This is a genomic window from Plantibacter sp. AC185 (assembly GCF_979258065.1).
In genome coordinates this window covers 3,102,408-3,217,750 of the sequence record NZ_OZ409831.1, presented here as the reverse complement: position 1 = coordinate 3,217,750, position 115,343 = coordinate 3,102,408, and the positions used below count along the sequence as shown (strand labels likewise).

85 protein-coding genes, 2 tRNA genes and 1 other RNA gene (2 of these 88 cut by a window edge) are annotated in these 115,343 nt (G+C 69.3%); 43 read left to right on the top strand and 45 right to left on the bottom strand.

The features are described from left to right. The 3 genes from ACZZZB_RS15110 to ACZZZB_RS15100 all read left to right on the top strand — a co-directional run. Positions 1 to 384 carry the 3' end of a transglycosylase domain-containing protein gene (locus ACZZZB_RS15110; RefSeq protein WP_191941636.1) on the top strand. It extends 1,968 nt beyond the left edge of the window, so 384 of the gene's 2,352 nt are visible here — the last part of the coding sequence; the start codon falls outside the window, past its left edge; its stop codon occupies positions 382 to 384. A 121-nt stretch (positions 385 to 505) separates the two neighbouring features. Beyond that, positions 506 to 3,058 (top strand): transglycosylase domain-containing protein, encoded by a 2,553-nt coding sequence (locus ACZZZB_RS15105; protein WP_191941637.1) that lies wholly within the window; start codon positions 506 to 508, stop codon positions 3,056 to 3,058. A gap of 148 nt (positions 3,059 to 3,206) precedes the next feature. Continuing rightward, on the top strand, positions 3,207 to 4,181 hold the full coding sequence (locus ACZZZB_RS15100) for a metallophosphoesterase (RefSeq protein ID WP_244650744.1): 975 nt from the start codon (positions 3,207 to 3,209) through the stop codon (positions 4,179 to 4,181). 350 nt (positions 4,182 to 4,531) lie between these two features. Here the strand turns inward: ACZZZB_RS15100 and ACZZZB_RS15095 are convergent. From ACZZZB_RS15095 to ACZZZB_RS15080, 4 genes are all read right to left on the bottom strand, one after another. Beyond that, a tRNA-Pro gene (locus ACZZZB_RS15095) sits at positions 4,532 to 4,605 on the bottom strand. 123 nt (positions 4,606 to 4,728) lie between these two features. Further along, a complete protein-coding gene (locus ACZZZB_RS15090) occupies positions 4,729 to 5,268 on the bottom strand; it encodes a hypothetical protein (RefSeq protein WP_202939334.1) in 540 nt (179 codons plus the stop codon). Positions 5,269 to 5,540: 272 nt separating this feature from the next. Continuing rightward, complete coding sequence (locus ACZZZB_RS15085) at positions 5,541 to 6,086, bottom strand: hypothetical protein (RefSeq protein ID WP_463530102.1); 546 nt, start codon at positions 6,084 to 6,086, stop codon at positions 5,541 to 5,543. A 123-nt stretch (positions 6,087 to 6,209) separates the two neighbouring features. Then, positions 6,210 to 8,009: a DUF4012 domain-containing protein gene (locus ACZZZB_RS15080; protein WP_194645255.1), complete on the bottom strand. Its 1,800-nt coding sequence runs from the start codon at positions 8,007 to 8,009 to the stop codon at positions 6,210 to 6,212. A gap of 179 nt (positions 8,010 to 8,188) precedes the next feature. Between ACZZZB_RS15080 and ACZZZB_RS15075 the strand changes: the two genes are divergently transcribed. Beyond that, on the top strand, positions 8,189 to 8,626 hold the full coding sequence (locus tag ACZZZB_RS15075) for a VanZ family protein (protein ID WP_137243718.1): 438 nt from the start codon (positions 8,189 to 8,191) through the stop codon (positions 8,624 to 8,626). Here the strand turns inward: ACZZZB_RS15075 and ACZZZB_RS15070 are convergent. From ACZZZB_RS15070 to ACZZZB_RS15045, 6 genes are all read right to left on the bottom strand, one after another. Next, positions 8,602 to 9,912: a UDP-glucose dehydrogenase family protein gene (locus ACZZZB_RS15070; RefSeq protein WP_079003131.1), complete on the bottom strand. Its 1,311-nt coding sequence runs from the start codon at positions 9,910 to 9,912 to the stop codon at positions 8,602 to 8,604. The two genes, ACZZZB_RS15075 and ACZZZB_RS15070, sit on opposite strands and share 25 nt — an antisense overlap. Next, positions 9,909 to 10,556: a thymidine kinase gene (locus ACZZZB_RS15065; RefSeq protein WP_191941641.1), complete on the bottom strand. Its 648-nt coding sequence runs from the start codon at positions 10,554 to 10,556 to the stop codon at positions 9,909 to 9,911. The genes ACZZZB_RS15070 and ACZZZB_RS15065 overlap by 4 nt, the downstream gene beginning before the upstream one ends. 72 nt (positions 10,557 to 10,628) lie before the next feature. Next, a complete protein-coding gene (locus tag ACZZZB_RS15060; protein ID WP_463530101.1) occupies positions 10,629 to 12,095 on the bottom strand; it encodes a malate:quinone oxidoreductase in 1,467 nt (488 codons plus the stop codon). Positions 12,096 to 12,210: 115 nt separating this feature from the next. Beyond that, complete coding sequence (locus ACZZZB_RS15055; RefSeq protein WP_194645252.1) at positions 12,211 to 12,942, bottom strand: SGNH/GDSL hydrolase family protein; 732 nt, start codon at positions 12,940 to 12,942, stop codon at positions 12,211 to 12,213. 34 nt (positions 12,943 to 12,976) lie between these two features. Next, positions 12,977 to 14,044 (bottom strand): aspartate-semialdehyde dehydrogenase, encoded by a 1,068-nt coding sequence (locus ACZZZB_RS15050; protein WP_192005618.1) that lies wholly within the window; start codon positions 14,042 to 14,044, stop codon positions 12,977 to 12,979. Between the two features lie 112 nt (positions 14,045 to 14,156). Beyond that, positions 14,157 to 15,443, bottom strand: a complete 1,287-nt coding sequence (locus tag ACZZZB_RS15045; protein WP_079706865.1) for an aspartate kinase — start codon at positions 15,441 to 15,443, stop codon at positions 14,157 to 14,159. 212 nt (positions 15,444 to 15,655) lie between these two features. On the opposite strand from ACZZZB_RS15045, the gene ACZZZB_RS15040 reads away from it, so the two are divergent. Continuing rightward, the gene (locus ACZZZB_RS15040; RefSeq protein ID WP_064296091.1) at positions 15,656 to 16,408 is read left to right on the top strand and encodes a GNAT family N-acetyltransferase; all 753 of its coding nucleotides are present in this window, start codon (positions 15,656 to 15,658) and stop codon (positions 16,406 to 16,408) included. Between the two features lie 321 nt (positions 16,409 to 16,729). Here ACZZZB_RS15040 and recR read toward each other — a convergent pair whose 3' ends face one another. The 7 genes from recR to ACZZZB_RS15005 all read right to left on the bottom strand — a co-directional run bounded on the left by recR (position 16,730) and on the right by ACZZZB_RS15005 (position 29,701). After that, the gene (gene recR, locus ACZZZB_RS15035) at positions 16,730 to 17,329 is read right to left on the bottom strand and encodes a recombination mediator RecR (RefSeq protein WP_056014479.1); all 600 of its coding nucleotides are present in this window, start codon (positions 17,327 to 17,329) and stop codon (positions 16,730 to 16,732) included. A gap of 3 nt (positions 17,330 to 17,332) precedes the next feature. Beyond that, entirely contained in the window at positions 17,333 to 20,134 is a 2,802-nt protein-coding gene (locus ACZZZB_RS15030) for a DNA polymerase III subunit gamma and tau (protein WP_463530100.1), read from the bottom strand. A 134-nt stretch (positions 20,135 to 20,268) separates the two neighbouring features. After that, the gene (locus ACZZZB_RS15025; protein ID WP_463530099.1) at positions 20,269 to 24,252 is read right to left on the bottom strand and encodes a family 43 glycosylhydrolase; all 3,984 of its coding nucleotides are present in this window, start codon (positions 24,250 to 24,252) and stop codon (positions 20,269 to 20,271) included. 278 nt (positions 24,253 to 24,530) lie between these two features. Further along, on the bottom strand, positions 24,531 to 26,288 hold the full coding sequence (locus ACZZZB_RS15020; RefSeq protein ID WP_463530098.1) for a glycoside hydrolase family 35 protein: 1,758 nt from the start codon (positions 26,286 to 26,288) through the stop codon (positions 24,531 to 24,533). Positions 26,289 to 26,405: 117 nt separating this feature from the next. After that, positions 26,406 to 27,758: an ABC transporter substrate-binding protein gene (locus ACZZZB_RS15015; RefSeq protein WP_085512469.1), complete on the bottom strand. Its 1,353-nt coding sequence runs from the start codon at positions 27,756 to 27,758 to the stop codon at positions 26,406 to 26,408. Positions 27,759 to 27,896: 138 nt separating this feature from the next. Further along, positions 27,897 to 28,778, bottom strand: coding sequence for a carbohydrate ABC transporter permease (locus ACZZZB_RS15010; protein ID WP_463530097.1), 882 nt, complete (start codon positions 28,776 to 28,778; stop codon positions 27,897 to 27,899). After that, positions 28,778 to 29,701 (bottom strand): carbohydrate ABC transporter permease, encoded by a 924-nt coding sequence (locus tag ACZZZB_RS15005; protein WP_463530096.1) that lies wholly within the window; start codon positions 29,699 to 29,701, stop codon positions 28,778 to 28,780. The genes ACZZZB_RS15010 and ACZZZB_RS15005 overlap by 1 nt, the downstream gene beginning before the upstream one ends. A 150-nt stretch (positions 29,702 to 29,851) precedes the next feature. Between ACZZZB_RS15005 and ACZZZB_RS15000 the strand changes: the two genes are divergently transcribed. Then, a complete protein-coding gene (locus ACZZZB_RS15000; RefSeq protein WP_079706855.1) occupies positions 29,852 to 30,892 on the top strand; it encodes a LacI family DNA-binding transcriptional regulator in 1,041 nt (346 codons plus the stop codon). 223 nt (positions 30,893 to 31,115) lie between these two features. Then, complete coding sequence (locus ACZZZB_RS14995; protein ID WP_463530095.1) at positions 31,116 to 35,024, top strand: glycoside hydrolase; 3,909 nt, start codon at positions 31,116 to 31,118, stop codon at positions 35,022 to 35,024. A gap of 86 nt (positions 35,025 to 35,110) precedes the next feature. Here ACZZZB_RS14995 and ACZZZB_RS14990 read toward each other — a convergent pair whose 3' ends face one another. After that, positions 35,111 to 35,677 (bottom strand): GlcG/HbpS family heme-binding protein, encoded by a 567-nt coding sequence (locus ACZZZB_RS14990; RefSeq protein WP_191941651.1) that lies wholly within the window; start codon positions 35,675 to 35,677, stop codon positions 35,111 to 35,113. A 192-nt stretch (positions 35,678 to 35,869) separates the two neighbouring features. Between ACZZZB_RS14990 and ACZZZB_RS14985 the strand changes: the two genes are divergently transcribed. Beyond that, positions 35,870 to 37,066: a sensor histidine kinase gene (locus tag ACZZZB_RS14985; RefSeq protein WP_191941652.1), complete on the top strand. Its 1,197-nt coding sequence runs from the start codon at positions 35,870 to 35,872 to the stop codon at positions 37,064 to 37,066. After that, positions 37,060 to 37,695, top strand: a complete 636-nt coding sequence (locus ACZZZB_RS14980; protein WP_463530094.1) for a response regulator — start codon at positions 37,060 to 37,062, stop codon at positions 37,693 to 37,695. Before ACZZZB_RS14985 ends, ACZZZB_RS14980 begins: the two co-directional genes overlap by 7 nt. 234 nt (positions 37,696 to 37,929) lie before the next feature. Here ACZZZB_RS14980 and ACZZZB_RS14975 read toward each other — a convergent pair whose 3' ends face one another. From ACZZZB_RS14975 to ACZZZB_RS14945, 7 genes are all read right to left on the bottom strand, one after another. After that, positions 37,930 to 38,199 (bottom strand): HPr family phosphocarrier protein, encoded by a 270-nt coding sequence (locus ACZZZB_RS14975; RefSeq protein ID WP_056014456.1) that lies wholly within the window; start codon positions 38,197 to 38,199, stop codon positions 37,930 to 37,932. A gap of 79 nt (positions 38,200 to 38,278) precedes the next feature. After that, positions 38,279 to 40,321, bottom strand: a complete 2,043-nt coding sequence (locus tag ACZZZB_RS14970) for a PTS fructose transporter subunit IIABC (protein WP_463530093.1) — start codon at positions 40,319 to 40,321, stop codon at positions 38,279 to 38,281. Between the two features lie 122 nt (positions 40,322 to 40,443). Beyond that, positions 40,444 to 41,445 carry a 1-phosphofructokinase family hexose kinase gene (locus ACZZZB_RS14965; protein ID WP_194645242.1) on the bottom strand — a complete coding sequence of 334 codons (1,002 nt, stop codon included), beginning with the start codon at positions 41,443 to 41,445 and terminating at the stop codon, positions 40,444 to 40,446. Next, positions 41,442 to 42,230 (bottom strand): DeoR/GlpR family DNA-binding transcription regulator, encoded by a 789-nt coding sequence (locus ACZZZB_RS14960; RefSeq protein ID WP_085512485.1) that lies wholly within the window; start codon positions 42,228 to 42,230, stop codon positions 41,442 to 41,444. The genes ACZZZB_RS14965 and ACZZZB_RS14960 overlap by 4 nt, the downstream gene beginning before the upstream one ends. 470 nt (positions 42,231 to 42,700) lie before the next feature. Then, a complete protein-coding gene (locus tag ACZZZB_RS14955) occupies positions 42,701 to 43,726 on the bottom strand; it encodes an HTTM domain-containing protein (protein ID WP_192019371.1) in 1,026 nt (341 codons plus the stop codon). Further along, positions 43,723 to 44,727, bottom strand: a complete 1,005-nt coding sequence (locus tag ACZZZB_RS14950; RefSeq protein WP_463530092.1) for a DUF5819 family protein — start codon at positions 44,725 to 44,727, stop codon at positions 43,723 to 43,725. Before ACZZZB_RS14950 ends, ACZZZB_RS14955 begins: the two co-directional genes overlap by 4 nt. A gap of 117 nt (positions 44,728 to 44,844) precedes the next feature. After that, a complete protein-coding gene (locus ACZZZB_RS14945; RefSeq protein WP_463530091.1) occupies positions 44,845 to 53,160 on the bottom strand; it encodes a hypothetical protein in 8,316 nt (2,771 codons plus the stop codon). Positions 53,161 to 53,673: 513 nt separating this feature from the next. On the opposite strand from ACZZZB_RS14945, the gene ACZZZB_RS14940 reads away from it, so the two are divergent. The 5 genes from ACZZZB_RS14940 (at position 53,674) to ACZZZB_RS14920 (ending at position 59,931) form a co-directional block, all read left to right on the top strand. Next, positions 53,674 to 56,562, top strand: coding sequence for a helix-turn-helix transcriptional regulator (locus tag ACZZZB_RS14940; protein ID WP_463530090.1), 2,889 nt, complete (start codon positions 53,674 to 53,676; stop codon positions 56,560 to 56,562). A 197-nt stretch (positions 56,563 to 56,759) separates the two neighbouring features. Continuing rightward, positions 56,760 to 57,404, top strand: coding sequence for a SipW-dependent-type signal peptide-containing protein (locus tag ACZZZB_RS14935; protein WP_463530089.1), 645 nt, complete (start codon positions 56,760 to 56,762; stop codon positions 57,402 to 57,404). Between the two features lie 20 nt (positions 57,405 to 57,424). Beyond that, on the top strand, positions 57,425 to 58,072 hold the full coding sequence (locus tag ACZZZB_RS14930; protein WP_463530088.1) for a SipW-dependent-type signal peptide-containing protein: 648 nt from the start codon (positions 57,425 to 57,427) through the stop codon (positions 58,070 to 58,072). Between the two features lie 10 nt (positions 58,073 to 58,082). Continuing rightward, entirely contained in the window at positions 58,083 to 59,429 is a 1,347-nt protein-coding gene (locus ACZZZB_RS14925) for a signal peptidase I (protein ID WP_463530087.1), read from the top strand. Further along, on the top strand, positions 59,410 to 59,931 hold the full coding sequence (locus ACZZZB_RS14920; RefSeq protein ID WP_463530086.1) for a hypothetical protein: 522 nt from the start codon (positions 59,410 to 59,412) through the stop codon (positions 59,929 to 59,931). The genes ACZZZB_RS14925 and ACZZZB_RS14920 overlap by 20 nt, the downstream gene beginning before the upstream one ends. A gap of 13 nt (positions 59,932 to 59,944) precedes the next feature. Here ACZZZB_RS14920 and ACZZZB_RS14915 read toward each other — a convergent pair whose 3' ends face one another. Then, positions 59,945 to 60,943, bottom strand: coding sequence for a LacI family DNA-binding transcriptional regulator (locus ACZZZB_RS14915; RefSeq protein ID WP_463530085.1), 999 nt, complete (start codon positions 60,941 to 60,943; stop codon positions 59,945 to 59,947). Positions 60,944 to 61,164: 221 nt separating this feature from the next. Here ACZZZB_RS14915 and ACZZZB_RS14910 point away from each other — a divergent pair, with 221 nt between their 5' ends. The 5 genes from ACZZZB_RS14910 (at position 61,165) to ACZZZB_RS14890 (ending at position 67,901) form a co-directional block, all read left to right on the top strand. Continuing rightward, complete coding sequence (locus ACZZZB_RS14910; protein ID WP_463530084.1) at positions 61,165 to 62,106, top strand: carbohydrate ABC transporter permease; 942 nt, start codon at positions 61,165 to 61,167, stop codon at positions 62,104 to 62,106. Further along, positions 62,099 to 63,028, top strand: a complete 930-nt coding sequence (locus ACZZZB_RS14905; protein WP_085512504.1) for a carbohydrate ABC transporter permease — start codon at positions 62,099 to 62,101, stop codon at positions 63,026 to 63,028. The genes ACZZZB_RS14910 and ACZZZB_RS14905 overlap by 8 nt, the downstream gene beginning before the upstream one ends. Positions 63,029 to 63,202: 174 nt before the next feature. Further along, on the top strand, positions 63,203 to 64,531 hold the full coding sequence (locus tag ACZZZB_RS14900; RefSeq protein WP_463530083.1) for an ABC transporter substrate-binding protein: 1,329 nt from the start codon (positions 63,203 to 63,205) through the stop codon (positions 64,529 to 64,531). Positions 64,532 to 64,569: 38 nt separating this feature from the next. Beyond that, positions 64,570 to 65,898: an ABC transporter substrate-binding protein gene (locus ACZZZB_RS14895; RefSeq protein ID WP_463530082.1), complete on the top strand. Its 1,329-nt coding sequence runs from the start codon at positions 64,570 to 64,572 to the stop codon at positions 65,896 to 65,898. Between the two features lie 140 nt (positions 65,899 to 66,038). Beyond that, positions 66,039 to 67,901, top strand: coding sequence for a glycoside hydrolase family 2 protein (locus ACZZZB_RS14890; protein ID WP_463530081.1), 1,863 nt, complete (start codon positions 66,039 to 66,041; stop codon positions 67,899 to 67,901). A 138-nt stretch (positions 67,902 to 68,039) separates the two neighbouring features. Here ACZZZB_RS14890 and ACZZZB_RS14885 read toward each other — a convergent pair whose 3' ends face one another. Together ACZZZB_RS14885 and ACZZZB_RS14880 are read right to left on the bottom strand one after the other, a co-directional pair. After that, a complete protein-coding gene (locus ACZZZB_RS14885) occupies positions 68,040 to 68,909 on the bottom strand; it encodes a CPBP family glutamic-type intramembrane protease (RefSeq protein ID WP_463530080.1) in 870 nt (289 codons plus the stop codon). Continuing rightward, on the bottom strand, positions 68,906 to 69,340 hold the full coding sequence (locus ACZZZB_RS14880; RefSeq protein ID WP_194645233.1) for a hypothetical protein: 435 nt from the start codon (positions 69,338 to 69,340) through the stop codon (positions 68,906 to 68,908). The genes ACZZZB_RS14885 and ACZZZB_RS14880 overlap by 4 nt, the downstream gene beginning before the upstream one ends. Before the next feature lie 270 nt (positions 69,341 to 69,610). Here ACZZZB_RS14880 and ACZZZB_RS14875 point away from each other — a divergent pair, with 270 nt between their 5' ends. Beyond that, positions 69,611 to 69,790 carry a hypothetical protein gene (locus ACZZZB_RS14875; protein ID WP_064296076.1) on the top strand — a complete coding sequence of 60 codons (180 nt, stop codon included), beginning with the start codon at positions 69,611 to 69,613 and terminating at the stop codon, positions 69,788 to 69,790. A 75-nt stretch (positions 69,791 to 69,865) separates the two neighbouring features. On the opposite strand, the gene ACZZZB_RS14870 is transcribed toward ACZZZB_RS14875, so the two are convergent. The 3 genes from ACZZZB_RS14870 to ACZZZB_RS14860 all read right to left on the bottom strand — a co-directional run bounded on the left by ACZZZB_RS14870 (position 69,866) and on the right by ACZZZB_RS14860 (position 73,210). Further along, positions 69,866 to 70,408, bottom strand: coding sequence for a hypothetical protein (locus tag ACZZZB_RS14870; RefSeq protein WP_285026162.1), 543 nt, complete (start codon positions 70,406 to 70,408; stop codon positions 69,866 to 69,868). Positions 70,409 to 70,550: 142 nt separating this feature from the next. Then, positions 70,551 to 72,275 (bottom strand): DUF4012 domain-containing protein, encoded by a 1,725-nt coding sequence (locus ACZZZB_RS14865; protein ID WP_463530079.1) that lies wholly within the window; start codon positions 72,273 to 72,275, stop codon positions 70,551 to 70,553. A gap of 185 nt (positions 72,276 to 72,460) precedes the next feature. After that, on the bottom strand, positions 72,461 to 73,210 hold the full coding sequence (locus ACZZZB_RS14860; RefSeq protein ID WP_463530078.1) for a lysostaphin resistance A-like protein: 750 nt from the start codon (positions 73,208 to 73,210) through the stop codon (positions 72,461 to 72,463). 148 nt (positions 73,211 to 73,358) lie between these two features. Here ACZZZB_RS14860 and ACZZZB_RS14855 point away from each other — a divergent pair, with 148 nt between their 5' ends. From ACZZZB_RS14855 to ACZZZB_RS14820, 8 genes are all read left to right on the top strand, one after another. Beyond that, entirely contained in the window at positions 73,359 to 74,741 is a 1,383-nt protein-coding gene (locus ACZZZB_RS14855; RefSeq protein ID WP_463530077.1) for a tyrosine-protein kinase domain-containing protein, read from the top strand. Continuing rightward, on the top strand, positions 74,738 to 75,337 hold the full coding sequence (locus tag ACZZZB_RS14850; RefSeq protein WP_463530076.1) for an arsenate reductase/protein-tyrosine-phosphatase family protein: 600 nt from the start codon (positions 74,738 to 74,740) through the stop codon (positions 75,335 to 75,337). The genes ACZZZB_RS14855 and ACZZZB_RS14850 overlap by 4 nt, the downstream gene beginning before the upstream one ends. Continuing rightward, complete coding sequence (locus tag ACZZZB_RS14845) at positions 75,334 to 76,320, top strand: hypothetical protein (protein WP_463530075.1); 987 nt, start codon at positions 75,334 to 75,336, stop codon at positions 76,318 to 76,320. The genes ACZZZB_RS14850 and ACZZZB_RS14845 overlap by 4 nt, the downstream gene beginning before the upstream one ends. A 241-nt stretch (positions 76,321 to 76,561) precedes the next feature. After that, positions 76,562 to 77,998 carry a sugar transferase gene (locus ACZZZB_RS14840; RefSeq protein WP_285026170.1) on the top strand — a complete coding sequence of 479 codons (1,437 nt, stop codon included), beginning with the start codon at positions 76,562 to 76,564 and terminating at the stop codon, positions 77,996 to 77,998. Beyond that, entirely contained in the window at positions 77,998 to 79,143 is a 1,146-nt protein-coding gene (locus ACZZZB_RS14835) for a glycosyltransferase (protein WP_463530074.1), read from the top strand. Before ACZZZB_RS14840 ends, ACZZZB_RS14835 begins: the two co-directional genes overlap by 1 nt. Then, on the top strand, positions 79,140 to 80,093 hold the full coding sequence (locus ACZZZB_RS14830; protein ID WP_463530073.1) for a glycosyltransferase family 4 protein: 954 nt from the start codon (positions 79,140 to 79,142) through the stop codon (positions 80,091 to 80,093). The genes ACZZZB_RS14835 and ACZZZB_RS14830 overlap by 4 nt, the downstream gene beginning before the upstream one ends. Beyond that, complete coding sequence (locus ACZZZB_RS14825) at positions 80,093 to 80,989, top strand: glycosyltransferase family 2 protein (RefSeq protein ID WP_463530072.1); 897 nt, start codon at positions 80,093 to 80,095, stop codon at positions 80,987 to 80,989. Before ACZZZB_RS14830 ends, ACZZZB_RS14825 begins: the two co-directional genes overlap by 1 nt. Further along, positions 80,986 to 82,089 carry a glycosyltransferase gene (locus ACZZZB_RS14820; RefSeq protein WP_463530570.1) on the top strand — a complete coding sequence of 368 codons (1,104 nt, stop codon included), beginning with the start codon at positions 80,986 to 80,988 and terminating at the stop codon, positions 82,087 to 82,089. The genes ACZZZB_RS14825 and ACZZZB_RS14820 overlap by 4 nt, the downstream gene beginning before the upstream one ends. Positions 82,090 to 82,165: 76 nt before the next feature. Here the strand turns inward: ACZZZB_RS14820 and ACZZZB_RS14815 are convergent, their stop codons facing one another. Then, the gene (locus ACZZZB_RS14815) at positions 82,166 to 83,518 is read right to left on the bottom strand and encodes a hypothetical protein (protein ID WP_463530071.1); all 1,353 of its coding nucleotides are present in this window, start codon (positions 83,516 to 83,518) and stop codon (positions 82,166 to 82,168) included. 272 nt (positions 83,519 to 83,790) lie between these two features. Here ACZZZB_RS14815 and ACZZZB_RS14810 point away from each other — a divergent pair, with 272 nt between their 5' ends. From ACZZZB_RS14810 to ACZZZB_RS14800, 3 genes are read left to right on the top strand one after another with little or no spacing between them, the layout of a single operon-like run. Beyond that, positions 83,791 to 84,861: a glycosyltransferase gene (locus ACZZZB_RS14810; RefSeq protein WP_463530070.1), complete on the top strand. Its 1,071-nt coding sequence runs from the start codon at positions 83,791 to 83,793 to the stop codon at positions 84,859 to 84,861. Continuing rightward, the gene (locus tag ACZZZB_RS14805) at positions 84,858 to 86,120 is read left to right on the top strand and encodes a rhamnosyltransferase WsaF family glycosyltransferase (RefSeq protein WP_463530069.1); all 1,263 of its coding nucleotides are present in this window, start codon (positions 84,858 to 84,860) and stop codon (positions 86,118 to 86,120) included. Before ACZZZB_RS14810 ends, ACZZZB_RS14805 begins: the two co-directional genes overlap by 4 nt. 22 nt (positions 86,121 to 86,142) lie before the next feature. Beyond that, complete coding sequence (locus ACZZZB_RS14800; protein ID WP_463530068.1) at positions 86,143 to 87,366, top strand: lipopolysaccharide biosynthesis protein; 1,224 nt, start codon at positions 86,143 to 86,145, stop codon at positions 87,364 to 87,366. A gap of 89 nt (positions 87,367 to 87,455) precedes the next feature. On the opposite strand, the gene ACZZZB_RS14795 is transcribed toward ACZZZB_RS14800, so the two are convergent. Continuing rightward, the gene (locus ACZZZB_RS14795) at positions 87,456 to 88,583 is read right to left on the bottom strand and encodes an acyltransferase family protein (protein ID WP_463530067.1); all 1,128 of its coding nucleotides are present in this window, start codon (positions 88,581 to 88,583) and stop codon (positions 87,456 to 87,458) included. 239 nt (positions 88,584 to 88,822) lie between these two features. On the opposite strand from ACZZZB_RS14795, the gene ACZZZB_RS14790 reads away from it, so the two are divergent. Then, positions 88,823 to 90,583, top strand: coding sequence for an alkaline phosphatase family protein (locus tag ACZZZB_RS14790; RefSeq protein WP_463530066.1), 1,761 nt, complete (start codon positions 88,823 to 88,825; stop codon positions 90,581 to 90,583). A gap of 272 nt (positions 90,584 to 90,855) precedes the next feature. On the opposite strand, the gene ACZZZB_RS14785 is transcribed toward ACZZZB_RS14790, so the two are convergent. After that, on the bottom strand, positions 90,856 to 91,209 hold the full coding sequence (locus tag ACZZZB_RS14785) for a hypothetical protein (RefSeq protein WP_463530065.1): 354 nt from the start codon (positions 91,207 to 91,209) through the stop codon (positions 90,856 to 90,858). 152 nt (positions 91,210 to 91,361) lie between these two features. Between ACZZZB_RS14785 and ACZZZB_RS14780 the strand changes: the two genes are divergently transcribed. Beyond that, complete coding sequence (locus ACZZZB_RS14780; RefSeq protein ID WP_463530064.1) at positions 91,362 to 92,960, top strand: HNH endonuclease signature motif containing protein; 1,599 nt, start codon at positions 91,362 to 91,364, stop codon at positions 92,958 to 92,960. Between the two features lie 432 nt (positions 92,961 to 93,392). Here the strand turns inward: ACZZZB_RS14780 and ACZZZB_RS14775 are convergent, their stop codons facing one another. The 3 genes from ACZZZB_RS14775 to ffs all read right to left on the bottom strand — a co-directional run bounded on the left by ACZZZB_RS14775 (position 93,393) and on the right by ffs (position 97,086). After that, positions 93,393 to 94,616 carry an acetate/propionate family kinase gene (locus tag ACZZZB_RS14775; RefSeq protein ID WP_463530063.1) on the bottom strand — a complete coding sequence of 408 codons (1,224 nt, stop codon included), beginning with the start codon at positions 94,614 to 94,616 and terminating at the stop codon, positions 93,393 to 93,395. A gap of 12 nt (positions 94,617 to 94,628) precedes the next feature. Then, on the bottom strand, positions 94,629 to 96,797 hold the full coding sequence (pta, locus tag ACZZZB_RS14770) for a phosphate acetyltransferase (protein WP_064296374.1): 2,169 nt from the start codon (positions 96,795 to 96,797) through the stop codon (positions 94,629 to 94,631). Between the two features lie 192 nt (positions 96,798 to 96,989). After that, positions 96,990 to 97,086: signal recognition particle sRNA small type (gene ffs, locus ACZZZB_RS14765), an RNA gene on the bottom strand. A 154-nt stretch (positions 97,087 to 97,240) separates the two neighbouring features. On the opposite strand from ffs, the gene ACZZZB_RS14760 reads away from it, so the two are divergent. The 8 genes from ACZZZB_RS14760 to ACZZZB_RS14725 all read left to right on the top strand — a co-directional run bounded on the left by ACZZZB_RS14760 (position 97,241) and on the right by ACZZZB_RS14725 (position 107,156). Next, positions 97,241 to 97,891, top strand: coding sequence for an SDR family oxidoreductase (locus ACZZZB_RS14760; RefSeq protein WP_191941690.1), 651 nt, complete (start codon positions 97,241 to 97,243; stop codon positions 97,889 to 97,891). A gap of 838 nt (positions 97,892 to 98,729) precedes the next feature. Continuing rightward, positions 98,730 to 99,356 carry a hypothetical protein gene (locus tag ACZZZB_RS14755; RefSeq protein WP_463530062.1) on the top strand — a complete coding sequence of 209 codons (627 nt, stop codon included), beginning with the start codon at positions 98,730 to 98,732 and terminating at the stop codon, positions 99,354 to 99,356. After that, complete coding sequence (locus ACZZZB_RS14750) at positions 99,353 to 100,396, top strand: AAA family ATPase (protein WP_086475010.1); 1,044 nt, start codon at positions 99,353 to 99,355, stop codon at positions 100,394 to 100,396. The genes ACZZZB_RS14755 and ACZZZB_RS14750 overlap by 4 nt, the downstream gene beginning before the upstream one ends. Before the next feature lie 74 nt (positions 100,397 to 100,470). Then, positions 100,471 to 101,850 (top strand): DUF58 domain-containing protein, encoded by a 1,380-nt coding sequence (locus tag ACZZZB_RS14745; RefSeq protein WP_463530061.1) that lies wholly within the window; start codon positions 100,471 to 100,473, stop codon positions 101,848 to 101,850. Next, complete coding sequence (locus ACZZZB_RS14740) at positions 101,837 to 104,323, top strand: transglutaminase TgpA family protein (RefSeq protein ID WP_463530060.1); 2,487 nt, start codon at positions 101,837 to 101,839, stop codon at positions 104,321 to 104,323. Before ACZZZB_RS14745 ends, ACZZZB_RS14740 begins: the two co-directional genes overlap by 14 nt. Before the next feature lie 143 nt (positions 104,324 to 104,466). Further along, positions 104,467 to 104,554, top strand: a tRNA-Ser gene (locus ACZZZB_RS14735). Between the two features lie 408 nt (positions 104,555 to 104,962). Then, a complete protein-coding gene (locus ACZZZB_RS14730) occupies positions 104,963 to 105,406 on the top strand; it encodes a MarR family winged helix-turn-helix transcriptional regulator (RefSeq protein ID WP_463530059.1) in 444 nt (147 codons plus the stop codon). A 235-nt stretch (positions 105,407 to 105,641) separates the two neighbouring features. Then, positions 105,642 to 107,156, top strand: a complete 1,515-nt coding sequence (locus ACZZZB_RS14725; RefSeq protein ID WP_463530058.1) for an MATE family efflux transporter — start codon at positions 105,642 to 105,644, stop codon at positions 107,154 to 107,156. Positions 107,157 to 107,365: 209 nt separating this feature from the next. Here ACZZZB_RS14725 and ACZZZB_RS14720 read toward each other — a convergent pair whose 3' ends face one another. After that, positions 107,366 to 107,866 (bottom strand): GNAT family N-acetyltransferase, encoded by a 501-nt coding sequence (locus ACZZZB_RS14720; RefSeq protein ID WP_463530057.1) that lies wholly within the window; start codon positions 107,864 to 107,866, stop codon positions 107,366 to 107,368. A gap of 46 nt (positions 107,867 to 107,912) precedes the next feature. After that, a complete protein-coding gene (locus ACZZZB_RS14715; RefSeq protein ID WP_463530056.1) occupies positions 107,913 to 108,272 on the bottom strand; it encodes a DUF4406 domain-containing protein in 360 nt (119 codons plus the stop codon). 56 nt (positions 108,273 to 108,328) lie between these two features. Between ACZZZB_RS14715 and ACZZZB_RS14710 the strand changes: the two genes are divergently transcribed. Next, on the top strand, positions 108,329 to 109,093 hold the full coding sequence (locus ACZZZB_RS14710; RefSeq protein WP_463530055.1) for a DeoR/GlpR family DNA-binding transcription regulator: 765 nt from the start codon (positions 108,329 to 108,331) through the stop codon (positions 109,091 to 109,093). On the opposite strand, the gene ACZZZB_RS14705 is transcribed toward ACZZZB_RS14710, so the two are convergent. The 5 genes from ACZZZB_RS14705 to ACZZZB_RS14685 form a co-directional block, all read right to left on the bottom strand. Beyond that, the gene (locus tag ACZZZB_RS14705; RefSeq protein WP_463530054.1) at positions 109,078 to 109,767 is read right to left on the bottom strand and encodes a glycosyltransferase family 2 protein; all 690 of its coding nucleotides are present in this window, start codon (positions 109,765 to 109,767) and stop codon (positions 109,078 to 109,080) included. The two genes, ACZZZB_RS14710 and ACZZZB_RS14705, sit on opposite strands and share 16 nt — an antisense overlap. A 23-nt stretch (positions 109,768 to 109,790) precedes the next feature. Beyond that, complete coding sequence (locus tag ACZZZB_RS14700; RefSeq protein ID WP_463530053.1) at positions 109,791 to 111,248, bottom strand: PIG-L family deacetylase; 1,458 nt, start codon at positions 111,246 to 111,248, stop codon at positions 109,791 to 109,793. Then, positions 111,248 to 112,270 (bottom strand): acyl-CoA dehydrogenase, encoded by a 1,023-nt coding sequence (locus tag ACZZZB_RS14695; protein ID WP_192005732.1) that lies wholly within the window; start codon positions 112,268 to 112,270, stop codon positions 111,248 to 111,250. Before ACZZZB_RS14695 ends, ACZZZB_RS14700 begins: the two co-directional genes overlap by 1 nt. A gap of 328 nt (positions 112,271 to 112,598) precedes the next feature. Next, complete coding sequence (locus ACZZZB_RS14690) at positions 112,599 to 113,609, bottom strand: 1-aminocyclopropane-1-carboxylate deaminase (RefSeq protein WP_137243770.1); 1,011 nt, start codon at positions 113,607 to 113,609, stop codon at positions 112,599 to 112,601. Between the two features lie 79 nt (positions 113,610 to 113,688). Beyond that, positions 113,689 to 114,357, bottom strand: coding sequence for a GntR family transcriptional regulator (locus ACZZZB_RS14685; RefSeq protein WP_137243771.1), 669 nt, complete (start codon positions 114,355 to 114,357; stop codon positions 113,689 to 113,691). Between the two features lie 179 nt (positions 114,358 to 114,536). On the opposite strand from ACZZZB_RS14685, the gene ACZZZB_RS14680 reads away from it, so the two are divergent. Beyond that, positions 114,537 to 115,070, top strand: a complete 534-nt coding sequence (locus tag ACZZZB_RS14680) for a hypothetical protein (protein WP_463530052.1) — start codon at positions 114,537 to 114,539, stop codon at positions 115,068 to 115,070. A gap of 102 nt (positions 115,071 to 115,172) precedes the next feature. On the opposite strand, the gene ACZZZB_RS14675 is transcribed toward ACZZZB_RS14680, so the two are convergent. Continuing rightward, positions 115,173 to 115,343, bottom strand: partial view of a GNAT family N-acetyltransferase gene (locus ACZZZB_RS14675; RefSeq protein WP_463530051.1) — the 3' end only. The gene runs 432 nt beyond the window's last position; only the last 171 of its 603 coding nucleotides appear in the window; the start codon falls outside the window, past its right edge; it ends in the stop codon at positions 115,173 to 115,175.

The window sequence follows — 115,343 nt, the reverse complement described above, 5'->3', positions numbered from 1 at the left end:
GTCGTCGGCACCTTCAACGTCAGCGGACACGTCAACCTCCGCGACACCTACATCGACGGCACCCAGGTCGCGTCCATGCGGCACTACATCTGGCCGGAGGTCATGTCGGCCGCGCTCGCCAAGTATCCGGGTGGCGACTTCCCCGCGGCCGATCGCGCCACGCTGCAGGGCGACGGTTCCGGCAGCAGCGGCGAGGACTCGACCCCCGCTCCGACGCCGACGAGCGACCCGACGCAGGCACCGAGCGAGGCGCCGACACCAGCGCCGGGCGACGGCGGGGACACCGACGGTACTGGCGAGAACGGCGGCCCAGCAGCCCCGGGGAACGGTAATGGGAACGGCGGCGGTGGCGGGAACGGCAACGGGAACGGCTCACCCGGGTGATCGAATGCGGCTGCCGGTCTGACGCCGACCGGCAGCCACCCCGCGCCGTCCGGCGGCAACGATCGGGTTTCAACGCGGCGCTGAGCGGGCCTTTTTCAGGATTGTCGCTTAGCATCGATCCATGCCTCAACAACATCGCACGGCCACCGGTGTGCTCGGCGGCTTCCTCGGCTTTCTCGGCCTGAGCGTCGCAGCGGGTGTCCTCGTCACCGCCACGGTCACCCCGGCCCTCGCCGTCACGGGGATGGCGACCAACAGCACGATCAACGTGTTCGACGGTCTGCCCGACTACCTGGCGCTCGACGAGCTGGCGCAGAAGTCCAGCATCTACGCGACCGACAGCGCCGGCAACCCGCAGCTGCTCGCGTCCTTCTACCAGCAGAACCGCATCGAGGTCGGCTGGGACCAGATCAACCAGTTCGTCAAGGACGCGGCGGTCTCGGCTGAGGACCCGCGCTTCTACGAGCACGGCGGTGTCGACCTCACGGGTACGATCCGAGCCGTCGCGATCAGCGCGACGGGCCGCGACCTGCAGGGTGGTTCGTCCATCACGCAGCAGTACGTGAAGAACGTGCTCGTCCAGAAGGCCGAGGCCATCACCGACGAGGCCAAGATGAAGGCCGCGTATGAAGAGGCGACGAAGGCGACCCCTGAGCGCAAGCTCAAGGAGATGCGCATGGCCATCGGCCTCGAAAAGCGCTACGGCAAGCAGGACATCCTGCGCGGCTACCTCAACATCGCCGGCTTCGGCGGCCGCACCTACGGCATCGAGGCTGCGGCCAACTACTACTTCGCAACCTCCGCCGCCAATCTCAACCTCGAGCAGGCCGCGGCGCTCATGGCGATCGTCAACAACCCGGAGACCCTGCGTCTCGACCGTCCCGAGAGTGAGACCAACGGCGCAGCGAACGGGTACGCGCTCACCCTCGACCGGCGGAACTACGTCCTCGATCAGATGATCAAAGAGGGCAAGATCACGCAGGAGCAGTACGACGTCGCCATCGCGACGGCCATCACGCCCACCATCAACCCGGCGAGCACGGGTTGTCAGACGGCCGTCAACGTCGTCGCGGGCGCCGGGTTCTTCTGCGACTACGTCACCCGCGTGTTCCAGAACAACCCGATCTTCGGAGCGACCGAAGACGAGCGCTGGGCCGCGTTCAACCGTGGCGGTTACAGCGTGTTCACGACGCTCGACATCGAGGTCCAGAGCGCTGCACAGGCGGCGATCGACGAGCTCATCCCGCGGGTGAGCGACCAGCTCGACATCGGCGCGGTCGCCGTGACGGTCGCGCCCGGCTCGGGTCGCATCCTCGCGATGGCGCAGAACAAGGACTATTCCAACGACCCCGACGTCCTGGCGACCGGAGCCAACTACTCCGCGGTCAACTACAACACCGACGTCGATTACGGCGGTTCCACCGGCTTCCAACCCGGATCGACGTACAAGACCTTCACCCTCGCCGAGTGGCTCAAGGAAGGCCACGGGCTGAACGAAGGCGTCGACGGCCGGAAGCGCTCGCCTTGGGGAACCTTCAAGGACTCCTGTGCCGACGGTGGCACCGTGTACGCCGGTTCCGACTGGAACCCCGGCAACGACGAGGGCGGCAACGGTGGCCAGTACACCGCACTGCAATCGACGAAGCAATCCATCAACACCGGGTTCATCGCGATGGCGAAGCAGCTCGACCTCTGCGGCATCCGCAAGACCGCAGAGTCCATGGGAGTGCACCGCGCCGATGGCGGTCCCCTCCTGCAGTCTCCTGCGACGGTCCTCGGTACGAACGAGGTCGCCCCGCTCAGCATGGCGACGGCCTTCGCGACCTTCGCCTCGGGCGGCACCACGTGCGACCCGATCGCGATCGACCGGGTCGTGAAGCCCGACGGCACCGACATCCCCGTTCCCTCGGCGAACTGCCGGGTCGGACTCGAGGCCAATGTCGCCGCCACGGCGAACGTCGCACTTCAGGCGACGTTCAACGGCGGTACGACGAGCTCGTCCCGCATCGGCGACGGCATCCCGCTCATCGGCAAGACGGGTACCACCGACAACAACGAGGCCACCTGGATGAGCGGCGCGAGCACGAAGGCGGCGACCGTCGTCGGCGTGTTCAACGCGACCGGCCACGTCAACCTCCGCCGCACCTACTTCGACGCCGGTCAAGCCGCGACGATCCGACACAAGATCTGGCCGCGGGTGATGGAAGTCGCCAACGCCAAGTTCGGTGGCGAAGCGTTCGGCGACCCCGACCCGTCGCTCATCAACGGTCAGTCGATCCAGGTGCCCGATGTGGCAGGGAAGACGATCGAGGAAGCGCAGAAACTCCTCGAGGACGCGGGCTTCGGCTTCGCGAACGGTGGCGCGGCCGACTCGGTGCTGCCCGCGGGGCAGGCGGCGAGCACCAACCCGGCCGGCACTGTCCCGAAGGGTTCGATCATCACCGTCTACACGAGCAATGGGCTGCTTGCTGCCGTGCCTGACGTGAGTGCTGCTGCGAGCTATGAGGACGCGCGGGCGGCGATACAAGGCGCCGGGTTCGCGAACGTCGGACAGAAGTGTGTGGTCGACCCTGCGGCGGCGACGCCGAAGGTCACCGGGGTCGATCCCCCGGCAGGGACGGCGGCTCGCAAGGACGGCAAGATCACGGTGACGGTCTCCAAGACCAGCTGTTAGCGTCCTGACGCCAGCACGGAGGGCCCGATCGGATTCGATCGGGCCCTCCGTCGTCTTCGCGGGGCCCGCTCCGGGCGTCTTCGGAGGGGCCAGCGGGTACGCTCGTGGGACGGTCGGCACCACTCGACGACCGAGGAGGAGACGATCGATGGCGGCACCCATGAGCACCGGCGGCAGACTCGGAACGGCAGCGGCCGTCGTGGCAGGCCTCGGAGCCCTCACCTTCGGGTACGCGTCGGTCGTCGAGCGCAACGCCTTCACGCTCCGCAGGGTGACCGCTCCGGTCCTCCCGCCCGACGCCGAGCCGATCACCGTGCTGCACCTCTCCGACCTCCACATGGCGCCCTGGCAGCGCCGGAAGCAGGCCTGGCTGCGGTCGCTGGCCGATCTCCGGCCGGACGTCGTGATCAACACGGGCGACAACCTGGGGCATGAGCAGGGCATCGACGGGATCCGGGCTGCGCTCTCGGTCTTCGCCGGGGTTCCGGGGGCGTTCGTGCACGGTTCGAACGACTACTACGGCCCGACCGCGAAGAACCCGTTCAAGTACTTCACGCAGACCTCCTCGAAGCACGTCTCCCCGACGACGCTCGACACGGGCGCGCTCGAGCGGTTCTTCATGGACGAACTCGGCTGGATCGACCTCAACAACGCGGTCGGTGAGATCTCGGTGGGCAGGACCCGCCTCGACCTGTTCGGCGTCGACGACCCACACAAGCACTTCGACCGCCTGGACACCTTGACGGCGCTCATCGACGAACGGCTGGACGCTGAGACGCTGGAGACCGACGACCCGTCGCTGGCACACACCGTGACGGTGGGCGTGATGCACGCTCCGTATCGTCGGGTGCTCGACGCGTTCGTGACGCAGGGTGCGCAGTTCATCTTCGCGGGGCACACCCACGGCGGTCAGGTCTGCGTGCCGGGCTACGGTGCGCTCGTGACGAACTGCGACATCCCTCGCAAACAGGTGAAGGGGCTCAGCGTCTGGCGCCACGCCCTCCGCTCGGCGTACCTGAACGTGTCGGCGGGTGTCGGCACGTCCATCTATGCACCCGTGCGCTTCGCCTGCCGGCCGGAAGCGTCGCTCGTAACCCTCCTTCCCCGTCGCACGGTGGTCTGACCGGGCCCGACTGCCCTTCGACAGGCTCAGGGACCGGGACCCTCTGGACCGAGCACCCTCCGCCGGTCGCTGAGTGCCATCCGCCGGTCACTGAGCTTGTCGAAGTGCGCCCTTCGACAGGCTCAGGGACCAGGACCCTCTGGACCGAGCACCCTCCGCCGGTCGCTGAGTGCCATCCGCCGGTCACTGAGCTTGTCGAAGTGCGCCCTTCGACAGGCTCAGGGACCGGGAATCTCCGGGCTTTGCTGTCGGGGTAGCGGGATGTGCAACCCGCCAGCCCAGCAGACCGCCAGCCCGGGGAAACAGAGAAGCCCGGCCAGACGATTTCTCGTCTGACCGGGCTTGTACTGTCGGGGTAGCGGGATTTGAACCCACGACCTCTTCGTCCCGAACGAAGCGCGCTACCAAACTGCGCCACACCCCGATGGCCCGAAGGCCTTGTCTAGGATAGCCGATTTTTCAGCGGCTGTTCGCCACTTCCTGGAATCGGTGGATCCCGGACCGGATCAGCCGGGCGCCGCCATCGCCGCCCGGCCGACCCGTGTTCTCACGCCTGCTGGCGGCGACGCACGACCACGGTACCGAGCGCGGCGGCACCGACGGCGAGGAGCCCGCCGGCCACCCACGGGAGGGCGGTTCCGGCGAATCCGGTGTCGGCGAGGGCATTGCCCCCGGCAGACGGGTCGGAGGCCGATGCGGCGGCCGCAGCGGCGTCCGCCGGGTCCAGGACGGTGAAGTCGGACGAGTCGGTGACGGCACCCTGGGTCGCGGTCAGCGTGTAGGTGCCGGCGGGGTCCGCAGCCGTGTCGATGGAGACCTGGATGTCGCCGGCCGCGTCGGCGACGGTCGACAGCGTGCGCGCGGAGACACCGGCTGCGGAGGAGTCGATGGTGATCGACACCGTCTGGTTCGCGACCCAGAAGTCCGAGCACGAGTACGAGACGGCCGCGCCGCGCGCGACGCTCGCCGGCGTGATCGAGTTGCAGCTGCCAGGACCGTAGCTGTCGCCCTCGAGCGCGTTGGCTGCGGTGGGCAGCGCGACGACGGCGAGGAGGACGAGTGCGGCGGCGGAGAGAGTTCGTTTCATGTGCGGGCCCCTAGGTGTGCGGATGGCGCATGCGCTGCGTGATGCGACATGCGGACAGGGCCTGGAGCCGAGCGCTGTTCACTCGTGGCCTCCATGGCCGTCATCATGCTAGGGGAGCCGCCATCTCACCAGGGCTGGAAAACCGCGGAATTCCGCGGATGTGACCACCTTTGGGGGTACAGCCTGTCCGTCTGACGCCAAGCCGGGCGAGGACGGTGTCAGGCCGTGGTCCGAGCGGACAACCGCCCGGACCACGCATCCCGAACGACGGATCAGGCCGTCTTGCGGCGACGGATCGCCATCGCGCCGACGACGCCGGCACCGACGACGAGGAGACCTCCACCGATCCACGGCAGGGCTCCACCGTCGAAGCCGGTCGAGGCGAACTCGCGCTCCGAGACCTGGAACGAGGCGCTCTCGGTGGTCGCGCCCTGGGTCGCCGTGACCATGCAGGTGCCGGAGGCGGTCTTGCTGGTCTCGATCGTCACCGCGAACGCACGGGCGGCGTCGGCGCTGAACGTGCCGGACGTCGGCACGGCGCTCTGCTCGGCGGCCTGCTCGGTCGCGCCGGCGGTGTTCGGCTTCGCAGCGGGAATGCTGCAGCCGGGCCCGGCGACGGTGACCGTCACCGGAGTGCCGGGGTCGAACGTGCCGTCGCAGCGGAAGACGGTCGACTCCCCCTGGGTCACCGACACCGGTGTGAGGGTCGCACAGCCGGCAGGGCCGTAGGTGGACGAGTCGGTCGCTGCACTCGCGGCGGCCGGGGCCGCGAAGACTGCCAGGAGGCAGAGCGATGCTAGGGCAAGGGTGCGCTTCATGTTGATATCCCCAAGGAACGTCGAATACCCCCTGCGTCCGCCGATTTCGGGTGGGCGTCCGCGCGAGGTTCCCCAGGGTCACGAATTCGGGTGCGTGGCTTCCTGAGGTGTTGTCATGCTATGTCAGGAGCCGCACCGAGGGAAGGCTGAAATGGTCGTTTTGCCCGTGATTCCGGGGGTTGTGACCAGGTTTGGGGGTACGTCGGAGGCCTTCGGGGCGAGCACCGTGAAGACGAGTTCCGTTGTCGCCCCCGGAGTGAGGGTCACGTCGGTCTGGGCGTAGAGACGACCGTTCGGGTCGGTCACGGCCTTGACCGGCAGGTCCTCGCCGTCGCTCGCTCCGAGCAGGGTCGCGCCGAGCGGACCGTGGATCACGACGCGCGTCGCGATGTCTCCTGCGGGGGTGCCGAAACGCCCGCCTGCGGTCACGTAGTCCGGCAGGGAGGTCGCAGCGTCCGCCGGCGCGGTGGACGTCAGGGTGACGGCGACGACGTATTCCGCACCCTGCTTCGTGCACCGGGCGTCGCGGATGTCGACCTTCGTCTCCAGGTAGTAGTCCATCTTGGCGCGGGTGAGGTCTTCGAGGTAGACCCCGGTGTACACGGCCGCGTCGTCGGTCGCCGGTGGGATCCCGGCGAGGCTCGTCTGGGCGATCAACGCCTGTTCGGCGGGGACCGCACTCCACACGTGGAGACGGTTCTCCGCGCCGGACTCGGACAGGGCCTGGACGAGGGCGCCGGGGTCGGGCGAGCGGGAGATCATGCCCTCGAACACCGCGCCCGAGACCGCGGCGAAGAACGCATCCTGTACGAGCCGGTCCGGGAACCGGGCGTAGACGTCGCTCAACAGCGTCTTCGCCGCATTGTCGGCGGTGAGCTCGGTGCCGTCCGGGAGGGCGACGGGTCCGGTCGCCTCCAGCAGGTGTGCGAGGACGTAGGGGTCGACGGCGACCACGGTGTCGATGGGCACGCCGAACACCTGGGTCCCCATGGCTGCGGCAAGCTCCCCGGTGCGACTGAAGTCGACCGTGAGGTTGGTGTCCTGGATGTATCGGCCGAGGTTGTCGGTGTAGACGTTCTGCTCGAACGGGGTGAGCGGCAGCACGGGGGCGGGGAATCCGGAGAAGTCGTCGCTCCCCCGGGTGCCGACGAAGGAGATGACGCCGTTCTCCGCGTGGATGAGGGCCACCGCCCCGGCGATGCCGCCACTCGAGCGCAGCTCCGCGTTGTTCTGGATCATCACCATGATGTTCCGGGGCCCGGCCCCGCCCGCCATGTCCGGCAGGAGCGCCGTGGCCCGCGCCGCGGTGTCGAGCATCGTGGACGCACCGGTGATCGTGCGGGTGAGCTTCTCGACGGCGTCGGCGACCACCGGCAGCGCACCGTCCGTGCCGATCGTGTCAACGCGCCCGGCGATGGTGTCAGCCGCTGCGGCCGCGTCGGCCACAGTCGGCGCGACGGCACGGAGCGGTTCCGTCGCGATCGAGCCGTCCCCGGGGAGCAGGGAGGACAGGTTGACCTGATCGGCGATCTCGACGACCCTCGGCACGACGTCGACCGCGACGTCGTCGGTGGCCGCGGCTGCCTGTCGCACCGCGGAGAAGTTCACGCCGAGGAACGGGACCGCCTCGGCCGCCCGCCAGATGGGATCACTCGTCAGCGACACCGCCTCGCCGGTGTGCGTCGTGAGGGCACGCTGCGTGGCCGCGGTGCCGCTCGCGTCACCCTTGAGCACGGCCGACTGGAGCGACTTCGCCTCCGACTGGGCGGCTTCGAGCGCGTTCTTCGCCAAGGACGCCCGGACGCCGAGCCATGCTCCGAGCGCGAGGACGACGAGGAGGACGGCGAGTGCGATCCACCACAGACGCGAACGCCGACGGCCGGGCAGGCGGATGCCGGCCGTCGCCGGGCGTGGGTCAGCCAAGAGTGCTCCTTGTTCGGGTAGGCACAGCCTAACCGTCGGATGACGGCCTCCGAGGGTCGCTGCACGCCCCCTTTCAGGGGTGGACGACGCACGCCACAGCAGGGCTCACGGCCGCTCATGGCCTACGATTGCGGGATGCCGTCAGCACGCCCGTCGACCGATCTGGAGCCGCACCGCAGATGACCCGCACGCCGCGCATCGTGATCGGGATCCTGCTGCTGCTCTGCCTGTGCGTCATGCTCGGCATCGCGTTCTGGCCGACACCCGTCGACGCCGACGGCCGGACGACGCTGCTGGCGATCCTCGATCGCTTGCAGGCCGCGGGTGCCCCGACCTGGTTCGACTACCGCTTCGTCGAATCGGCCGCGAACGTCGTGCTGTTCATCCCGCTCGGCGCCCTGCTCGCTCTGGAGCTGCCGTTGCGGCTCTGGTGGATCGCACCACTGACGACGACCCTGTTCTCGGTCGCGATCGAGCTCGGACAGACCCTGCTCCCCGAGCGGGTCGCGACGATCGCCGACGTCTACGCCAATGCGGCCGGAGGGCTGCTCGGCGCGACGATCGTGCTCGTCGTCCGGCTACTCGTCACCGGTCACGGACGACCGAGACCGACGTAACGCCACCCGGCGCCCCGCCAGGCGTCCACGTCGAGGCAGTTGCGTCCGTCCACGATCGTCTTGCCCGCGGTCAACTCGGCGACGGCCGAGGGGTCTAGGGCGCGGAACGCCTTCCACTCGGTCACGACCACGACGATGTCCGCGTCCGTCACGGCCTCTTCCGCCGAGTCAGCGAACGTCAGCTGCGGGTGGAGCCGACGCGCGTTGGGGACGGCTTCCGGATCGAAGGCGAGCACCTTCGCACCCAGTCCGTTGAGGCCGACGGCGACGTCGAGGGCCGGCGAGTCTCGGACGTCGTCGCTGTCGGGCTTGAACGCGAGCCCGAGCACCGCGACCCGCTTCTGGTAGGCGCTCCCGCCGAGCTCCTCGACGACGAGGTCGATGACGCGCTGACGACGACGCAGGTTGATCGCGTCGACCTCCTTGAGGAAGGCCACCGACTCCCCACGACCGAGCTCCTCGGCGCGAGCGGTGAAGGCGCGGATGTCCTTCGGCAAGCAGCCGCCGCCGAACCCGACACCGGCGTTGAGGAAGCGGCGACCGATCCGGGCGTCGTAGCCGATCGCATCGGCGAGCTCCGTGACGTCGGCGTCGGTGACCTCGGCGATCTCCGCCATCGCGTTGATGAAGGAGATCTTCGTGGCGAGGAACGCGTTCGCGGCGACCTTCACGAGCTCCGCGGTCGAGTACCCGGTGGCGACGAGCGGCGTGCCGGTCGAGAGTGCCTGGGCGTAGACCTCGTCGAAGGCGGCCCGCGCGACGGCGGCGTCCTCGGGAGCCGGCGGCAGCCCGTACACGAGTCGGTCGGGCGCGATGGTGTCCTGCACGGCGAAGCCCTCCCGCAGGAACTCCGGGTTCCAGGCGAGCACGGCGCCGGTGGGGGCGACGAGTTCCGCGAGCCGCGCAGCGGTGCCGACGGGGACGGTCGACTTGCCGACGACGACGTCGCCTGCCGACAGGTGCGGCAGGAGGGCCGTCACCGCGGCGTCCACATAGCGCAGGTCGGCCGCGTTGGAACCGGCCTTCTGCGGGGTGCCGACCGCGACGAAGTGCATGGTCGCCCCGGCCGCGTCGGCCATGTCCGTGCTGAACCGCAGGCGGCCCGACTCGACGCCAGCCAGCAGCAGCTCCGGCAGGCCGGGCTCGAAGATCGGCGAGCGTCCGGCGGCGAGCGCCTCGATCTTGGCCGGATCGACGTCGATGCCGACGACCTCGTGCCCGATCGATGCCATGGCGGCCGCGTGCACGGCCCCCAGGTAGCCGCAGCCGATGACGGAGAGCTTCATGCGTGTGATCCTTCACTGATGGGAGGTGCGGTTGGCGTGCTGGACAGGCGACCGCCGGACTCCTGCAGGTAGCAGACGCCGCAGAGCGATTCATAGGTGACGGTGGTGCCGTCGATGGCGACCTGGTCGCCGTCGAACACGAAGGTGTCGCCGAACCGACGGCCGTTGAAGATCGCCTTCCGACCGCACCGACAGATCGTCTTGAGCTCCTCGAGGCTGTGGGCCACCTCGAGGAGGCGGCGGCTCCCGGGGAACGCGACGGTCTGGAAGTCGGTCCGGATGCCGTAGGCGAGGACCGGGATGCCCTCGAGCAGCGCGATGCGCAGGAGGTCGTCGACCTGCTCCCCGTGGAGGAACTGGGCTTCGTCGACGAGGAGGCAGCTGACGTCCTCGCCGGTCTCCTGCACGACCCGGCGACGGTGCTCCGCGAACACCCGGACGGCGTCGTCGTCAGGACCGAGCAGGAAGTCGGCGTCGCGGGTCACACCGAGGCGACTGACGATGGCGGCGTCGCCCTTCGTGTCGAGGGACGGCTTGGCGAGGAGGACGCGGTGGCCGCGCTCCTCGTAGTTGAACGCCGCCTGGAGCAAGGCGGTGCTCTTGCCGGAGTTCATCGCCCCGTATCGGAAGTACAGTTTCGCCACCAGGCAAGCTTAGGGTTCCCAGGCTGCACCTGTCGCATCCGACGAGGGGCCGGGCGAGCACCCGTGCGGCGGTTACAGCGAGATGTCGAGGGCCTCGGCGGTGCTCTCGAGGACCTTCGCGGCCGTCTCGGGGACGTCGTTCAGCGTCGAGCCGTAGGTCGGGATCATCTCGCGGAGCCTCGGCTCCCACGCGGTCATCCGGTCGGGGAAGCACTTGCGCAGGACGTCGAGCATGATCGGCACTGCCGTCGACGCGCCGGGGGAAGCGCCCAGCAGTCCCGCGATCGTGCCGTCCGCACCCGTGATGACCTCGGTGCCGAACTGCAGGACGCCGCCCTTGGCCTTGTCCTTCTTCATCACCTGGGCGCGCTGCCCGGCCTCGATGAGGTACCAGTCCTCGTCCTTCGCCGTCGGCAGGAACTCGCGGAGGCTGTCCATCTTCTGCTTGCGGGACTGCAGGAGCTGCCCGACGAGGTACGTGATGAGACTCGGGTTGTCCTTGGCGACCGCCAGCATCGGGAGGAGGTTGTGCGGGCGCACCTGGGTGACGAGGTCGAGCATCGATCCGCGCTTGAGGAACTTCGGGCTGAACGTCGCGTACGGGCCGAAGAGGAGGCTCGCCTGACCGTCGACGACGCGGGTGTCGAGGTGCGGGACCGACATCGGCGGGGCCCCCACCGAGGCCTGGCTGTAGACCTTGGCCTGGTGCTTCGAGACGACCGCGGGGTTGTCGGTGCGGAGGAACTGCCCACCGATGGGGAAGACGCCGTAGCCCTTGATCTCGGGGATCCCGGACTTCTGCAACAGCTTGAGCGCCCATCCGCCGGCGCCGACGAAGACGAAGCGGGCGTTGATCTCCATCGGTGATCGTCCGAGCGTCTGGCGGCCTCGGATGCGCCAGGTGCCGTCCTTCAGCCGTTTGAGCGACCGGACCTCGTGGTTGGTGCGGACGTGGGCGTTCGGCGCTGCGCCGAAGAGCTTGTGCGTCAGCGAACCGAAGTCGACGTCGGTGCCCGCGGTGATCCGGGTGGCCGCGATGCGTTCGCCGACGGCACGACGGTTGATGAGCAGTGGAGCCCACTCGGCGATGACGGCCGGGTCCTCCGAGAACTCGATGCCGGCGAAGAGCGGCTGGTCCTTCAGCGCCTCGTAGCGCTTCCGCAGGTATTCGACGTCCTTGTCGCCGCGCACGAACGTCATGTGCGGGGTCGGGTTGATGAAGGTGTCGGGTGCGCCGAGCAGGCCCTCCTCGACGAGGTGCGACCAGAACTGACGGCTGAGCTGGAACTGCTCGTTGATGCCGATGGCCTTCGCCGGGTCGACGTGGCCGTGGGCGTCCTGCGGCATGTAGTTGAGCTCGCACAGCGCGGCGTGGCCAGTCCCGGCGTTGTTCCAGGGGTTGGAGCTCTCGAGTGCGACGTCGCTCAGGCGCTCGTACACCTCGACCTTCCAGTCAGGCTGCACCTGGTGGATGAGGGCGGCGAGCGTGGCGCTCATGATGCCACCACCAATGAGGGCTACGTCGATGGTTTCGGTCACCAGAGCAGTCTAGTCGCGGCGAGGCCCGAGCTCTCCACCCGCGTGCTGTCGCTGATCGCGTGCAGTGAGATCGCTCGATGTCGAGACACTTCGCCCCGACTGTCTGCCCGCCGGCTCAGCGTCCGGGGAGCGCGGGGGTGAGGGCGTCGAGCTCCTCGAGCATGCGCTGCGCGAGGTGCGCGTACCCGGCGTCGCTCGGGTGGAGGCCGTCGGCGGAGATCCACGTCGCCGGGTCCTCGTCCAGCCAGTGCGACGCCCCGGAGATGTAGTCGGCCCCGATGGTGTCGGCGGCGTCGTGCACCCAGCCGATGATCTGTTCGACGGACGCCGGTCGCTCAGCGGTGTACCACCAGGGCTCCACCACGATGATGCGGGTGCCGGGCAGCCCGTCGCGCAGCCGCTGGAACTCCGGCAGGATCGCGTCCTGGATCGCCTGCTCGTTGCCGGTCCACTCGAAGTTGTCGTTGATGCCGAGCGCGACGATGAGGACCTCGGGGTGCTGCGCGATGACGTCGGCCGTGACATCGCCGACCTTGTCGCGCTTGCGGACGAAGCCGAGGCCCGGGTAGCCGGCGTTGTACTCCGTCCAGCCCTCGGCCTGCGCGACGAGCGAGGACCAACGGGCGGCGGGCGACGACGCTGCCGAGCCCTTGGTGTACGAGTCGCCGTAGAACGCGACGAGTGGTCCGACGGCGACCTCGGACCCGGAGGTGTCGGCGCGGGCGACCGTCGTCTGCTGGACGTCGGCACGCAGGCCACTCACGGTGATCACCGCGGTGACGGCGATGGCCGCCGCGATGAACGCGGCCAACCACCGTCGGCGCAGGCGTGGTCGCTGGCGGGCCATGTCGTCGTCCCCGATCGGGTGGAGGGAGGGCCGGTCAGACCGCTGCGGGCTGTGCGAGCAGCTCGGCGGCGACGATCTCGGCGATCTGCACCGCGTTGAGGGCGGCGCCCTTGCGGAGGTTGTCGTTCGAGATGAACAGGGCGAGGCCCTTGCCGGCCGGCGCGCTCTGGTCCGGACGGATGCGCCCGACGAACGACGGGTCTGCACCGGCGGCCTCGAGCGGCGTCGGCACGTCCGACAACTGGACGCCCGGTGCGTCGCTGAGCAGCTCGATCGCGCGTTCCGGCGACAGGTCGCGCGAGAACTCGGCGTTGATGGAGAGCGAGTGGCCGGTGAAGACGGGCACGCGTACGCAGGTGCCCGACACGAGCAGCTCGGGGAGTTCGAGGATCTTCCGGCTCTCGTTGCGGAGCTTCTTCTCCTCGTCGGTCTCGCCCAGGCCGTCGTCGACGATCGAGCCGGCGAGCGGGATGACGTCGAAGGCGATCGGGGCGACGTACTTCTCGGGAGCCGGGAAGTCGATCGCCGAACCGTCGTGGACGAGTCGGGTGAGGTCGCCCTGGGCGACCGCGGCCTCGATCTGGCCGGCGAGTTCAGCCGCACCGGCGAGCCCGGACCCGGAGACCGCCTGGTAGGTGTTGACGATGAGGCGCGTGAGCCCGGCCTCGGCGTCGAGGACCTTGAGGACCGGCATGGCCGCCATGGTCGTGCAGTTGGGGTTCGCGACGATGCCCTTGACCGCGTCCTTGATGGCGTGCGGGTTCACCTCGCTGACGACGAGCGGGACCTCGGGGTCCATCCGCCACGCGCTCGAGTTGTCGATGACGAGCGCGCCGGCAGCGGCGAACCGCGGAGCCTGCGTGCGGGAGCCGGTCGCGCCGGCCGAGAACAGGGCGATGTCGATGCCGCTCGGGTCGGCCGTCTCGACGTCCTCGACCACGATGTCCTGGCCGCGGAACGGGAGCGTCGTGCCCGCCGAGCGAGCCGTCGCGAAGAAGCGGATCTCGCTGATCGGGAACTCGCGTTCCTCCAGCAGGCGGCGCATGACCTTGCCGACCTGACCGGTCGCTCCGACGACACCGACACGTACACCGTTGCTCATGGGGATTCCTCTGGTTTCAGGGGTTGTTGTGAACCATCTTGCATCAGGATCGGCGGGATCGCGCCCGTCGGTCCGTGGTCGGCTTGGTTCCGGAGCCTGTGGAGGAGCCGGCTCAGCGGCCGGTGCCGCCGTGGACGACGGCTTCGTCCTCGCCGTCGAGACCGAACGCGGAGTGGACCACGTTGGCGGCCTTGTTGAGGGTGTCGGCACGCGTCACGACCGAGATGCGGATCTCGCTGGTCGAGATCATCTCGATGTTGATGCCCGCTGCGCTGAGCGCCTCGAAGAGCTTCGCCGAGACGCCGGTGTTCGTGCGCATGCCGGCCCCGACGAGGGCGAGCTTGCCGATCTGGTCGTCGTGCTGGATGGCCGAGAAGCCCACCCGCTCCTGCTCGGCTGCGAGCGCGCGGAGGACCTGCTGCGCCTCGGGCTTCGGCAGGGTGAACGAGATGTCGGTGACGCCGGAGACGGCGGTCGACACGTTCTGGACGATCATGTCGACGTTGCCGCCCGACTTCGCGACGATCGTGAAGATCTCCGCCGCCTTGCCCGGCAGGTCGGGGACACCGACGACGGTGATCTTCGCTTCGCTGAGGTCGGTCGCGACTCCGGCGACGATGGGCTGCTCCATGGGTGCCTCACCTGCTCCTGGGTTGTTGCGGCTCGCGTCGTTGAGGACGAGCGTGCCTTCGTTGTTGTTGAAGGACGACCGGACGTGGAGCGTCACGCCGTGGCGGCGTGCGTACTCGACGGCGCGGATGTAGAGGACCTTGGCGCCCGAGGCCGCGAGCTCCAGCATCTCCTCGCTGGAGATGCGGTCGATCTTCCTGGCTTTCGGGACGACGCGGGGGTCGGAGGTGAAGATGCCGTCGACGTCGGTGTAGATCTCGCAGACGTCGGCGTCGAGGGCCGCGGCGAGCGCGACGGCCGTGGTGTCGGAGCCGCCACGACCGAGCGTCGTGATGTCGCGGGTGTCGCGGTTGAAGCCCTGGAAGCCGGCGACGATGACGATGGCGCCGTCGTCGAGGGCCTCGCGCAGGCGCACGGGGGTGACGTCGACGATCCGCGCGGCGCCGTGCTGGGCGTCGGTGATCATGCCGGCCTGGCTGCCGGTGAAGGAGCGTGCGACGTAGCCCATGCTGCTGATCGCCATCGCGAGGAGCGCCATCGAGATGCGCTCGCCGCTGGACAGCAGCATGTCGAGTTCGCGGGGCGCCGGGATGGGCGTCACCTCGTGGGCGAGGTCGAGCAGTTCGTCGGTCGTGTCGCCCATCGCCGAGACGGCGACGACGACCTCGTTGCCCGCCTTGCGGGTCTCCACGATGCGCTTCGCCACGCGCTTGATGCTCTCGGCGTCCGCGACGGAGGACCCGCCGAACTTCTGCACGATCAATGCCATCGGATCTCCTGGGGAAGTCGGTGCGGGCACGAGCGGCCCAGCGATCATCCTACCCATCCGGGCATTCCGCGCCGTTCATGTGACGAAGGGCACCCTCACCCGCTCCGGGGCAGGAGATCCGCCCCGCAGCAGGACGCTTCGGCCCGTCCGGTCCTGCTGTCGGGCCGATCTCCTGCGGTGGTGAGACGGGTGGGCCTCGGTAGGGTTGGCCTATGCAGCAGGAAGACGCGCGGGTGCTCGCGACGGTGCGACGCCTCTGGCAGGGGCTCGCCTCGCCGACCGCGCGGTTCTCCGCCGGCCGGGTCGCCGTCGTCGTGAACGCCGGCTCGATGGCGTGCCCGCCCGGATGGATCGGCGTCGTCGAGATCGACGGGAGCGCCCTCGCGATCGTGCCCGACGAGGACACCGCCAGGCGACTCGCCATCGAGGACGAATCACCGAGGAGCGTCGGGACGGTCGAGTTCCTCCGTTCGCGCGTGCAGGTCGCCGAGGTCCTCGGACCGGCAACGCTCGACTACCTCCTGCCGGGGCGGTTCCGACCGGCCGAGGAGATCGACGTGGTGGCGAGCAAGGCGAGCGACCCCGCCATCGAGTCGCTGCTGTCGAAGGTGGGCGACGACGAGGCCTCGGAGAGCGGGATCTTCGGCATCACGTCTCCGCTGTTCTCGGTGCGCGAGCACGGGCGGGTCCTCGCCGTCGCCGGCTACCGGTCGTGGCCGTTGGGCGTCGCGCACGTGACCGCGTTGACCGCCCCGGAGGCTCGCGGGACCGGTCTCGCGACCCGTCTGGCCTCGACCGCGGTCGAACACGCCCTCGCGGCCGGACTCCTCCCCCAGTGGCGGGCCGCCGACACGAACCCCGGCTCACGCGCCGTCGCCCGCAAGCTCGGCTTCTCCGCGATCGGCCGACAGCTGTCGGCCCGGCCGGTGGTCGCCGAGTGGCCGGCGCCCTCCGCCGACGCCTGAGGCGCGCCCGGTAGGACGTTCACAACTCAGGAGCGTCGCCGTGTGTCGGCGCCGGCACCTGCCGGACAGCGGCGCCACGCCGAGGGTCGCCTGAGTTGTGAACACCCCGTCGAGCCCCCGAGACGTTCGCAATTCAGGAGGACGTCCGGGTGTCCCACTCGTGCGACGCCCTCGGACGCGACACACCGGCGAGCGTCCTGAATGGTGAACACACCCGGCGACACCTCAGGAGGTTCGCAACTCAGGAGCGTTCCGGCGTGGCGAGGCTGTTCCGCGCCCGAGGTCGTCGACCCGCCGAAGCACTCCTGAGTTGTGAACGGGTCAGCCGCTGACGACGGTGCGACCCTCGAAGGCACGACCGAGGGTGACCTCGTCGGCGTACTCGAGGTCGCCGCCGACGGGGAGACCGGAGGCGAGGCGCGTGATGCGGATCCCCATCGGGAGGAGCAGCCGGCTGAGGTACGTGGCGGTCGCCTCCCCCTCGAGGTTCGGGTCGGTCGCGATGATGACCTCGGTGACGGTGCCGTCGGCGAGGCGCTGCATGAGACGACGGATGTTCAGGTCGTCGGGTCCGACGCCGTCGATCGGGCTGATGGCGCCGCCGAGCACGTGGTAGAAGCCGCGGAACTCACGCGTACGCTCGATGGCGACGACGTCCTTCGGTTCTTCGACGACGCAGATCAGGGCCGGGTTGCGACGCGGGTCGCGGCACACGCTGCAGAGGTTCTGCTCGGAGATGTTGCCGCAGATCTCGCAGAACTTGACCTTCTCGCGGACGACGGTGAGCAGCTCGGCGAGCTTCGACACGTCGAACGACTCCGTCTGGAGGATGTGGAACGCGATGCGCTGCGCCGACTTCGGACCGATGCCGGGCAGCCGGCCGAACTCGTCGATCAGATCTTGGACGATTCCCTCGTACATGGCCTACCGCCCTCCGGAGCGCGGCTCGTGCGGCTGCTCCTCGATGAATGTCGCGCCGAGGAGCTCGCGGACGACGCTCTCGCCGTACCGGTTGTCACCCGCGGGGTGGGACGTCGGCACCGGGGGCGCCTGGCGCATCCGGACCGGGGGCTGCGGGCGCTGCTCGGCGACCGGCGCCGCAGGCGGTGCGGCCTGCGGGGAGCTGGCGGGAGCTGCTGATGGCGCGCCGGCAGCAGGGGATGGAGCAGGGGCCGACGACTCGAACGGGTCGGGGTAGGGCGGCTCGTCGTCCGGCGGCGGTGCGTCGTCGTCGGACGGGATCGAGACGACGTCCCAGGTGACGGTGCGCGAGCCGAGCGCGTCACCGTTGGACGGGCCTCGGGCGGGTGCCTGCTGGCGCGGCGGGGTCGACGGCTGGCGCTGCGCGGGTGAGCCGGCCGGCGTCCCGGGGGCTCCGGATCCGGCGGGTCGCCCGGGCTGCCCTTCGACAGGCTCAGGGACCGGAGACGGCCGGGTCGACGAGGCAGGCGCAGAAGACGGGGTGGGCCCTTCGACAGGCTCAGGGACCGAGGAGGGCTGCGTCGACGAGGCAGGCGTGGGAGACGACGTGGGCCCTTCGACGGGCTCAGGGACCGGAGACAGCCGGGTCGCCGAAGCAGGCTCGGACGCGGACGCGGGCCCTTCGACAGGCTCAGGGACCGGAGACGGCTGCGTCGACGAGGCAGGCTCGGGCCCTTCGACAAGCTCAGGGACCGGGGACGGCCCTTCGACAGGCTCAGGGACCGAGGACGGCTCGGGCTCGTCGGCCGGCGGCGCGACCGTCGCCCACGAGGAGGCGGAGACGGAGGTCTGCTCCTCGGCCGGGGCGGTGACCGACGACGCGGGTGCCGATGGCGCAGCAGCGGATGGCGCGGCGTCGGCCGGCGCAGCGGAGGCGGGCTCGCCACCGGCTGGTGCGACGGTGGGCCACGAGGAGCGGGATGCCGACCCGCCGCTGCTGTCTGATGACGACGGGGCTGCAGGGGCTGGGACGGTCTGCGGCAGGCTCGGGGTCGACCAGGCGGACGACTCCGACGACGGAGCGCCGGTGGCGGGCGCAGCGGCGCGCGGTGCCGGCGGCTCGTCGGCACCGGCCACCTTGGCGAGGTACTTCACCCGCACGCCGAGGACGTCGAGGACCGCCGTACGCAAGACCTCCGCGACACCGGTACCGGGGGCGTGCCGTGCCTTGAAGTCGTTGAGGTCGCTGTTGTTCGCGAAGACGAGCGTGAGGACGTCGTCGTCCGAGTACCCGCCGACCTGGGTGTTGACGACGATCATCCAGGCCTTGCGGTCGGCTTTCTCGACGCGCGCCACGATCTCGGGCCACGCGTCGCGGATGTGCTGCAGGGTGACCGGGCCGACCCGAGGGGCGGCGGGGGTCGGTGCGGCGGTCTGCGCGTGGTCGGACTCCTGCGCCGGTCGACGGTCGGGGGCCGTGGACTGGCCGGAAGCTGCGGACGGGGCGGCAGCCGGGGCGGAGCTCGCCGCCGTGCTGGCGGGGACCACGCTGGCGGGGACCACGCTGGCGGGGGCCGGAGCGCGGTCGGCGACAACGGGCTGCGCCGAGACCGCGACCTGACCGCCCTCGGCGGCAGCACCGTCGACACCGATGCGACGCTCGAGCCGCTCCACCCGGGCCAATGCACCACGAGCGGAGTCGTCGGCTGCGGGCACGAGGATGCGCGCCATCATGAGTTCGAGGTGGAGCCTGGGCGACGTCGCGCCCGTCATCTGGGTGAGCGCCTCGTTCACGACGTCGGCCGTGCGGGACAGCTCGGCGATGCCGAACGCCCGCGCCTGGGCGAGCATCTTGTCGAGTTCGTCCTGCGGGAGCCCGCGGAGGACCGCCGCCGCGTTCTCGCCCGTGGCCGCCACGACGATGAGGTCGCGGAGTCGCTCGAGCAGGTCGTCGACGAAGCGGCGTGGGTCTTGGCCGGTCTGGATGACGCGGTCGACGGTGCTGAAGGCGGCACCGGAGTCGCGGGCGGCCAGGGCGTCGACCACTTCGTCGAGCAGGGCCGTGTGGGTGTAGCCGAGCAGGGCGACCGCGCGCTCGTAGTCCACGGAGTCGCCCTCGGACCCGGCCATCAGCTGGTCGAGCAGGGACAGCGTGTCGCGGGCGGAACCGCCACCGGCCCGGACGACGAGCGGCAGCACGCCGGCCTCGACACCCACGTGCTCGCTCTCGCACAGCTGCTGGACGTAGTCGAGCATCTGCGCAGGCGGGATGAGCCGGAACGGGTAGTGGTGGGTGCGGGAGCGGATCGTGCCGATCACTTTGTCGGGCTCGGTCGTCGCGAAGATGAACTTCACGTGCTCCGGCGGCTCCTCGACGATCTTCAGCAGGGCGTTGAACCCCTGCGGGGTGACCATGTGCGCCTCGTCGAGGATGAAGATCTTGTAGCGGTCGCGCGCGGGCGCGAAGATCGCGCGCTCGCGGAGGTCGCGGGCGTCGTCGACACCGTTGTGGCTGGCCGCGTCGATCTCGACGACGTCGAGCGAGCCGGAGCCGTCGCGGGAGAGGTCGACGCAGCTCGCGCAGACGCCGCATGGGGTGTCGGTCGGGCCCTCGGCGCAGTTGAGGCAGCGGGCGAGGATGCGCGCGGACGTCGTCTTGCCGCAACCGCGTGGACCACTGAACAAATACGCGTGGTTGACGCGGTTGGTGCGGAGGGCCGTCATGAGGGGATCGGTCACCTGCGCCTGACCGATCAAGTCGGCGAACGTCTCGGGCCGATACCGGCGATACAGAGCTGTGACCACCCACCAATGGTAGCCGTCGCCCCCGACATCGGAGTCGGGGATCGGACTCCCCCGTTCGTTCGCCCATTCCCGGGCGAACGAACGTTCCCTCGCCCAGGAATGGGCGAGGGAACGTGTGCTTCAGGCGGAAGCCGTCAGCGTCGGACGATCATGATCCAGGAGAGCTGCACGTCGGTGCCGCCACCCGAACCGACGGGATCGAGGGTGATCGACAGACGGCCGTCCGCATCCGGCTGCACGGACGACAGCGTCGCCACGGTCGGGGTGCCGGTGATCGGTTGCGCACTGAGCAGCGTCGCCCCGTTCGCCCCGATGTCCGCGCGCCGGTTGTCCGCCCACTGCGACCACGGGTCGTACAGCCCGACGTACACGTCGTAGCTCCCTGCGTCGAGGGAGTCGAACGCGTACTCCAGCGTGCGGTCGGTCGCGGAACTCGCGACGTAGCGGAGCGACTCCGAGAACGGCCCGTCGGTCGTGCCCGTCTCCGCACCGATGACGCCCCAGTTCGCGCCGGTGGCAGCGTCGGCCCCGAGCGTCCGGTCGAACGTCGAGTTGAGCAGGGTGCCGTCGGCGTCCGCCACCGAGCGGATCGCGTCGTACTCGGGCGACGCCGATCCCCCGGCGTCGACGAGGTAGACGAGGTCCTTCGGGACGACCGTCACCTGCCGGGTCACGGGGCGGGAGACGCCCTCGACCGTGCCGGTGAGCGACACCGGGCCGGGGACGGCGAGCGCCGCGGTGTCCCACGTGATCGACCGGGTGGTCGTCGTGCCACCCTCCGTGACCTGCGCCTCGCTCGGCAGCGTGCTCGCGTCGCCGAGCCGGACGGTCGCCGGCACGTCGACGTCGATCGCGACCTTGCCCTTGCCCTCGAGGTCCGCGAGCGTCCACTCGTCGTACCACTTCAGGGACAGCGACCCGTCGTCGCCGAACTCGAGCGGGAGCCAGACGGCCGGCGCGTTGCGGAGGTCGGACGGCGTCCAGCGATCACCCATGTAGATGAACTTGCCGGCGGCCGCGTCGATGGGGATCACGGACGTGCTCTGGCTGCCGTGGGTCGTCGACGCACCGGAGCCGCTCACCGGGTTGCCGTGGTCGGTCCACTCCCCCAGCATCGAGTCGGCGGTGGCGTACTTGGCCGGATTGGGGTTCCAGCCGGTCGCGCCCGAGGTGATGAGGTAGTACGTGCCGTCGTAGACGAACACCGCCGGGGCCTCGCGCTGCCCACCGATGTAGGTGCGGGTGAAGTCCTCGCCCTTCACGGCGCGGTCGACGGGTGCCGACAGGAACATGAAGTTCGACGACAGCTTGGAGATGAAGAGGGTCAGGTTCTCCTCGCTCGCGTAGATGATGTAGCCGGTGCCGTCGACGTCGGTGAAGAGGTTCATGTCGCGCGCCATACCGGGGCTGTCGGGCTGGTAGTTCGGCTCGCCCTCGGGCGCGACGTTCAGGCGGTAGCTGTCCACGTAGCGGAACGGGCCGGTCGGTGAGTCGGAGACCGCGACCCCGGCGGTCGCCTTCGCGTACTGCGCGTCGGAGGTCGCACTCGGTCCGTCGGTGTGGGTCCACATGACCCACTGCTCGGTGGCGGCGTTGTACATGACTTTCGGCCGCTCGAGGATCGCCGCCGGGACGGCCGGGTCGCTCGGGACCGTCAGGAGGTCGCGGACGACCGCCGCGCGTTGCCGGGCCGTGTAGTCGGCGTACAGCTCGGCTGCGGCAGGATCGGTCGTGAGCTGGTCGACGGTCGACAGGGCCTGCAACGCCAGACCTTCGTCGGTCCAGTTGTAGAGGTCGCGCGAGGAGTACACGTGCACCCCGCGGCTGCTCGCGTAGCCGTTCCACCGGTCTTCGCCATACCAGTAGTAGATCGGCTGGCCGTCGGCATCCGTCGACGGCACGACCTGCCCGCCGTGCGCCTGGATCGGGTTGCCCTGATCGTCGACCCAGGCCTGGCCCGGGCGGAACGAGTCGTAGGTGACGATCGGCCGGAGTGCGGTGCGTGCGGCACCGAGCGCGTCGTAGGCGGCGGTGAGTGCCGCGGTGTCGGTCGACCCGGCGTCCACGAGCGCCTGGGCGTCGGCGATCGCCGCGTCGAGGACGGCGAGCGAGTCGGCGACGTAGCCGGCGCGCTGCCCCTCGTCGAGCGTGACGGCTCGGATCTTCGCCGCGAGCACCTCGGTGGACGCCGTGTGCGGCGCTCGGATGACGAGGTAGTTCACCGCGGGGTCGGTGTAGGTGTTGGTCCGACCCGCCGGGCTGTGGACCTCGAGGTCGAGGGTGCCGTCGTCGACGCTCACCGTGAGCTGCTGCTCGAGGAGCGCACCGGCCGGCGCGGTGACCTGGGCGAGCGTCTCGCCCTCGGCCTTGAGGTCGAGCGGTCGTGCCGCCCAACCGCTCGGCAGGTTGAACCCGAGGGTGACCTCGTACTTGCCGGCCGGGAGGTCGAAGGCGTAGTCGACCGACCGCGTCGGGAGGGAGCTGCCCGCGGGCGGTGCGTCGTACCGGAGGGAGGCGGTCTTCTCGGTCCCGGAGGAGCTGTTCGCCGTCGGGTTGCTGTTCGCGTCGGCGACGAATCCCCAGGACGCGCCGGTGGCGGCGTCGACCCCGTAGGACTGGTCGGTGCGTGACTGGTACAGCCCGATGTGGTCGCCGGCGGAGACCGCGTCGGTCACCGTGCTGCCGGCGTTCGCGAAGTAGAGGACGAAGTCGTTGGCGACGAGTTCGTCGACCGTCGGGCTCGGGTAGCTCGGTGCGGCCTCGGCGCGTGGTGCGTCCACCGTGACGAGGGCGCCGGAGAGCCCGAGCGCGAGGACGACCGCGCCCGCGACGCCACTGCGCCCGACACCGCCGCTGGAGGAGGCGTCCTCGGCGGCGCTCGAGGCCCCGACCCGACGACGGCGGAGGATGAGCAGTGCACCCGCGAGCAGGAGCACCGCAGCAACGATCACCGCGGCGGCGATCGAGACACCCGACACGGCGAGCCCACCGGCACCGCCTGCGTTCGCGCCCGAACCCGGCTGACCGGCACCCGGGTCCGCCCCGGGCTCGCCGCCCGGCCCGGTTCCGGGATCGGTGCCGCCGGGCAGGGAATCGACGGTGTTGCCAGGGCCGCCGTTCGTGCCACCGGCGACGGGGACTGCACCGGCCGCGGTGACGGCACCCGTCTCGCCGAGCGCGACACCGACCGCGAGCAGACCGTCGGGCAGCGCCGAACGGGCGTCGTCGGCACCCCAGACGGTGACCGATCCGTCGGCGGCGATCGCCCCGGACAGGTACGGACCCGCGAAGACACGGACGACGTCGACCCCGTCGAGGGACGCCGGCACCTCGGTCTGGCCCGAGCCGTCCGCACCCCAGGCGAGGACGGTGCCGTCGTCGGCGAGGGCGAGCGCGTGGTCGGTGCCGGCGGCGAGCTGCACGACGTCCTCGTCGGCGAGCGCCGTCGGGAGCTCGAGCTGTCCGGCGTCGCTCCGACCCCAGGGGACGACGTCACCGTCGTCGGTGAGGGCGACGGTGAAGCCGGATCCGATCGCGACATCGGTCACGCGTGCACCGTCGAGCGCGATCGGGAGGTCGTTCTGTCCGAACGCGTCGTCACCCCAGAGCGCGAGCGTGCCGTCGGCGCGGACGGCGGCCGAGTTCGGTCCGCCGGCGGCGATGCGGAGGACCCGGTCGAGTCCTGCCGGGACCGTGGCCTGGCCGTCGGCATCGCGGCCCCAGGCGGTGACGGTGCCGTCGGCGGCGAGCGCGAGCGAGTGGTTCGTGCCGGCCGCGACCTGGGTGATCGTCCCCGTGAGGCTCGGGACGGTCGCCTGACCGAAGCCGTCGGCGCCCCACGCGAGCACGGTGCCGTCCGCACCGAGCACGACGGCGTGGCCGAGACCGGCGGCTACGCCGGTCACCGGGGTGCCGACGAGCTCCGCGGGAGCCGCGGGGTCGCCCCAGCCGAGCAGGGTCGCCGCGGGCGCCTCGGCAGCGGCCGCGCTCCCGGCTGTCAGGGCGGTGGTGCCGACGATGGCGACCGTCAGGAGGCCTGCGGCGAGACCACCCCGCCGCAGGACGGCGGCACCTCCATCCGGTGTCGATCGGTCGGGTCGTCTCGTCGCTCGTCGCATGCTGCGGCGTCCTTTCACGTCATCGTGGGGTGCTGCGTTTGGATCGGTCCCTGAGCCTGTCGAAGGGCGGGAAGCGGTTCGGTGGCCCTTCGACAAGCTCAGGGACCGGGGTTGGAGTCAGGGACCGGGGTTGAGGTCAGGGACCGGGGTTGAGGTCAGGGACCGGGGTTGAGGTCAGGGACCGGGGGTTGAGGTCAGGGACCGGGACAGGGGTCAGGGACCGGGTGGTGCGGTCGGCGCCGCGTCTGTGCGGGCGACGCCGACCGGATCGTGGGCGGCTAGAACTCGGTCGGGCCGAGGGAGGGGCGGGCGAGGAAGGAGAGCGTCGGCGTCGTGAGCGCATGGAACTCGAACACCGTGAAGCGGTTCTCCCCGGCACGGAGCTGGCCGCCGGGGACGTACAGCGTGTGCTGCGGCCCCCGCGACCAGTAGCGGCCGAGCAGGAAGCCGTTCACCCAGACGAGCCCCTTGCCCCAGGCTGCGGTGTCGAGGAACAGGTCGGTGGGCGCGTCGAGCGTGACGGTGGCGGTGAGGAGGACCGGCCCGGCACCGCTGATCGTGGCGCCGGACGTGCGCGTGGCTGCGGCGTCCACGACGGCGTCGAGGCGGTCGAGGGCCACGGGGGCGATGCCCCACGACGTGAGTTCCACGCCGTCGAGCGACACGGGCCCGATGATCCCCTTCGGCTCCCCCAGGCGCTTGCCGTAGTTGACGCGGCCCTGGTTCTCGAGGAGGAGTTCGAGCGTCTCACCCGCCGGGATCACGATGGACCGCTCCTTGAACTCGCGGGTGAGTGCACCGACCGGCACGCCGTCGACGGAGACGACCACGCGGTCGCGCACCTCGGCGAACCGGAGCACCCCGCCGCGTCCACCGAGCGACGCCCGGTACCGCGCCAGACCGCTGAACGCTCCGAGTTCGTCCATCGTCGGGATCCGGTCGAACGCCTGGAGTGGCGCGATCTCGTCGGCCACGTCGGCGAACGGGACCTCCTGCTCGAAGGACGCGGTGAACGCCGGGGCGTCCGTCGCCGCCGGTGGGATCTCGGTCGGCACCTCGGCGTACTTCGCGATCACGTCGCGGAAGGCGAAGAACTTCTCCGTCGGGTGGCCCGCCTCGTCGAGGGGCGCGTCGTAGTCGTAGGAGGTGACGTGCGAGCGGTACTGGCCCTTGTCGTTCGCGCCACCGGTGAAGCCGAAGTTCGTGCCGCCGTGGAACATGTAGATGTTCACGGACGCGCCGGCAGCGAGGAGGGCGTCGAGGTCCGCCGCCGTCTCGGCGATGGGCGTCGTGTGGTGGTGCTCGCCCCAGTGGTCGAACCAGCCGTCCCAGAACTCCGAGCACATGAGCGGCCCGGTCGGCTGGTGCTCACGCAGGGTCGCGAGGCGTTCGAGCGAGCGGCTGCCGAAGGAGCCGGTCTTGTGGAGTTCGGGGATGCTGCCGTCCTCGAGCATCTGGGCCGTGGGCTGGTCGACGGTCGTCAGCGGCACGGTGATTCCGAGCTCGCGGGTCCAGTCCGTCAGCGTGCGGAGGTAGCCGTGGTCGTCGCCGTAGGCGCCGTACTCGTTCTCGACCTGCACGAGGATGACGGGACCGCCATGGTCGATCTGCAGCGGGGCGACGATCGGCAACAGCGCCTCGAAGTACTCGCGGACGGCGGCCAGGTAGCGCGGTTCGCTGCGACGGAGGCCGAGCTCGGGGTCGTGCAGCAGCCAGCCGGGGAGGCCGCCGTTGTCCCACTCGGCGCAGATGTAGGGGCCGGGACGCACGATCGCGTACATGCCGGCGTCGGCGACGAGGCCGAGGAAGCGTTCGAGGTCGTTCACGCCCGTGGTGTCGAACACGCCGCGCTCGGGGCTGTGCTGGTTCCACGCGACGTAGGTCTCGATGGTGTTGAGGCCCATGAGCTTCGCCTTCGCGATGCGGTCCGCCCACTGCTCGGGGTGCACCCGGAAGTAGTGGAGGGCTCCGGAGATGATCCGGAACGGCTGACCGTCGAGCAGGAAGTCGTCGTCGCCGATGGAGAAGGTGGGCATGCTGGGGCTCCGTGATGAAGGGGTGCGGATGGAGCGACCACGGCCGGCCGGAGCGGATCCCGGAGGACCCTCCGACCGGCCGCGGTCGATGGTGCTGGTGCTACAGGTGCCGTTCGACTACTTCTCGGTGACCGTGAAGCCCTGCGTGTTGCCGTACTCGACGAGCTGCTTCTGCCAGTCGGCGAGGCCGTCGTTCAGGTCGGCCTTGTTCGCGTAGGACTGTCCGACGGTGTCGGCGAAGATGCTGTTCGCGTAGACCTGGTAGGGCAGGTACTGCCAACCGGTCGACACGTCCTTCGCGCCCTGCACGAGGACCTCGTTGATCTTCTGTCCACCGAAGTACTCGGGAGCTGCGGAGAGGAACTCGTCGGAGTTGAGGTCGGCGGTCGTCGCCGGGAAGCCGCCGTTGTCGAGGAAGACCTTGACGCTGTCCTCGTCGTTGTTCAGCCACTTGAGGAAGCCCGCGGCGAGCGCCGGGTTCTTGCTCTGCTTCAGCACGACCTGGCCACCGCCACCGTTCTCGGCGTTGGCGGGCTTGCCGTCGTAGGTCGGGATCGGGGCGACGCGCCACTGGCCGGAGGCCTCGGCGACGGACGACTCGAGCACACCGGGCATCCAGGCGCCCGTGATGAGCGTCGCGATGCTGCCGTTGCCGAGCGACTTGTACCAGTCGTCGCTCCACCCGGGGACGCTGGAGAGCAGGTCGCCCTCGACGAGCTGGTTCCAGGTGTCGGCCCACTTCTTGGAGCCCTCGTCGGCGAGGTTGACGCTCACCTTGGTGCCGTCGGCGGTGAACGGACGTCCACCGGCCTGCCAGATCATGCTGGTCGCGAAACCGGAGTCACCGGAGTCGTTGGTGATGTACTTCGACGGGTCGGCCGTGTGCAGCTGTGCGGCTGCCGCGATGTACTCGTCCCAGGTGGTCGGCACGGCGATGCCGTACTGGTCGAACACCGTCTTGTTGTAGAACATGGCCATGGGGCCGGAGTCCTGCGGGAGGGCGTAGAGGCCGTCGCCGATGTTGACGGAGCTCCAAGGGCCGGGGCTGTAGTCGTCCTTCAGGTCGCCGAAGCCGTAGGCGTTGAGGTCGACGAGGGAGTCGCTGAGCGCGAACTGCGGGATGGCGTAGTACTCGACCTGCGCGACGTCGGGGGCACCCTTACCGGCCTTGATCGCGTTCTGCAGCTTCGTGTACTCGGTGGTGTTGGTGCCGGCGTTGACGAGGTTGACCTTGACCTTGGGGTAGGCCTTCTCGAACGCGGCGACCTGCGCCTCGGCGGAGGGCGTCCAGGACCAGTAGGTGATCTCGCCACCGGCTTCGAGGGCGGACTCGATGTCCTTGGCGTCGCCCGAGGCGGTGCTGCCGCCGCCGGACGAGCAGGCGACGAGCGAGGCTCCGATCATCGCGGACGCGACGGCCGCCGTGGCCGCGCGGCGCAGAACCGTGCGAGACGGTGAGATGCGCTTCATGGGTGTTTCCTTTCACTGCGTTGGGAGGAGGAGGTGATGCCCCGGTCCCTGAGCCTGTCGAAGGGCGGAGGTGGTGCCCTTCGACAAGCTCAGGGACCGGTTGGTGATGCGGGTGGTGCGGGTTGGGAACGGCGGGGATCAGCCCTTGACGCTGCCGGCGCTGAGGCCCGACTGCCAGAAGCGCTGCAGGAAGAGGAACGCGATGACGATCGGGACGATGGTCAGGAGCGATCCGGTGATCACGAGGTTGAAGATCGGTTGTGCGGCGACACCGGTGGCCTGGGCGCTCCACTGGCTGAGGCCGACGGTGAGCGGATACCAGGTCGGCTCCGACAGCATGATGAGCGGCAGGAAGTAGTTGTTCCAGGTCGCGACGATGGCGAAGAGGAGCACCGTGACGATGCCGGGGCCGAGCAGTCGAAGCGAGATCGTGAAGAAGGTGCGGAACTCACCCGCGCCGTCCATGCGGGCGGCCTCGAGCAGTTCGGTCGGGACCGCGTCGACCGCGTACGTCCAGATGAGGTACAGACCGAACGGGCTGACGAGCGAGGGCAGGATGACCGCCCACGGCGTGTTCGTGAGGCCGAGCTGGCTGAACATCAGGAAGGTCGGGACGGCGAGGGCCGTGCCCGGCACCGCGATGGAGCCGAGGATGATCGCGAACACGGCGCGCTTGCCGGGGAACCGGAGCAGCGTGTTGCCGAACCAGCCGACGAACTGCCCGTCGCGGTAGGTGAGGGTGTCGACGATGTTCTGCCAGAGGTTGAACCCACCGTCGCCGAACCAGAGGCCGAAGGAGGAGAAGAGGTCGGGCTGGGACTTCGTCGCGTTGATGACGAGCCACAGGATCGGGACGACCGAGTAGATGAGGAAGACGGCCATGACGATCGTGAGGACGATCGAGCGCTTGCGGCGCGGGTCGTGACGCTTCCGGGTGGGGCGGTCGAAGGCGCGCGGGTTGCGGGCGGTCCGGGTCGACACGGTCTGCGGGCGGACGGTCGGGTTCGAGACGGTGGCCATCAGCTGTTCTCCTGTCGGGAGCCGCGCACCTGCACGACGTAGGCGATGACGGCGGTGATGACGCCCATGATGATCGCGACCGTCGCCGCGAGGTTGAACTGCTGGCCGGCGAAGGACAGGTTGTAGGCATACATGTTCGGGGTGAAGTTGCTCGTGATCACGTTGGGCGCGAGGTTCTTCAGCAGGTTCGGCTCGTTGAAGAGCTGGAACGACCCGATGACGGAGAAGATCGTGGCGATGACGAGCGCTCCGCGGAGGGCGGGGATCTTGATGCTGAAGACGGTGCGGAACTGTCCGGCCCCGTCGATCTCGGCCGCCTCGTAGATCTCACCGGGCACGACGCGGAGGGCGGCGTAGAAGATGAGCATGTTGTAGCCCATGAACTCCCACGTCACGATGTTGCCGATGGACGCGAGGACGGCCTGGGAGCTGAACGGCTCGAGGATCTGGGCACCGACGAGGTCGTTGAAGCTGCCGGCGAGACCGAACTGGTCGCCGTAGATGAAGCCCCAGATGAGCGCCGCGACGACGCCCGGGACGGCGTACGGCAGGAAGAGCGCGATACGGAAGAAGGCGGCGCCGTGGAGCCTGGCGCTGTCGAGCGCGAGTGCGGCGGTGAGCGACAGGGCGAGCATGATCGGCACCTGCACGACGAAGAACAGTGCGACGCGAGCGAACGGCTCCCAGAACTTCGGGTCCTGGAGCACCTGGGCGTAGTTCTCGAAACCGACGAAGGCGTTGCCGCCGATGAGCTTCTCTTGGAAGAAGCTGAGGTACAGCGCGTAGACGAGGGGCGCGATGATCATCAGCGCGAAGACGATCATGAAGGGGGCGATGAACGCCCAGCCCTTCCAATCCCGGCGGTCGCGTCGGTGGACACGGACCGCTGGTGGCCGGCCGGTGCGAGCGGTCGTAGTGGTCATGGGCAGCTTCCTTGCTGGGATTCGGGCGGAACCGTCGTGCGGTGGAGCCGTGCGGGGGAGGGATCGCGGTGGATGTTTACGTCAACATCTGATCGGTACCATAGCATGTTCACGTCAACATGCAAGGATGGATGCGACGATAGGGAGACCATGACGGACACCACCCGGAGAGCGCCTGGCCGCGCCAGGCGAGCACCGTCGATGGCGGACGTCGCGGCGCACGCCGGCGTCTCCTCCCAGACCGTCTCCCGCGTCGCGAACGGGCTGACCAACGTCGACGACGGCACCCGCGACCGCGTGCTGGAGGCCATGAACGAGCTCGGCTACCGCCCGAACAAGGCCGCTCGCGCCCTGCGATCCGGGCGAACCCGCAGCATCGGGATCACGATGTTCACGCTCTCCTCCTACGGCAACATGCGCACCCTCGACGCGATCACGGTCCAGGCCGCACGGGCCGGCTACTCAGTGACGGTCGTCCCCGTCGAGTACCCGACGCAACGCGACGTCGCGGTCGCACTCGACAGCCTCCGCGAGCAGGACGTCGACGGCCTCATCATCGTCATCGAGTCGCACATCGTCGACGGCGCCGACGTCGAACTGCCCTCCGGCCTGCCCGTCGTGGTCATCGACTCCGCGGCACGCACCGACTACCCGGTCGTCGACAACGACCAGGCGCAGGGTGCGGCACTCGCCACCCAGCACCTCCTCGACCTCGGGCACCAGGGCGTGTGGCACATCGCCGGCCCCCGCACGTCGTACTCGGCGGCCCGTCGCGAGCAGAGCTGGGCCGACACGCTGCGCGAGGCCGGGATCACGCCGCCGCCCGCGTTCCGTGGCGACTGGTCGACGACCTCGGGCTACGAGATCGGCCTCGAGATCGCCGAGCGCCCGGAGATCACGGCCGTGTTCGCCTCGAACGACCAGATGGCGCTCGGGCTCCTGCGCGCCCTGCACGAGCGCGGGCGTGCCGTGCCGGAGTCGATCAGTGTCGTCGGCTTCGACGACACCCCGGAGTCGGACTCGTTCTGGCCGCCGCTCACGACGGTGCATCAGGACTTCGACGAGATCGGACGCCGGGCGATCACCACCCTCCTCCGCGAGATCGAGGAGGGCCCGCAGCTCTCCACCGAGCCCCTCACCCCGACGTCCCTCGTCGTCCGCGCTAGCACGGCTCCGCCGCCCGCGCGCTGAGGTGAGGCAGCTCGTCGTCCGCGCCACCGGCGCGCGACGATGTGCCGCACTTCGACAGGCTCAGCGACCGGAACGGGGACCTCAGCGACCGGCCCCGCCTTGACACCCGAGCGAGGGGTCGCCCATACTCGTCGGAAATGTTGACGTGAACACGGTGGTTCGACGCCGCTGAATGTTCACGTGAACATCCCCTGCACCACGGCCTCCAACGAAGGAACCACCGATGACACTGCCGTCACCAGTCCGCCGACGAACGATCGGAGCGACCGTCGCCGTCGCCCTCGGCATCGCCGCGATCGCCCCAGCACTCGCCACTGTGGAGGCCGCACCTGCGGCCGCCGCGGAGAGCACTCCCCTCACCATCACCCCCAACCCGGCTTACCAGAACGAGGCGTTCGAAGGCTGGGGCACGAGCCTCGTCTGGTTCGCCAACGCCACGGGCGATTACCCGGCGGACGTCCGTCAGGACCTCTTCGACAAGGTGTTCGGTGAGGACGGTCTCAACCTCAACATCGCCCGCTACAACATCGGTGGCGGCAACGCGAGCGACGTCCCGCCCTACCTGCGGGCCGGCGGTGCGGTCGACGGCTGGTGGAACCCGGACCTCGTAGCGAGCGACGCCGACGGCCCCATCACCTCCGACTACGCCGACCGCGACCGCTACGCCGCCGCCTGGGACGCCGACGACCCGGCCTCCTACGACTTCGACGCCGATGAGACCCAGCGCTGGTGGCTCACGGCCCTCAAGGACAAGATCACCAAGTGGGAGGCGTTCAGCAACTCCCCGCCGTACTTCATGACCGAGAGCGGCTACGCCTCGGGCAACTTCAACGCCGCCGACGAGCAGCTGAAGCCGGAGAGCGTCGACGACTTCGTCGCGTACCTCACCACCGTCGTCGACCACCTCGAGGCCGACACGGGCATCGACTTCGACACCATCGACCCCTTCAACGAGCCGAACACGAACTACTGGGGCACCCAGATCGACGAGGCCACCGGTTGGCCGAAGGGTGGACGCCAGGAGGGTGCACACATCGGCCCGGCCATGCAGGACACCGTCATCAAGGCCCTCGCCGAGCGCCTCGCCGCCGAGGGCACCTCGACCGAGGCCGTCATCGCGGCCATGGACGAGACGAATCCGGGCATCTTCGCGACGAACTGGAACGGCTGGTCGCAGACCGCCAAGGACCTCGTCACGCAGCTCAACGTCCACAGCTACGGCCAGGGCGGCAGCGTCGTCGCGCGCGACATCGCGAAGACCGCCGGCAAACCGCTGTGGATGAGCGAGGTCGAGGGCAACTGGGACTCCAGCGGCAAGCACAACCTCACGAACATCGACAACGGCATCGGTATGGCGACGCACCTCATCGACGACCTCCGCAACCTGGAGCCGACCGCTTGGGTGCTCTGGCAGCCCGTCGAGGACCTCTACAACATGGAGAAGGTCGAGAAGCTCAACTGGGGCAGCGTCCTCATCGACTTCGACTGCAACGCCGAGGGCGACTCCGAGCGACGCATCGCCGACGGCGACGCCGACCCGAGCTGCTCCGTGAAGACGAACGCGAAGTACAACACGCTGCGCAACTTCACCCACTACGTGCAGCCCGGTGACCACCTCATCCCCTCCACGGACGCGCAGACCACCACGGCGCTCCGTGCCGATGGCACCGGTGCGACCCTCGTGCACGCCAACCCGTCGACCTCGGCTCGGACGATCACCATCGACCTGTCGAAGTTCGCGGACATCGCTCCCGGCGCGACGGTCACGCCGATCGTGACGACGGAGTCCCCCGCGGACGACGTCACCGCCAACGCACTCGTGCAGGGTGACGCCGTGTCGATCGACCCGGTGACCAAGCAGGCGACGCTCACCGTCCCGGCGAAGTCGGTCACCACCTTCCTCGTCGACGGTGCGACCGGTGTCGCAGCCGACGCGGCGCCGTTCCAGGACGGACACGCCTACCAGCTCGTCGGCAAGCAGAGCGCGAAGGCGTTCACTGCCGCAGCCACGACCGGGACCGTCCCGGCCGGCACGATCACCCCGCGTGCCTCCGACGCCACGACCGGCGCGGCGCAGGTGTGGACCACCGAGCTCCTCTCGGGTGGCGGCACGAACACCGACCGCTACGCCGTCCGCAGCTCGTCCGGGGCACTCCTCTCCGCGAACTCCGCCGGCACCTCACTCGTCGCTGCGACGCGGGAACAGGCTGCGGCCGACCCGTCGCTGCAGTGGATCCCGACGACGACCAACGGCTCCGAATGGAGCCTCGTGAACGTCGGCACCAGCCAGGCCCTCGAGGTCGGCGGGCAGTCCACCACCACGGGCGCCGCCGTCGGCGTCTACCAGTCGAACAACGGTGCGAACCAGACGTGGAACTTCGTCGACACCGCCCTCACGGGTGTGCAGCCGGTCACGGTGCAGACCGTCGCCGGTGTTCCGGCGGCGCTGCCCGCGACCGTTGTCCCGCTGTACGGCGCGGTCCAGGGCGCTCAGGTGCCGGTCACGTGGGACACCTCGGCCGTGGACTGGAACACGCCGGGCACCATCGTCGTGAACGGTTCCGGCACCGACGGGTGGGGTGCGGCGTTCACCGCGCAGGCCACCGTCGACATCGGGGGCTTCACGACCACCGAGCCGGTCTCCCTGACGGTCGCCGCGGGGTCACCGGCGAGCGCCGTCATCGCTGCGGCACCGACCACGGTCCCGGCGCAGATCGGGGCGAGCACCAACCGCTTCGACACGCCCGTCACCTGGGACTTCAGCACCCTCGACGACGCCGACCTCGCCGACACCGGTGTGGTGCAGGTGCGCGGCGCTGCGGCCTCGAACGACCCGGCCGCGGCACCGATCGACGCACTCCTGTCGATCATCGTCACGGCGCCCGGTGAGCGGAACATCGCGCCGGACGCCACGACCGTCGCGAGTGCGACGTCCACCGAGTCGGGCTACCCGGCGAGCAACACGAAGAACGGTGTGCGGAACGACAAGGGCTGGTCGAACTGGCGTTCGTCGAACAAGCCGGCGAGCGACACGCTGAGCTACGAGCTCGGCGGTGAGCACACGATCGAGCACGTCACCTTCTACGCCTACAAGGACGGGAGCACCAACAGCTGGCCGAGTGCACTGACCGTGCAGGTGCGCGACGCCGACGGCGCGTGGATCGACGCTCCGAGTGGGGCGATCGCTGTGCCGGTACCGACCGATGGGACGGCTCCGGTCGTCGACGTCGACCTCGGTGGCGTCACGACGAGTGCGGTGCGCATCGTGATGACGGCGTACGCGAACACCCACCTGGTCGTCTCGGAGGTTGAGATCTATGCGCTCGCACCGTCGGTCGCGACCGAGGCGAGCCTCGCCGCGCTGCGGGTGAACGGCACGCCGGTCGAAGGCTTCGACGCAGGCGTCCTCGAGTACGAGGTGCCGCTGGCCGGGTCCGCCGACCCGGTGGTCGACGCCATCCCGGCCGACCGCGACGCGACGGTGACGATCGAGCCGCTCGAAGCAGCGCCGGCGACTGCCGCCCGTGCTGCGGCTGACGCGACCGACGGTGTCGTCATCGCGGTGACGGCGGCCGACGGGGTGACCACGCAGTCGACGACCATCACCTTCGCCCGGACGGCGGTCGCGATCGCGACGCTGTCGAGCGTGGCCCGCGAGGGTGTCCCGACGACCGCGGCAGTCGTCGTGGACCCGGAGGACGCCACCGTGGTCTACGCCTGGCTGCTCGACGACGAGGTCGTGGACGGTGCCGACACGGCGACGTTCACGCCGCCCGCCGGCAGTGCGGGTGCCGCGCTCGCGGTGCGGGTCACGGTCTCGGCCGATGGCTTCGCGCCGGTCGAGACGACGTCCACGCCGGTGACGGTGCTCGCCGCCGCGGTGGACCCGGGGACCGATCCCGGCACCGACCCGGGGACGAATCCCGGGACCGGTCCCGGCACGGGCGCCGGCGGTGGCGCGGTCGGCGGTGGTGACGGCACGAGCTCGCCCTCGGGCGGTTCGGCTGCCGGCACCGACTCGCTGTCGCGCACGGGTGTGGACGTGTCGAGCATCGGGCTCGTCGCGCTGCTCCTCGGCCTCGTCGGCTTCGCCTCGGTGCTGCTCGCACGTCGTCGTCGCACAGCGAGCTAGCCCTCCGTTCGCCCATTTTCGGGCGACGCAACGCCCGTTCGCCCAAACGTGGGCGAACGGGCGTTCGCGTTCTGCCGAGCCGACCGTCAGCTCGCCGCGTCCTCCGCCAGCACCGCAGCGCCCGCCGCCGCACAACCCTCGTCGACCATGCCGTCCGGGGCCCCACCGACGCCGATGCCCGCGATCGTCGCCGTACCGACCTTGATCGGCACCCCGCCTGCCAGGAACAGGGTCCCCTCGAGGTCGCGGAGGGTCGCCCCGCCACCCTCCGGCAGGCGCTCCGTCAGCTCGGAGGTGTTCGCTCCGAACGCCGCCGCCGTGTACCCCTTCTCGGCCGACGCCGAGAGGGTGTGCTCCGCAGCGCCGTCACCGCGGACCACGGCCTGCACCTGCCCGAAGCGGTCGACGACGGAGACGGTGACGAACCCGACCCCGCTCGCTCGACACGACTCGAGTGCCGCGGTCGCAGCTTCCATCGCTGCGTCGGCGGACAGTCGCGGAAGCTCGACGGTCCGGGACTCCGCGGCCTCGGCCACCGGCGATGCCGAGGTCGCGGTCGTCGACGAGGCGGGGCCGGTGCAGGCGGTCAGGGTTCCAAGGACGGCGAGCCCGGCGACGATGGTGCCGAGGCGTGCGGTGCGTGACTGTTTCATGGTGTTCCTCTGGGTTGTTCGTGCTTCAGCATCGGACGATGCGCTCCGACAACTCTCGTCCGGCGGCGCTTCCTCCACCTCGTCCGCGCCGCCCGGATCCGGTCGGGCCAACGGCCGACCGGCCCTCATCCCTTCGGATGAGGCCGGCCCTCGGAGGCTCGCCTAGCATGGAGGGATCGCCGGAAGGGTCCCATGTCAGACGATCGAACATCAGTCCACGCGACCCCGCTCTCTCGCCCGTACCGCCGAGCCGCAGCCCTCGGCGCGACGCCCCTCGACGTCGTGCTCAACCTCACCTTCTTCGCACTGCTCGTGACCTCGGCCGTGCGATACGTCATGAGCCACGGGGTCGAGGCGGTGATCTGGACCGTCGCGGCGCTGACCGTCGCGACCGCGGCCGCCTACCTCCTCGCCACGCGGAAGACGGGCGTCCGACACCGGATCCTCGTCGTGATCCTGCTCGCACTGTGGACGCTGCTCGTACTCATCGCCCCGAGCTTCTGGTGGACGGCGTTCTCGGTCTACTTCCTCGCACGCCGCGCCTTCCCGACCGCGTGGGTCGCCGTTGGTCTCGCCGCGGTCTGCGCTCGCTCGCTCCTCGTCCTCACCGGCGGCTTCGACTGGACGATCGTGGTGGGTACAGCGGTGGTGGCTGCGCTCGTGAGCGTCGTCACCTCACGGATCGAGTCGGACAATCGGACGCAGGCGGCGCTCATCGGTCGACTGACGGAAGCCCAGGCGCGACTCGCCGCGACCGAGCGACAAGCCGGGATCGCTCAGGAGCGAGCGCGGGTGTCGAGCGAACTCCACGACTCCGTGACCCAGGGACTCGCGAGTTCGCTCCTCATCATGGAGGCCACCGCGCAGACGATCGACACGTCTCCGGACACCGGCCGCGCCCGTCTGCGCGAGGCGGTCGAGCTGATCCGCTCGACGCTCGGCGAGGCGCGGAACCTCGTCCACGACCTCGGTTCACCCCGGCTCGACGGCATCAGTCTCGCATCAGCGCTCGAACATCTCGTCGCGGAGACCCCCGCCGCCCAGCTGCGCATCGACGGCGAGCCGAGGCCCTACCCGCCTGAGATCGCCCACGCGATCCTGCGCGTCTGTCAGAGTGCCGTGCAGAACGCCGATCGCCATGCCGGCGCATCGGCGATCCATGTCACCCTCAGCTGTCTGGCCGACCAGGTCGTCGTCGACATCGCCGACGACGGGGTCGGATTCGATGCGTCGGCGGTCCCCGAACCGTCGAGCACCGGCGGCTACGGACTGCGGGCGATGCGGCAGCGGATCGAGCAGCTCGGCGGTCGGTTCACGGTGGAGAGTGCCCCCGGTGACGGCACCGTGATCGTCGCCCAGCTCCCGACCGATGCGGGGTCGACGTGCTGAGGCTCGTCCTGGTCGACGATCATGCCGTGGTGCGAGCGGGTCTGCGCCTGATCCTGCAGACCCAACCCGACCTCGAGATCGTGGGTGAGGCGTCGTCCGGAGAGAACGCGGTTCCACTCGTCGCCGAGGCGCAGCCGGACCTCGTGGTCGTCGATCTCGCGATGGGCGACGGGATCGGTGGGATCGAGACAACCAGGCGCCTCCGCGCGCTCAGCCCGGCACCGCAGGTGCTGATCTTCACCACCTACGACACGGATGCCGACATCGTCCGGGCCGTCGATGCGGGAGCCGTCGGGTATGTGCTCAAGACGTCGTCGCCCGAGGAGATCTTCCGCGCGGTGCGAACGGCCGCGATGGGACAGAGCGCGCTGAGCACACCGGTGGCATCACGGCTCATGCATCACCTGCAACATCGCCAGGAAGCCATGACCCCGCGCGAGGCCGAGATCCTGGAGCTGCTCACGGATGGTCTCGGCAACCGCGAACTGGCGCGTCGGCTGTTCATCAGCGAGACGACCGTCAAGACCCACCTCGCGCACATCTACACGAAACTCGGGGTGGACGGTCGCGGCGCCGCCATCGCCGCGGCTCGACAGCGCGGCATCGTCCGACCGCCCGAGCACCGCTGAACCTGGGTTTCCCGGGGCACTTCGACAAGCTCAGTGACCGGAACGGTTCCACGCTCCCTGAGCCTGTCGAATGGCCCACGAGCACCCACACCCGAGCGAGGCGGTTCCCCTGGGGCACTTCGACAAGCTCAGTGACCGGAACGGTTCCACGCTCCCTGAGCCTGTCGAAGGGCCCACGAGGAAGCCCCGCCGTCCGAGATGACTCGGGCGGCGGGGCTTCGTGGTGCGGGGTGACTACTCGGCGTCGAGGTCCGTCTCGAGGAGACCGGCGAGCTCGGCGAGCGCCTCGTCGGCACCCTCGCCCTCGGCGCGGAGGGTGACGACGTCGCCGTTGGTGGCGCCGAGGCTCATGATCGTGAGGATGCTCGAGGCGTCGAGCGGGCCCGAGTCGCCGAGCTCGATCGTGACGGGCACCGGCTGGCGCTTGACCGTCTCGATGAAGAGCTTGGCGGGGCGGGCGTGCAGCCCGACGCGGCTGGCGATGGTGGCTTGGCGTTCGGCCATGATGATGCTCCTTCTGCGGTTCGGTTGGTGCCGGCCGGACCAGTGGATCAGGTCAGGCTGTGGATCGGACGGGTACGGATCAGACGGTCGCGGGCTCGGTGGCGACCGCGGGGGCTGCCGAGTCGGCACCCTCCACCGGACGACGACGGGCGAACCGCTTGAGCAGGATGACGGCGACCGCGGTGATGACGGTGCCGACGGCGACCGACAGGATGAACATCCCGATGTTGCCGATGGCGAAGAACACGAAGATGCCACCGTGCGGTGCCTGCGAGGTGACGCCGGTCGCCATGATGAGCGCACCGGTGGCGGCACCACCGAGGATCGACGCCGGGATGACGCGGAACAGGTCGGCCGCGGCGAACGGGATCGCACCCTCGCTGATGAACGCGGCACCGAGCAGCCAGGCGGCCTTGCCGTTCTCCCGCTCGACCGCGGTGAACGAACGACGGCTGAGGACGGTCGAGGCGAGCGCCATCGCGAGCGGCGGCACCATGCCGGCGGCCATCACGGCGGCCATGATCTGCCACGGCGCCTGGTTGGCGAGCGTTCCCGCACCGAGACCGGCGACGGCGAACGAGTACGCGACCTTGTTGACGGGGCCACCGAGGTCGAACGCCATCATCGTGCCGAGGATCAAGCCGAGCAGGATCGCGGAGACACCGGTGAGGCCGGAGAGCCAGGAGTTGAGCCCGCCCATGAGTGCGGCGATCGGGCCGCCGAGGACGAGGATCATGAGGCCGGACGCGACGATCGAGCCGATCAGCGGGATGATCACGACGGGCATCAGCCCACGCAGCCACCGCGGCACGTTCAGGCGACCGAGGCCGTAGGCGACACCACCGGCGAGCAGACCACCGACGAGCCCGCCGAGGAAGCCGGCGCTCATGAGGAGGGCGACGGCACCGGCGACGAACCCGGGGGCGATACCCGGGCGGTCGGCGATGGCGTAGGCGATGTAGCCGGCGAGGGCCGGGACGAGGAACGCCATCGAGGCGTTGCCGATGGAGAACGCGACGGCACCGAGGTAGGCGCCGAGTCCGCCGGCCGGCAGGTTCACGAGGCTGTTCTCGACGATGATCTTGCCGGCGTTCTCGGTGATGTCGTAGCCACCGAGGAGGAAGCCGAGGGCGATGAGCAGACCGCCACCCGCGACGAACGGGATCATGTAGCTGACACCGGTGAGCAGCCAACGCTTGATCGACTGACCGACGTTGGCGTCCTTCTTGTCCGACGTCGACACGGAGGCGTCGCCGGCCGCTGCGGCGACCCGCGGGGCGTTCGGGTTCGAGATCGCGGCGACCGCGTCGTTGATGAGCTGTTCCGGGGCGTCGATGCCGCGCTTCACCGGAGCCTTGATGACGGGCTTGCCGGCGAATCGCGTGACGTCGCGGACGTCCACGTCGACGGCGAAGATGACCGCCTGCGCCTTCGCGACGACGTCCGCGGGCAGCGGGGTCGCACCGGAGGCGCCCTGCGTCTCGACGTGCAGCTCGACACCGAGGCGCTTGGCGGTGGCGGCGAGCGAGTCGGCCGCCATGTAGGTGTGGGCGATGCCCGTCGCACACGAGGTGACCGCGATGAGCACGGGCCGTGCGGCCTGGTCGCCGGCCTCGACGGGAGCCGTCGCGGCGCGCTCGGCTGCAGGAGCCGACGCGGGCTTGGGCGCGTCGCTGAGTGCACCATCGACGAGGGCGACCACCGCGGCGGCGTCGGGCGCCTCACGCAGCGAGGTCACGAACTCGGGCTTGATGAGCGAGCGGGCGAGCTTCGACAGGAGGGCGAGGTGCGCCTGGTCGGCGCCGTCCGGGGCCGCGATGAAGAAGAGGAGGTCGGCCGGGCCGTCGTCGGAACCGAAGTCGACGAGCGGCGAGACGCGGGCCATCGCGAGCGTCGGCTCGGTGACGGCGGCTGAACGGCAATGCGGGATCGCGATGCCGCCGGGGATGCCGGTGTCGGTCTTGCTCTCCCGCGCCCAGGCGTCGGCGAAGAGCGCCTCGGTGTCGGTGGCACGGCCGGCGCGGACGACGAGCTCGGCGAGCGCGCGGATGACACCCGCGCGATCGGTGCCGAGGTCGGCGTCGAGGGCGACGAGCCCTGGGGTGATGAGTGGGGTGGACATCTGGGTTCTCCTTCGAAACGGATGCTGGTGCTTCGGGTGGTCGGGGCGGCCCTTCGACAAGCTCAGGGACCGGGGTGGGCGGTCAGGGACCGGGGTGGGCGGTCAGGGACCGGGGTGGGCGGTCAGGGGGCGGAGGGGATCCGCTGCGGGAGCTGGACGACGTCGATGGCGGCGGCGTCCGTCCCGCTGAGCGCCGGTACGTCGCTGCCGGGGAGTGCCGCGGCTGCGGCTCCGTGGGCGACGGCCTGCGCGAGGCGTGCTGCAGGTGCGAGACCTGCGGTTCGGGCGATCAGGTAGCCGGCGAGGGAGGAGTCCCCCGCACCGACGGTGCTGCGCGCGACGATCTTCGGGGCCCGGGCCGACCAGGCGGTGTCACCCTCCACGAGGACGGCTCCTCGGGAGCCGAGCGTGACGAGGACGGCGGCGACCGGGCCGGGTCGGTCCGTGGTGCCGATGAGCGTGGCGGCGACGGACGCGGCGAGCGCCGGGTCCGCCTCGATCTCGTCGCCGGACGCGGTGCCGGTGAGTTCGGCGAGTTCGGCACCGTTCGGCTTGATGAGGTCGATGCGTTCCCCGGTGGCGGCGAAGGCGGCGAGGAGGGCGGCGAGCGGCTCCCCCGAGCTGTCGACGGCGACGAGCGGGCGGGCGCCGTCGGTGAGGGCGCGACCGGCCCGGACGATCCGTGCGTAGAAGTCGGCGGGCAGACCGGGCGGCAGCGAACCGGCGATGACGAGCCATTCGGCACTCGCGGCGGCACGGGCGGTCGCGTCGACGAGGCGTGCCGCGTCGTCCTCGGTGAGGAGCGGACCCGGCTCGTTGATCTTGGTGGTGGTGCCGTCGGGCTCGGTGAGCGTGATGTTGCGGCGCACGGGCTGCCCGGTCGGGACGGCGAGGACGTCGATGCCCTGCGCGCGGAGCGACTCGATCATCGGGTCGGTCGATTCGCCGGGGAGGACGGCGATGGTCGCCAACTCGGCGGCGGCGATGGCCCGCGAGACGTTGACGCCCTTGCCGCCCGGCTGCTCCCGGCTGGCGAGGGCACGGAGGACCTCGCCGCGCTCGACGACACCGGGGAGCTCCACCGTGTGGTCGAGCGAGGGGTTGGCGGTCAGGGTGATGATCATGCGACGACCACCTCGACACCCGCAGCCTCGAGGGCGTCCCCGAGCGTCGTCGGAACGACCTCGTCGGTGATGACGGTGTCGATCTCGTCGAGGGCGGCGAAGCGGATGAGCGCTTCCTCACCGAGCTTGGCGGCGTCGGCGAGGACGACGGCCCGGCGCGAACCGCGGACGATCGCCGACTTCACGGCACCCTCGAGTTCGTCGGGCGTGCTGAGGCCGAAGTCGGCGCTGACCCCGTTGGCGCCGACGAAGGCGATGTCGGGGCGGAAGCGGCCGAGCTCGTCGACGGTCGTGCTGCCGACCGCCGCGCTGGTGATGCCACGGACGCGGCCACCGAGCAGGTGCAGTTCGACGTGGTCGCAGTGGTGGAGCGTCGCGGCGATCGGGACGGAGTTGGTGATGACCGTGAGCGTCTGGCCAGCGGTGGCAGGGCGCCAGGTGACGAGGAGGTCGGCGAGGTGGGCCGTGGTCGTCCCGGCGTCGATGACGATCGAGCCACTGAACGTGGCCGGGATGAGCCGGAGGGCAGCACGGGCGATCGTGGCCTTCGCGTCGCTCCGCTGGCCCTGGCGATCGGCGAGGCTGGCCTCGGCGACGGAGGCGCGCGCTGCGGAGACGGCGCCGCCGTGGACGCGGCGCAGGACGCCCGAGGTTTCGAGCTGGTCGAGGTCGCGGCGGATCGTCTCAGCGGTGACGCCCAGCTCACGGGAGACGTCGGCGACGGAGACCCGTCCGCTCGTCTTCACCCGGCTGGTGATGTGCTCGTGCCGCTCCGTCGCGTACATGCGTCGTCCTTGACCTTCGTTTCCGGTGTTGCAGGCTTGCAGTGCGAAGAAAGTATCACACAAACACAGAGAAACACAGATCCACTTCTACGCCGGACCCGGAGCCTGTCGAAGGGCAGCAACCACCCCCGGTCCCTGAGCCTGTCGAAGGGCAGCAACCACCCCCGGTCCCTGAGCCTGTCGAAGGGCAGCAACCACCCCCGGTCCCTGAGCCTGTCGAAGGGCAGCAACCACCCCCGGTCCCTGAGCCTGTCGAAGGGCAGCAACCACCCCCGGTCCCTGAGCCTGTCGAAGGGCGCACTTCGACAGGCTCAGTGGCCGATGAGGTGGCGGCTCAGTGACCGATCAGCGAGGTCGGTCGGCAGCGGGTCAGGGCGCGAGGGCCGGGACCGGCAAAGGGGTGGCGGTCGGCGCAACCGTGGCGCCGACCGCCGGTTCGTCTCGCACCCGAACGCGCGAGACGGCTGGTGTCACGACGGCGAACCGGCCGACGTCGTGACAGGTCTCTCCGCTGCTTCGCGCTCCGGCAGCAGTTGGCGGAGCACTCCCCCGGCGTGCGACGCCCACCGACCGACGGCGACCCAGCTGCGGTCGCGGACGAACAGCAGGTCGAGCGCGATCATCGCGAGCGAGAACGGCCACAGTCCGAGGAACAGGCCGATGCCGAGGTGCATCAGGATCGTGAAGCCGAGCGCGAGGATCCGCGTCGGCCGCCACAGGATCAGCACCGGGAACAGCAACTGCACCCAGACCGACAGGAACGTGGCCACCCAGACGAACGGGCCGAGCTGCCAGGCCAGGTCGCTCAGCACGGGGAACGGCCGGAACACGTCGAGGACGAGCGAGTAGTAGAACGCCGTGCCCTCGCGCCACTCGGGGCCCATGAGCTTGTAGATGCCGGAGTTCACGTAGACGAGCATGATCTGGTACGCGCAGAGGAGGACCGCGGTGTTGTTGGCGGCGTTCGCGAGCCACGACGGGATCGCGAACCGACCGCGCAGGATCGGCCGCAGCGCTCGACCCCGCCGCTTGGTGAGCCAGGCGTCGACCGACCAGTGACGCGACAGGTCCGCGAACACCAGGAACAGCAGCGTGATGCGGATGATCGTGTCGCCGCCGTTGGTCAGCACCGTGCTGTTGGTCGCGAGCCCCACCCAGAACACGAGCAGGACGGGCGTGACGAACCTGGTCTGCCAGCCGATGAGGAACAGCAGGCCGAGCACGATGAGCACCCCGTAGGCGAGGTCGAAGACGAAGGCGCTGTCCTTCGTGAAGACGAGCTCGAACAGCGGGAACCAGGCGCGGCGGTTCGCCTCCGGGTCGACCCACTTCGATGCGACGCCCCAGAGGTAGTGGCGGTCGGCGAGACTCGTGAGGAGGAAGCTGACGATCGCGACACCGTAGAGGATCCGCAGGGCGGAGAGGCTGTAGCCGGCGTGCTTGGCACCCGTGACCCAGCCGGCGAAACGGTCGAACCACGCGCGGACGGCGTTCATCGTGCACCCCCGTAGCGGGTGATGACGTCCCGGTAGACGGCGAGGGTCTCCGGGTCGATGACGTCGTCGACGTGCCGCCAGCCGAAGGTGACGGCGGTGTCGTCGAACTGCTGCTCCTCGGAGAAGCGGCTCTCGAAGTCATTCGGGCGGGTGCGGTCGATCCGCCACCGGACGCGCTCGACGTCCTGGTCGAAGTACGCCGTGGAGAACGCGGTCGCGTACTCCTTGAGCATGTAGTCGTAGCGGAGGAACCGGACGATGTCGCCCTGCCCTGAGCCCGGCGTCGTGCTGACGGCGTCGAGGTCGGCGATCAGTGACTCGGCCGACTGGGCGCGATACCCGCCACCATCGGCCCGCTGGATGAAGGTGTCGCGCACGATCTCGCGCTGCTGGGCGTCGAGCGCGAGGTACCGGGTGTTGTAGGCGAGCATCGCGTTCCACGAGGACTTCTGGATCCGCGAGGGCTCGGCGTGGCCGGGGACCGCCTGCTGCTCGAGCTTCGTGACGTTGACCCAGTCGGACTTCACGAGGGTCCCGTCGGCGTCACGCCACTGGGCTTGGACGGAGAAGGTGATGTTCGTCTTCATGATGCTCGGCGCGAAGACGTTCCACTTCTGCGTGAAGTACGGGCCCGCCGCGGCGACGACGGCACCGCGGACGGGTGTGGTCGGCGAGACGATGACGAGGGTGCCGGCGACGTAGACGCCGACGAGGGCGATCGAGACCGCGGCCGCGATGCGCGCGGCCCGCTTCGGCGGGGCGGCCGGCCCCGGTCCCGGTTCGCCGTTCGGTCCCTGAGCGCCCTTCGGTCCCTGAGCTTGTCGAAGGGTCCCCGCCGAATCCTGCCCTTCGACAGGCTCAGGGACCGGTTGCCCGGCCTCGCGCCCCTCGACGCCTTCCGGTCCCTGAGCCCCCTCCGGTCCCTGAGCCCCTTCCGGTCCCTGAGCCTGTCGAAGGGCGTCGGGACGACTCCCGACGGGTGTGCGTGTGATCGGAGTCACGGTTCCTCCTTGGTGCTGGGTGGTGATGAACCGCGGGGGCACCCGTTCGGTGGTGCCGTCCGCGGGGGAAGGAGTGGGCCGCGCCGACCCGAATGCGGCGCGGCCCACTCGGCGGGGTCACTCCATACGCGCCCGTCGCGTAGCCACGAAGGCGCCTCCGAGGAGGAGCATCGTGGCGCCGAGTCCCCCGAACCACAGGCCGTCGAAGCCGGTGCTCGGGAGACCGGGGCGTGACCCCGGTGCGGCGGCGGCCATCGCGGTGACCGTGAAGGCGGTCGCCTCGCGGTCGAGCGGCAGGTCGCCGGTCACGGATCCGGAGAGCTCCACCCGGTGGGCACCCAGCTCGATCGACGAGTCGACCGGGAAGGTGAGGGTGGCGTTGCCGGAGGCGTCTGCGACGACGGGCGTCAGTGCGAACGGCGTCGAGAAGACGGTCGCCGAGACGGTCTCGCCGGGCTCGAAGCCGGTGGCGTAGACCTCCTGGATCACGCCCGTGTCGCGGACGATCGTCGAGTACTTGACGGTCGCCTGACGCTCGTCGCCGGCATCGGTGTCACCATCGGCGTCAGCTGCCGTGTCGGCGTCAGCTGCGGTGTCGGCGTCCGTCGCCGTGTCAGCATCAGCGTCCACATCGGCGTCGGTGGCCGTGTCAGCGTCCACATCGGCGTCAGTCGCCGTGTCAGCATCCGCGTCCACGTCAGCATCAGTGGCCGTGTCTGCGTCCACGTCAGCGTCGGTCGCCGTGTCAGCGTCCGCGTCCACGTCAGCATCAGTGGCCGTGTCAGCGTCCACGTCAGCGTCGGTGGCCGTGTCCGCGTCCACATCAGCGTCAGTCGCCGTATCAACATCCGCGTCCACGTCTGCATCAGTGGCCGTGTCAGCGTCCACGTCTGCATCGGTCGCGGTGTCAACGTCCACGTCTGCATCGGTCGCGGTGTCCGCGTCCACATCAGCGTCAGTCGCCGTGTCAACATCCGCGTCCACGTCAGCGTCGGTGGCGGTGTCCGCGTCCACATCGGCGTCAGTCGCCGTGTCAGCGTCCACATCGGCGTCAGTCGCCGTGTCAGCATCCACATCTGCGTCGACGTCCGCATCGGTCGCCGTGTCAGCATCCACGTCAGCGTCAGTCGCCGTGTCAGCATCCACGTCAGCGTCGGTAGCGGTGTCGGCGTCCACATCTGCGTCGACGTCAGCGTCGGTGGCCGTGTCAGCGTCCACATCGGCGTCAGTCGCCGTGTCAGCATCCACATCTGCGTCGACGTCCGCATCGGTCGCCGTGTCAGCATCCACGTCAGCGTCAGTCGCCGTGTCAGCGTCCACATCGGCGTCAGTCGCCGTGTCGGCATCCACATCTGCATCCACGTCAGCGTCAGTCGCGGTGTCAGCGTCCACGTCAGCGTCAGTCGCCGTGTCAGCGTCCACGTCAGCGTCAGTCGCGGTGTCAGCGTCCACATCAGCGTCCACGTCAGCGTCGGTCGCCGTGTCAGCGTCCACGTCAGCATCCGTCGCGGTGTCGGCGTCCACATCGGTGTCCACGTCCGTGTCGGTATCCACGTCGACGTCGACGTCGGCATCCGTGTCCACATCGACCGCAGCGGCGTCGGTGTCGACGTCGACCGCTCCGTCCTCGATGGTGACGTCGGCCTCGGCCGGGGTCTCGGAGACGTCACCCTCGGCGGTCACCGTGACCGGTCCGGGCGTATAGTCGTCCGGGATCGGCAGGTCCACGGTGAAGGAACCGTCAGGGTTCGTCACCACGGTGACGGACGGTGCGCCCGGGATGGACACCGTCACCGTCTCGCCACCAGCGAAGCCCGTGCCGTCGACCGTGACCGTCTCACCCGGCAGCACCGAGGACGGGTCGACCGTGATGGCCGTGTCGTACGCGAGGATCTCGACGATCGTCGTCGCCGGCTCGTCCGATGCAGCACCGAGTGCCGTGACCGTGACGTCGCCGAGCGCGTAGCCGTCGGGGACCGGCAGGGTCACCGTGAAGCCGCCGCCGGCGTTCGTCACCTGCGTGACGACCGGAGCGCCGGGGATCGACACCGTGACCGTCTCGTTGGCCGCGAAGCCCGATCCGGTGATGACCGTCGTGTTGCCGGCGATCAACGCGTCCGGGGAGGCGGTGATGACGGGCGAGAACACGATGGCGGTGACCGTGACGGTCGCGGTGGCCGGCGTCTGCGACACCGCTCCCTCGGCCGTCACCACGAGCGGGCCGGCGGTGGCAGCCGCGGGGATCGTGATGCCGACCGAGAACTCACCGGCGCCGTTCGTCGTCGCCGGGACAGCGGTGCCGCCCGGGACCGAGACCGTGACGGACTCGTTCGCGGCGAAGCCGGTACCTGTGACGAGTGTCGCTCCGCCGGCCGTGACCGTGCTCGGGTCGGCGGTGATCGCCGTCTCGTAGGCCTCGACCGTGAGCTCCGCCTCGGCGGGCGTCGCCGAGGTCTCGCCGACCGCGGTCACCGTGACGGGCCCGGCGGGCGTTCCGGGCGGCACCGGCAGGGTCGCGGTGAAGCCGCCGTCGCCGTCGGCCGTCACCACGACGGGGTCGCCGCCGGGGATCGAGACGCTGACCGACTCGTTCGGCTGGAAGCCGGTACCGGTGACCGTGGTGGTCTGGCCCGGGTTCACCGTGTCCGGTGTGAGGGTGATCGCCGTGTCGTAGACCGTGGCCTCGACCGTGACGGTGGTGGTCGCCTCGGTCGCCGAGACGACGCCGAGTGCGGTGACCGTGACCGGACCGGTCGCGAAGCCCTGCGGGACCGCGAACGTCGTCGTGATCTCACCGTCGGCATTCGAGGTGACCGTCACCGGCGCGAGACCGGGGAAGGTGACCGTGACGCTCTCGGTCGGAGCGAAGCCGCTCCCCGAGATCTCCGTCGAGGTCCCGCCGGGGACCGTCGCCGGGTCGGCTGTGATCGTCGGCGTGTAGACCACGTCGACCGTGAGGTTCGTCGTCGCAGGGGTGTCGGACGTCGCACCGAGCGCGGTCACGACGACCACACCCTCGGCGTAGTCGGCCGGCACAGGCAGCGACACCGAGATGGTGCCGGTCGCCGTCGCCGTGGTGGTCACCGGGTCGGCGCCGGGGATCGAGACCGTGACGCTCTCGTTCGGTGCGAAGCCGGTACCGGTGACGAGGGTGCTGGCACCCGCGACGACGGTGGTCGGGTCGGCGCTGATGGCCGTGACGTACGTCGTGGCCTCGACGGTGAGCGTCGCCGTGGCTGGGGTCGCCGAGACGGCCCCGGTGGCGGTGACGGTCACGGGTCCGAGCGGGAAGTCCGCCGGGAGGTCGACGCTCACGGAGATCTCACCGTTGCCGTTCGACGTGGTGGGGATCGGCGTCGCGATGCCCGGGACGGTGACGCTCACGGCCTCGTTCGGCGCGAAGCCGTCGCCGGTGACCGCAGTGCTGCCGCCAGGGGCGACCGTCGTCGGGTCGAGGGCGATCGTGGTCTCGTAAGCCTCGACGGTGACCGTCGCCGTCGCGTCCGTCGCGGAGACGGCGCCCGTTGCGGTGACGACCAGCGGTCCGGCCTCCGTGCCCGACGGGATCGGCAGGGCAGCGGTGAAGCCGCCGTCGCCGTCCGCCGTCACGACGACCGGTGTGCCACCGGGGATGGAGACCGAGACGGACTCGTTCGGCGCGAACCCGGTACCGGTGATCGTCGTCGAGGTGCCGGGGAGCAGCGTGTCGGGGTCGGCGGTGATCGCGGTCTCGTACGGAACCACGGTCACGTCGGCGTCGGCGGGCGTGTTCGACGTGTCACCGGTCGCGGTGATCGTCATCGGTCCGGCCGGCGTTCCGGCGGGGATCGTGATGGGCTGCGTGAAGTCGCCGTCGCCGTTCGTCGTCACCGTGACGGGGTCGCCGCCCGGGATCGTGATGGTGACGGTCTCGTTCGGCGCGAAGCCGGTGCCCGTGACGGTGGTGGTGCCACCCGGGTTGGCCGTCGTCGGATCCACCGTGATCGCCGTGTCGTACACGACCGCTTCGACGAGGACCGAGGTCTGCGCCGGCGTGAGCGACAGGGCGCCCGTGGCCGTGAACGTCACGGTCGCGGGGACGAAGTCCGCCGGGAAGGCGACCACCTGGCTGATCTCGCCGAGCCCGTTCGCCGTGGTCACGACGTCGTCGAAGCCGGGAGCCGAGATGGTCACCGACTCGTTCGCGACGTAGCCGGTGCCGGACAGGATCGTCGAGTCACCGGGGTTCAGCGTGGACGGCGTCGCGGTGAGGGTCGTGTCGAACGCCTCGACGGTGATCGTCGCAGTGGCGGGCGTGTTCGACACTGCTCCGACGGCCGTCACGATGACGGGACCGGCGGGGGTGCCGGGCAGGATCGGCAGGATGGCGGTGATGTCGCCGTCCGGGCCGGCCTCCACAATGACGGGCGTGCCGCCGGGGATGGAGACGGAGACGGACTCGCCGGGCAGGAAGCCCGTTCCGGTGACGGTGGTGCTGCCGCCGGGGAGCAGCGTGTCGGGGTCCGCGGTGATCGCCGTGTCGTAGACCGTCGCCTCGACCGTGACCGTGGTCGTCGCCTCGGTCGCGGAGACGACGCCGAGGGCCGTGACCGTGACCGGACCGACCGCGAAGTCCTGCGGGACGTCGATGGTGGTCGTGATCTCGCCCGCTGCGTTCGACGTGACGGTGATCGGCTCGAGGCCCGGGAAGGTGACTGTGACGCTCTCGCTCGGCGCGAAGCCGGAGCCTGAGATCTCGGTGCTGGTGCCGCCAGGGACCGTGGCCGGGTCGGCGGTGATCGTCGGGGTGTAGACGACGTCGACCGTGAGGTTCGTGGTGGCCGGGGTCTCGGAGACCTCACCGAGCGCGGTCACGACGACCGCGCCCTCCGCGTAGTCCGCCGGAACCGGGAGCGACACGGAGATGGTTCCGGTCGCCGACGCCTGCGTGGTGACCGCGGGCGCACCGGGGATGGAGACCGTGACGGTCTCGTCGGGCTCGAAGCCGGTACCGGTGACGAGCGTGCTCTCCCCCGCGACGACGGTCGTCGGGTCGACCGTGATGGCCGTGACGTAGGTGGTCGCCTCGACGGTGAGCGTCGCCGTGGCAGGGGTGGCCGAGACGGCGCCGGTGGCGGTGACGGTGACGTCGCCGAGCGGGAAGTCCGCGGGGAGCGTGACACTGACCGTGATCTCACCGTCGCCGTTCGCCGTGGTCGTCACGGGCGTGGCGAGGCCGGGGATGGTGATCGTGACGGTCTCCTGAGGGACGAAGCCCGAGCCGGTGACGACCGTGCTGCCGCCAGGGGCGACGGTCTGTGGGTCCAGCGCGATCGCGGTGTCGTACGCCTCGACGGTGATGACCGTCTCGGCCGGCGTGGCGGAGACCGCGCCGGTGGCGGTGACCGTGAGCTGGCCGGCGGGCGTGCCGGAGGGGATCGGCAGGACCGCCGTGAAGCCGCCATCGCCGTCAGCCGTCACGACGACGGGCGTGCCGTCCGGGTAGGAGACGGAGACCGACTCGTTCGCGGCGAAGCCGGTGCCGGTGATGGTGGTCGAGTTGCCGGGGAGGAGGGAGGCCGGGTCGGCGGTGATGGCCGTGTCGTACGGCAGCACCTCGAGGTCGGCGGTCGCCGGGGTTGCGGAGGTCTCGCCGGTCGCGGTGACGACGAGCGTGCCGGTCGGCGTGCCGGCAGGGACGGGCAGGTCGACGGTGAAGCCGCCGTCGCCGTCCGCCTCGACGGTCACCGGGGTGCCGCCCGGGTAGCCGACGGTGACCGTCTCGCCGGGCAGGTAACCCGTGCCGGTCACGGTCGTGGCGTTACCAGGGATGAGCGACGTCGGGTCGAGCGTGATGGCGGTGTCGTAGACCGTCGCGGTGACGGTGACGACGGTGGTCGCTTCGGTCGCGGACACGGCGCCGAGGGCGGTGACCGTGACGTCACCGACCGCGAAGTTCTGCGGGACCGCGACGGGGGTGCCGATCGCGCCGAGTGCCGTGGCGGTGACGGTGATCGGCTCGAGGCCGGGGAACGTCACGACGACGTCCTCGCCGGGCGCGAAGCCGGCGCCGTTGATGATCGTGGTCGTGCCACCCGCGACCGTGGCCGGGACGGCGACGATCGAGGTCTCGTAGACCACGGTGAGGTTGGTCGTGGCCGGGGTGTCGGACGTCTCGCCGAGCGCGGTCACGACGACCGGGCCTGCGGCGTAGTCCGCCGGGACGTCGAGCTCGACCGAGATCGTGCCGGTTCCAGTGGCCGTCGTGGTGACCGGGTCGACGCCGGGGATCGAGACGGCGACGGTCTCGCCCGAGGCGAAGCCGGTGCCGGTGATCGTCGTGGTCCCACCGGCGACGACACTGGCCGGGTCGGCGGTGATGGCGGTGACGTACTGCGTCGCCTCGACGGTGACCGTCGTGGTCGCGGGGCTGGCCGATGAGGCACCGGTCGCCGTGACCGTCACGGGGCCGAGCGGGAAGTCCGCCGGGAGCGTGAGGCTCGTGGAGATCGTGCCGGTACCCGTCGCGGTGGTGACGATCGGGTCGGTGAGGCCGGGGACGGTGATCGACACCGACTCGCCGGGCAGGAACCCGGTGCCGGTGATCGTGGTGCTGCCGCCCGGAGCGATCGTCGCCGGGTCGGCGGTGATGGCGGTCACGAAGGGCGCGACGACGAGGTCGGTGGTGGCCGGGGTGGCGGAGGTCGCACCGGTGGCGGTGAACGTCAGGGTCGCCGGGGTGAAACCGGCGGGGATCGCGACGCTCTGGCTGATCACACCGGCGGCGTCCGACGTCGTGGTGACCGGGTCGAGGCCAGGCGCGGTGATGGTGACCTGCTCGTTCGCCGCGAAGCCGGTGCCGTCGATCACGGTGGCCTGGCCGGGGTTGACCGTCGCGGGCGTGGCGGTGATGGCCGTGTCGTAGACGACGAGCGTGCCGCGCACCGAGGACGACGCGAGGTTGACCGTCGCGAGCGAGATCGCCGGGACGAGGGAGATCTGCACGGCTCGGACGGTCGCCGATCCCGCCCCGAGGTCGCCGGTGGCCGGTTGCACGTTGGCGGTCACGTCGGCGACGAGTCGCACGATGTTCAGGATGGGGCCGACGACGTTCGCCGCCAGGCCGCCGGTGATCCCGTTGAGACCGGTGTTGAGCGTGTTCAGACCGGTGAACGCGGTTCCGACGACGCCCTTGACGAGGTTGAGGACGAGGTTGACCACGCCGTCCAGCGTGAGTCCGAGGGTCGCGAGGATCGGGTTCAGCACGTTCGGGAGGAGCCCGGCCGAGGTGAAGGCGGCAGTGCCGTTCTGGACGGCGCCGAGCGTCGAGTCGAGCGACAGGGAGATGACCGGGACCTGCGTGACGACGACGTTCGTCGTGACGTTGCCGGTGACCTGGATACGCGTATTGTTCACGGCCGCCTGCAGGCCGGCGGACACGGCCGTCACCTGAGTGGTGACCGCAGACGTGATCGCGGCGGCGATGGCGGCACCGATCGGGCCGGACAGCAGCGAGGTGTTCGGCGGCAGGTCGTTGAGGTCGGGCAGCGTCGGGTCGTTCGCGAGCAGGGTCGCGAGGTCGACGGTCACGGCGCCCGTGAGGAGGTTGACGGAGACCCCCGTCGCCGCCGACTGCGACGCCTGGGTGGTGAGGATCGTGTTGACCACGGTCGACAGGTTCGGCGGGGTGACCGTCCCCGTCGCAGCCACTCGGAGCACGCCGATGAGGTTCGCGTTCAGCGCCGTGTTGAGCGCCGACGTCAGCCCGTTGAGCGTGGTCTGCAGCGGCGGGAGGAGGCCCGTCACCTGCGTCCCGACGTTCTGCACGAGCGGGCTCTGGAGCGTGAGCGTCGCACCGGAGATCTGGTAGTCGGGAACAGCCGTGGCGCCGCCCGTCTGCGAGATCGTGGAGGCGAGGGCGCCGAGGCTGAGGGAGAGGTCGCTGAGGATCCCGCCGGTGGGCGTCCCGACCCGGCCGAGCAGACCGGTCAGGTCGAGTTCGGCGTCCGCCGGCGGAGCATCGGGTCCACCGATCGAGACGCCACCCTGGTCGGTGACCGCGCCTGAGCCGGCGATCGCGTCGCCGTTGTCAGCGGCGGACCCGTACTGAGCGACGGCACCGAGCTCGATGACGCCATTGGCACCGAACAGTTGGAGCGAGCTGCCGAGGTCGACGCCGAGGGTGTTGAGCACCTCGGCCGACAGCGGGTTCGCGGCGACGGGGTGGACACCACTCGGGTTCTCGGCGCGGGCACCGGCGACCGCGGCGAGGGCGTCGAGGTTGATCCCGGCCGCCTGTCCACCGAGGAACCGGCCGAAGCCGTCGGAGACATCGGTCGGGGCCGCTGTGGCCGCCGTCGTCGATCCCATGGCGATGACCGTGCCGACCACGGCCATGGCCGCGACCTTCCACGCACGGCCTCGGCCGAGGATGCTTCGCTGCTGTTCCCCCACGGTGGAACCCTTTCTTCGGTGCACGGGCGAACCCGCGACTGGCGTCGATCCCGGCCAATCTATGGGCGGGCTTCCCTGTCCCCCAGAGGAGGGACCCCAACCTCCGTAGTGCCGGATGGAAAACCGGTACTGGCCTCCGCAGTGCGAGGCGGGGCCGCGGGACGCCGGGTTTCGATTGGTCCCGGGGGCCTCCGACGCGTCATCAGTGGCGGGGCTCCAGTGCAGTCGGTTCCATACGTGTCATGTCATCGATGACGGTTGAGAGATAACCCGCACTGGCCGGGGGTTTACCCCCGACTGGGGTGCGTAGTTTCTACTGAGAACGCTCTCTTAGGGCTGCGGGAGCACTCAGGGATTACGGATAATGGGGCATCCGACGGAGTATTCGCAGCGTCCCTAGTGATGCGGATCCCGTCGTCCTGACGGAGCTTGAGGGGGCTGCGATATGGAAGAACCGGTTGCGACGGTAGTGGAGCGAAAGCCACATCCGAGGTCGGCCGAGCAGGTCATCCCATGAACCCGGGTGCGCATCGGTTCAGCGGCGGCGCGCGGTCCGCCGCATCGCCCACCCGTCGCTCCGGCGAGTTCCGCCAGTCAGCCACCCGCGCTCCCGCCCAACCGAGCGGTCGATCGGCGGCGATCACCCGGATGACGGCACTCATCGCGAACCGGACCAGCACGCTCCTCGTCGGACCACACGGCTACGGCAAGACCTTCACCGCGGATGCGATCGGGCGGCGGATGCACGAGGACGGACACCCGGTCGTCCACGTGTCGGGTGCGTCACGGGACGCCTCGCACACGCTGAGCGACTGGCGTAGGGCGCCGAGCGGCGCCGTCTTCATCGTCGACGACGGCGCGAACCTCCACCCGGCGAGCCTCGCCGACATCATCGAACTCTCGCGGTCGCGTGAGCAGGTCGCCCTGGTGACGCTGGAGCAGGAGCTCGCCGGGTTGCAGGGCCGCGGCGACGAGTCCGCCGATCGGCTCCTCGCCGTCTGGCGGAGCGGATCGCTCACCCGGATCGACCTCCCGGCGCTCGACGGGTTCGAAGCCTCGGCGATGGTGGACGAGGCCGCCGACGACGCGGTCCTCGACGACATGGCCAAAGCCGTCATCGTGCGGCTGAGCAACGGCTCTCCGCGACTCGTGCACGAGCTCACGAAGGACGCCCTCGAGACGGGCGGGGAGTTCTACCTGCCGCGCAGCATCCTCTCGCTCGGGGTCGCAGGGGTCTCACCGCGCGTCCACGACCTCACGGAACCCCAGCTCTCGCGGCTCGAGGACGAGGGTCGCTACGCGCTGGTCATGCTGGCGAAGCTCGGCCCGGTCCCCTACTCGCGCGCGATCCGCCTGCTCGGCGAGCACCAGTTGCACGCGCTCCTCCGGCTCGGACTCGCGCGGAACGACGGCTCGAACCAGGACCGCATCGTCGCCGACGAACTGCACGCGTGGTCGGCACTCGCGGAGTGGCGCCACAGCGGACGACTGCACCGCCACGACCGCGTCCAACGGACGCTCATCTCGGACCTCCGTGGCGGTGCCCGTCTCACCCCGAACGAGTCCTTCATCCTCGGCCGGTACTGGCTGACGGCCCCGCACACCGAGCTCGACGAGGGGTTCGAGTCGCTCACGATGGCCCGCACCTTCCTCGAGGCGGCGCACGTCGCGAACGTCTCCGGCCTCGCTGAGGACGGTCGTCTGCTCGCGGAACGCGCGTACACCTGGCGCCCGTCCGTGGCAGCGGCACTGCAATGGTCGCGGTCGCTCGCCATGCTGGGCGACGGTGAAGGGGCTCAGCGGGTCCTCGAGGTCGATCCCGCGGCCGACTCCGACGAGGACATGCAGGCGGAGGTCTTGAGTTGGCGGGCGACCCTCGATCGCTGGTCCGAACGCACCTGTGCGCAGGAGCTGACGGAGCAGGAGGAGCACAGCCGCGTGCTGTCCCAGCGCATCCTGATGGTCGAGACCTGGCGAGACCAGGATCGGCAGGAGCCGTCCGAGAGCGATGCCGTCTTCTGGAAGGTCTTGCGCGACGTCGACGCCGCGCAGTCCTCGCGACTCTATGCCGCCGCTGCGCTCGTGACCCGGCTCGGCCTCCGGCTGCCACCGTCCGAGCTGCGGGAGCTGCTCCAGCTGGGTGACGCCGTCTACCGGTCGGTGCCCTACAGCGCAGCGCGGCCGTTGTCACACGCCCTGCGCGACGCGAGCGCCATGTACGTCCTGTCGGCCGGCACCATCCGCCTGCTCACCGGACTCTCCTGGGCCGGCTTCGCGCGCTACATCGACGAGTTCGTCGCTCGCGCCGAGCGCGGGACCGGGCGCCTGGCGACGACGGACCAGTGCATCGTCGGGATCCTCGGAGCCCAGTTGGCGTTCTTCGACGGCCGCCCGGACCGCACCGTGGCCGACCTCCGGGTCGTCGAGCGGCTCCTCGACTCGACCGTTCCGCCCGAGGTGCACACGCAGACCGCGCTGCTCCTCGTCGGCGCTCTCGCCCAGACGGGCGAGCTCGAGGAGGCGACGGAACGGCGAGCCGCCGAGGACGAACGCCTCATCGCCACCTCCACGGTCCTCTCCTATCTGGCGGACATCGCCGACTTCGGTCTGCTGATGGCAGGCGGTCGCATCATGGAGGCCCGGGATCATCTGCGTCGGCTCGCGCAGGACATTCGGAAGCCACTGACCGAGCGGGTCTACTCCGCGAGCCTGGCCGCCGCCGCCGGTGCGGACCTGTCCGAGACCCTGTCCTGGGTCGTAGACGCCCGAACGCAGGAGCTCACGCCACTGCAGGCGTCGCTCATGCTGCTCCTCGAGGCCGGCGCCGCCGGCGACGCGAGCCGCGTCGAAGAGGCCGCCTGTTCGCTCGAGGAGGTCGGAGCGCGGCACCGGGCGATCGGGGCCCATCTGCTCGCAGAACGACTCCACGCGGCCCAGGGGCGACTGCAGCACGCCCGCCGTTGCGCGGAGCGGGCCGCAGAACTCGTGGGTCCCACGCCAGGCGCCGCTGCGGATACGGAGGCCCGATGGACCTCGGTCGTGTCTCCGTCGCCCGTGTTCGCCACCTACCGGGCGGAGACGACCGATGAGACGGTGCCGGTCGAGCGCACCGTCCCCGTGGAGCCGCACTCGACACACGCTCCGCTGGCCTACCTCTCCCGCGGGCAGACGGACACCGGCCAGGAGACCGCCGGGGCCGACCTGAGCGCGCTCACCCGGCGGGAGCTGGAGGTGGCCCTGCTCATCGCGCAAGGACTGAGCAATCAGGAGATCGCGACGCGGCTCTTCCTCAGCGTCCGCACCGTCGAGTCGCACGTGCTCCAAGCACGGACGAAGCTGGGCGCGGGGAGACGGCGCGACCTCGGCCGCCTGGTCGCGCAGTCCTCGCAGCGTCAGGCCTGATCCCCTGAGCGGGCGACGCAGCGCGGTTCAGCAGTTTTCTCGGTAGCGTCCGGCGATCCCAGTACCCCACTACTGGTTACAACCGTCAGCCTGCTGCCTATCGTCCTGAGGGTGTCGTGAGACGCGCGGAGGTCGTCTCCGCACGCCCGACACCTGTGGTGACGCGAGCCGTCACCGGCGGACTCCAGGGGGCTTCCATGACCATCGACACCAGCACCGAGGCCTCAGCGGCCACCGGCACCGACGCGCCCGTCCGCGGCCAGCGCAGCAAGCGGGCGAAGGCGATCCTCGCCGGCGGCCTGGTGCTCGGCGTCGGTGCGGCCATCACGCTCGCTGCCTGGAACGACTCCGAGTTCGCGACCGGGATCTTCGCCGGTGGTGGGTTCGGCATCGAGGGCAGCACGGACGGCACCGCGTTCACCGAGCACCCGACCGAGGCTGCGGCCGCCCCGCTCACCTTCGCGGTGGAGGCGGACAACCTGGCGCCCGAGGAGCCTGTCTACGCCGGCTTCGCCGTCCAGCTGACCGCCGCGTCGACGTACGCCGGCACGGTCGACATCACCGCCACGAGCGGAGCCGCCATCGCCTCCTCGCTCAGCTACTCCGTCGTGGAGACCACCACCTTCGGCTGCGACGCCGCGAGCTTCGCCGCCGGCGACCCGCTCGTGACGGATGCCGCCACGACGTCGAGCACGGCCGCGGACATCTTCACGCTGGCTGCCGCGACCACGCCGGTCTTCCTGTGCTTCGAGGTCACCCCGGCAGCGAGCCTCCCGCAGGCGTCGCCGAGCGGCACCGTGGTCTGGCAGTTCGCGGCCGAGTCCACCACCCCGCTGCCGTAGTCCGCGGCGGGACGGCGATCATGGGACGACACACCCCGGCGGCGGGGAGACACCACCGCACCGATCGACGACGGGGCGCGTCGCGATACACGAAGGCCAGAGCGGCCCTCGCGGCAGCGCTCGTGCTGGGCGTCGGCACCTCGCTCACCCTCGCGGCCTGGAGCGACGACGAGTTCGGCACGGCGACCTTCGCGGCGAGCACCTTCGCCGTGGAGTCGCAGACCTCGTCGTCGACCTGGGCGGCCCACGAGGCGGCGAACCCGGCCACGTTGGTCTTCAACGCCACCGCCATGTCGCCAGGGCTCTCGCAGTTCGCGTACATCGACATCCGCACGACCGCCGCTACCAACATCGGCGGGACGGCGGCGCTGTCCGCGGTCTCGGCGGCGACGGGCACCCTCCTGCCGCAGCTCGAGTACCGCGTGGTCACGACGGCGGCGGGCACAGCGTGCAACGCCGCCGCGTTCACCTCGGCGACCGTCCCGGCGTACACCGCGTCGCTCTCGACGGGCACGGCTCCGCCGACCGCGACCGGAGCGCTCACCGCGGCGGGCAACTCCACCGTGCGCTTCTGCTTCGACGTGCGGGTGAAGGCCGGCACCGCCTCCAGCTTCCAGGGCGGCACGGCGGCGGCGACCTGGGTGTTCACCAGCACCTCCAGTTCCTGATCGGAGCACCGTGACCCGACCCTCCACGGAAGCGATCGACGCCACCGAGCGGCAGCACCCCCGCCGCTCGGTGGCGTCGATCGTCGGCAGCACCCTGTTGAACCTCGCGGCCGTCGGCGGGGTGGTCTGCATCGTGCTCGTCATCCTCGCGACCTGCTTCAACATCACCCTCATCATGTTCAAGACCGGTTCCATGAGCCCGACGATCCCCACCGGCTCACTCGCGCTCGTCCGCGAGATCCCCGCGTCCGACATCGCGGTCGGCGATGTGGTGACGGTGGATCGCGCTGGTCAGCTGCCGGTCACCCACCGCGTCACCTCGGTGACCGGCGGTGTCGACACCGCAGGCCCACAGCGGACGATCACCATGCAGGGAGACGCGAACCTGTCGGAGGACCCCGAGCCATACACCGTCTCGACGGTCCGCATCGTGCTCGCCTCGGTGCCCGGGCTCGCGTACCTCGTCGTGTGGCTGTCCAACCCGTGGGTCCTGGCCGGATTGACGCTCAGCTGTTCGGCCCTCGTCATGTGGGCGTTCTGGCCGCGCTCCGACCGTAAGCGCCCGCCAGGTGGCTCGGGAGGGACCGACGGAAACGGTCGTACTGCTTCCCGACACCGATCCTCCACGGTCGGCGACGACGGAACCGGTCCACGACCGGCCCGCCACGCCGCGCTCCGCTGCCCACCGGTCGCCCTCCTCCTCGGAGCCGGCCTCGCGATCGGCGGCGCCGCTCCCGCGCACGCCGAGCCGATGGTCGACGTCATCGCCGGTGAGGCGGTCGTCCTCACCTCGATCGGCGACCCGTCGGCCATGCGGTCCCTCACCCCCGGTCGGTCGACGCCCTGGCAGGTGGGCATCAGCACCAAGCCCGAAGCCACACCGGGCTCCATCGACGTGTCCATGGTCGGCTCCGGCTCATCGGAACTCGGGCTCGTCATGGTGGTCGACGCCTGCTCCGTCCGCTGGACCGCGGCCGGCTGCCTCGGCACCGTCACCCACCTGTTCGACGAGATGGCGGTGCCCGTCGACGGCGTGGAGCGTGCGGTCCTCTCGATGCGCAGCTCGGAGGCGTGGTGGCTGAAGTTCGACGTCCGGATGCCGTCCGGTGCAGCGGTGGCGAACGCATCGGTCGCCCTCACGGTCACAGCGGAGGGCATCGGTGACGACGTCTCGGTCTCGCCCGGCCCGATCACCACACTCCCCCGGACCGGCGCGAGCGTCGAGTTCGCCGTCTGGGCGGCTGCGGGCGCGATCCTGATCGGTCTCGTCGGCGCGTGGTTCGGCGCGCTGCGTCAGCATTCGCGCTCGGCGAGGGGTACGACGATCCTGCGGGCCAATGATGCGACAGCGGGGTGAGGACGGCGGCCGTGTCCTCCCGTGGCACCGCCGGACCGCCGCGACGGTCATCGCCGTCGCGGTGGGACTCCTCCTCGCGCACCCCGCGCCGGCACCGGTCGACGCGGCCTGGGCCGATCCCGAATTCGGGACGGGCAGCTTCACCGCGGCCACCGTGCCGACGCCGACGTTCTCGAGTTGCACCTTCAATCCGAACGCCGTCGGACTGCTCTCTTCGTACACCGTCGTGCACACGATCCCGGCGGGATACACGATCAACTACGCCTACTCGGCGAACGCCTCGTTCACGCCGAACACGGTCATCACGCCGACGTCGACGAGTGGCACCACGACGGTCACCTCGACGTTCAGCCTCGGACTGCTCGGAGGTCTCCTCGGCTCCAACGTCTACATCGGAGCCCGGCTCACCATGCCGTCCACGAGCTGGTCCTCGCCGTACCGGGTCGTCAGCGGCACCTCGAACGCGCTCGGAACGAACGGCGCCTGCGCGGTCGTCCCGTAGCGAGCCCGCCGCGTCACCCGGCCGAGGACTCCCGCACGACGAGCTCGAAGCCTGCGCGCACTCGCCGCCCCGGACCGACGTGTCCGGCCACGCGTTCGACCAGCATCGCGACCGCCTCGCGGGCGATGGCCTCCTTGTCGGGCGCGACCGTCGTCAGTGACCGCATCGCGTACCGGCCGTCCTCGATGTCGTCGAAGCCGACCACCGCCAGGTCGCGCGGGATGTCGACACCGCGATCCCACGCGGCACGCATCGCGCCCAGCGCCATGAGGTCGTTGAAGCAGAACACCCCGTCAGGAGGATCGCCGGCGTCGAGCATTCCACCCATGACCGCTGCACCACTCGCGCGATCGTATTCCCCTTCGGCCATATACCGGTTCGGGTCGAGTCCTGCCTCCTGCATCGCGCGGGTGAACCCGTCCACGCGCTGCTTCGCGGTGCCCGTGGAGTGGGCCTGCCGACCGATGGCGCCGATGCGGGTGCATCCCCGTTCGATCAGGTGCCGGGTCGCCACGTAAGCCGCCTCGGTACCGTCGATGGCGACGTGGTCCGCGCTCGCGCCGTAGTCGCGCTCGCCGAGCAGGACGATCGGCTGGGTCGCGGCGGCTGCTTCGACGTCGGCGGCCGTGAGGTTGAGCGCGTTGAGCAGCACGCCGTCGAACGTCGAGGACACCGCTCCCCCGGTGAGCACGGCGCGCTCGCGTTCCGGGTCGCCGTTCGTCTGGTCGACGACGAGGGTGAGCGAGCGTTTCGTGAGTTCGGGGATGAGGCAGCGGGCGAGGTCGGAGAAGTACGGAACGTCGAGCTCGGGGACGACGAGCGCGATGAGTCCGCTGCGGTTGTTGCGGAGTCCTCTCGCGTGCGGATTGGGCCGATAGCCGAGCTCGTCGATGACCGCCTGCACGCGTTTGCGGGTCTCGGCACCGACCCGCCCTGGCAGGTTCACGACGTCCGACACCGTGCGCTGGGAGACGCCGGCCGCCTGCGCGACATCCCGTGCGGTCACTGCCATCCGTGCCTCCCCGTCGGTCGCGCGCGCTCCACCGTGCGTCGGTCCTGACGCAAGCGTACCGACTCCACGCCCGTCGGATACCGGCGGCAACCGATTTCCAAGTCCGTCTTGTGCTACGTAGCACAAGCGATTAGCGTGTCTCCCTGTCAGCACGGTCGCAGCGAGTCGAAGGAGATGCGCAGCATGTTCGAGAGCCCACCACCCATCATCCGAGCCGCCACATGAGCGCGCTCAACGAGCTGCGAGCGCTGCGGACGCCGAAGGGGGCGGTGAAGCATCGCGACGCCTCCGAGTTGCGCGACAACCGCGCGGCACTCCTCTTCCTCGGCCCCTGGATCATCGGTTTCCTCGTCATCACGCTCGGGCCCGTGCTCGTCTCGCTCTACCTGTCGTTCACCGACTACAACCTCCTCCAGAACCCGAACTTCACCGGGCTGGAGAACGCGCAGCGGATGGTGGAGGACCCCCGCCTGCACCAGTCCCTCGGGGTGACCATCACCTACGTCCTGGTCTCGGTGCCATTGCAGCTCATGGTCGCCCTCGCGATCGCGGTCCTCCTGGATCGCGGCCTGCGCGGGCTCTCGTTCTACCGGTCGGTGCTGTACCTACCGTCGCTCCTCGGCGGCAGCGTCGCGATCGCCGTCCTGTGGCGCCTCGTCTTCGGTTCGAGCGGCCTCGTCAACGCGCTGCTCGCCGTCTTCGGCATTCAGGGGCCCGGTTGGATCTCGGAACCCGACACCGCGCTGTCGACGCTGATCATCCTGCACGTATGGACGTTCGGCGCGCCGATGGTGATCTTCCTCGCGGGCCTCCGGCAGATCCCGCGGCAGTACTACGAGGCGGCGTCGACGGACGGTGCCGGCCGGTGGACCCAGTTCCGGTCGATCACCCTCCCGCTGCTCAGCCCGATCATCTTCTTCAACCTCGTGCTCGGCATCATCGGCGCGTTCCAGTCGTTCACGCAGGCCTACGTGGTGTCGAACGGATCGGGCGGGCCGTCCGACTCGACGCTGTTCATCACGCTGTACCTGTACCAGAAGGGCTTCGGCAGCTTCCAGATGGGGTACGCGTCGGCGATCGCGTGGCTCCTGCTCATCATCATCGCCGCCGCCACGGCCATCAACTTCTGGGCCTCGAAGTATTGGGTGTTCTACGATGACTGATCTCAAGACCCGCCCCTCGTCCGAGGACGGCCTCTCGCCCGATGCGGCCGCCCGTCGCGAGCGGGGCGACGCACAACGCGCCAAGCTCCTGCGCCGACAGCGGATCTCGAGCATCGGCAAGCACGCGCTGCTGATCCTGCTCGGGCTGCTGATGCTCTACCCCGTGCTGTGGATGGTGGTGTCCTCACTCCGTCCGAACGGGTACATCTTCGACAACCCGGGCCTCGTGCTCGACACCTTCGAGGCGTCGAACTACACGAACGGCTGGAACGCTCTGGCGCAGCCGTTCGGCAGCTACCTGGCGAACTCGGCGATCGTGGTCGTCGGGTCGATCATCGGCAACCTGCTCACCTGCTCACTCGCCGCGTACGGCTTCGCCCGGCTGCGGTTCCGGTTCAAGCGCTTCGCCTTCGCGGCCATGCTGCTCACGATGATGCTGCCGATCCACGTGCTGATCATCCCGCAGTACGTCATCTTCGCCCAGCTCGACTGGATCAACACCTACCTGCCGCTCATCGTGCCGAAGTTCCTCGCGACGGACGCGTTCTTCATCTTCCTCATGGTGCAGTTCATCCGCGGCATCCCCCGCGAGCTCGACGAGGCGGCGCGCATCGACGGCGCCGGACACCTGCGGATCTTCGTGCAGATCATGCTCCCGCTCATGACCCCGGCCCTTGCGACGACGGCGATCTTCACGTTCATCTGGACGTGGAACGACTTCTTCGGCCAGCTGATCTTCGTGACCGACCCCGACAAGTACACCTCGTCGGTCGCCCTCCGCTCGTTCGTCGACACCCAGTCGCAATCGGACTACGGCGCCCTCTTCGCCATGAGCGTCGTCACCCTGTTGCCGGTGTTCCTCGCCTTCCTGTTCGGTCAGCGCTTCCTCCTCCGAGGCATCGCGACCACCGGAGGCAAGTAGCCCGGAGCCGCACTTGGTCCCTGAGCCTGTCGAAGGGCCCGGTCCCCGAGCCGCACTCGGTCCCTGAACCGCACTCGCTCCTCGAGCCACAACCCGGTCCCTGAGCCACAACCCGGTCCCTGAGCTTGTCGAAGGGCCATCCTCATCCCGTTCCATCCCTCCCGAAGGAGAACCATGCGACGCCACCCCCGCTCCCGCTCCCGCATCCTCGGCTTCACGGCCGCCACTGCCGTCTCCGCACTCGCCCTCACCGGCTGTGCCGTGGGCGGAGGGAACGGCGACGCGGCCCTCAGCGACGAGGACGTCACCATCTCGTTCGCGTGGTGGGGAGCGGGTGCGCGCGATGAGCGCACGCGCGCTGCGATCGACCTCTTCGAGGAGCAGTACCCGAACATCACGGTGAAGCCCCAGTCCACCGAGTGGGGTGGATACTGGGACAAGCTCGCCACGACCGCTGCCGGCGGCAACGCACCGGACGTGATGCAGTTCGATCAGACGCACCTCTCCTCCTACGCGCAGCGCGGAGCACTCGCCGACGTCGACGGGTACGCCGACGTCCTCGACACCTCGGAGTTCCCGGAGCCGCTCCTCGATCAGGGCAGGGTCGACGGCAAGCTGCACGGCGTCCCGGCCGGCGTGGGGTCGACGGGCGTCCTCGTGAACACGAGCGTCCTCGCGCAGTACGGCGTCGACCTCCCCGATCCCACGACGTGGACCTGGGACGAGCTGACGGCGACGGCACTCGCCGTGACGGAGGCATCCGGTGGCGCAGTGCACGGCATCACCCCCTTCGGCGGGGACATGCCGACGCTCACCCTGTGGGCCAGGCAGCACGGCAACGACGTCTACGACACCGAGGGCGAGCTCATCCTGGAGGAGTCGGTCCTCACCGACTACTGGGACTACGCGCTCGCGCAGATCGACAGTGGCGCCGCACCGACGGCATCGCAACTGGCTGAGCAGGCCGGTTCCGCGCTCGACCTGTCCGACATCGCGACGGGGAAGACCGCGTTCACCTTCGCACCGTCCGCGCTCGTCACCGCCTACCAGGCCGCCGCACCCGACAGCGCCTTCGACCTCGTCCCCATCCCGGCGGATGCGGACGCGACGGACGGCTACATGTACGTCCGCCCGTCCATGTACTGGACGGTCTCGTCGCAGTCCGAGCACCCTGCTGAGGCGGCGCTGCTCATCGACTTCCTGACGTCGGAGCCGGCCGTCGCCAAGCTGTTCGGCACGGAGCGCGGCATGCCGGCCACGCCCACCTTCCAGGAGGCGGTCGCGCCGGACCTCACGCCCGGCGATCAGATCGTCGCCGACGCGATCGAGTCCGCGACCGCACTGTCGGGCGACGCACCCGGCATCACGCCGGTCGGCGCCGAGGACGCGGAGTCCATGCTCGCCCGCTACAACCAGGACGTCCAGTTCGGCAGGAAGACCACGGCCGAGGCCGCGAAGGCCTACATCGACGAACTCCGCACGGCGATCACCGCCGCTTCCTGAGCCCCTCTCACCCCATCAACCCCATGCAAAGGAGCATCATGCAACGCCAACCACGATCCCGGTCCCGCCTCCTCGGCTTCGCAGCCGCAACCGCCATCTCGGCGCTCGCCCTCAGCGGCTGCGCCGTCGGCGGTGGGAACGGCGATGCCGCGCTGAGCGACGAGGACGTCACCATCACCTTCAACTGGTGGGGCGCCACGGCCCGCGACGAGCGCACCCGCGCGGCCATCGACCTCTTCGAGAAGAAGTACCCCAACATCACCGTGAAGGGCCAGTCCACCGAGTGGGGCGGCTATTGGGACAAGCTCGCCACGACGGTCGCCGGCGGAGACGCCCCCGACGTCATGCAGTTCGACCAGCTCTACCTCGCCTCGTACGCCCAGCGCGGGGCACTCGCCGACCTCGGTGCACTCGACGAGTTCCTCGACACCTCCGACCTCAGCGCCGAGGTGCTCGATCAGGGCAAGGTGAAGGACGAGCTGTACGGCGTGCCGATCGGCGTCGGCACCGTCGGCCTCATGGTCAACCGGTCCATCTTCGAGCAGTACGGGATCCAGCTGCCCGACGCGACGACCTGGACGTGGGACGAGCTCAACGAGGTCGCCCTGCAGGTGACCGAGGCCTCGGGCGGTGCCGTCCACGGCATGTCCCCGTTCGGCGGCGACATGCCGACCCTCACGCTCTGGGCCCGGCAGCACGGCAACGACATCTACGACAAGGAGGGCAAGGTCATCCTGAAGCCCGAGGTCGTGGAGAGCTACTGGCAGTACGCGCTCGACCAGATCGAGAGCGGCGCGGCCCCGAGCGCTTCGCAGCTGGCCGAGGGCAACGGTGTGGCGATCGACCTCATGGACATGAGTACGGGCAAGGTCGCGATGACCTTCCAGCCGTCGTCGGTGCTCACCGCCTTCCAGGCCGCTGCACCCGACCACCAGCTCGACCTGCTGCCGTTCCCGGCGAGCGAGGATTCGTCCGAAGGGTTCCAGTACCTGAAGCCGTCGATGTACTGGTCGGTCTCGTCGAAGTCGGAGCACCCCGCTGAGGCGGCGTTGCTGGTGGACTTCCTCACGACGGACACCGAGGTCGCGAAGCTGTTCGGCACCGAGCGCGGCATGCCCGCGAACCCGGACTTCCAGAAGGCGATCGACCCCGACCTGACGCCGACGGACCGCATCGTGGCCGACGTGGTCGACGCCGCGCGCGAGGAGTCGGGCACCCCGCCGGCGATCACGCCCGTCGGTGGTGGCGACAGTGAGAAGATCCTCGGCCGCTACAACCAGGACGTCCAGTTCGGCAAGACGACGCCCAAGGAGGCAGCCGAGGCCTTCGTCGCCGAGCTGACGAAGGCCGTCGACGACGCCCGGTAGCAACTCCCCCGCCCTTCGACAGGCTCAGCCCCTCGGCCCCTGAGCTCACCCCCGGTCCCTGAGCCCCACCCCCGGTCCCTGAGCCTGTCGAAGGGCCCCGACGACATCTCCACCCATCACGACGCATCGGAACGACACCCATGACGCACCCTCTCCTCTTCCCCGCCCCGCTGCCGAGCGGCCGCGCCGACTCCACACCGCAGCCGCGCCCGGAGTACCCCCGGCCGCAGCTCGTCCGTGACGGCTGGGTCAACCTCAACGGCCTGTGGGAGTTCGAGATCGACGCCGGCGACAGCGGGCTCGAGCGCGGGCTCCTCGGCCGCGAACTGACCGACCGCATCCTCGTCCCGTTCGCGCCGGAGTCGGCCGCATCGGGCGTCGAGCACACGGATTTCATGGAGGCCGTCTGGTACCGCACGCGGTTCACGGTGCCCTCGGCGTGGCAGGGGAAGCACGGCGTGCTGCATTTCGGGGCCGTCGACCACGACACGACCGTGTGGGTGGACGGGGTCGAGGCGATGCGGCATCGGGGTGGCTTCACGCCGATCCGGGTGCCGCTCGGCGCGGTCGAGCCGGGCCAGGAAATCGAGATCGTGGTGCGCGCCCGCGACACTCGCCACGAGCCGAAGGCCGGTGGGAAGCAGGCGACCTGGTACGGCAACACCGATTGCTACTACACCCGCACGACGGGGATCTGGCAGACGGTGTGGGTGGAGGCCGTCGACGAGCTGCACCTGCGTCGGTTCACCGTGGTCCCCGATGCGGACGCCGGGCGGTTCGCCTGCACGCTCGTCCCCAGCCGCAACGCCGCGGGGGCGACTGCGACGGTGACCCTGTCCGCCGATGGTGTCGTCGTCGCGAGCGAGACCGCTCAGCTCGGCTCGACGATGGCACCGTCGGTGCGGCTCGAGGTCCCGGCGGACCAGCAGCGGCTCTGGAGTCCCGCCGACCCGTTCCTCTATACCCTCGACATCGAGATCCGCGATGGTGCAGGCGACGTCACCGACCGCGTCTCGAGCTACGCGGGGCTGCGCAGTGTCGCGATCGACGGCACCGCGGTGCTGATCAACGGCGAGCACGTCTTCCAGCGGCTCGTGCTCGACCAGGGGTACTGGCCGTCCTCGCTCATGACCGCGCCGGACGATGACGCGCTCGTGGCCGACATCGTTCTCGGGATGGACGCCGGGTTCAACGGTGCGCGGCTCCACCAGAAGGTGTTCGAGGAGCGGTACCTCTATCACGCGGACCGGCTCGGGTATCTGGTGTGGGGCGAGTTCGGCGATTGGGGTGTGTCCGGCGCGGGCACGGTCGGTCACAACCAGGGCCCGACGGCGTCGTTCATCACGCAGTGGGTCGAAGCGTTGGAGCGCGACGTCAACCATCCGTCGATCATCGGCTGGTGCCCGCTGAATGAGACGCATCAGACGCTGCACGACCGGGTGACCGTCCTCGACGACGTCACGCGGGGCATGTTCCTCGCGACGAAGCTCGTCGACCCGAGTCGGCCGGTGATCGACGCCTCGGGCTACGCGCACCGGGTGCGGGAGACCGACGTGTGGGACGCGCACTCGTACGAGCAGGACCCGGCGGCGTTCGCCGTCGAGCAGGGCGGGATCGCGGACGGTGAGCCGTTCACGAACCTCGAGGACGGACGCACCATCTCCTTGCCGTACGAGGGGCAGCCGTTCTTCGTGTCGGAGTTCGGCGGCATCTGGTGGAACGCGGAGCTCGCGGCAGCGGACACCGGTGGTGACTCCTGGGGCTATGGCGCGCGGGTGGCGTCGGTCGAGGAGTTCCACGAGCGCTTCGCGGGGCTCGTCCGGGTGCTGACCGACGACGAGAACATGTTCGGCTACTGCTACACGCAGCTCACCGACACGTTCCAGGAGCAGAACGGCATCTACGACTTCGATCGCCAGCCGAAGTTCGACCTCGCCCGCGTGCGAGCGGTGCTCGCGGCCGACGCCGCCTACGAGCGCCGGGTCCGCCCCGCCACCTCCTGACCCCTCGGTCCCTGAGCTCCCACCCGGTCCCTGAGCCTGTCGAAGGGCCCATATCCCCAACCAGCCGACCCCCGCCGGTCCCTGAGCCTGTCGAAGGGCCCACGGGCTCCCCGCTTCGCCCAGGGACCGGCGCCCGGGTCAGCTCCCGCTGCGTGCCAGCGTCAGCAGGACCGTGAAGGTGTTGAACCACACGTGCGTCCAGATGCCCGGTCCGAGGCGACGGGTCGTCGCGGCGTAGACACCGTTCACCGTGCCGAGCACGAGGATGGTGAGCCCGAGCGTGACCATGGTGACCGTGCTGCCCCATCCCTCATAGAGGTGGACGATCGCGAAGATCAGTGCGCTCGCTCCCACCGAGACGACCCCCGCCCTGCGACGTCGGGCGGTCGTGGGCGTCGCCGCACCTCGGCGCACGCCGTTCGTCGTCCGCCCGCGGAGGATCGAGTTCCGGAATCCGCGCAGCAGGAGCCCGCGGAAGAGGAGTTCTTCACAGAACGGCGCGACGATCGCCGTGGCGAACACGGTGTTGACCAGCACCCAGACGAGCTCCGGCGACGGCGGGGCGATGTTCGACTTCGGCGTCTCGCCGGTGAGGGCGATGACGAACTGGCCGATCATGCCACCGATCAGCTGGATGCCGACGGCTGAACCGAGCCCGATGAACACGTCGAACCAGCGGAAGCGGAGTCCGAAGTCCTTCGCCCAGGACCCGCTTCCCCAGGTGCGGCAGACGATCGCGAGGGCGACGAGGATGCCGCCGTCGAAGATGATCCACATGATCATCGTGCCGACCTCGCCGGACAGGACGCCGAAGGTCCGTGCGAGTTCGACGACGACGAGGAGCGCGATGATCACGACGAAGGTCGTCAGCGCGGTCGGGGCACCCCACCTGGTGTCAGGCGAGGGGGCGTAGGGCAGGCGCGCCTCGGCGCGGCGAGCTTCGGCCCGTTCCTGGCGCGAGCCCGGGCGCGGGGCGGTCTCCGCCGGTGCAGCGGAGTGGTCGCTCATCGCTTGTTCGCGGCGAAGTACTCGCGTGCTGCCGGCACGTACATCTGGACGATCGCGACGATGGTCACGATGACGAAGATGAAGGAGAGCGGGTTGAGGGCGATCAGCCCGGTGATCGAACCGAGGACGGAGAGGATGCCGACCACGGTGAGGACGATCCGAGCCCAGTTGCGACCGCGGAGCATGAAGAAGGCGAACAGCACGTGCAGTGCGCCGACGATGAACGCGCCGACGGCGGTCGAGATCAGGAGCACGCTCGAGGAGAGCACACCTCCCGAGGCCGACTGTTCGGCTGCGGCCTCGGCGACGGTTCCGGCCGACATGGCGGCCGTGACCCCGGAGATGACGGAGAGGACGGCGGAGACGACCCACAGCCAGAAGGAGATGACGATCGGCGTGGGGGCGGTCTTGCTACCAGTGGTCGTGGCCATGATGCTCGTTTCGGTCGTGGAGGATCCGACGACCGGATCCAGGCTGCTCGAACTGTATTGTCCGTCAGGTGTCCCCCGGAAGGGAGGTATGTCCCGGCCTATCCGTTTTCCGCAAGAACCGCCGCGCCACCGGTCCCTGAGCCTGTCGAAGGGCCCCGCTCCCCGGGCACTCCTCCCGGTCCCCTGAGCTTGTCGAAGGGCCCGAAACCACCGCCCCAGCACCCTGTCAAGCCTGCTCACCCGCGCTCGCGTACCTCTTAACCTGTCCCCATGACGAACGACACGAACGACACCGACCAGAACAGCAGCGAGGGAACGCCGAAGCCGGGCGGCCTGGGCGAGAACCAGACCATCCCCAACAGCGAGGACGGCCTCGCGGTCGGTCACGACCCCGACGCCTCGAACTTCAACCAGGAGGAAGACCCCGACCACCCGAGCGACGACGCGTAGGGTCTCGGACACAAACAAGAACGGCCGGTGCAGATGCACCGGCCGTTCTTGTTGACCCGAAGGTCAAGAGGCTTGTTACGCTGCAACGCCTGCGCGCTGGCGGCGGATCATCACGAAGACCGCTATGAGCGCTGCGCCGAGGACGACTGCGCCGGCAGCACCCCACACGAGGAAGGCCGGGGTGTTGAAACCGGTGTCGGCGAGCCCTCCGTTGCCGGCGCCGCCACCTGCAGCAGCAGCCTTCACTGTGACCGTGATGGTGCCGATGAGCTGCGAGGAGAGGCCGGTGCCGGTGACCGTGTACGTGCCGGTCGCGTTGGTCGGGAGCGTGACGGTCAGAACGACGGACCCGGTGGCCGAGGCGGTCTTGACGAGCGTCTTGGTGTCGACGGCCGCGAGCGTCGCGCCGGTCGCGTTCTCACCGGTGAGGGCGAGGGACACGTCCTCGTTCGGCTGGAACGCGCCATCCGTGAACGTGACGTCGAACGTTCCACCGGGAGCGACGTTGCCGGTGACGACGATGTCGGCGCCGGGAACGTACGAAGCGTTTGCAGCGAGCGGAGCGACGAACAGGCCAGCGAGGGCCAGCGCGAAGACCGCGGTGATTTTCTTGAGCATGTGGGTTCCCCTTGGAGACTTGTCAGTAAGCGGTGCTGTGCTGGCATAGCTGTAGCTACCGTCACAACCAGCGGCGTCGTGACGAAGAATATTGCGCCGATTCTGATACCCCCCGAAAACGGCTCAAATCCGACAACACGCATCACTGTACGGCAAATTTGCAGGTAGGCACCAGTTGTTGTGTTTCGGAAAGATGAAGTTTCGGGGTCGAGACGACAAAAGGCTGCTTCGACACGCCGGACGTTGAAACCCCCACGTCGATCGTCGTGCTCTCACCTGGAGCCAACTCGAGCCTGAATTGGGACACCGGGAAATCACCGTCGAGCCCGGGTTGCACCGAGAGATCAGCGCCATCACGCTGAACTCCCTCGGTGTACGACCCTGGAGGCGAGTAGACCGCGACTTTGAAGTTGAAGTTGCCTGGCGTGACCCCATAGATGCCAGCGCCGGTGATGTAGTCACTCAGCGAGGTGGCTGCGTCAGCGGGAGCCGTGTTCGTAATCTTCAGACGCAAACCCAAGACCTGTCCTGCGGCACCGCACTGTGCTATGCCACTCTGCGTCTCCACGTCGAGGTAGTACCCCATCTTGCTACCGGTGGAGTCGTTGATGTAGACGCCGAATGCGTCGGCCTGCTGCTCCTCGGTCGGGAGCATGTCGGTCAACGTGGTTCCGGCCAAGAGCACCTGCTCCGCTTCAGCGGCGTTCCACACCAGAACACGTCGCTCGTCCCCCGACTTGGCGAGTGCTGCAACCAGCTTCGTTGCGTCGAAGTTACCGGTCGAGATGCGGTCGAAGACCGCAGCCGACGCTGCCGCGAAGAAGGCGTCCTGCTCGGCCCCAGCGGGGTAACGCTGGTACACCTGGTTCAACAGTAGATCTGCCGCGTTCTCGGTCGTGAGCTGATCGCCCGAGGGAAGGTCGATCGGCCCTGTCGCTGCCAGTAGGTATCCCAGAGCGACCGGGTCGATGCTGAGGACGCCATCGACCCGGGTCCCGAACCGCTGGAACCACATCTCCGATGCAAGCTCCGCGGACACGTCGAACCGCGGCGTCAACGTGACGTCCTGAATGAAACGGCCGGTGATGTTGCCGTAGATACCGGCGGTCTCCGTCGACAGTGGCAAGACCGGCTCCGGGAACCGCGGGAAGTCGCCCGATGTCGCCTGCTGCAGGAGCGAGATGCGGCCCCCGTCCGTGCCGATCAGGGCCAGGGCACCCGGATTGCCGCCGCTCGCACGCGGCTCGGCGGGGTTCTGGAACATGATCAGGTAGTTGCGTGGGCCATCGGCGCCGAGCATCGTCGGCAGCAGGTCGATCGCGCGCCGTGCCGCATCGACCGTGTCGGCGGTCTCGGTGAGGACCGGTCCGAGCTGGTCGACCGCCGACGACACCTGGCTGATGAGGCTCGACTGGTCGATCCCTCGGACGCGCTTGGCCGCACCCTCGAGAGCGTCATCGGCCGAGCGGACGTCCTGCTGAGCATCGATCATCGGCTGCAGCGGCACCGCGCCGTCAACGGGTTTGAACAGGTCCGGGCGAAGCGACCCGGAGAGGTTCACCAGCGGAGCGATCGCTCCCACCGCGACCTCATCGGTCGCACCCGCCAAGTTTCGGACGGCTGCGAGGTTCGGCCCGATCCACGGCACGATCTCGGCGGCGCGCCAGATCGGGTCGCTCGTCAGCGCGGCGGCCTCCCTCGCATGGGATGCGAGCTCACGAGCGGTCTTGCCCGCAGCAGCGGCGTCTCCGCCGAGCACTTGCTCGCGGACCTGCTGTGCCAGGGGCACCGCCGCTTCCAGCTCCCCCTTGGCGAGGAACGCACGGACACCGATCCATGCAACAACCGCCAACAACAGCACGAGCACAGCGGAGACGATGAGCGCGGTCCTCCGGCGTCGAGCACGCAGTCGCTCGGGGTCCGCGTTCTCCCGTCGTCGGGCACGGGAGCGCGCGCTCGTGGCTCGCCGGCTTGCGGCCCCCCGGGAGGAGGTTCTCGATGAGCCTGAAGAAGGCGAACGACGATTGTCGGATTCGGGTGCCGGCATGGGGGTTATTCAATCACGACGCCGGTGCCGCCGGTTACGGCGGACAGGCCGAGCGCGAGGATCGACCCATTGAACACGACGTGCGTCACGATCGCGGGGCCCAGCCGACCGGTCAGCACCGCGAGGCTTCCCGCGCCCAGCCCGACGAGGAGGGTCCCGACCCCGACGACGATCGCCTGTGCGACGGTGGTGACGGCGAGGAGGTGCAAGACGGCGAAGAGCAACGCACTGATCACGACCGCGATCCATCGCCCGCCGCGGAGTATTCCGATGATCGACGGGAGGACGAGTCCACGGAAGAAGGATTCCTCGATGACCGGCGCGATGAGGACCACTGAAAGCAGCGCGACGATGACGTACACCACCTCGTCCGCGGTCGCGAGAGGCACAGCGTTCCCGGCGGTGGCCGGGAGTCCGCCATAGGAGAGCACCTCGAGCGAGCTCACGATGATCCGTAGGAGGAGGCCAGCAGCCGCACCCCAGAGAAGGTCGATAGGGCGGATGCTCCACCGGACGGCGGACGGAGCCATTGGGCGCAGGCTGGGGACGAGCAGGACGATGACGAGGGCCAGCACGAGTGGAAGCCACACGAGCAGATAGCCGCCGAGCGGGGAGAACGGCCCGACGATCCGGACACCGCCCGGGAATCCCAGCGCGATCACCACGGTCGCTGCGAATCCGATCGTCGCGACAACGAGGCGCGCCCGAGCCGCCTGCTGCTCATCGCGCGGCGTGGTCTCATCTGGGATCGTCACGAGAGCAAACTACGGCAATCGGCCGCGCACATGACACGGTCGCTCGGGAACAGGCGTCGGTTTATGGCAGCATGGCTCCCAACGCCCTGTTCGGGGCACGCCTTGGCATCAGGGTGAACCGCTCTCCTCATCGAACGGAAGCCACCGCGTGGAGCTCACCGACTATCTCCGTGTCCTTCGCAAGTACTGGGTGCTCATCGTTGCGCTCGTGCTCGTCGGCGTTGCCGCAGCCGCTGCCTACTCTCTTGCGAAAACGCCCGAATACAGCTCGTCCGCAAAGGTGTTCGTGTCGACACAGTCGAGTGACAACGTGTCGGACCTCACACAGGGGAACACCTACTCGCAGCAGCGGGTCAAGACGTACGTCAACCTCGTGAGCACACCGATCGTGCTCCAGCCGGTCATCGCGGCGCTCGAACTCAACATCACGGCGGGCCAGCTCGGCGGGCAAGTGTCCGCCGTGGCCACGCCCGACACCACGATCATCCAAATCACTGCGACGAGTGAGGATCCAGTTCTCGCCGCCGAGCTCGCGAACACCACCGCCGAGAGCTTGACCGGTGTCGTCGCGAAGATCGAGAGCACCGATGACGGCGCGACCAGCCCGGTGAAACTGACCCGTGTGCAAGAGGCGAACGTGCCGACGACGCCGGGCAGCCCGAACGTGCCACTCAATCTCGCCCTCGGTGTCCTCGTCGGCCTCGCTCTCGGCATCGCCTTCGCGGTCCTGCGTGAGACGCTCGACACCCGCATCCGGAACGAACGCGACATCGAGGGTCTCACCGAGATCCCGATCATGGGCGGCATCGCGTTCGATCCGAAGGCGAAGCAGCGCCCCCTGATCGTCCAAGCCGATCCGAAGAGCCCGCGCGCCGAATCGTTCCGCAGTCTCCGAACGAACCTGCAGTTCCTCGACGTCAGCGATCAACCCCGCAGCTACGTCGTCACCTCATCGATCCAGAGCGAGGGCAAGAGCACGACAGCGGCGAACCTCGCTATTGCCCTGTCGGACGCCGGGCACCGCGTCATCATCATCGACGCCGACCTCCGTCGACCGAAGCTCGCCACCTACTTCGACATTGAAGGGGCCGTCGGCCTCAGCGACGTCCTCATCCGTCGCGCGACGCTCGAAGACACCATGCAGCCATGGGGCCGCGGTGCGCTCACAGTCCTCCCTGCCGGCGCGATCCCGCCGAACCCGAGCGAGCTTCTCGGCTCGAGCGTCATGCAGAAGCTCATCTCCGGTCTCGAGAAGCAGTTCGACTACGTGCTCATCGACGCGCCGCCGCTCCTGCCCGTCACGGATGGCGCTCTGCTGGCTCGCCACACCGGCGGCGCATTGGTCGTCGTCGCTGCCGGTCGGACCCACAAGAACCAGCTGAAGGGTGCGCTCGAGGCGCTCGTCCATGTGAACGCCTCGGTCGCCGGTCTCGTCATGACCATGGTCCCGACGAAGGGCCCGGACGCCTACGGATACGCGCGCTACGGCTATGGTGCCGGCTACGGCTACGCCGAGGACGTGAAGGCGTGACCGACGCCACAACGACGGCCATCCGTCCGTTCTCGGTGCTCTTCGTCTGCACCGGGAACATCTGCCGGTCGGCGCTTGGTGCCCAGCTCCTGAAGGCACGGCTCGATGGTGCCGGCGTCACCGCGGGTGGCCACCTCATCCGCGTGTCGAGTGCAGGCACGGGGATGCAACCTGAGCTGACCATGCCACCAGAGGTCGTCGAGCAGTCACGTCGTTTCGGCGGAGATCCGAGCAACCACGTCGCGCGGCAGCTCGACCGGGACATCGTCGCGGAAGCGGATCTCATCCTCACGGCGACGCGAGAGCACCGGAGCGATGTCGCCCGTCTCCTCCCCCGTGCCTCGCGAGTGACATTCACCGTTCCTCAGTTCGCTCGCTTGATCGCGGAGACTGAACCAGCCGCCGATCTCCGGGAGCTCGTCGCGTCGGTCGCGGCCGAACGCGGCCTGGTGCCACCTCCGGCGAACCCTGACGACGACGACATCGAAGACCCGTACCGTCGCAGCTCGGAAACGTACGAGCGGGTCGGTGCGCAGATCAATGAGTTCATCGACATCATCGCGAAGCACTTGGCGCAGTCGGGCGATCGGCGGTGAGCACGAAGCGCGGACGCTCCACACTCCGATCGGCGAACGTCCGGTCGCGGTGGCGCGATTCCCTGAGTTCCAGCCAACGTGTGCTGGTCGTCGTCGGTCTGGTGCTGTTCCTCGTCGTCGATGTGATCCTCGTCGGGCTCGCCCTCACGGCGAACCGCGCACCGACGGCTGACCGCACGCCGCGGCCGCTCGTCACCTTCAACACGACGCCTGAGCCGGAACCCGCACCTGGCGCATCGGCGGAACCGACGGGTGACGCCGCAGCGGACGGCAAGCGCTTCATTACCACGGTGGACGGCCAGACCCTCTGGCGTGCCACTGCGGGCGCCTGCTCATCGACGCCCGCAGTCGTCGAGCGGAGCGTCGACGCCGGGGAGACCTGGACACCGCTGGCGACGAGCGCATTCGACCTCCGTCAGGTGCTCGCTCTCACGACCGGCGACAATGGGGAGATCGAGATCATCGGTGCAACCGGCGAAGCCTGTGCGGTCGGAGGCTTCTCGTCCTCAGATGCCGGTGACTCTTGGGCACCGGATGCCGCCCTGCCGGGCGAGATCAGCTACCTGACCCCTGATGACGCGGCCATCGTCGTGTCGGGCCAGGGAGTCGGGCTCCCCTGCCCAGCCATCGACGTCATGAGTGCGACGACCGACAGGACGGTGACCGCTTGCACGGCCGTCCTGGCGGAATGGGACCCGACCACCGGATCGTGGGGTACCACCCCGTACGCCGGTGTGCATGCGCTTGCCACCGAGGGCGAGCGCCTCATGTTCGTGGCCCGCGGTGTTCCCGGATGCAACGGCCTGGGCGCGCTGGCGATCAACGGGGTCCCCGCGGCGTTCGCGAGCGCCCCGCTCGTCGGCTGTATTGACGGAGCCGACGTGTCAGCACCGGCCGCACTCGCGATCTCCGGCCAGGGCGCTTGGCTCTGGGTCGGCGACCAGCTGTACCGCTCGCCGGACGGCGGCGTCACCTGGGGCTAGGGTTATCCCTACATTTGTCACCAATCCGGGGGTCACCCGCAAAAAGGAGGACAGATGTTGCGCATCTTCACCGATAGTCTCAGCAGCAGTCCCGATACATCCGCGTATCGAACCACCAAGCTCTTCCCTCGTCACCCGTAGTAATTACGTGTTCCACCACGGAGACCGCATGCTGTCGCAGCCTTCCGTGCCGCTGCCAACGACGCCTGCGAGCACTCCCCCCGACCCAGCTCGCGCTGTCGTGCGCGATTGGCGCCGGGTCTACGCTCGGCGCCTCGCAGTTACCGACGCGATCGTCCTCATCTGGATCGTCTTCGGCACCCAACTGTTCTGGTTCGATTTCGACCAGGAGACGACCTCGGTCGGATTCGACATGACACGCGTTGTCGTGAACTACACCGTCATCTCGATCACCCTCATCGTCGCCTGGCTCGTGACGCTTCGCATCTTCGGCACCCGGGAGTACCGAGTGGTCGGAAGCGGGAATGCGGAGTACCGACTCATCGCCGACGCGAGTATCCGCCTGTTCGGCATCATCGCGATCATCGCCTTCCTCGTGAAGCTCGATCTCGCGCGCGGATACTTCTTGCTGGCCTTCCCCCTTGGGATCCTCGTCCTGCTGCTGTCACGGTGGATGTGGCGCCAGTGGCTGTCCGTGCAGCGTGCCCACGGTCGCTACGCGTCGCTGGTGCTGCTCGTGGGATCGGCTGATTCGGCCGAACACATCGCCAAGGAACTCACCCGCAACACGGACGCCGGCTATCGAGTGGTCGGCGCCTGCGTTCCGACGGGCAAGGTCGGCGGAACCCTCGGTGACACCGGTATCCCGGTCTCCGGCACCGTTGACACAGTTCTCGACGCCCTCGCAGTGACACGCGCAGATACGGTCATCATCACCAGCTCGGACGAGTTGACGCCGGTGCGTGTCCGCGAGTTGAGCTGGAGTCTCGAACCGGGGCGCCAGCATCTCATCGTCGCGCCGAGCCTCACCGACGTCGGCGGCCCGCGCATTCACACCCGCCCAGTAGCCGGCCTTCCACTCATCCACGTGGAGACCCCTCGCTACGAGGGTCGCAAGCGCTTCTCCAAGCGCGCCTTCGACATCCTCGGTTCCGGCCTCATCCTGCTCGTCGCCTCCCCCATCCTGCTGGTGGTCGCCCTCCTGGTGAAGTTCACCAGCCCCGGTCCGGTCCTGTATCGCCAGGAACGCATCGGCCTGAACGGCGAGCCCTTCAACATGCTCAAGTTCCGATCCATGCGGGTGAACGCCGACGCCGAATTGGCCGCGCTGCTCGCCGAGCAGGGCACGAGCGACCGGCCGCTGTTCAAGGTACAGAACGACCCACGCCTGACCCGCGTCGGCGCCACGCTGCGGAAGTTCTCGCTCGACGAGTTCCCCCAGCTCATCAACGTCTTCCGCGGCGACATGAGCCTGGTCGGTCCGCGCCCACAGCGTGAGGGCGAGGTCGCGCTCTACGACTCCGCGGCGAAGCGTCGCCTCATCGTGCAGCCCGGCATGACGGGCCTCTGGCAGGTCAGCGGTCGCTCGGCACTCAGCTGGGAGGACGCCATCCGCCTCGATCTGTACTACGTCGAGAACTGGTCGTTGACCGGCGACGTCATCATCCTCTGGCGCACCATCCGGGCCGTCGTGGCTCCAGGCAAGGAAGCCCACTGATGGCGGGGCTCATCATCCACGAGTGGATCGAGCGCCACGGCGGCTCCGAGAACGTCGTCGATGCGATGGCCGCCGCCTATCCCGACGCCGACATCCACTGCCTGTGGAGCAACGCACCCGACCGCTTCCCCGGCCACACCGTGAGCGAGTCGTGGATCGCGCGGACACCACTCCGCAAGAGCAAGGCGGCCGCGCTGCCGTTCATGCCGACCACCTGGGCCAGGACCGACGTCTCCGCCGCCGACTTCGTCCTCATCAGCTCGCACGCGTTCGCGCATCACGCCGGCGGCCGGCAGGCAGCAGACGGCCCGCAGCGGTTCGTGTACGTCCACACGCCTGCCCGATACCTCTGGGCCCCCGAACTGGACGTCCGCGGCGGCAACCTCGCTGCCCGCGCACTCGCCCCCGCACTCCGTCGAGTCGACCGCAAGCGCGCGCAGGACGGCGCGACGTTCGCCGCCAACAGCGACTACATCCGCCAGCGAATGGAACGTTCGTGGGGCGTCGAGGCCGAGGTCATCCACCCGCCTGTCCGCGTCGAGTACCTCCAGAGTGTGCCGTCCTGGGCTGATCGCCTGAGCGCCGAGGACGCCTACCTGTTCTCGACGCTGCCGACCGAGTACGTCCTCGGTGCCTCCCGCTTCGTGGACTACAAGCGACTCGACGTCGCCATCCGCGCCGGCGAACTCGCCGGTCTGCCAGTCGTGCTTGCCGGCGCCGGGCCGCAGCACGCGGAACTGCAGGCGCTCGCGGACGCCGCCTCGGTGCCGGTCGTCATCATGACGAGGCCGAGCGACGAGCTGCTCTTCGCCCTCTACCAGGCGGCGTCGCTCCTCGTCTTCGCGGCCGTCGAGGACTTCGGCATCATGCCCGTCGAGGCGATGGCCCTCGGCACGCCCACGCTCGTGCTCTCCGAAGGTGGCGCGTCCGAGAGCGTACTCGCCATCGACGGCGGTGTCGTCGTCGATGCGCTCGACGACGCGACGCTGCGCGAGGCGGTCGAGCGCGCCCTCCGGGTCGACATGGCTCCGGCTCAGGAGCGCGTCAACGCCCTGTTCGGTTCAGCCGCGTTCGCCACCAAGCTCACCGGCTGGGTCGGCCGATCCGCCCGCACAGACGGAACCGATCGGACCCTCGCCTCATGACCCTTGCCGACACCAGGTGGAGCGGCGTCCACGGCATCGGTCGTTATGCGTCCGAAGTGCTCTCGCGGTTGAGCGTCGATTGGTCGCCACTCGAGGTGGGCGGCAAGCCGTCCGATCCACAGGACTTCCTCCGCGTGCGCCGGACACCCGGCGGCGAGACGATCTACTCCCCCGGCTACAACGGCTTCCTCGCACGGTCACCACAGGTGGTGACCGTCCACGACCTGATCCATCTGCATCCGACGACGAACCGTCGTGCCGTGTACCTCGCGCACTATTCGGCTGTCCTGCGCCCGATCATCCGCAGGAACAGACTGGTGCTGACCGTGTCGGAGACGTCGAAGCGCGCGATCGAGGAGTGGGTCGACGACGATCGCGTCCGAGTGGTCAACGCCGGCAACGGGCTGTCGGAGGCGTTCCACCCGGGCGAGACCCCGGCTGACGCCACGGATGCTCTCCCCTACTTCCTGTACGTCGGCAACCTGCGAGCGCACAAGAACGTCGACGTCGCGTTCCGAGCGCTGGCCCGCGTGCCGGACGCCAGACTCGTCGTCGTCATGAACGACCGTGAGGGTCCCGAGCGTCGGGCCGCCGAGCTCGGGGTTGCCGACCGCGTAGAGGTGCGGAGCGGACTCTCCGATCCGGAGCTCGCGGATCTCTACCGGGGCGCAGTGGCCACGGTCTTCCCGTCGTTGGTCGAAGGGTTCGGCCTTCCTGCGGTCGAGAGCATCGCCTGCGGAACCCCGGTGATCTTCTGGGAGGGCTGCGAGTCGATCGCGGAGATCTCAAGCGGACAAGGGTTCCCGGTCGGTGACGCGCACGACGACCTGGCCTGGGCCGACGCTCTGCACACGGTCCTCGCTGACCGTCCCCGCGCCACGGCTCCGGCAGCGAGCTACAGCTGGGACCGGACGGCCGAGATCGTCTCGAACGTGTTGCGAGAGCGTTGATGGATCGTCCTGAAGCGGTCTCCTCGCCCCAACCTTCGATTGCCGCGGTCGTCCTGAACTGGCGCGACGCAGAGAACACGACCGCTTGCATCGCCTCGCTCGCACAGGACGGCGGTCTGAACCCGATCATCATCGTCGACAACGAGGCTGACGGCACGCTTCGGCAAGCGCTCGAGACGTCGGACGCTCCGGATCACGTCCTGCTCGAACGACCGGAGAACGGCGGCTTCTCGGCCGGAGTCAACGTCGGTCTGCGCTATGCCCTCGACACTGGCGCAGACTTCGTGCTCGTCATCAACAACGACGCTCGGCTGCACGAGGGAGCTTTGTCCGCGATGCTGGCCGCGTTCGAACGCGATGCGAGTGTGGGAATCGTCGGCCCGGCGATCCTCAACGAGGACGGCTCACTCCAGGCGCTCGGTCCGAGCATCGGGTTCCCCTTGCGGATCGACGAGACGGCGGGGTCGACGAGCCCCGACTTCGTGACCTGGGCGTGCGTCTTGGTCTCCAGGCGACTTCTGGAGACAGTCGGCCTGCTGGACGAGACCTTCTTCATGTACTGGGAGGACGTGGAATTCGGCTACCGCGCCCGTGCCGCAGGTTTCGGGATTGCGATCGCACCCGACGCGACCGTCGCTCATGCGGTCTCGTCGTCGCACAGCATCGCCGGTGACCGGGTCCAGCTCTACTCGGCGTATGGACTCGGCCGTGTCGCTGCGCGTCAGCGGCACTTCCTCCTGGCATCCGTCATCCGCGCGACGCTGCGTGTGGGCAAACGCGTCGCCGCAGGTCGATTCCGTTTTGCTGGTGACCTCTGGCTGGCGTATCGAGACGGTCTGCGCCAGACGGAACAGCCTGCTTTCGAACGTGTGACGAAGGACGCTTGGCCCCGATGACCCAGAAACCCATTGCCCGGTACTACCGCGGCGCGCGAACGACGCACCTCGAGCGGCTGCACGACAGCGCCCCGGGCGACTTCTTCTATCAGAAGCCGATGTACGACTTCGACATGACGCGAGCTCCTGCAGGGGTCCGGGTCGAACAGACCTCATTCGTGCGCATCGCGGCGCTGGTCCTCAAGGGCACCTACTCGAGGCTGGAAATCGTCGAACCGTACGCTCCGAGCGCACTGCCGCAGAACCTGGTTCTCTCGGCGGCAGCGCGAATCGGCCGACTGTTCCATCGGCAGCCGACGCAGCTCGTGACCTATGCGATTGAGAATGCGGACCTGCCGCGGAAGGTCGCCGCGAGCACGCATCTGCCAGTTGCCGTCACCCGCGCGCTGCTGCGTCTGACGGTTGGATTCTGCTACCGATCGCTGACTCGGGTCGTCTTCGGCACTGCCGACGCGGAGACGAACTACGAAGCCCTCCTTGGCGCCCGGATGAAGCGTCGTCCCCCGGAGACGACCTTGATCTGGGGCCTGCCGACGGCCCACCCGTCCGCTCTCACCGTCGACAGCGATGGGCCGGCATCGAAGGTGCTGTTCGTGGGTGCGCTCGACGAGCGGAAGGGCATCCGGCAGCTCATGGACAGCTGGTCGGAGGTGTTGGCTGCCTCGCCGAGAGCCGAACTGCTGATCCTCGGCAAGGGGCCGCTTGAAGCGGAGGTGCTCACCTGGGCGGAGACCGCACCGCGTACGACGGTCATCATCGACCCCACCCGTGACGTCATCTTCGAGGCGCAGCGCCGTGCGGACGTCGCCGTCCTGCTGTCGCAACCCTTCACCAACTGGAAAGAGCAGATCGGTCTGCCGATCGTCGAAGGCCTCAGCGTCGGCACCGAGATCGTCGCCAGCTCGGAAACCGGCATCGCAGACTGGCTGGAGAACCACGGACATCGCGTGCTAGCGCCTCAGGCTCCGCGTAGGGCGCTAGCGGTCGCAGTCGTCGACGCTCTCCGGTCCCGCCGTGCGCGCTCCGCAGTACTAGCCGACCTCCCTCAGGTCGACGGTCGACTTGCCGCTGATCGATGGTTGTTCGTCCCGTCGATCTGATCGCCGTAACGGCCTCGGTTGTGGCAGACCGCCGTCGCGCACATCGAGCTTGCAGGGTATTGCGCCAAGCCGAGTCTCAGACCGAAGACGTTCCGGCCGTAGTTCGAGACGGGCCGGTCGCTCTCGTCGATGTCGTTGAGTTCGGGACGACCAACTGGGGCTGACTCTCCGCCGGACGAGCCGGGGTCGTCACCGCTGCGGCCGCGAGGGCTGCGGGGATGAACCAGGTCGGGAACAGCATGTAACTGGAGTCGATGCTTGCTCCGATGGCGAGCGTCAACCACACGACCCACATGCCGCTTCGGCGCGAGATGGAACGCGCGATGATCGCGACAAGCAGGATCATCCCGAAGATGCCGATCTGCATCATCATCCCGATGACCCCCTCTGCGGGAGTTCGCCAGGTCGCCATCCCGAAGAAGTACTCCAGCGGCGTCAGCTGCGACAACACCATGGACCAGACATCGCTCCTGCCGGCACCTCCTGATGCGAGGATGTTGTCGATCGAATACCGCTCGATGAAGCCCGGCTGAATCGTGACCACGGTCATCACGACGCCCACTGCCACGGCAGAGATGGCCAGTTTGCGGCTGAGGCTTCCTCCGCGTAGGAACACGACAAGCGTCACGATCACGGCCGCGAGGATCGCCGTCCTGGAGCCAGAGAGCGCGATCGCCGCGAGTGCCCCCAAGAGGACGACGACGTCTTGAACGCTGGATTGCTTCTTCGCGATCCGCAGCAGTGCTGCTGAGAAGAACACCGCGGCCGCCAGTCCGAAGATGTTGCCGTTCTGGTAGGTCGACGGGATCTTCGAGAAGTCGGCAACGGTGCTCGAGTAGATGACGTTGTTCTTCTCCAGGATGTCATCGCCAAGTGCGTAGGAAAGGCCGGGAATCGCCGTCTCGACCACTCCACCGACGAACTGGACGAGCGCATATACGCAGGCGACGAGGAATCCGCGCTCCAAGCTCTTTCGGATGGGCGTCCCGTCGCCCTTGAGGTGAGTCGTGATGACGAGGAGGACGACTGGGATCGCCGACCAGGCAAGCAACTGGAATGCAGGTGTGAAACCGGCCGGGAGTCCGACTGCGACGACCCGGCACAGGACCCAGACCAGGTAGATCAGCAGCAGGATGTCCATCGTCGGGGCGCGACGCTTCCATCCGAGTGCGATCGTGGCGAGAGCGACAGCGAGGATGAGCCCGAAGAGGAACACAGGGAAGGGGAATCCGTCGACCTTGATTCCGGCTTTCGGGAACGCTGCCGTCAAGAAGGCGAGAACGCACGCCGCTTGGAGCGGTTTGAAGAGTGCCCACACGATCAGCAGCCCAGCCCCGAGGAGCAGCAGGGAGATCACTGGAGAGAGAAAACGAAGGCAGGCGAGCACCAGGACCGCTGTGGCGATAGCACCGCCGATCCCCCAGACCACCCCGCGATTGTTCACTGGTCCAGTATGTCTCACCCGACCAGTGGTCCCGAGAGTTCTCTCCGATATCGATGGGACGAGCGACACCCCGCAGAATGACCGGCATTCCGGATGAGTGATGCGACGTTCAGTGATGTACCCCGTTGGTAGTCTGGGACGCACCATCACGCTCAGGACAGTGCTGAGATCACGCCATTTGTTCCCGCTTCGCCCTGAAAGGCATCTTGTATGGGTCGGCTGCGCTTCCCGGACCTCTCGCGATGTGAGAACGACGCATGAGAATCGCGATCTTCACCCCGGACATCACGTCGAACTCGCTCGGTCGCACCTACTGCCTCTGGCTGCTCATGCGGGCCAACGGCTGGGAGACGCAGGTGTTCGCGCCACGTGGCGGCGAGATCTGGGGTCCACTGCGCGGCGGAGACTTCGCCGCGAACTGCCGCACGATCGACGAGGATGACCCCGAACTCCTCGCGGCTGTCGAGGCTGCCGACCTGGTCTTCGCAGTCAAGCCGGTGGAGACGTCCTTCGGGCGCGCAAGACGGCTCGCGCACGCAGCACAACGGCCACTGCTGCTCGATGTCGACGACCCGGATCTCGAAGCCGCGCTGTCCTGGCGGCGCCCGCTGCGCCGCTTCGCGAAGGGCATCCTGAAGTTCAGCGCCGTGCGTAAGAACACCGAGCTGAAACGGCTCGCTGTGCAGGCGGACACCATCGTGAGCAATCCGGTCCTCCAAGCAATTTACGGCGGGCCCGTCGTTCCCCACGTTCGCGACGACCGAGGCTTCGGAGCACCGCACACCAGCTCCAAGCCCTCCATCGCATTCGTCGGGACAAATCGGAAGCACAAGGGCGTCGACATCCTGCGTGAGGCGGTCGCGAACCGTCAGGATCTCGACATCACGCTCAAGCTCACCGACGAAGCACCCGAGGACGCTCGGCCCTGGGAGCAGTGGGTCGGAATGACCTCCTTCGATGAGGGCCTCGCGCTGGTTGAGAACGCAGACATCGTGGTGATCCCGAGCAAAGACGACGGATACGCCCATGGTCAGCTCCCGGCGAAGTTGATGGACGCCATGCTCGCCGGTCGCGCGGTCATCGTGAGCGACATCGAGCCCATGACCTGGGCAGTGGGGTCCGGCGGTCTGACGGTTGAACCGTCGTCCGTCTCGTCGCTCGCTTCGGCGCTCGGCGAGGTGGCGTCTCCGGACACACGGACGTCGTTGGGACGACAGGCGAGGGAACGAGCCCTGGCGTTGTTCACGGTCGAAGCCCACCAGGACGCATTTCGGGAGATATGCGAGGGCGCCGTTCGTCGGTTCTCGCAGGAGACGGGTACCAAGTGAACGCTGTCATCAACCAGGCGCGAACACTCGCGATGCGAGCTAGACGCAAGGCGAAGCGGGATCGAGTTGAGCGGGGCTTCATCGAAGCGTCCACTCGGGTGCCGGGAGCCAACGCCTTCGCAGGCCTCAACCCGATGAGCCTGGCGGTCGCATCGGTCCGACCGAGCGACCAGGTACGGCCCCGTGTCTCGCTGATCGTGCCCGAGATCAAGGCCGAAGCCATCTTCGCCGGGATCCGCACGGCGCTGGAGGTCAGTGTCGGTGTGGCGAACTCGCTCGAGCTGCCACTCCGTATCTTCGCGCTGTGGGATGAACCCAACCCACGGGCATCCGCCAGCATCCGGGAATTCCTGAGGGACGAGTTCGGTCTGTCGCGTTGGGCCGAGGTCGAGGTCCTCCACGTATCGGCGCTCACCGGTCTGGCCGTCAGCGCGGACGAACTGTGGATCGGCACGCATTGGACCACGGTCCACCCGCTGGACGTCGCTGCTCGACTCGACGTGATCCGACCGGACCGCGTCATCTACCTCGCTCAGGACTACGAGCCCGGGTTCTACCCCTGGTCGACGGAATTCGCCATTGCTCGTGCCACGTACCACGCGGGGTTCCGACTGGTGGTGAACTCCGAACCACTCGCTGCGTACCTCCGGGATGCGGAGCATCTCGATGTCGATCCAGCACTGGTGTTCGCACCGAGTCTCGATCTCGGACGCCTCGAGGAATCGGCTGCGAATCGGCGGAAGTCCGCGCAGCCGTCCGTGATGTTCTACGGGCGGCCGAACAAGCCCCGCAACCTCTTCGCGATCGGAATCTCCGCCTTGAAGCTCTCCGCCACATCGCTGGCGGGTAGTGGAGTCTCCTATTCGTCCGTCGGAGAATCGCACGCGACCGTCGCGCTGTCAGGCACCGCCATGCTTGCGTCGCGCGGGAAGTTGCCCTGGCAGGGATACTTCGAGCTGCTCTCGAACACGGATGTGATGTTCTCACTGCAGCACAGCCCCCACCCATCTCACCCGCCCCTCGACTCGGTCGTCTCCGGTGGCATCACCGTGACGAACGAGTTGGCCGGCACCAGAGCTGCGCTGCATCCGCGACTGCTCACCGCTGAACCTGATCCCACACTCCTCGGACAGCGCCTGAACGACGCCATCGAGATGGCCCGATCGAGCGAGCCTGCCGGATTCGACTCCACGTTCATCACGAAACTCGGCGCACCGCTGACCGACGTGGTGAAGCACGCCAGCGTGCTCGTCGCCTGATCAGGATGCGTGCCCACATCTGATGAGAAGACTGCGCCAAGCCTCGAACCTCCTCCTGTACCTGCTCATCCCTGGCCTCGGAGCGGCCACTCCCCTGCTGGTCTACCCGGCGTTGACGGCCCAGTACGGGAGCACCGGCTTTGCTGCGGTCGCCGTTGCGCAATCGCTCGGCCTGGCCGGTGCGACCATCTGCGAACTTGGGTGGAGCGTGCTCGGCCCACAACGGGTTGCGAGAGCGCAGACGGCTGAGCGCGCCTCGCTGTATCAATCGGCGTTGGCGACCAAGCTCCTTGCAACGCTGGTCGGCGCTCCTGTCGCGGCGGTCGCCGCCGCAGTCATCGCCACCGACTACAAGCCTGCCGCCGCTGTCCTGGCTGCCGCCTCCGTGGCGACCTGCCTCAGCCCGGGCTGGTTCCTCGTGGGGGCGAACCGGCCCCTCGCCATCCTGGCGTTCGAAGGCATCCCGCGGTTGCTGATCATGGCGGGGGTGGCCGGGCTTCTCCTCGCCGGTGCGCCGTTGCTCGTCTACGGGATCGGCACGCTTGTCGCGGTCATCTTCACCCAGGTCGCTGTCGCGCTTCGGTTCGGTCAGCGACTCTTGCCGCGGCTCTCGGCGTTCACCAGCGGTGGCGCGATCATCAAGCAACAGCTCCCGCTCACCGGTGGACGCGCCGTCAGCGTGGTCTACACCTCGTTGCCGATCGCGATCGTCGGTCTCGTCAATCCGTCCGCAGTGGCGGTGTTCGCTGCCGTCGATCGCCTCATGCGAATGGCTCTCTCAATCCTCGGGGGTGTTCCCAGCCGCCTGCAGAGTTGGGTCGGTAGCGCCCCCGAAGACGGACGCGTCAAACGAAGCCGGCAGTCGCTCCTCATGAATGCCGCACTCGGTGCCATCTCCGGTGTCGGATTCGCGGTCCTCGTCCCGTTCGTCGCGAACCTCGTCTTCTCGGGAACGATCGACATCGTCTGGCAGGTCGCCGTGCTCGGTGGCGCGATCCTGTTCGCGATCTGTGCTTCGCGAGGGTTCGGACTATCGCTCGTGGCTGAAGGCCGGGCCAACTGGATCGCCCTGGCGAACGTCCTCGCAGCCATCGCCGGTGTGGCGACCACATTCGCACTCACGGGCCCGCTCGGTGCACCGGGTGCACAGCTCGGTGGTCTCGGGGCGGAGCTCGTCGGTATCGCGGTGCAGGCGTTCTGCCTCTTCCTCCTGAAACGGCCGCCTCGCGACGCGCACCTGATCTGAGGTTGCCCGCGACCTTTTTCAGCTACGTTTTTGCAGTTCGCGAGGATCACCGCAAGGTGCATTCTGCGCCCCGCCACGGAGAGCGCACACTAGCGAGGTTTGCCTGTCGCTGACGACAGAGGCCCCACGGTCGGTGCCAGGTCCGGCTTTCGTCGGGTGAAGAGTCTTGATGACGGCTTCTCTACGAAGAACCAACTTGCCGCAGCAAACGGAACGGTCAAAGCCACAGCAAGACCGGCGAAAGCCGCAACCGGCAAGCTCGCGAGGATCGTTCCAGCCATTGCTTGCTGTATGGGAAAAGCGTAAATGTAAAGACCATACGAGAGGTCGTTTCTCATCGTGAGCCACCGCACTTTCGTCAGTGCGCCCACGGACACCAGGAGGTACGCGTACGGCCAAACCCCAAGAGTCCGATAGTCAGGCAGAAACAGGGATCCGACGAACAACGCAGCAGCCAAGGTGGCGATCGGCCAGGTCACAGGCAGACGTCGGCCGATCTTGAAGATCAAGACACCGACCAGGAACAGCAGGGCAAACCGAAGGCCGTCCGCCAGACGGCTTAGCAAGAATGAGTCTGCATCGAGTCGGCCTTGCAGAGCTATATAGAGCGCCCAACACCCAACAGTGAGCACTGGCACGACCCACTTGCGAGCGAGCAACCCGGTGAGGCCGAGGGCAAGGAGGCCCAAGTAGCAGAATGCCTCCCACTGGAGCGTCCACAGCGACCCGTTCCAGACACCCGGGTACGGCACACCGCTCGGAGTGTTTCCGATGGAGTGTTGGAATATGTAAAGCGCCGCATTCTGGGCGACATATGAAATTGATTCTCCGGACGAAATCAGCTTCCATCCGTCACTGCCCTGCAGCGCAACTCCGACTGGCGCCAGCACGAACGCGGTAACGAGGAGTGCCACCCAGAAGCCGGGAAGGATGCGCCGCGCGCGGGCGAGGAGAAACGCTCGCCAATCTGGCCGTCGGGCCCAGCTGCCAGCAATGAGATAGCCCGACAGGATGAAGAATCCGTCCACCCCGAGTGTGATGAGGTGCCCCCCGAATTCTCTTCCGGTGAGCGGCCATGAGTGCGCAACGATGACGCTCGCAGCAAGAAGCAGGCGGATCGCGTTCAGGGCGTTGAGCTTGGGGTTGAACACGAGCTCGAGCGTTGGCAAAGCGGCCGTGCGCGACAAATAGAACTCCCCAAGTTTCGATTGCGTCACCGGAGGTTACCGCACGAACAACTGAACCATGGCGCTTTCAGCCAGCGGTGGGCAGCCGTTTGTAGCGGTTGCCCAAGGTGGGTGCGAAGCTCTGACCAGCTCGATTCGCGCCGGCGTGCAACACGACCACAAGATCGACGTAACCCAGTCCGATGCACCAGCGCTTTCATGTGGATCTCTTCGAAGCGGCTTACGCTACTAACAGCACGGTAGCGCCGTCGAGAGCGAAGAAGGAAAGAATGGCAGCAGGCAGAGATTCCACGCCGGCAGCCGAGGGCGCCCCGGATCCCAAGCCCAAACGCCCCACCTCCCGCCGCGACTTCTTCCGCGCCGCGGGCTTCGGCGTCGCAGGTCTCGCTGCCGGGGGCGCCGTCGCCGGGGGCATCGCAGCCGCCACCGCGTCCAACCCGCAGGAGGACTACGGCTTCACGCCGCTCCCCAAGCGCAGCGAACCGGGGTTCGACCACGTCGTCGTCGTGATGTTCGAGAACCGCTCGTTCGACCACATGCTCGGATGGCTGTACCCCGCGGGTGGTGAGCCGGCCGGCCAGACCTTCGACGGCCTCGCCCAGGGCGACTACAGCAACCCAGGCGAGTCCGGCGAGGCCGTCCCCGCCCACGTCTACACGGGCCCCACCGACCAGATCATGGCCCAGCCCGACCCGGACCCCGGCGAGTTCTACCCACACGTCAACACGCAGCTCTTCGGCATCATCGACCCCGAGAGCAACGGCGACCTCCGCAATCCGCTGCAGCCGCCGTGGAACCTCCCGGCCGACACCTCCTCTCCCAAGAACGACGGCTTCGTCAAGGACTACATCGTCAACTCCACGCTCGCTCGCGGACGCAAGCCGACGCCCGAGGAATACTCCACCGTGATGGGCGGCTTCTCCCCCGCGATGCTGCCGGTGCTGTCCACGCTCGCCAAGAACTTCGGCGTCTACGACCACTGGTACGCGGCGGTCCCCTCCCAGACCTTCTGCAACCGCTCCTTCTTCCACGCGAGCACCTCCCACGGGTACGTCACCAACATCGAGGGCGACGGCATCGGCAAGTGGCTGAGCGCACCGGCCGTCCCCACCGTGTTCAACCGACTCGAGGAAGCTGGCAAGACCTGGCGCGTCTACTACGATGCCCAACAGGTCGTGTCCCTCACCGGCCTCCTGAGCGCACCGTCGATCGAGCAGTACTGGAAGAGCAACTTCCGCAGCATGGAGCAGTTCCACGAGGACGCGGCGAACGGAAACCTGCCCGACTACGCCTTCGTCGAACCACGCATGGTGTTCGACCACAACGACATGCACCCGCCGGTCGTCCGTCCCGACAACCCGAGCAGGGACGACGTCGACCCGGAGCTCGACTCCGCCTACTCCGACATGCGCGCCGGCGAGCAACTCCTCGGCGAGGTCTACACGGCGATCAAGCACGGGGCGTCGACAACCGGCTCGAACGCGATGAACACGGTCATGCTCGTCACCTTCGACGAACACGGCGGCATCTACGACCACGTCGCACCACCTGAGGCGACCCCGCCGTCCGGTGAGCCGGAGGCGGGCGAGATGGGCTTCACCTTCGACCGCCTCGGACTGCGGGTGCCGACCATCGTCATCTCCGCGTACACGAAGGCCGGCAGCGTCATCAACGAGGAGATGCACCACGGCTCACTCATGAAAACCCTCGCCGAGCTGCACGGACTCGACCCACTGACCGAACGTGACCGCACCGCCACGAGCATCTTCAACGCCGTGAACCTCACCTCGCCGCGGCAACCGGTGCTGTGGCCGACGGTGACGCCCGCCTACGTGCCGCCGAACCCCGAGGCGAACGCACGAGCCGACAAGGACAAGGACCGCAAGCGACCACTCACGCCGCCGGCACTCGGACTCATCGGGATCCTCCTCGCGAAGTACGAACCGGGAGCCCCGCTACCGGACAACTACGCCGACGCCTACGAGGTGCTCACGAAGCACGGTGAAGGGCTGTTCGGCACGCGGGACTGAGCGGGGCGGTGGTGCCCTTCGACAAGCTCAGGGACCGAACCGGATTGAGACGGATGCGAACGCTCCGGTTCTCTCTGCACCGCTCCCGGCCCCTGCGCACCCCGCCTTGTCCTTGAGCATCCTCCCGGTCTGAACACCCCACCCGATCCCTGAGCACCCCTCCCGGTCCCCGAGCATCCCTCCCGATTCCTGGGCACCCCACCCGGTCTCTGAGTACCTTTCCCGGTCCCTGAAGCTTGTCGAAGGGCGGCGACCCCCGCCGAGGTGCGACCTCAGAACTCGACGTCTGCCACCAGCGGGAACTCGGTGATCGGCTCATCGCCCCACGGGGCGAGTTCCAGGTACGTCGGGCGATCGCCCTCGATATAGAGGAGCAGGCTTGCGGTCGAGGTACTCGCTTCGAGGACGGTCTGTCGCGCCGTGGAGGGCCGGTCGTCGCTCTCAGGGACAAGGTCGATCGAGGGACAGCTGCCGCAGCCGCACATCCCGTGCACCGAGGTGTCTGCGAGTAGTCCCGCCCATCGTTCTCGATCGGAGGCGGTGACGGCCCGGTCGGCACCGTCCTCCGTACCACGGGCGACCATGGCGACCAGGAGGTCGCGCTCGCGGACGGAGAGGGGGCGCATATGGCGAGTGTACGCGGGCCAGGCGAGAAGTCCCTCACCGCTCGCAGGGCCCGGAGAGGCACTCGCGCGCAACAGATGTTGGCTAAATATCCCAGATCAGCGCGAGAATCGGTCGGCGTTCGAATGTCAGTGGCTCATGTTTGGATGGTCCCATGTCCAGCAGCCCACGCGTTCCCCTCGGTCCGGTCTCCACCGACCCCTTGGGCACGCTGAGCGAGACGGTGTCCGAGCTCCTCCGCACCTGGTCCGGCGCGCTCGACCCGATCCGGCCGGGCGACGACGCCATCGAGCAGCTCGCCGGCATGAACGACGCGGGCGTGGTCCGCGTCCTCGACCAGCTGGGTGCCGTGCAGCACGTGGTCGAGGTCCTGGCCGCGCGCGTCATGGGCTCGGTGTCGGAGCGTTCCCGCGGCGGCATCGTCGGCCACGACCCGTTGGCCCGCAGCCACGGGTATGCGACGCCGGCCGTCATGCTCTCGGAACGGTGGCGCATCCCGCGCGGACGCGCCGCCACGATCACCTCGGTCGCCCAGGCGATCACCCCCAAGCTCGCCCTCACCGGCGACGTCATCGAGTGCGACCGCCCCGAGATCGCCGCCGCCATCGAACCCCGGCTCGCAACTGACTCCCCCTGCGTGCCGCTGTCCGAGGGCGACAACCCGACGTGCACGGTCGACCACGACGAAGCGACCACCCCATCCGGCTTCGTCCGGTCCGCACTCAGCGTCGAGGGCGCGGGCATCCTGCTGCGCGAGCTGCGGTTGGTGGGCTCCGGTGTCGACGACGAACGCATCCACCGTGCCGTCAGCGCCGGCATCGAGCACTGCGACGGTGCGCCGCTCGCCGAGGTCAGCAGCCTCGCCAAGCTCGTCCGCACCAGCCTCGACCAAGACGGCCCGGTCCCACGGGAGATCGCGCTCCGGAAGCAGCAACGCTGCACCCTCCGCGAACTCCCCGACGGCATGACCGAGCTCCGCGCCTTCCTCGCACCCGAGGCGGCGGGATGGGTCCGCGCGACGATGGACGCCGTCGTCGGCAAGCAGCTGCGGCAGGTCCGGTTCGTCGATCCCTCCGACGAAACGGCCGCGGCGGCAGCAACCAGCAGTGAGCTACCCTCCGCGGATCCCCTCGACGACGCCTACGTTCCGGCCGCAGAGATGCCAGACACCCGCACGATGGACGAACGCCGGGTGGAAGCCCTCGTCGGGGTCTTCCGTCACGCCGCAGGTTGCGAGTCGGCGGTCATGGAACTCGCGCCCGTCTCCCTCATCATCCGCATGGACGAACCCGATCTGGCCGACGACGGGCAGTGGTCCGACGGCAAGGCCTACATCGACGGCGTCTCCGAACCGATCTCCGCCGGCACCGCACGGGGCATGGCGGCCGATGGCCGGATCATCCCGATGGTGCTCGGCGGGCCGTCGCAGGTGCTCGACCTCGGAGTTGGCACACGGTTGTTCACCAAGGGGCAGAAGATGGCCCTCGCCGAACGCGACGGCGGCTGCGCCTGGACCGGCTGTACCCATCCACCGTCGTATACCGAGGCCCATCACCTCGTCTGGTGGTCACGGGGCGGACCGACCGACCTGTCCAACGGCATCTTGTTGTGCGGCTTCCATCACCATCGCATCCACAACGACGGATGGGAGGTCCTCGTGCGCGACCACGTGCCCTGGTTCATCCCGCCCGCGCATATCGACCCGCATCGCATCCCACGACGCGGCGGCAAGCCGAGGCTGCGCGCTGCGTGACGCACTCAGCACGACCGGACGATTATCTCGACGTCAACCCAATCCACACGGCCGGACGCTCCGAAGCACTGGTTCCGGTCATTTTCGTTACCCGAACGCGCAAATGGCCGGCGCGCATGGCCTGGGCCAAGCGGTCCCGGCACGTGCGACCGGGCGGAGTGCAGCAACGGAGCTGCCGCTCCGCCTTCCTCCCCCGCCTGGCTCGAACCAAGAACTCTCCCGTAAGCCCTTCGAGAAGCTCAGGGACCGGCGGGGCGGTATCGGTCACCGAGCCTGTCGAAGTGCACACGAGAAACCTTGCCCTTCGACAAGCTCAAGGACCGGAAGTGGTGCGCAAGGACCGGACGAGGTGCTCGCGGACCGGAGAGGTACTCCGGGACACCTTCGGTCACTGAGCTGGTCGAAGTGCGCTCCGGGACCGAAGCGCCGGGACTACGCCAGCGCGGCGACCGTCTGACGGGCGATCTCGAGTTCCTCGTTCGTGGGGACGACGAGGACGGTCACGGGGGAATCGTCCGTCGAGATCACCCGGATGCCACGCGCACGCTCAGCGTTGCGGTCCTCGTCGAGGATGATGCCGAGCCCCTCGAGCCCCTGCACCGCACCCGCACGGATCAGCGGTGCGTTCTCACCGACACCGGCGGTGAACACCACCACGTCGAGACCACCGAGGACCGCGAGGTACGCCCCGAGGTAGTGCCGTAGGCGATGGACGGTCACGTCGAGCGCGAGCTGCGCCGCTTCGTCACCCTTCGACGCGGACTCGGTGACGTCGCGCATGTCTCCGGTACCCGACAGCCCCAGCAGACCACTGCGGCGGTTGAGCAACGTGTCGAGCTCGTCGAACCCGAGCCCCGCCTTGCGATGCAGGTGGAACAGCACCGCGGGGTCGAGGTCGCCGGAGCGCGTCCCCATGACGAGTCCTTCGAGGGGCGTCATACCCATCGAGGTGTCGACCGAGCGGCCGCCGTCGATCGCGCACGCAGACGCCCCGTTGCCGAGGTGGAAGACGATCTGCTTCAGCTCACCGATCGGACGGTCGAGGAAGGCCGCAGCCGCCTCCGACACGAACTTGTGCGAGGTGCCGTGGAAGCCGTACCGACGGACGCGGTGCTTCGCGGCGAGCTCCGCGTCGATCGCGTACGTGTACGCCGCGGCCGGGATGGTCTGGTGGAACGCCGTGTCGAACACCGCCACGTGCGGGACGTCGGGGAACGCGACCTGCGCCGCATTGATGCCCTGCAGGTTCGCCGGGTTGTGCAGCGGCGCGAGCTCGGAGATGTCCTCGATGTTGATCTTCACGAGGTCCGTGACCACGGTCGGCTCGAAGAAGCGCTTCCCACCGTGCACCACCCGGTGGCCGACCGCGATCGGCGCGTGCTCCTCGAGTGACGGCCCGTGCTCGGCGAACGCGTCGAGCATGACCCGGAACCCGGCCGTGTGGTCGGGGATCTCACGCTCGATGACCCAGCGCTCCTCGATGGGCGGCGTCGTCGCACCCGCGGCGTCCGGGAGGTAGGACCGGTGCTCGGCGGCACCCGTCGCGTCGCCGATGCGTTCGACGAGTCCGCTGGCGAGCGTCCGCTCCGTCTCGACATCGATGAGCTGGTACTTGAACGACGAGGAACCGGAGTTCACCACGAGGACGGTGGGCATGTGTGTCTGGACCTATTCCTGTTCCTGCGCCTGGATGGCGGTGATCGCGACGGTGTTGACGATGTCCTGCACGAGCGCGCCACGCGACAGGTCGTTGATCGGCTTGTTGAGCCCCTGCAGCACCGGACCGATCGCGACGGCGCCAGCGGAACGCTGCACCGCCTTGTACGTGTTGTTGCCGGTGTTGAGGTCGGGGAAGATGAACACCGTCGCGCGGCCGGCGACCTGCGAGTCGGGCATCTTCGTCGCAGCGACCGCGGCATCGGCAGCGGCGTCGTACTGGATCGGCCCCTCGACGAGGAGGTCGGGCCGACGCTCGCGCACCTGCCTCGTCGCTGAGCGGACCTTCTCGACATCGGCGCCGGCACCTGAGTCACCGGTGGAGTACGACAGCATCGCGATGCGCTGCTCGATCCCGAACTGCTCCGCCGTCTCGGCCGAGGAGATCGCGATGTCGGCGAGCTGGGCGTCGGTCGGGTCGGGGTTCACCGCGCAGTCGCCGTAGACGAGCACGCGGTCGGCGAGCGCCATGAGGAACACGCTCGACACCACGGAGACACCGGGCTTCGTCTTGATGATCTCGAACGACGGCCGGATGGTGTGCGCCGTCGTGTGGGCGGCGCCCGAGACCATGCCGTCGGCGAGCCCGAGGTGCACCATCATCGTGCCGAAGTAGGAGACGTCGGTGACGGCGTCGCTCGCCATGTCGATCGTGACGCCCTTGTGGGCTCGCAACCTGGCGTACTCCTCGGCGAACTTGAGGCGCAGCACCGCGTCGAAGGGGCTGACGATGGTCGCCTTGCTGAGGTCGATGCCGAGCTCGATGGCCCGCGAGCGCACCTCGATCTCCTCACCGAGGATGGTGAGGTCGGCGACCTCGCGAGCGAGCAGAGTGCCGGCCGCGCGGAGGATGCGGTCGTCGTCGCCCTCCGGCAGCACGATGTGCTTGCGGTTCGACCGCGCGCGCTCCAGCAGGCCGTACTCGAACATGAGGGGCGTCACGACGTCGGCGCGCGCCACGTTGAGCAACTCGAGCAGGAGCGGTGCGTCGACGTTCTGCTCGAACAGCGCGAGCGCGGTGTCGTACTTGCGCTGCGAGTCGGCGGCGAGACGGCCACGCGTGTTCATGACGCGGACCGCGGTGTCGTAGGTGCCGAGGTCGGTGCTGACGATCGGCGGGATCTCCCCGAGACCGGAGATGAGTTCCTCCACGACCTCGGGCAGCGGGAACCCACCGTTGAGCACGATGCCCGCGATCGACGGGAACGTGCCGGAGGCATTGGCCATGAGCGCGGCGAGGAGCACCTCGGTGCGGTCTGCCGGGATCACGATGACGGATCCCTCGGTGATGCGCGGGAGCACGTTCACCATGGACATGCCCGCCACGACGACGCCGAGCGCCTCGCGGGTGAGCAGCTCCTCGCTGCCCTTCACGAGGGTGCCGTCGACGGCCTCGAGGATGCTGTCCATCGTCGGCGCGATGAGGAAGGTGTCTTCGGGGATCGCCCAGACGGGGACCATCGCGGCACCGGCGGCGTGGCCGGCCGGGGCGACGACGGAACCGTTCGCGGAACCGTTCGGGTGGATGGCGTCGCTGATCGCGGCGGTGATCTCGAGGAGCTTGTCGGGGTCGGCGCGGTTCGCGACGACGGCGAGCAGCTGGGCGTGGGCGTCGGCGAGCTCACCGAGGGCGAGTTCGGCGATGTTGCGCATGTCGTCGGGTGTGCGGGCGACGGACTGGCCGAGCTGCTCCCCCGCACCCTGACCGGCGCGACCGCCGAGCACGAGCAGGACGGGCGCGCCGAGGTTGGTGGCGATCCGGGCGTTGTAGCCGAGCTCCGTCGGGCTGCCGACGTCGGTGTAGTCGGAACCGAGGATGACGACCGCGTCGCACTGCGCCTCGATGTGCTTGTACCGCTGGACGATGCGCGAGAGCGCCGCCTCGGGATCGGTGTGCACGTCGTCGTAGCTGACGCCGATGCAGTCCTCGTAGGCGAGGTCGACGCCGTCGTGCTCGAGCAGCAGCTGAAGCACGTAGTCGGGTTTCGTCGTGGACCGTGCGATGGGGCGGAACACCCCGATCCGCTCGATCTGATGGCTCAGGGTGTCGAGGACCCCGAGGGCCACCGTCGACTTCCCGGAGTGTCCTTCGGCAGAGATGATGTAAATGCTTCGCGCCACGGTTTCCAGCCTACGGGGGCGGGCTCTGCCGGGGCTGGGTAAGCGCACAATGTCGTGGTGCTCTGGCGGACGGGCGCGAGCGCAGGAGATCGGCGCGAGCGCAGGAGGATCCGGCGCCGGATGTCCTGCTGCCGGGCGGATGCCCTGCTGCGGCGCCAGCGGCCAGGGTGCGGGAGCAGGGCACCGCGGGCACGAAAAGACTCCCCGCGCACCCGCCAGAGCCCGGTTACCCTTGCTGCGTTTCCGCCCTGGGGGAGTTGGCCTGGATGGCGCCACGCGGGGAGCCGTCACCTAGTGTACCCGAGCCGCGACCGGGTTGCGTACGCCCCGGTTGAGGCGTTGACTGGCGGATCTGGGACCACTGGCCCCAGACCACCGATCGACCGCCGTCCCCACGAACGGGCGGCGCACCGACCGGGACCGCATCGAACGAGAGGACTCACATGACCGACGTCGTCATCGCCGGAGGACACGGACAGATCGCCCTGCACCTGCAGCGACTGCTCGCCGAAGCAGGACACTCCCCCGCCGGCATCATCCGCAACCCCGAGCAGGTGGGCGAGCTCCAGGGCATCGGCTCCCGCGCCATCGTCCTCGACCTCGAGCACTCCTCGGCAGCCGAACTCGCCGACGAACTCGCCGGAGCCGACGTCGTCGTGTTCGCGGCGGGAGCCGGCCCGAACAGCGGCGCCGACCGCAAGCTCACCCTCGACCGCGACGGCGCCATCCTCCTCGCCGAGGCCGCCGAGCTCGCCAAGGTCCCGCGCTACATCATGGTGTCCGCGATGAGCACCGACGACTTCGACCCGGAGTCGGACGACGTGTTCCAGGTCTACCTGCGGGCGAAGTCCGAAGCCGACGCCGACCTCCGCGGGCGCGACCTCGACTGGACGATCGTCCGTCCGGGCGGCCTGACCGACGACGCCCCGACCGGCACGATCACCGCCGCGACGACCACCGACCGCGGCTCGATCCCGCGCGCCGACGTCGCCGCCGTGCTGTTCGCGCTCATCGAGTCGGGCTCGGCGTCCCGCACGCAGTTCGAGGTCATCGGCGGCGAGACCCCGATCCGCGAGGCGCTCGCGTCGCTGTAGGTCCCTGTACCTCGACAGGCTCGGTGAACGGATCCCCGTTCCCGGGCCTGTCGTCGTCTCCGTCAGACCCGATCCCTGAGCCTGTCGAAGTGCACACGGGACGCCCCGCCCTTCGACAAGCTCAGGGACCGGAACGAAGGCGGGCAACGAACACCGGTCACTGAGCCTGTCGAAGTGCACACGGCAAACCCCACCCTTCGACAAGCTCAGGGACCGGAACGAAGGCGGGCAACGAACACCGGTCACTGAGCCTGTCGAAGTGCACACGCCACACCCCGCCCTTCGACAAGCTCAGGGACCGGAATGGGTTTTCAGGGACCGTGGAGGGATCCAGGGACCGTGGAGGGCTTCAGGGACCGGAACAGGGACGAGTACCGAACACCGGTCACTGAGCCTGTCGAAGTGCACACGGGACACCCCACCCTTCGACAAGCTCAGGGACCGAAGAGGGTTCCAGGGACCAGAACTGGGACGGGCAACGAACACCGGTCACTGAGCCTGTCGAAGTGCACACGGGACACCCCGCCCTTCGACAAGCTCAGGGACCGGAGAGGGTTTCAGGGACCGGACAGGGTTTCAGGGACCGGAGAGGGTTTCAGGGACCGGAAGACGTCTCACCGACCGGGTACGTGCTCAGTGCTCGGGCCCACACAACCGATGCGGGTGCGGGCTCCGAAGAGTTCCCTGACCCGCACCGGCACCGTGTGCGCGCGACCTGGCGCACATATGGAGTTCCTGTGGGCGACACGTCCAGGGGTGTTACCTGTTCGTTATCAGTCCTAGGATCGGGCAACGGGTTCCGGCCCGGACGATGTACGCAGCGCGACGGAGGCCGACGATGGACCAACGCTACGACCCCGCGTTCCAGCGCGGACACACCGACGAGCGCACGCGCCCGAACGCCGGTGACACCGGCCGGCGCAGCCACCTCGCCTCGCTCGAGGAGATCGCCCCGCAGCTCATCCAGCCGCCCACCGACGGTCGCCCCGTCCGCCCGCCGACCGACGACCGGTTCGACGACGGCCCGCGCGCCCAGCCGTCCCGAGGCATGCCCTCACAGACCGACCGTCGCGCCCACCCGTTCGAAGCCCGGACCGGCGACACCGCCGTGGTCGCGGATCAGCCTGCGGCGGCAGGTCCCGACGCGCAGCAGACCCAGCTCGACCAGGAGCGGTACGACGCGTACCTCGACGCCACCGAAGCCCACCGGGTCCGCGCCGTCGTCTGGGAACGGGTCCTCTGGATCGTCGGTGTCGTCTTCACGCTCGGCGGCGGCGTGGGACTGTGGCAGTCGTTCACCCTGCTGTACCGCGGGTTCGTCGGCGACAGCGGCCCGACCGACAACTACCTCTGGATGCAGTTCCTCGGAGCACTCGCCCCGACCCTCATCACGATCGGCCTCGCCACCATCGTCGCGCTGCTGTTCAAGCGCATGCTCGACCACGACCGCAGGAGCCGACCATGACCGAGCAGAGCAACACCAGCCGCGCCCCACGGGACACCGTCGCCGAACTGAAGCCAGCGCTGAACGCCGAGGAGTTCCAGGTGCTGGCCGAGCGCATCCTCGACAACGTCGAGCGCGTCCTCGACGGCAAGCCGTTCGCCGCGCGGATGGCGCTCATCGTGATGCTCGCCGAGGGTCACCTGCTCATCGAGGACGTCCCCGGCGTCGGCAAGACCGTCCTTGCGAAGGCCCTCGCCGCGTCCGTCGGCAGCACCGTCCGCCGCATCCAGTTCACGCCCGACCTGCTCCCGTCCGACGTCACCGGCGTCTCGATCTTCAACCAGGTCGACCGCGAGTTCGAGTTCAAGCCCGGAGCGGTGTTCGCGAACATCGTCATCGCCGACGAGATCAACCGCTCCTCGCCGAAGACCCAGTCGGCGTTGCTCGAGTCGATGGAGGAGCGGCAGGTCACGGTCGACGGTGAGACGCACGCCCTGCCGTCGCCGTTCACGGTCGTCGCCACGCAGAACCCGCTCGAGATGGAGGGCACCTACGCTCTGCCGGAGGCCCAGCGCGACCGCTTCATGGCGCGTATCTCGATGGGATACCCCGACGCTTCCGCGGAGCTCGCGATGCTCCGCCAGCGTGACACGGTCAACCCGCTCGACACCATCGGACCGGTCGCCTCACGCGGCGACGTCGAGCGCCTCATCGCCTGGGCCCGCGGTGTCTTCGTGTCGCCGATCGTCGAGCAGTACTGCGTCTCGCTCGTGCAGGCGACCCGCGTGCACCCCGAACTCCGGCTCGGCGCGAGCCCGCGCGCCACCCTGCAGCTCGTCCGCGCGGCCAAGGTGCTCGCGGCGCTCGACGGTCGCGAGTTCGTCCTGCCCGACGACATCGATCAGCTGCTGGCACCGGTCCTCGCCCACCGGCTCATCCCCACCCGCCGAGCGGTGAGCGCCCACGACCGCTCGGGCGTCCAGGCGGTCTCCGAAGTGCTCGTCGAGTTGCTGGAGCGGACGCCCGTGCCGCACTCCGGGCGCACCGAGCTGAGGTCCTGATCCGATGGCCCCGCACCGCGACCGCCGGATCGCCGTGATCAGGCACCGGAGGTCCTGAGCCCATGAAGCGACGCGTGCCGTTGACGAGACGCGCGGTCGGCGTGCTCATCGCGGCCGGCGTGTGCCTCATCTTCGCGCGCGGGATCGGCTCCCCGGAGCTGCTCGCAGCGGCCGGGCTCCTCGTGGCGCTCGTCGCCGCCAGCTTCGGCGCGGTCTACCTCGAGCGGCCGTCGCTCCGGGTCGACCGCACCACCCGGCCCGACCTCGTCGCGGTCGGCGGGCGGATCTCCGTCGAGGTCACGATCGCCGAGACGAGCGCGCTCCCCCACGTCCACACGGAGTGGAAGGACCGCGTACCGGCCGGACTCGCCGGCAGCGCCGAAGGGACCCTGCCGAGTACCGGCGTCGCCGGCATCGGTTCGCGCCGTCGGACGGCCGAGTACACGGTGACGGCGCTGCGTCGCGGGGAGCACGAACTCGGCCCGCTCGGGCTGACCGTGAGCGACCCGTTCGGACTCGTCGTCCGTCGGCGCGACGTCGGCGGGACGCATGCGGTCGTCGTCCTGCCGGAGGTCGTCGTCCTGCCGGAGATCCCCGCACTCACGGCCAGCCGCGACGGTTCCACGCGCCCGTCGTCGCTGCACGTCGGCGCGGGTGAAGACGACATCATCGCGCGCCCCTACCTGCCGGGGGACGCGATCCGCCGACTGCACTGGCGGGCGAGCGCGCACCACGGCGAGCTGATGGTGCGGCAGGAGGAGCAGCGCAACGACCCCGAGGCGACCGTCCTCCTCGACACGGCCGCAGCCCACTGGGCCTGGCCCGACGACGATCCGTCGTACCTGCCGGCGTTCGAGCAGGCCGTGTCGCTCGCTGCCTCGATCACCGCCCACCTCGTCGACGCCGACTACCGCGTCAACCTCGTCGGTGCCGGCACCGAGGAGCTCTCCCGCGAGATCAGTGCGAGATCCGCGTCCGGTGGACTGCGTTCCAGTCCGGTGGGCGACATGGGCGACGCGCTCGCCCGCGGCGGGCAGCATCTCGAGGAGGACGACCTCGACGCCGCCTTGCTCGACCTGGCCCTCCTGCGACCATCGGTGCAGCCCAATCGGTTCCTCGACCTCTCACCCGTCATCGCCGCGCGCCGGTCGCAACCGGTCATCGCGATCCTCGGCGACGTCGAGGAGGGCGATCTCGGTGAACTGACCGCGGTCGCGCATCTCTCGCCGCTCCCCGTCGCACTCCTCCCGGCCGGCGCGCGGCGTCGGAGCATCGAGCTCCTGGAGTCCGCGGGGTGGCGCTGCCACGTCGGCGAGCGCGGCGCATCGTTCCAGGCGCTGTGGTCCGGCACGAGCGGTCCGGCCACCACCACGCTGGCGCCGTCGACCGGCCGTGGAGGTCAGGGTGGCCAGGGCGGTCGTCGGGGTGCCGGAGGTGCGTATGTCCGTCGCTGAGGAACGCCGTGCGGCGGCGGCCGCCCGTGGCCGGGGGTCGTCCCGCGGAGGCGTGCCATCGGGCGTCCGTCCTCGTGCCGACTCGTCGAACCCCCGACGTCCGTCCGGCGGAACCAGCGGCGGGTCGTGGTCAGGAAGCGCCGGCGGACGCCGGGAGGACCCACGCGACACCGCGAACGTCGGCGACCTGCGTCTCGGCCTCGCCGCCTTCCTGCTCCTCGCGACGGGTGGCCTCGGGTTCGGCCGGGTGCTCGACGCGCTCGACTGGTGGTTCGTCACGAACCTCGTCATCGCGATCGTCCTCGCCACGGCGATCCTCCTCCGGCGCACGAGACTGCCGGCGGTGTTCGTGTGGCTCGGCGCCGGCATCGCATGGCTGCTGACGATCACGCTGTTCTTCGCCAGTGAGACGGCGATCATCGGCATCGTCCCGACCCCGACCACGCTCGGCGCCTTCGAACGGTTGCGCGACGCCGGGTTCCAGACCTTCCACGACGGCTCGGCCCCACTCGACACCGACGCCGGCGTGGTCTTCGTCATGGCCGCGGGCGGCGGCCTCGTCGCGCTGGCGGTCGCCTGGCTCGTGCTCGGCCGCCACGCACCGGTGCTCGCGGCCGTCCTGGTCTTCGCCGTGTACGCCGGGCCGACGGTCGCCGTGTCGTTCCCCCTCGATCCGTGGGTGTTCGCGTTCGTCGCCCTCTCCTTCCTCTGGCTGCTCCGCGAGGACGTCCGACGCCGCGAGTTGCTGCGAGCGCTCGCCTCGGCCCAGGCTGCCGGCGACGGACGCGGCGCCGGACCGTCGGCGATGACCGGTGTCGGCCGCTTCGGAGGCCTCGGCCCGGCCGTCCTCGTCAGTGCCGTCGCGGTGGTGGTCGCCCTCCTCACGCCGGCGGCGCTCCCCGACCTCGCCGTCCGGGACGTGACCGCCGGTGCCCGTGGCAGTGGACCGTTCGTGAACGGCATCAACCCGCTCATCTCGCTCGGCCAGAGCCTGCGGCGCCCCGCGAACACGACCGCGCTCGAGTACACGACCACCGCCGACGACGCCCCCTACCTCAAGGTCACCGACCTCCGCGACTTCACGGGTACGGTCTGGGGACCGGACAATTCGGGCTACAACGACGGCAACACGCTCGACGCCTTCCCCGCGCCGGCCGGGCTCAGCGAGGCGATCCCGGTCGAGACCTTCGAGACGACGGTCACGGTGGACTCGCTGTCGAGCCCGTGGCTCCCGCTGCCGTACCCGACGCAGAAGGTCGACGGGCTCCGCGGCGACTGGCGGTTCGAGGCCGCCGGGCTGACGGCGATGGCGGAGCGTGGATCCACCCGCGGGCAGACCTACACGGCGACGAGCACCGCGATCCTGCCGACCGCACAGCAGATGCGCGACGTCCCGCCGGTCGCCGACCCGGCGTCAGCCGCCCCGTACCTCGAGCTGCCCGACGACCTGCCGCAGATCATCCGTGACACCGCCGCGGACGTCACGGCGACCGCCTCCACCGACTACGACCGCGCGATCGCCTTGCAGCGCTACTTCCGCAGCACCTTCGAGTACTCGGAGTCGGCACCCGTCGAGGAGGGCTTCGACGGCAGCGGAGCCGAGGTCATCGCGACGTTCCTGGAGCGCAAGGCCGGCTACTGCATCCACTTCTCGTCCGCGATGGCCGTGATGTCGCGCGTCCTCGGCATCCCCGCGCGCATCGCCATCGGGTACCTGCCGGGCACGACGATCGACAACACCCCGGCGAACCGCGACACCTACATCGTCACCTCGGACCAGTTGCACGCGTGGCCGGAGCTGTACTTCGAGGGTGTGGGCTGGGTGCCGTTCGAGCCGACGGCCAGCCGTGGGGTCGTGACGCAGTTCAGCGACGCGAGCACGGCGACGCCCGGCAGCGGATCGGTGAGTCCCGACAGCCGTCCGGCTCCGACCGCGGCGTCGACGCCCACGCCCACCGCGGACGCGCTCGGCGGACCGACCTCGGCCCGGTCCGGCGGGGCGTTCACCGCGGCGCTCGTCCCGCTCGCGATCCTGCTCGGCGCGCTGGTGCTGCTCGCCACCCCGTCGATCGCCCGGGGACTCCGGCGTGCGGCCGGGCGTCGGCGTGCGCTGACCGAGCGGACCTCGGCCGGCTGGGCCTGGGCGGAGTTCCTCGACACCGCCCGCGACCTCGGCTTCCCCGTGACGTCGGCGGAGTCACCACGCGGGTTCGCATCGCGGCTGCGCGGACAGTTCCGGATCGAGTCGCCGGCCGTCGACCGGCTCGTGGCGGCGGTCGAGCGGGAGAGCTATGCGCCGAGCGCTGGTGGTGCGGCGAGCGCCGGTTCGTTCGACGCAGCGTTGGCTGAGGCGAAGGCGGCCCTGCGGTCGGCGAGTCAGCCGCTCGAACGCGTCCTCGCGGCAGTCCTCCCGCGGTCGCTCGTGCTGCGGCGTGATCAACGGGTGGACTGGCGGCCGCCTGCTGCGAGCTGACGCGAGCGGCGCTCCGTGCCGGTGTCTCCGACCGCGGGCGTTAGTGCTCGGCCATGCTCGGAGCGCGGCGGCGGGGCCGGGTGGCGCGCAGCGGTCCGGGAACCAGGTATGCTGCTATCTGGCCGTTTTTCACAAACAGCCATGGAGAATTCGCCTAGTGGCCTATGGCGCACGCTTGGAAAGCGTGTTGGGTTAACGCCCTCGGGGGTTCGAATCCCCCATTCTCCGCCAGCTTCACCATGAACGCCCCGCCTCGCGCGGGGCGTTCTGCGTTTCATGCTCTGCGCGCGGAGGATCACGCACAACACCCACAGCCGGGGTTCGAATCCCCCATTCTCCGCCAGCTTCACCAGAACGCCCCGCCCCGCGCGGGGCGTTCTGCGTTTCCGGAGCACCCCGGCGACGTGTCCTCAGGTTGCCAGCGCGGTGCGCTGGCGTGAGCGCGGGTCACACGCGTGAGCGCGGGTCTCCGGAGGGGCGCGCTCAGGGCTACGACCCGCGCCCACGCCGAACCCGTCGGTCTCGCGCCAGCGCACCGCGCTGGCACCGAGTCCGCACATCTCACGTCAGCGCACCGCGCTGAGCGAGTCGATCATTCGAGGGTTGACAGTTAGAAGTCAAAGCATTAGCGTTCTAACCATGGACGACGAGACACCCACCCTCAGCAGCACACTCGAACTGGTCCGCTGGATCGGGTGGGCACAGCGCAAGGCCGGCGAGGACTGGATACGAGCCCGCGAACTCAGTCACGAACAGGCCTTCGTCCTCGGCCACCTCGTCCGGCATCCAGGATCGAGCCAACGCGACATCGCCGAGGTGAGCCGGACGAGCGCCGCCAGCGTCTCGAGCCTCCTGCAGGGACTCGAACGTCGAGACCTCGTCGAACGCCGCACGGAGGAGGGGAACGCGCGCACCAAGCGCGTCTACGCCACCCCGCTCGGCACCGACCTCATCGCCGGGTTCGAGACCGCGATGGCCGAGGCCGACGACATCATCCTCACCCCGTTGGACCAGAGCGAACGCGACACCCTGCACGCTCTGCTCACGAAGCTCACGGCGCACCTGCCGCAGCCGACCCGCTGATCATCGCTCGGGGAACCCGAGCTCCCTGACCACGCGCCGAGACCACTCGCCGCGTCATCCACCGACCGCCGAACACGATGGCGACCGCGAACGCCACGACGGCGTTGTCCGTCGCGCCCGAACGCCTGCTGAGCCCGTCCGCTCAGCCCGCGCCGGACGACCACCCCAATCACCGAACCCTCGCCGCGCCGGCGCTCATCGTCGCGCCCGGAACCTGCCCGAAACGGAGCCTGCCATGCACCCCGAACACCACACTGATCCCACCGCCGGAACACCCGTCCCCAGCAGCACCGCACGGTCGACGGCCACCGCGCCATCGACCGACACCGCGCCCTCGACCGCAGCCGACATGGTCGGGAGCAACCGCTGGTACCTCGCGACCGCCCCGATCATCCGGGCACTCATCCATCTGTGCGTCCCGATGGCAGCGGCCCTGGTCGTCAGCGCCGTCTACAACCTCATCAACGCGGGCGTCGTCGGCTCGCTGCACGACACCACCCTGCTCGCCGCGATCACCCTCGGAGCCCCGATCCTCGGACTGATCATGGCCATCGGCGACCTGTTCGGCGTCGGCGGCGGCGCGCTCATCTCCAGACTCCTCGGCGCCTCGGAACACGATCCGGCACAGGCCGGGGACATCAAACGGGCCGCTTCCTTCTCCGTCTGGGGCGCGTTCCTGACGGGCGCCGTCCTGGGCGGGATCGGCCTCGTGTTCCTCGGTCCACTCGTGTCGCTGCTCGGGGCGGACGCGGTCACCGCACCGGCGACCTCGGCGTTCATCGGTGTCATGCTCGCGTTCGTCCCCGTCATGGCGACCGCGTTCTGTCTGGAACAGCTCGTGCGGGCCGAGGGTGCCGCCCGTCAGGTGATGATCGCCCTCATCGCGTCGGCGGTGGCGAACCTCGTCCTCGATCTCGTCTTCATCCTCGGGTTCGGCTGGGGCGTCGCCGGCGCAGCGCTCGCGATGGGACTGGCGAACCTCGGTGTCCTCGTCTACTTCGTGGCGTGGTTGAAGCGCAACAGCGAGCACGTCAGTCTGGCTCCGCGTTGGTTCACGCTGTCGCCGACGATCCTCAAGCCGGTCCTCGGTGTCGGCGTGAGCACGCTCCTGCAGTCGGGGTTCCTCATCGTCACCGCACTCGTGTTGAACACGCTGGCCGCAGCATACGGAGACGCCCCGCTCGCCGCCATGGGCGTCGCGGTCCGGATCGCCCAAGTGCCCGAGTTCCTGGTCATGGGCGTCACCTTCGGCGTGCTCCCCCTCCTCGCATACGCGTTCGGCAAGGGCGACGGCGCGCGCCTCCGGTCCGCTCTCCGTGCCTCGGCACTCACGGTCGGTGGGATCTCGGTCCTCTTCGCCGGCGTCGTCTTCGTCCTGCGTGAGCCGATCGTCTCCGCGTTCATCGCCGACCCCGCCGTCCTCGGACTCGGCGTCACGATCCTCGTCGCCCAGCTCACCGCGATGATCGCCAACGGATTCACCGGACTCATCACCTCGCTCTTCCAAGCGACCGGGCGAGCACTCCCCGCAGCGGTCATGGCCGTCACCCAGGGCGTGCTGTTCGTCCCGATCGTCCTCCTCGGCAACCTGTGGTTCGGACTCGGTGGCATCGTCTGGTCGCTCACCGTCACGGAGGTCATCGTCTTCCTCGTCGGTGTCCTGCTCTGGCTCGGCTCGCGACGTGCCATCAGCCGTGGCCTCGCAGCCGGTTCCCCGGAGCGCGCCGAAGCCCAACTCGCCGACGCCTGACGGACTGCCAGCGCGGTGCGCTGACGTGAGCGCGGGTCACACGCGTGAGCGCGGGTCTCCAGAGGGCCGCGCCCACGTCCATGACCCGCGCTCACGCCGATTGCAGCGACCTCACGTCGGCGCACCGCGCCGGCACCCACACCACCGCGCTCGGGTCAGCGCACCGCGCTGGCGACACCCCGCGGGGCGCGCGGGACATCCCGGGAGCATCAACCCGCAGGGGCGTCCAGGGGCATCCGCATCACCGCGTTCTCGATGAGCACCCCGCGACGCTCGACCCGCTGCTCGCGGACCACGACGAAGCCGTGACGCTCGAACACCGGCTGCGCCGTCCGACTCGCCTGCACGGTCACCTCGCGGAGCCCCACCGCCCGCGCCTCGTCGAGCACCTGATGGATGAGTGCGGAACCGACGCCGTGTCGTCCGGCGTCCGGATCGACGAACAGCATGTCGAGGTAGCCGATCTCGACGTCCAGGTCGGTGAATCCGACCACCGAGTCGTCGAGCTCGGCCACCCACGTCGTCACCGCGGCACGTCGGTCGGCCCAGTCGTCCAACACGGCGCCTGCCGGTTCGTCCGGCACCCAGGCGGCGAGCTGCTCGGGCGTGTAGTGGGCGGCAGCCGTCACCCGCACCGCGCGTTCGAAGATCGACCTGGTCGCCCGCGCATCGGTGTCGCGGTAGCGGCGGATCCTGAGGTCGTCGAGCACGCGCGTCAGCCTAGCCGGAGTGCCGGGACGCCGCGGGCAAGCGACCTCAGCGCTTGAGCGCCGGAATCTCCGAGAGGTCGGTGTACACGGGTATCCCGCGCTCACGGGCGATCGCGACGTCGGTGTCGGCGCCGGACGACTCCCCCGGCAACCGGAGCACGGCGTCGCAGTGCTGGAGCAGCCGCCTCGCCGTCTCGTACATCACGTCGCCGTCGCCGGACGCGCTGCCGATCCCACGCAGGATCGGCAGCGCGACCCACTCCCCGATCATCGGGACGTGACCGAGCGCGTAGATGGGCGCTGCAGCGGCTTCGAGTCGTTCCAGGTTGCGGGCGATGGCGTCCGGGTCACCGCCGGTCCCGGAGCGGTAGGGGCCGGCGATGAGGATGAGGAGTGGCGTTGTCATGTCCAGCACTGTAGCGTTAACCGTGCACGATCGTGCAACACCATGAAGGAGCACGCATGTTGAGCGCACAACGACGATCACACCTGCTCGACCTCCTCGACCGCGACGGCCGGATCGTCGCGAAGGACGCCGCCGCTGCGCTCGGGCTCTCGGAGGACTCGATCCGACGAGACCTCCGCGAGCTGGCCGATGCCGGTCTCTGCGTCCGCGTCTACGGCGGCGCACTCCCGGTCGCCGCGGCCGATCGCCCGTTCCGGGATCGACTGTCCCTCGGGGCGGAGAGCAAAGAGCGCGTCGCCCGCATCGCCGCCGAGCGGATCCGACCAGGCAGCACCATCATCATCGACGCCGGCACCACCGCGCTCGCGCTCGCGCGACTCCTCCCGGACGACCCGACCCTCACCGTCATCACCCCGAGCCCGGCGGTCGCACTCGCCGTGGCGGAGCACTCGCCGGCACGCGTCATCATGATCGGCGGCGAACTCGGACGTCACTCCATGGTCGCGGGCGGCGCCCTCGCCGCGGAAGCCATCCGTCACCTGAGTGCCGACGCCTGCTTCCTCGGCGTCACAGGTTTCCATCCCGAACACGGCCTCACCACCGGCGACCTCGACGATGCCGCGACGAAGCGCGCCCTCGCCGAGCGCAGCACCGACGTCTACGTCCTCGCGAGCGAGGAGAAGGTCGGGGCCGTCTCCCGGTTCCCGGTGCTCGACCTCGGCGAGGTTACCGAGGTCATCGTCGACCCGCAGGCGGACGGACCTGATCCGTCGACGCGGACCGGAGGTTCAGACGCGCGGGATCGTCAGGATCGCGGGTAGGTCTCGGCGAGGAACGCGGCGTAGCCACCCGGGGTCCGGCCACGTCGCCGACCCGAGGTCTCGACGGGCACATCGAGCGTCGGTACGACCCGGAGACCCGCCGCCCGGGCGCGCTCGACGAGATCGACGTCCTCATGCTCGGGCAGCTCACGAAAGCCGCCGAGTTCGTCGAGCCGATCGGCCCGGACACCCAGATTGGCCCCGTGCACGTTGCCCGGCAGATGTCCGGGCGGGTGGGTCAGCGACCACCGCTCCACGTCGTCCTCGGAGAAGTCCGTGAAGTCGGGACGGACGGTCCCGAGGAGGACGTCGACACCGTCGTCGAAGGCATCGGCGTGGACGGAGAACCAGTCCTCCGGAACGCGCGAGTCGGCGTCGGTGTTGGCGATCCACCGCGCGGAGACGTCCGCAGCACCCGATCCCACAGCGGCCGCGCCACCGGCCCGCCGGGCCGCCCCGACACTGCGCTCGTCGATGACGACGGTGACCGCCTCCTCGGACTCGAAGCCCGCCAACCGCTCACGGACGATCCGCGCCGTGTCGTCGCGACAGTCGTCGAGCACCACGACGATCCCCACCTGCAGCTCGGGACGACGACGCAGCACGGCGGCACGCGCGACGAGGAGCGCGTCGAGGCATGCCCCGATCAGCTCCTCCTCGTCGTGAACGGGCACGACGGCATCGATCCGTCGCAGCATCAGCCCGTCAGACCGTCCACTGCGGCGACGCTCGCCTCATCGGCGGGCACGAGGACGTCGAGCAGGAAGTCGTCCTCGACGTGCTGGATCGACCGACGTCCTGGCCAGCGCTCGAGCAAGCGGCGATGGACGAACTCGGCGGAGGTCGTGGCGTGGTCGTCGGGGTGCCGCCAGTGACACGCGACGATGCTCCCGCCGGGGGTGAGTGAGCCGAGAATCTGATCGATGACCCGATCGAGGTCGGCCGCCGACAGGTAGTAGCCGACCTCCGACATCACCACGAGGTCGAAGGTGCCACTCGGCCAGTCGTCCGGGAGCGTGCCCCGTTCGAACCGGGCGGCGGGCACCCGTCGACGGGCGATCTCGAGGGGCGCTTCGGCGATGTCGACACCGAGCACGTCGTCGCTGCGGTCCGCGAGCCGCTCCGTCAGGACACCCGTCGCGCAGCCGAGTTCGAGCACCGAACCGTAGCGCTGGCGCGGCAGAGCGGCGAGGAGGACCCGACGTTTGCGCTCCTCGTACCAGGACCCGAAGTCCCAGCCGTCGGGGTGGTCGCGGTAGTGGTCCTCGAACGACTCCTTTGACCGCGAGATCGCATCGGCCGTCGCAGCCGTCACGGCATCGGTGCCGGCGGGGTCGGTGTCGGTGTCCGCCGCCGCACGTGTGTCCGGGTCGCTGTCGGGCTCAAGGTCCAGCGCACGCCCGTTCGGGAACAGCACCTCGAACCGCCGCGCGTAGTGCTGCAGGTGGTGGTGGTCGACGATCGCCTCGTCGCCCGGTGCGTCCGAGAGGGGCTCCGTCTGCGAGGGGTAGGCGTCCATCGCGGCGATCTTCGCCCCGTGCGCCGCCGCGTCGAGCGGGACGATCCGCGCCTCGGCCCACGGCAGGGTCGCGTCGTCGGTGTCGGCCCAGTGCCAGAGCCAGATGGGGAACTCCACAAGCGCGAGGTCGAGCTCGGTCGCGAGGGCCGTGGCGAGTTCGCCCGCGATCCGGTGGTCGCGGTGCCCGTCGCCGCGCCAGGGGGCGACGATGAGCGGTCGCGATCCCGCGGTGGCGACGGCTGCTCGCAGTCGCTCCGCGATGCCCGCGCGTTCAGCGTCGAGGCCGCCGTCCGGGATGTGCAGGACGTCGTACCCGACCGTCGGGTGGAGACGACCGACAGCATCGATGAATTCGGCCTCCCGGCGCGGGGCGAGTTCCTCGGGCGTGGTGGTCGGTGAGTCGGGGTGCGATCCCTCGCCGAGGGTCACGAGGAGGACCTCGACCGGGATCCCAGCGGCTGCAGCTGCCGCGATCAGCCCGCCGGCTCCGAGCGACTCGTCGTCGGGGTGCGGTGACAGGACGACGACGCCCGTGGCGTGCCTCCAGCCGTCCCAGACGGGCAGGTCGAGCTCATGCAAGCGGGTCGCCCAGGCGGCTGCCGACGTGCCGGGGTCGCGGTGGTCGAAGGCGGGCATCAGTCGGCCTCCACCAGCATGCGGCCGTAGCGCGCGAGGTCGCGGTCGCCGTGGTCCTGCTGGATGTAGAGCTCGAGGTCGGACATCCGCGCGAGGTAGGCGGGCTCGGAAGTGAGCGGGCCGGGGCCGAGTGCTCCGAGCACCCCGGCGCGGATGGCGTCGACCCGACCGCGGACCGTCGACCGCACTCGCTGGGCGAGGCGCGGACCGGCCGTGTCGTCGGCGTGGCCGTGCTCGATGGCTTGGGCCGCGTCGGCGATCGCCTGCTCGGCGATCGAGAGGTCGATGGCCGCGGCGCCGAGCGTGCGGAGGAGGAGGTCGGCATCGGGGCGGGTGCGTGCCGCGGCGAGCAGGCGGTCGACGAGCGTGATCGCGCCGCCCCACCAGCAGGCGGCGACGCCGATCCCGCCCCAGGAGAAGCCGGGGCGTCGCAGGTACCACCCGTCGTCGCCGACCGGGGACGCCGGGACGCCGTCGAAGCCGACCGGGCCACTCGGGACGAGCGGCAGTCCGCGGGCGAGCCACGCGCTGTCGTCGGTCGTGACCCCGGGATCGGTGAGTGCGACGGCGAACAACCGCCGCTCCCCCGGCGCGGTGTGGGCGGTGACGAGCGCGTCGCTCAGGTGGGACGCGAGGGAGCACCACGGCTTGGTGCCGGTCAACTGCCAGGCGTCGTCGACCAGGGTGGCGTCGAGACGCAGCCCGGGTGCTTCGGCCGCGAAGACGCCCCAGGTGGAGACGGCCGGCGGTTCGAGGTCGGCCTGATGCAGGATGGCGAGAGCGTCGAGGTGCGGTTCGACGACACGTGCGAGCGTGACGTCGACCGCGGCGATCGCGCCGAGTCCCGCGAAGACCCGCCCGGCGGTGTGCTGTTCGAGCGGGCCGACGAGTCGCACGGCTGTGGAGGTGAAGGCCAGGCGCGACTCGATGCTCGCCAACGATCCGGTCGCCGCATCGTGCAGAGCGTCGAGGTCGAGGGAGCTACCGCTGGTTGGCCAGGCGGTCGACTGCAGACGGATCATGCGATCCGTGTCTGGTGTCGGGGTTCCATCGGTGCGCGCATGCGACCTCCTCGCGTCGTGGAGGTCCAAGTCTCGCACCGCCACGCGCCGCCGCCCGCCCCTGGACCGCGACCATCGACCCTGGTAGTGCGTCAGCGCGGTGCGCTGACGCGAGCGCGGGCCATGGACGTGGGCGCGGGTCTCCGGAGGGGCGCGCTCGGTCGCCTGACCCGCGCTCACGCCGGTTCCCTCGGGTTCGCGTCAGCGCACCGCGCTGGCACCGGTTTCCGGCGACTCGGCTCAGCGCACCGCGCCGGCACCCCGCTCGGGCGAGGCGCCGGGCACCGGCTCAGTCGCGGAAGAGGGCGCTGTAGGCATTGATCGCCGGCTGCCCACCGAGGTGCGCGTAGAGGACATTGCTGGACGCCGGGATGTCACCACTCGTCACGAGGTCGATGAGCCCTGCCATCGACTTCCCCTCGTAGACCGGGTCGATGATGACACCCTCGAGCCGACCGGTCAGGCGGATCGCCTCCATCGTCGACTCGACCGGGATCCCGTAGAGGTCGCCGGCCCACCCCTCCAACACCGTGATCTCGTCGTCGCGGAGCTCGCGTTCGAGGCCGATGAGCTCCGCCGTGTTGCGGGCGATGCGTGCGACCTGGTCGCGGGTCTCCTGGATCTTCGCCGACGCGTCGATGCCGATCACCCGGCGCGGTCGGTCCTGCCCGGCGAACCCGGCGATCATGCCGGCGTGGGTGGACCCGGTGACGCTGCAGACGACGATCGTGTCGAAGAACACCCCGAGTTCACGCTCCTGCTGCTCGACCTCCGCGGCCCAGTTCGCGAACCCCAGACCACCGAGCCGGTGGTCCGACGCGCCGGCCGGGATCGCGTACGGGGTGCCGCCGCGTTCGCGCACGTCGTCGAGGGCGCGTTCCCAGCTCGACTTGAAGCCGATGCCGAAGCCCGCGGGATCGAGACGGACCTCGGCGCCCATGATCCGCGACAGCATGATGTTGCCGACCCGGTCGTTCACCGCGTCCGGCCAGTCCACCCAGTTCTCCTGCACGAGCACCGCCTGCATCCCGAGCTTCGCCGCGACCGCCGCGACCTGCCGCGTGTGGTTGGACTGGTAGCCACCGATCGACACGAGTGTGTCGGCACCCTGCGCGATCGCGTCGGGGATGAGGTACTCCAGCTTGCGGGTCTTGTTGCCGCCGTAGGCGAGACCGCTGTTGACGTCCTCGCGCTTGGCCCAGATCGTCGCGCCGCCGAGGTGGGCGGTGAGGCGGTTGAGTTCGTGGACGGGACTCGGTCCGAAGGTGAGCGGGTAACGGGAGAAGTCGCTGAGGGACATGTGGTGGCTCCTGGGTCTCGGTGGTGCGGCTGAGTGGTGGCGATCGGTGCCGGGAAACGGGTCGGGTGGCGCGAGCTGGTCAGTCCTCGTCGAGGTGGGCGAGGACAAGGTCGGCGAGGGTCGTCCAGTTGCCCCGGACGAGCGCGGCCGCCGCATCCACGTCCCCCTCCGCACAGCGCTCGATGACGGCATCGTGCTGCGCGATCGACCCGCGTGCCGCGACCGAGGAGAACCGCAGCCGTTCGATCCGGCGCAGCAGCGGAGTGACCGCCTCGAGCGCATCACGGATGAACGGATTCCCGGCGACGTCCACGGCCACGGCATGGAAGGCGTCGTCCGCTGCGAGCGCGGCGTCGGCGTCGTCACGTTGGAGCGCGGCTGCGAAGTCACGGTTCGCCGCGCGCATGCGGTCGAGGTCGGCCGCACTCAGGTGCGGCACCGCCTCACGGACGGCGAGTTCGTGCATGGCGGCGGCGACCGCCTGTGCCTGCAACGTCGCCCGGCTGTCGAGCGGGGCGACGACGGTCGACCGTCCGGGTTTCGCAATGACGAGCCCGCTCCGGGCGAGGCGCAGGACGGCCTCACGGATGGGCGTGCGACTCACGCCGAGCCAGCGTTCGAGTTCGGTGTCGACGAGCTTCTCGCCCGGGGTGAAGGTGCCGTCGACGATCGCATTGCGGAGCGACTGATAGACGTCGTCGCGGAGGAGCGCGCGGCGATGCGGGTTGGCTTGAGCGGGGGCGGGCATGCAATATATTGCACATCGCACGACCGAGAAGTCAAGCGCATCGGTGCAACCGGGCGGACCGGCTCGGAGAATGGGGTATTCGTCCTACTTGTCCCCCAGATGGCGGATTGTCCACCCACTGAAAGCAGGCCACGATGGTCGGCGGGGGTGAGCGCGTGGTGCGACGGGGTGACGAACCGGTGACGGTCAGACCGCATCCCCGCGTGCTCTGGAGCGCCGTCCTGAGTGCCGCCATCGTCGTCCTCCCGGTCTGGGGCGTCTCGCTCTGGCTCGTCGGCCCGAGCCCGAGTGTCGAACGCACGTGGGTCATCACGCTCGGTGTCATCGGCATGGTCGTGCTGCTCGGCGTCGCTGTCCTGTCCCGTCGCCAACGCATCGTCGTGTGTCGTGACGGCTTCATCGAGCAGCCCATCGTCGGGCGGCAGCGGTTCGTTCCACGGGAGGCGATCGGCCGCAGTCTGCTCTTCGAGTTCCGGGGTCGAGGTCTGCATGCGAGCTCGCAGTTCTTCGTCTGCGACGCCGAGAACCGCCCACTCCTCCGCATGCGCAGCAACCGGTGGAGCACGGACAGCATCGCGGCCGTCGTCGCCGCCTACGACGGCCCGGTGGAGCGACCTCGCCAGCCGGTCTCGCTCGACGACCTCCGCGAGGACCACCCCGACCTGCTCACCCCGCTCGAACGCCTGCGCTGGGCGCGCGCCGAACTGCTCTAGCTGAACTGCTCTCGCCGAGTCGGCCTGCCCTGGCTACCGCGACGGAGCGCGAGGGTGACGCCGCATCGCGCGGGATCCGCCTCGGGTCGGAGACCGCCCGGGTCAGAGCGCCTTCGCGTACCAGTGGGCGCCGGGATCGCCGTCGACCCGCGTGAAGCCCGTCCGCTGGTAGAACTGCTGGGCCCCGGTGTTCGCGACACCGACGCCGAGGTGCACACCCGGGACGCCGCCCTCCGCGAGGAGCTCGCAGAACGCGTCGATGAGCCGTCTGCC

Bases quoted from the DNA above. Each gene is read 5' to 3' on its own strand.
- ACZZZB_RS14890 (WP_463530081.1), top strand. From the start codon at position 66,039: ATGACGCACCCTCTCCTCTTCCCCGCCCCGCTGCCGAGCGGCCGCGCC.
- ACZZZB_RS15090 (WP_202939334.1), bottom strand. From the start codon at position 5,268: ATGAAACGAACTCTCTCCGCCGCCGCACTCGTCCTCCTCGCCGTCGTC.
- ACZZZB_RS15055 (WP_194645252.1), bottom strand. From the start codon at position 12,942: ATGGCCCGCCAGCGACCACGCCTGCGCCGACGGTGGTTGGCCGCGTTC.
- ACZZZB_RS14750 (WP_086475010.1), top strand. From the start codon at position 99,353: ATGACCGAGCAGAGCAACACCAGCCGCGCCCCACGGGACACCGTCGCC.
- ACZZZB_RS14965 (WP_194645242.1), bottom strand. From the start codon at position 41,445: ATGATCATCACCCTGACCGCCAACCCCTCGCTCGACCACACGGTGGAG.
- ACZZZB_RS14800 (WP_463530068.1), top strand. From the start codon at position 86,143: ATGAGAAGACTGCGCCAAGCCTCGAACCTCCTCCTGTACCTGCTCATC.
- ACZZZB_RS14985 (WP_191941652.1), top strand. From the start codon at position 35,870: ATGTCAGACGATCGAACATCAGTCCACGCGACCCCGCTCTCTCGCCCG.
- ACZZZB_RS14835 (WP_463530074.1), top strand. From the start codon at position 77,998: ATGGCGGGGCTCATCATCCACGAGTGGATCGAGCGCCACGGCGGCTCC.
- ACZZZB_RS14995 (WP_463530095.1), top strand. From the start codon at position 31,116: ATGACACTGCCGTCACCAGTCCGCCGACGAACGATCGGAGCGACCGTC.
- recR (WP_056014479.1), bottom strand. From the start codon at position 17,329: ATGTACGAGGGAATCGTCCAAGATCTGATCGACGAGTTCGGCCGGCTG.
- ACZZZB_RS14730 (WP_463530059.1), top strand. From the start codon at position 104,963: ATGGACGACGAGACACCCACCCTCAGCAGCACACTCGAACTGGTCCGC.
- ACZZZB_RS14935 (WP_463530089.1), top strand. From the start codon at position 56,760: ATGACCATCGACACCAGCACCGAGGCCTCAGCGGCCACCGGCACCGAC.
- ACZZZB_RS14685 (WP_137243771.1), bottom strand. From the start codon at position 114,357: ATGCCCGCCCCCGCTCAAGCCAACCCGCATCGCCGCGCGCTCCTCCGC.
- ACZZZB_RS14940 (WP_463530090.1), top strand. From the start codon at position 53,674: ATGAACCCGGGTGCGCATCGGTTCAGCGGCGGCGCGCGGTCCGCCGCA.
- ACZZZB_RS15075 (WP_137243718.1), top strand. From the start codon at position 8,189: ATGACCCGCACGCCGCGCATCGTGATCGGGATCCTGCTGCTGCTCTGC.
- ACZZZB_RS14875 (WP_064296076.1), top strand. From the start codon at position 69,611: ATGACGAACGACACGAACGACACCGACCAGAACAGCAGCGAGGGAACG.
- ACZZZB_RS14915 (WP_463530085.1), bottom strand. From the start codon at position 60,943: ATGGCAGTGACCGCACGGGATGTCGCGCAGGCGGCCGGCGTCTCCCAG.
- ACZZZB_RS14910 (WP_463530084.1), top strand. From the start codon at position 61,165: ATGAGCGCGCTCAACGAGCTGCGAGCGCTGCGGACGCCGAAGGGGGCG.
- ACZZZB_RS14885 (WP_463530080.1), bottom strand. From the start codon at position 68,909: ATGAGCGACCACTCCGCTGCACCGGCGGAGACCGCCCCGCGCCCGGGC.
- ACZZZB_RS15070 (WP_079003131.1), bottom strand. From the start codon at position 9,912: ATGAAGCTCTCCGTCATCGGCTGCGGCTACCTGGGGGCCGTGCACGCG.
- ACZZZB_RS14810 (WP_463530070.1), top strand. From the start codon at position 83,791: ATGAGAATCGCGATCTTCACCCCGGACATCACGTCGAACTCGCTCGGT.
- ACZZZB_RS14955 (WP_192019371.1), bottom strand. From the start codon at position 43,726: ATGAACGCCGTCCGCGCGTGGTTCGACCGTTTCGCCGGCTGGGTCACG.
- ACZZZB_RS14975 (WP_056014456.1), bottom strand. From the start codon at position 38,199: ATGGCCGAACGCCAAGCCACCATCGCCAGCCGCGTCGGGCTGCACGCC.
- ACZZZB_RS14740 (WP_463530060.1), top strand. From the start codon at position 101,837: ATGTCCGTCGCTGAGGAACGCCGTGCGGCGGCGGCCGCCCGTGGCCGG.
- ACZZZB_RS14830 (WP_463530073.1), top strand. From the start codon at position 79,140: ATGACCCTTGCCGACACCAGGTGGAGCGGCGTCCACGGCATCGGTCGT.
- ACZZZB_RS15010 (WP_463530097.1), bottom strand. From the start codon at position 28,778: ATGGCCACCGTCTCGAACCCGACCGTCCGCCCGCAGACCGTGTCGACC.
- ACZZZB_RS14920 (WP_463530086.1), top strand. From the start codon at position 59,410: ATGATGCGACAGCGGGGTGAGGACGGCGGCCGTGTCCTCCCGTGGCAC.
- ACZZZB_RS14895 (WP_463530082.1), top strand. From the start codon at position 64,570: ATGCAACGCCAACCACGATCCCGGTCCCGCCTCCTCGGCTTCGCAGCC.
- ACZZZB_RS14700 (WP_463530053.1), bottom strand. From the start codon at position 111,248: ATGCCCGCCTTCGACCACCGCGACCCCGGCACGTCGGCAGCCGCCTGG.
- ACZZZB_RS14825 (WP_463530072.1), top strand. From the start codon at position 80,093: ATGGATCGTCCTGAAGCGGTCTCCTCGCCCCAACCTTCGATTGCCGCG.
- ACZZZB_RS14715 (WP_463530056.1), bottom strand. From the start codon at position 108,272: ATGACAACGCCACTCCTCATCCTCATCGCCGGCCCCTACCGCTCCGGG.
- ACZZZB_RS15005 (WP_463530096.1), bottom strand. From the start codon at position 29,701: ATGACCACTACGACCGCTCGCACCGGCCGGCCACCAGCGGTCCGTGTC.
- ACZZZB_RS14690 (WP_137243770.1), bottom strand. From the start codon at position 113,609: ATGTCCCTCAGCGACTTCTCCCGTTACCCGCTCACCTTCGGACCGAGT.
- ACZZZB_RS15000 (WP_079706855.1), top strand. From the start codon at position 29,852: ATGACGGACACCACCCGGAGAGCGCCTGGCCGCGCCAGGCGAGCACCG.
- ACZZZB_RS14870 (WP_285026162.1), bottom strand. From the start codon at position 70,408: ATGCTCAAGAAAATCACCGCGGTCTTCGCGCTGGCCCTCGCTGGCCTG.
- ACZZZB_RS15025 (WP_463530099.1), bottom strand. From the start codon at position 24,252: ATGCGACGAGCGACGAGACGACCCGACCGATCGACACCGGATGGAGGT.
- ACZZZB_RS15105 (WP_191941637.1), top strand. From the start codon at position 506: ATGCCTCAACAACATCGCACGGCCACCGGTGTGCTCGGCGGCTTCCTC.
- ACZZZB_RS15020 (WP_463530098.1), bottom strand. From the start codon at position 26,288: ATGCCCACCTTCTCCATCGGCGACGACGACTTCCTGCTCGACGGTCAG.
- ACZZZB_RS14960 (WP_085512485.1), bottom strand. From the start codon at position 42,230: ATGTACGCGACGGAGCGGCACGAGCACATCACCAGCCGGGTGAAGACG.
- ACZZZB_RS14900 (WP_463530083.1), top strand. From the start codon at position 63,203: ATGCGACGCCACCCCCGCTCCCGCTCCCGCATCCTCGGCTTCACGGCC.
- ACZZZB_RS14760 (WP_191941690.1), top strand. From the start codon at position 97,241: ATGACCGACGTCGTCATCGCCGGAGGACACGGACAGATCGCCCTGCAC.
- ACZZZB_RS14755 (WP_463530062.1), top strand. From the start codon at position 98,730: ATGGACCAACGCTACGACCCCGCGTTCCAGCGCGGACACACCGACGAG.
- ACZZZB_RS14930 (WP_463530088.1), top strand. From the start codon at position 57,425: ATGGGACGACACACCCCGGCGGCGGGGAGACACCACCGCACCGATCGA.
- ACZZZB_RS14820 (WP_463530570.1), top strand. From the start codon at position 80,986: ATGACCCAGAAACCCATTGCCCGGTACTACCGCGGCGCGCGAACGACG.
- ACZZZB_RS14905 (WP_085512504.1), top strand. From the start codon at position 62,099: ATGACTGATCTCAAGACCCGCCCCTCGTCCGAGGACGGCCTCTCGCCC.
- ACZZZB_RS15040 (WP_064296091.1), top strand. From the start codon at position 15,656: ATGCAGCAGGAAGACGCGCGGGTGCTCGCGACGGTGCGACGCCTCTGG.
- ACZZZB_RS14970 (WP_463530093.1), bottom strand. From the start codon at position 40,321: ATGTCCACCCCACTCATCACCCCAGGGCTCGTCGCCCTCGACGCCGAC.
- ACZZZB_RS15015 (WP_085512469.1), bottom strand. From the start codon at position 27,758: ATGAAGCGCATCTCACCGTCTCGCACGGTTCTGCGCCGCGCGGCCACG.
- ACZZZB_RS14710 (WP_463530055.1), top strand. From the start codon at position 108,329: ATGTTGAGCGCACAACGACGATCACACCTGCTCGACCTCCTCGACCGC.
- ACZZZB_RS14695 (WP_192005732.1), bottom strand. From the start codon at position 112,270: ATGATCCGTCTGCAGTCGACCGCCTGGCCAACCAGCGGTAGCTCCCTC.
- ACZZZB_RS14775 (WP_463530063.1), bottom strand. From the start codon at position 94,616: ATGCCCACCGTCCTCGTGGTGAACTCCGGTTCCTCGTCGTTCAAGTAC.
- ACZZZB_RS14785 (WP_463530065.1), bottom strand. From the start codon at position 91,209: ATGCGCCCCCTCTCCGTCCGCGAGCGCGACCTCCTGGTCGCCATGGTC.
- ACZZZB_RS15050 (WP_192005618.1), bottom strand. From the start codon at position 14,044: ATGAGCAACGGTGTACGTGTCGGTGTCGTCGGAGCGACCGGTCAGGTC.
- ACZZZB_RS14780 (WP_463530064.1), top strand. From the start codon at position 91,362: ATGTCCAGCAGCCCACGCGTTCCCCTCGGTCCGGTCTCCACCGACCCC.
- ACZZZB_RS15045 (WP_079706865.1), bottom strand. From the start codon at position 15,443: ATGGCATTGATCGTGCAGAAGTTCGGCGGGTCCTCCGTCGCGGACGCC.
- ACZZZB_RS15100 (WP_244650744.1), top strand. From the start codon at position 3,207: ATGGCGGCACCCATGAGCACCGGCGGCAGACTCGGAACGGCAGCGGCC.
- ACZZZB_RS14880 (WP_194645233.1), bottom strand. From the start codon at position 69,340: ATGGCCACGACCACTGGTAGCAAGACCGCCCCCACGCCGATCGTCATC.
- ACZZZB_RS15085 (WP_463530102.1), bottom strand. From the start codon at position 6,086: ATGAAGCGCACCCTTGCCCTAGCATCGCTCTGCCTCCTGGCAGTCTTC.
- ACZZZB_RS14725 (WP_463530058.1), top strand. From the start codon at position 105,642: ATGCACCCCGAACACCACACTGATCCCACCGCCGGAACACCCGTCCCC.
- ACZZZB_RS14790 (WP_463530066.1), top strand. From the start codon at position 88,823: ATGGCAGCAGGCAGAGATTCCACGCCGGCAGCCGAGGGCGCCCCGGAT.
- ACZZZB_RS14990 (WP_191941651.1), bottom strand. From the start codon at position 35,677: ATGAAACAGTCACGCACCGCACGCCTCGGCACCATCGTCGCCGGGCTC.